This window comes from Kitasatospora sp. NPDC094019, assembly GCF_044764505.1.
Lineage (GTDB): Bacteria > Actinomycetota > Actinomycetes > Streptomycetales > Streptomycetaceae > Kitasatospora.
The window spans coordinates 1-115,343 of record NZ_JBIWIF010000020.1 but is presented as its reverse complement, the minus strand read 5'-3'; the positions used below and the strand labels follow the sequence as shown (position 1 = coordinate 115,343).

60 protein-coding genes are annotated in these 115,343 nt (G+C 74.3%); 32 read left to right on the top strand and 28 right to left on the bottom strand.

Annotation, left to right across the window (positions count from 1 at the left end; all coding sequences use genetic code 11):
- Nucleotides 1-62: 62 nt before the first annotated feature.
- Nucleotides 63-1,067 carry a helix-turn-helix domain-containing protein gene (locus tag ACIQ9P_RS32785; RefSeq protein ID WP_402364483.1) on the bottom strand — a complete coding sequence of 335 codons (1,005 nt, stop codon included), beginning with the start codon at nt 1,065-1,067 and terminating at the stop codon, nt 63-65.
- 326 nt (nt 1,068-1,393) lie between these two features.
- On the opposite strand from ACIQ9P_RS32785, the gene ACIQ9P_RS32780 reads away from it, so the two are divergent.
- Nucleotides 1,394-1,777 (top strand): hypothetical protein, encoded by a 384-nt coding sequence (locus tag ACIQ9P_RS32780; RefSeq protein ID WP_402364480.1) that lies wholly within the window; start codon nt 1,394-1,396, stop codon nt 1,775-1,777.
- 212 nt (nt 1,778-1,989) lie between these two features.
- On the opposite strand, the gene ACIQ9P_RS32775 is transcribed toward ACIQ9P_RS32780, so the two are convergent.
- The 5 genes from ACIQ9P_RS32775 to ACIQ9P_RS32755 form a co-directional block, all read right to left on the bottom strand.
- Nucleotides 1,990-4,317, bottom strand: coding sequence for a transglycosylase domain-containing protein (locus ACIQ9P_RS32775; RefSeq protein WP_402364477.1), 2,328 nt, complete (start codon nt 4,315-4,317; stop codon nt 1,990-1,992).
- A gap of 294 nt (nt 4,318-4,611) precedes the next feature.
- Nucleotides 4,612-5,385: a hypothetical protein gene (locus ACIQ9P_RS32770; protein ID WP_402364474.1), complete on the bottom strand. Its 774-nt coding sequence runs from the start codon at nt 5,383-5,385 to the stop codon at nt 4,612-4,614.
- A complete protein-coding gene (locus tag ACIQ9P_RS32765; protein WP_402364472.1) occupies nt 5,382-9,680 on the bottom strand; it encodes an NEW3 domain-containing protein in 4,299 nt (1,432 codons plus the stop codon). The genes ACIQ9P_RS32770 and ACIQ9P_RS32765 overlap by 4 nt, the downstream gene beginning before the upstream one ends.
- Nucleotides 9,681-9,727: 47 nt before the next feature.
- Nucleotides 9,728-12,187 carry a discoidin domain-containing protein gene (locus ACIQ9P_RS32760; RefSeq protein ID WP_402364470.1) on the bottom strand — a complete coding sequence of 820 codons (2,460 nt, stop codon included), beginning with the start codon at nt 12,185-12,187 and terminating at the stop codon, nt 9,728-9,730.
- Nucleotides 12,188-12,511: 324 nt separating this feature from the next.
- A complete protein-coding gene (locus tag ACIQ9P_RS32755) occupies nt 12,512-13,588 on the bottom strand; it encodes a LacI family DNA-binding transcriptional regulator (RefSeq protein WP_402364468.1) in 1,077 nt (358 codons plus the stop codon).
- Between the two features lie 164 nt (nt 13,589-13,752).
- Here ACIQ9P_RS32755 and ACIQ9P_RS32750 point away from each other — a divergent pair, with 164 nt between their 5' ends.
- The 7 genes from ACIQ9P_RS32750 (at nt 13,753) to manA (ending at nt 23,815) form a co-directional block, all read left to right on the top strand.
- Nucleotides 13,753-15,024, top strand: coding sequence for an extracellular solute-binding protein (locus tag ACIQ9P_RS32750; RefSeq protein WP_402364466.1), 1,272 nt, complete (start codon nt 13,753-13,755; stop codon nt 15,022-15,024).
- A gap of 87 nt (nt 15,025-15,111) precedes the next feature.
- The gene (locus ACIQ9P_RS32745) at nt 15,112-15,984 is read left to right on the top strand and encodes a carbohydrate ABC transporter permease (protein WP_402364463.1); all 873 of its coding nucleotides are present in this window, start codon (nt 15,112-15,114) and stop codon (nt 15,982-15,984) included.
- Nucleotides 15,985-15,987: 3 nt separating this feature from the next.
- On the top strand, nt 15,988-16,836 hold the full coding sequence (locus ACIQ9P_RS32740) for a carbohydrate ABC transporter permease (protein WP_402364460.1): 849 nt from the start codon (nt 15,988-15,990) through the stop codon (nt 16,834-16,836).
- Nucleotides 16,837-16,965: 129 nt separating this feature from the next.
- A complete protein-coding gene (locus tag ACIQ9P_RS32735) occupies nt 16,966-18,273 on the top strand; it encodes a glycosyl hydrolase (RefSeq protein WP_402364458.1) in 1,308 nt (435 codons plus the stop codon).
- Nucleotide 18,274: 1 nt separating this feature from the next.
- Entirely contained in the window at nt 18,275-21,319 is a 3,045-nt protein-coding gene (locus ACIQ9P_RS32730) for an alpha-mannosidase (RefSeq protein WP_402364455.1), read from the top strand.
- A 167-nt stretch (nt 21,320-21,486) separates the two neighbouring features.
- A complete protein-coding gene (locus ACIQ9P_RS32725) occupies nt 21,487-22,497 on the top strand; it encodes an ROK family protein (protein WP_402364452.1) in 1,011 nt (336 codons plus the stop codon).
- A 76-nt stretch (nt 22,498-22,573) separates the two neighbouring features.
- The gene (gene manA / locus ACIQ9P_RS32720) at nt 22,574-23,815 is read left to right on the top strand and encodes a mannose-6-phosphate isomerase, class I (protein ID WP_402364449.1); all 1,242 of its coding nucleotides are present in this window, start codon (nt 22,574-22,576) and stop codon (nt 23,813-23,815) included.
- Between the two features lie 144 nt (nt 23,816-23,959).
- Here manA and ACIQ9P_RS32715 read toward each other — a convergent pair whose 3' ends face one another.
- The 3 genes from ACIQ9P_RS32715 to ACIQ9P_RS32705 form a co-directional block, all read right to left on the bottom strand.
- Nucleotides 23,960-24,556: an acyl-CoA thioesterase gene (locus ACIQ9P_RS32715; protein ID WP_402364447.1), complete on the bottom strand. Its 597-nt coding sequence runs from the start codon at nt 24,554-24,556 to the stop codon at nt 23,960-23,962.
- Entirely contained in the window at nt 24,553-24,858 is a 306-nt protein-coding gene (locus ACIQ9P_RS32710) for a hypothetical protein (protein ID WP_402364444.1), read from the bottom strand. Before ACIQ9P_RS32710 ends, ACIQ9P_RS32715 begins: the two co-directional genes overlap by 4 nt.
- A 233-nt stretch (nt 24,859-25,091) precedes the next feature.
- Nucleotides 25,092-26,084, bottom strand: coding sequence for a DUF6528 family protein (locus ACIQ9P_RS32705; protein ID WP_402364441.1), 993 nt, complete (start codon nt 26,082-26,084; stop codon nt 25,092-25,094).
- Nucleotides 26,085-26,306: 222 nt separating this feature from the next.
- On the opposite strand from ACIQ9P_RS32705, the gene ACIQ9P_RS32700 reads away from it, so the two are divergent.
- Nucleotides 26,307-28,697, top strand: a complete 2,391-nt coding sequence (locus ACIQ9P_RS32700; RefSeq protein ID WP_402364438.1) for an ATP-binding cassette domain-containing protein — start codon at nt 26,307-26,309, stop codon at nt 28,695-28,697.
- Nucleotides 28,698-28,755: 58 nt separating this feature from the next.
- Here ACIQ9P_RS32700 and ACIQ9P_RS32695 read toward each other — a convergent pair whose 3' ends face one another.
- The gene (locus ACIQ9P_RS32695; protein WP_402364435.1) at nt 28,756-28,878 is read right to left on the bottom strand and encodes a hypothetical protein; all 123 of its coding nucleotides are present in this window, start codon (nt 28,876-28,878) and stop codon (nt 28,756-28,758) included.
- Between the two features lies 1 nt (nt 28,879).
- A complete protein-coding gene (locus ACIQ9P_RS32690; protein ID WP_402364432.1) occupies nt 28,880-29,254 on the bottom strand; it encodes an ATP-binding protein in 375 nt (124 codons plus the stop codon).
- 431 nt (nt 29,255-29,685) lie between these two features.
- Here ACIQ9P_RS32690 and ACIQ9P_RS32685 point away from each other — a divergent pair, with 431 nt between their 5' ends.
- Entirely contained in the window at nt 29,686-30,786 is a 1,101-nt protein-coding gene (locus tag ACIQ9P_RS32685) for a helix-turn-helix domain-containing protein (protein ID WP_402364429.1), read from the top strand.
- A 22-nt stretch (nt 30,787-30,808) separates the two neighbouring features.
- Complete coding sequence (locus ACIQ9P_RS32680) at nt 30,809-31,399, top strand: HD family hydrolase (RefSeq protein ID WP_402364426.1); 591 nt, start codon at nt 30,809-30,811, stop codon at nt 31,397-31,399.
- A gap of 58 nt (nt 31,400-31,457) precedes the next feature.
- Here the strand turns inward: ACIQ9P_RS32680 and ACIQ9P_RS32675 are convergent, their stop codons facing one another.
- From ACIQ9P_RS32675 to ACIQ9P_RS32665, 3 genes are all read right to left on the bottom strand, one after another.
- Nucleotides 31,458-32,849: an NAD(P)/FAD-dependent oxidoreductase gene (locus ACIQ9P_RS32675; protein ID WP_402364567.1), complete on the bottom strand. Its 1,392-nt coding sequence runs from the start codon at nt 32,847-32,849 to the stop codon at nt 31,458-31,460.
- A 168-nt stretch (nt 32,850-33,017) separates the two neighbouring features.
- Complete coding sequence (locus ACIQ9P_RS32670) at nt 33,018-33,614, bottom strand: hypothetical protein (protein ID WP_402364423.1); 597 nt, start codon at nt 33,612-33,614, stop codon at nt 33,018-33,020.
- A 178-nt stretch (nt 33,615-33,792) separates the two neighbouring features.
- Complete coding sequence (locus ACIQ9P_RS32665; protein WP_402364420.1) at nt 33,793-34,275, bottom strand: cysteine/serine endopeptidase inhibitor; 483 nt, start codon at nt 34,273-34,275, stop codon at nt 33,793-33,795.
- A gap of 126 nt (nt 34,276-34,401) precedes the next feature.
- Between ACIQ9P_RS32665 and ACIQ9P_RS32660 the strand changes: the two genes are divergently transcribed.
- The 17 genes from ACIQ9P_RS32660 to ACIQ9P_RS32580 all read left to right on the top strand — a co-directional run bounded on the left by ACIQ9P_RS32660 (nt 34,402) and on the right by ACIQ9P_RS32580 (nt 53,903).
- Nucleotides 34,402-34,662 carry a hypothetical protein gene (locus ACIQ9P_RS32660; RefSeq protein WP_402364417.1) on the top strand — a complete coding sequence of 87 codons (261 nt, stop codon included), beginning with the start codon at nt 34,402-34,404 and terminating at the stop codon, nt 34,660-34,662.
- Between the two features lie 237 nt (nt 34,663-34,899).
- Nucleotides 34,900-35,136, top strand: a complete 237-nt coding sequence (locus ACIQ9P_RS32655) for a hypothetical protein (protein WP_402364414.1) — start codon at nt 34,900-34,902, stop codon at nt 35,134-35,136.
- 675 nt (nt 35,137-35,811) lie between these two features.
- On the top strand, nt 35,812-36,840 hold the full coding sequence (locus ACIQ9P_RS32650; RefSeq protein ID WP_402364412.1) for a TauD/TfdA dioxygenase family protein: 1,029 nt from the start codon (nt 35,812-35,814) through the stop codon (nt 36,838-36,840).
- 39 nt (nt 36,841-36,879) lie between these two features.
- Complete coding sequence (locus tag ACIQ9P_RS32645; protein ID WP_402364409.1) at nt 36,880-38,166, top strand: ROK family transcriptional regulator; 1,287 nt, start codon at nt 36,880-36,882, stop codon at nt 38,164-38,166.
- A complete protein-coding gene (locus ACIQ9P_RS32640; protein ID WP_402364406.1) occupies nt 38,163-39,746 on the top strand; it encodes an ABC transporter substrate-binding protein in 1,584 nt (527 codons plus the stop codon). Before ACIQ9P_RS32645 ends, ACIQ9P_RS32640 begins: the two co-directional genes overlap by 4 nt.
- 19 nt (nt 39,747-39,765) lie before the next feature.
- Nucleotides 39,766-40,710 carry an ABC transporter permease gene (locus tag ACIQ9P_RS32635; protein ID WP_402364404.1) on the top strand — a complete coding sequence of 315 codons (945 nt, stop codon included), beginning with the start codon at nt 39,766-39,768 and terminating at the stop codon, nt 40,708-40,710.
- A gap of 3 nt (nt 40,711-40,713) precedes the next feature.
- Entirely contained in the window at nt 40,714-41,568 is an 855-nt protein-coding gene (locus ACIQ9P_RS32630; RefSeq protein ID WP_402364401.1) for an ABC transporter permease, read from the top strand.
- Nucleotides 41,565-43,307 (top strand): ABC transporter ATP-binding protein, encoded by a 1,743-nt coding sequence (locus ACIQ9P_RS32625; protein WP_402364398.1) that lies wholly within the window; start codon nt 41,565-41,567, stop codon nt 43,305-43,307. Before ACIQ9P_RS32630 ends, ACIQ9P_RS32625 begins: the two co-directional genes overlap by 4 nt.
- Nucleotides 43,304-45,631 (top strand): arylsulfatase, encoded by a 2,328-nt coding sequence (locus tag ACIQ9P_RS32620; RefSeq protein ID WP_402364395.1) that lies wholly within the window; start codon nt 43,304-43,306, stop codon nt 45,629-45,631. Before ACIQ9P_RS32625 ends, ACIQ9P_RS32620 begins: the two co-directional genes overlap by 4 nt.
- A 45-nt stretch (nt 45,632-45,676) precedes the next feature.
- Nucleotides 45,677-46,312, top strand: coding sequence for a 4'-phosphopantetheinyl transferase (locus ACIQ9P_RS32615; protein WP_402364392.1), 636 nt, complete (start codon nt 45,677-45,679; stop codon nt 46,310-46,312).
- A gap of 162 nt (nt 46,313-46,474) precedes the next feature.
- On the top strand, nt 46,475-47,317 hold the full coding sequence (locus ACIQ9P_RS32610; RefSeq protein WP_402364389.1) for an SAM-dependent methyltransferase: 843 nt from the start codon (nt 46,475-46,477) through the stop codon (nt 47,315-47,317).
- 515 nt (nt 47,318-47,832) lie between these two features.
- Nucleotides 47,833-48,303, top strand: a complete 471-nt coding sequence (locus ACIQ9P_RS32605) for an NUDIX domain-containing protein (RefSeq protein ID WP_402364386.1) — start codon at nt 47,833-47,835, stop codon at nt 48,301-48,303.
- Nucleotides 48,304-48,448: 145 nt separating this feature from the next.
- The gene (locus tag ACIQ9P_RS32600) at nt 48,449-49,417 is read left to right on the top strand and encodes a Gfo/Idh/MocA family protein (protein WP_402364383.1); all 969 of its coding nucleotides are present in this window, start codon (nt 48,449-48,451) and stop codon (nt 49,415-49,417) included.
- 29 nt (nt 49,418-49,446) lie between these two features.
- Nucleotides 49,447-50,736 (top strand): DegT/DnrJ/EryC1/StrS family aminotransferase, encoded by a 1,290-nt coding sequence (locus ACIQ9P_RS32595; RefSeq protein ID WP_402364380.1) that lies wholly within the window; start codon nt 49,447-49,449, stop codon nt 50,734-50,736.
- Between the two features lie 31 nt (nt 50,737-50,767).
- Nucleotides 50,768-51,457, top strand: a complete 690-nt coding sequence (locus ACIQ9P_RS32590; protein WP_402364377.1) for a methyltransferase — start codon at nt 50,768-50,770, stop codon at nt 51,455-51,457.
- 4 nt (nt 51,458-51,461) lie between these two features.
- Nucleotides 51,462-52,289: a histidinol-phosphatase gene (gene hisN / locus ACIQ9P_RS32585; protein WP_402364374.1), complete on the top strand. Its 828-nt coding sequence runs from the start codon at nt 51,462-51,464 to the stop codon at nt 52,287-52,289.
- Between the two features lie 48 nt (nt 52,290-52,337).
- Complete coding sequence (locus ACIQ9P_RS32580; protein WP_402364371.1) at nt 52,338-53,903, top strand: carbamoyltransferase C-terminal domain-containing protein; 1,566 nt, start codon at nt 52,338-52,340, stop codon at nt 53,901-53,903.
- Between the two features lie 42 nt (nt 53,904-53,945).
- Here ACIQ9P_RS32580 and ACIQ9P_RS32575 read toward each other — a convergent pair whose 3' ends face one another.
- Nucleotides 53,946-54,908, bottom strand: coding sequence for a polysaccharide deacetylase family protein (locus tag ACIQ9P_RS32575; protein WP_402364368.1), 963 nt, complete (start codon nt 54,906-54,908; stop codon nt 53,946-53,948).
- A 204-nt stretch (nt 54,909-55,112) separates the two neighbouring features.
- Between ACIQ9P_RS32575 and ACIQ9P_RS32570 the strand changes: the two genes are divergently transcribed.
- Together ACIQ9P_RS32570 and ACIQ9P_RS32565 are read left to right on the top strand one after the other, a co-directional pair.
- The gene (locus ACIQ9P_RS32570; RefSeq protein ID WP_402364366.1) at nt 55,113-56,678 is read left to right on the top strand and encodes a CehA/McbA family metallohydrolase; all 1,566 of its coding nucleotides are present in this window, start codon (nt 55,113-55,115) and stop codon (nt 56,676-56,678) included.
- Nucleotides 56,679-57,013: 335 nt separating this feature from the next.
- Nucleotides 57,014-57,502, top strand: a complete 489-nt coding sequence (locus tag ACIQ9P_RS32565) for an ATP-binding protein (protein WP_402364363.1) — start codon at nt 57,014-57,016, stop codon at nt 57,500-57,502.
- Nucleotides 57,503-57,904: 402 nt separating this feature from the next.
- Here the strand turns inward: ACIQ9P_RS32565 and ACIQ9P_RS32560 are convergent, their stop codons facing one another.
- The 13 genes from ACIQ9P_RS32560 to eccD all read right to left on the bottom strand — a co-directional run bounded on the left by ACIQ9P_RS32560 (nt 57,905) and on the right by eccD (nt 107,267).
- A complete protein-coding gene (locus tag ACIQ9P_RS32560) occupies nt 57,905-58,516 on the bottom strand; it encodes a sigma-70 family RNA polymerase sigma factor (RefSeq protein ID WP_402364360.1) in 612 nt (203 codons plus the stop codon).
- A gap of 259 nt (nt 58,517-58,775) precedes the next feature.
- Complete coding sequence (locus tag ACIQ9P_RS32555) at nt 58,776-60,338, bottom strand: S8 family serine peptidase (protein WP_402364357.1); 1,563 nt, start codon at nt 60,336-60,338, stop codon at nt 58,776-58,778.
- Nucleotides 60,335-63,709 carry a right-handed parallel beta-helix repeat-containing protein gene (locus ACIQ9P_RS32550; RefSeq protein ID WP_402364564.1) on the bottom strand — a complete coding sequence of 1,125 codons (3,375 nt, stop codon included), beginning with the start codon at nt 63,707-63,709 and terminating at the stop codon, nt 60,335-60,337. Before ACIQ9P_RS32550 ends, ACIQ9P_RS32555 begins: the two co-directional genes overlap by 4 nt.
- A gap of 127 nt (nt 63,710-63,836) precedes the next feature.
- Nucleotides 63,837-65,360, bottom strand: a complete 1,524-nt coding sequence (locus ACIQ9P_RS32545; RefSeq protein WP_402364354.1) for a hypothetical protein — start codon at nt 65,358-65,360, stop codon at nt 63,837-63,839.
- Nucleotides 65,361-65,466: 106 nt separating this feature from the next.
- Complete coding sequence (locus tag ACIQ9P_RS32540) at nt 65,467-99,906, bottom strand: EndoU domain-containing protein (protein WP_402364351.1); 34,440 nt, start codon at nt 99,904-99,906, stop codon at nt 65,467-65,469.
- Nucleotides 99,907-99,964: 58 nt separating this feature from the next.
- On the bottom strand, nt 99,965-100,282 hold the full coding sequence (locus ACIQ9P_RS32535; RefSeq protein ID WP_402364348.1) for a hypothetical protein: 318 nt from the start codon (nt 100,280-100,282) through the stop codon (nt 99,965-99,967).
- A complete protein-coding gene (locus ACIQ9P_RS32530; RefSeq protein WP_402364345.1) occupies nt 100,275-100,712 on the bottom strand; it encodes a YbaB/EbfC family nucleoid-associated protein in 438 nt (145 codons plus the stop codon). The genes ACIQ9P_RS32535 and ACIQ9P_RS32530 overlap by 8 nt, the downstream gene beginning before the upstream one ends.
- A gap of 89 nt (nt 100,713-100,801) precedes the next feature.
- The gene (locus ACIQ9P_RS32525; protein WP_402364342.1) at nt 100,802-102,985 is read right to left on the bottom strand and encodes a hypothetical protein; all 2,184 of its coding nucleotides are present in this window, start codon (nt 102,983-102,985) and stop codon (nt 100,802-100,804) included.
- 98 nt (nt 102,986-103,083) lie between these two features.
- Nucleotides 103,084-103,485 (bottom strand): hypothetical protein, encoded by a 402-nt coding sequence (locus ACIQ9P_RS32520; RefSeq protein ID WP_402364339.1) that lies wholly within the window; start codon nt 103,483-103,485, stop codon nt 103,084-103,086.
- Between the two features lie 5 nt (nt 103,486-103,490).
- Nucleotides 103,491-103,799 carry a hypothetical protein gene (locus ACIQ9P_RS32515; RefSeq protein ID WP_402364336.1) on the bottom strand — a complete coding sequence of 103 codons (309 nt, stop codon included), beginning with the start codon at nt 103,797-103,799 and terminating at the stop codon, nt 103,491-103,493.
- 45 nt (nt 103,800-103,844) lie between these two features.
- The gene (locus tag ACIQ9P_RS32510) at nt 103,845-104,195 is read right to left on the bottom strand and encodes a hypothetical protein (protein ID WP_402364333.1); all 351 of its coding nucleotides are present in this window, start codon (nt 104,193-104,195) and stop codon (nt 103,845-103,847) included.
- A 130-nt stretch (nt 104,196-104,325) separates the two neighbouring features.
- A complete protein-coding gene (gene eccB / locus ACIQ9P_RS32505; protein ID WP_402364330.1) occupies nt 104,326-105,786 on the bottom strand; it encodes a type VII secretion protein EccB in 1,461 nt (486 codons plus the stop codon).
- 107 nt (nt 105,787-105,893) lie between these two features.
- Nucleotides 105,894-107,267, bottom strand: coding sequence for a type VII secretion integral membrane protein EccD (eccD, locus tag ACIQ9P_RS32500; protein WP_402364327.1), 1,374 nt, complete (start codon nt 107,265-107,267; stop codon nt 105,894-105,896).
- A 354-nt stretch (nt 107,268-107,621) separates the two neighbouring features.
- Between eccD and eccCa the strand changes: the two genes are divergently transcribed.
- Both eccCa and ACIQ9P_RS32490 read left to right on the top strand, forming a co-directional pair.
- On the top strand, nt 107,622-111,686 hold the full coding sequence (gene eccCa / locus ACIQ9P_RS32495) for a type VII secretion protein EccCa (protein WP_402364561.1): 4,065 nt from the start codon (nt 107,622-107,624) through the stop codon (nt 111,684-111,686).
- Nucleotides 111,687-111,825: 139 nt separating this feature from the next.
- Nucleotides 111,826-115,242, top strand: a complete 3,417-nt coding sequence (locus ACIQ9P_RS32490) for a hypothetical protein (RefSeq protein WP_402364324.1) — start codon at nt 111,826-111,828, stop codon at nt 115,240-115,242.
- Nucleotides 115,243-115,343 lie beyond the last annotated feature (101 nt).

The following is a 115,343-nucleotide window of genomic DNA, read 5'->3' as shown; positions in this document are numbered from 1 at the left end:
GGCGGTGTCATCCTTCCTGCCTGCGTCTGGCGGCGGCCGGTTGTCCCGGGTGTTCCGTTGTGTCACTGGGCTCGGAGGAGGGCCGCGGCCGCGCCGGTGGGGTAGTGACGGACGCGGTTGCCGTCACGTCGGCTGGTGACAAGTCCTGTTTCACGGAGCACGGTGGCGTGTTCGGAGGCGGTGGCGAGGGCGACGTCGGTGCGGTGCGCGAGGTCGCTGGTGGTGAGTCCGGGAGCGGCGGCGATGGTCCGCAGGAGCGCGGCCCGGGTGCCGCCGAGCAGCCTGCCGAGAGCTTCCCCGTCGCGGGTCCGCCGGTCGGGACGGCCCGCGGTGAGCGGGTGGGCGCTCTGGGGGTCGAAGGGCAGCGGGTACGCCAGGACGGTCGGGCTGCCGGTGTCGTCGCCGAGGCGCACCCGGGGCAGGGGACCGCAGAACAGCATCGGGGCCAGACGCAGACCTCTTCCGGCCAGGTCGACGTCCGCGTCGGTCGGGGAGCGCACGGTGAGGACGGGTGGTCGCCAGGCGACGGCGGGATGTACCTGGCGGAGCAGGGCGTCGACGCCGTGACGGGTCAGGAGAGCGCTCTTGTGGGCGATGTCGGCATCCAGCGCGGCCTGGATGCGGGGCTCGTGCGGGAGGACGGCGATCCGGTTCCAGGCTGTCAGCGCGTCGGTGACGGCGGTCATGGTGTCGCTGTCGCCGTCCGCGAGGCCGCGCGCCCAGCTGGGCAGGCGGGTGGTCGTGCCGAGGCGGACGAGGTCGGTGCGGAGCCGGCGCCTGGAGGTGGCGCGGACGGCCTCCACCGCGGCGGCGGTGTCGCCCGGGTCGCCCCGAAGGACCGGGGTGAGGAAGTCCGGGATCCAACCGTGGGCCGGTACGAGGTCGCGGAGCGGGCGGACGGCGGCCGGTATCCGGCCTCGCAGCCCTTCCCGCCAAGGTCCGAAGCGTAAGTGCTGGTCGGCGCGGGAGAGCGCCTGCAGGGCCAGCACCGCCTCGCTCAACGGTGGCGGCGAGTCGTTGAGCGTGACCTTGGACAGGTCCTCGAACGTGAGGTGAAGCCTCAGCACCGCATCACCCCCGTGTCGTGCCCCTCGGCGCTCCCTGATGCTACCGGCCGGTTTCGGGCCCCGCCGAAAGACCGTGCGACCCCGTGCGGGTGCTGCCAGGCTCGGCCCTACCGGTTCCGGTACCGGTACCGGAACCACCGCCCGTCCGCTCCTGTCGGCGGAGACCTCATGCGCCCTCGTTCACCCACCGCGGTCACCGCGGGCCCGGCCTGCCCGGGTCGCGGGACGGCGCGCGCATGAAGGACTTGAGTCGTTGGCGACAGGAGCACCGCGCCGAGGAGCGCTCCCGGAAGCCGGAGCGCCGGAGAACTACGGAGGGAACAAGCATGGGCATGGGCAAGAAGAGCAGGTTCGGCCTCGCCGCCGCGTTCGGCACGGCCGCCGTCCTCGCGTTGGGCGCCGATCCGGCCTTCGCACAGGAAGGCAACTTCACGGTGGGCAGCGGCTCCTGCGTGGCCATCGAAGAGATCCAGCTCCAGTCGACCAGCACCGGGTGGCACGACTTCATGGAGGCCAACCCGATCCAGGCGTCGGCGACCGACCCCTACTGGTGTCGCTTCAGCCTGATCGACAACGGCCAGGAGAAATGGCACTCGACCGGCGCCGGCTCCGGCTGGTGGTACGACGGACCTGGGCACAGCATGCAGGTGTGCGTCGAACGCTGGTACAACGGCACCCGCCAGACCCACTCCTGCGGTCCGCTCAACTGAGTTCGCAGGCCCGACCGTCGGGGCCCCACCCCCGCCGGTCGGGCCGGGCACCTCGTTGGCCGGACGCCCAACTGCTGGCGCAGCCTATTGGGTGTGCGACCAACTGGCCGGACGCCCCGTTGGTCGCACGCCCAACCCCTCGGACACCACGTTGGCCAAGTGCCCAACCCGCCCCCGGGCCCGCCCGGAGCACGGTCGGGCCCGAGGCACCGTCAGTCGTTCTGCCCGGCGGAGGCGTTCGCGGCTCCGTCGGCCGGAGCACCTGCCGGAGCACCGGCCGGGGCCGGGGCCGTGGCCGGGGCGTTGGCCGGCGGACGGGCCGGGGCCGAGGTCCGGCCGCCGCCGGTGCGGGCGTTGGTCGGGGAACCGGCCGGCGAGCCCGAGGCGCTGGCGCTGCCGCTGGCGTTCGGGTCCTTCCGGGGCGGGGCGTCGGGGATGTCGGCCATCGGCATCGTCTGCTTGGGCGTCCCGTGCAGGGCCTGGTTCATGGCGTCCCGCCAGATCGGCCCGGGACCGTCGGCGCCGAAGACCTCCTTGCGGTACTTGCCGTTGATGGTGATGTTGCGCATCTCCACACCGCCGTTGGGGCCGCCGATCCAGACCGAGGTGGCGAGCTGCGGGGTGTAGCCGCTGAACCACGCGGCCCGCTTCTTGTCGGAGGTACCGGTCTTGCCGGCGATCTGCCGGTCCCCCTCCAGGCCCAGGTCCCGGCCGGTACCGGTCTCGGTGACACCGTTGAGGATGGTGTTCAGCGCCTTGGCGGTGTCCGGGGAGAAGGCCCTATCGCAGTGCGCGGGCGGGACCGGCACGTCCTTGCCGTCGACGGTGGTGATCGAGGTGACGGCGAGCGGGGCGCAGTACGTGCCGTTGGCGGCGAAGGCCGCGTAGACGCCGGCCATGCTCAGCGGGCTGACCTCCTCGACGCCCAGCCCCATCGCGGGGAGCTCCTCCAGTGGCTTGCCGCTCGCCTTGGTCGCGATACCGAGCTTGTTGGCCATCTGCTTGACCGCGCAGAGGCCGATCTCCTGCTCCATCTGCACGAAGTAGGTGTTGACCGAGAGGGCCATCGCCTCCTTCAGCTGGTACGGCCCCTGCTCGCTCGCCGACTCGTTGGGCACCACCGCCTTGGGCTTGGTGGTGTTCTTCCAGGTACCCTCGCAGGTCTTCATGGTCGGGTATTCGAGCTTGTTCGGCGAGGCGTACTCCTGGGTGGGCGTCAGGCCCGCCTCCAGGGCGGCGGCCACCACGATCGGCTTGAAGGTGGAGCCGGGCTGGAAACCGTTGCCGCCGCCCATCGCCGCGTCGGCGTTGAGATTGACGACGGTCTGGTTCTTGCCCGCGTCCAGGCCGTACGGGCGGGTCTGGGCCATCGCCAGGATCTTGCCGGTACCCGGCTCGACCATGCTGGCGGCGGCGGACACCGGATCGGTGACCCGCACGTTGGAGCTCACCGCGTTCTGGGCGGCGGTCTGCTTGTCCGGGTCCAGGGTGGTGCGGATGTTCAGGCCGCCCTGGTTCCAGAACTTCTTCCGGTCGGCGGCGGTGGCGCCGAAGACCGGGTCCTGCTTGACCACGTGCCGGACGTAGTCGCAGAAGAAGCCCATGCCCGCCTTGGCGGTGATGCAGCCGTTCTGCGGCTCCCTGTAGTTCAGGCCCAGCGGCGTGGCCTTGGCCTCCTTGGCCTGGTCGGCCGTGATGTGGCCGTTCTCCACCATCTTGTCGAGCACGGTGTTGCGCCGGTTGAGCGCGGCCTGCGGGTGCGCCTTCGGGTCGTACTGGGACGGATTCTGCACCAGCCCGGCCAGGGTGGCGGCCTCGGCGACGGTGAGATCCTTGTTCGACTTGCCGAAGTACCGCTGGGAGGCGGCCTCGACTCCGTAGGCGCCGTTCCCGTAGTACGTGATGTTGAGGTAGTTGGTGAGGATCTGGTCCTTCGAGAGGTCCTCCTCCAACTTGATGGCGATCTTCAGCTCCTGGATCTTGCGGCCCAGGGTCTTGCGCTGCGCCTCCCGGACCGCCGCCTGATCGTCGCCGGCCTTCTCCACGTTGACGTTCTTCACGTACTGCTGGGTCAGCGTCGACGCCCCCTGCGCGGTGGTGCCGCTCTCCGCGTTCTTGCTGATCGCCCGGATCACGCCCTTGGGGTCGACGGCGCCGTGCTCGTAGAAGCGGGCGTCCTCGATGTCGACCTGGGCCTGCCGCATCAGCGGGGACATCTGGTCGGCGGTGAGGACGGTGCGGTCGCGCTCGTAGACCTTGGCGATCAGCCCGCCGTTGGCGTCGAAGATCTGGGTCGCCTGGGTGAGCGGCGGCGTCTTGAAGTCGTCCGGGATGTCGTCGAAGCCCTCCGCCGTGCTCTTGGCGCTCAGCCCGAGGGCGCCGACGGCGGGCAGGGCCATGCCCGCCAGCAGCGCGCCGGACACCACGCTCACGCCGAGGAAGGTCGCGCCGTGGCGGACCAGGCGCAGCGGCGCGTTCCGGGGCGGCTGAGGAGTCTCGTCCTCGGGCGAACTCCATATCGGGGGAGTGTTCGATTCCATGCCGGAATGCTAATCCTCGACCGTGAGAGGTCGAACCGGTTTTCCCACCGGATTGTCACAGCCGCGCAACAAATCGCCGGGATCGGCCCGGCGAGAAAATTGGTGCACGAACTCCAATGGCGCGACCGGGTTTCCGAACCGGCACCGCCGGGGGCGGCGGCCGGTGCGCCGTCACTGTATGGATGCCTCGGGCGGGCGGAAAGGTTGCACACGCCCGCGCCCGAACGGGCAGTCGGCCTGCCCCGACGCGCACCGGGCCCGGTCCGGTGCGCGTCGGGAGCCCGCCGGGCCCGCTCAGTGGCGGTGGTGGTTGTCCGGCTGGGCCGGGTCGCCGGGGTGTTCGAGGCCGGGGACGAGGGTGAGCCTGGTCGCGCGGGCGTGGTCGAGCCAGCGGACGAACGCGGCCCGGCGGGCGGCGGCCCGCACAGCGCCCGCCGGGCCGGAACCGGCGGCGGGGGCGGCGGCCGGGTCCTGGTTCGGGTCCGGGTCCGGGTCCTGGTCCGGGGCGGAAGCGGCGTCGTGACGGGTGGCGGTCCAGCCCGCGGCGGTGACCCACACCCCGGGGGGCGCGGCCCGCAGCGCGGCGGCGAGGGCGCGCGGGAGGGTCGCGGGATCGGCCTCGAAGCTGCTGCCGTCGGGGAGCGCGAGCCGCCACGGGGCGGCGGCCGGCGGGCGTTCGGTGCCGGTGCGGTAGTGGGCCACCTCCCCGGCGGACGGGGCCACGTCGGCGGTGACGGCGGCGTAGACGGCCCGCACGGCGGCGCTGCCCTCGTACGCGGCGGCCGTGATCGAGCCGAGTTCGACGGCGGCCCGCTGGCCGAGGCGGGCGGGCGCGTCCGGCGGAACGACCAGGCCGCGTTCGGCCGCGACCTTCGCGCAGAGCGCCTCGGTCAGCAGCACCTGGGCGACCCAGCGGGCGAGCTGGCGGTCCTCGCCGCTGCCGGGCCGCGGCAGCGCGGCGGCCCGGGGGCCGGTGCGCAGGGCGGCGAGACGGCGGTCGAGTTCGGCGCGCGGCAGCGGGCTGCCGTCGAGCAGACCGAGGACCGGGGCTTCGGCGGGCGCGGTCACGGCGCGACCACCACCGCGACCGTGGGCGCGTACTGGCAGCGGCCGAACCACATCACCTTGGCCAGCGCCCAGTACCCGCCGGGGTCCATGTCGGCGGGAGCGGTGAGCTCGAACTCCTCGACCGACTCGGCGCCCGCGGCCAGGACGAAACCCCGGACCGGCGCCGGCACGGCCTCCCACGTCCCCCACGGCGAGACGAGCTGCAGTTCGCCGCGGATCCCGCCGCGGGTCCGGTTGGCCAGCCGCAGGGCGAGCACGGCGCGCTCCCCCGGGGCGAGCCGGACGGTGTCGGCGAGCACGGTGACGTCGAGGCCGGTGTCCCGGCCGCCGGTGGCGGTGGTGCCCTGGGCGGCGGTCCAGTCCTCCGGGGCCGCGCCGGGGACCGGCAGCAGGTCCGGCAGCTCACCGACCGCCACGGTGACCACGTCCTCGATCTCCTGGCCGTCGTGCGACACCCGGACGGCGGCGAAGTACAGGCCGGGTCCGGCCCCGGCGGGCGGGGTGAGGGTGACCGGGAAGCGGAGGTGGCCGCCGGGGGCCAGCCGGTACGGCCGGGCGGTGGGTCCGGCCTTCCAGCCCTCCGGCGGGAGGACGGTGGCGGTGCCCTCGACGGCGGCGTCCTGGAGCTGGGAGGAGAGCGCGACCGACACGGTGACGGGCTCCCCGGCCGTCCGCAGCAGCCCTGGCGAGACGCCGACGGACACCGGGAGGTAGCCGAGCGGCGCCGGGCCCCGGTTGTGCAGCCAGTAACGGGCGTGCACGGGCTGGGCCGGCTCGGCGGCCGCGCCGAGGACGGGTCCGGCCGGGTCGGCGGCCACCCCGGGGCGGGCCAGCAAGGTCGCGAAACCCGAACCCGGGATGGTGAGTTCGCCTGTGACCGGGCCGGTGGGCCGCTCCAGCAGGTCGGCGTGACGCAGGTCGACCAGGCCCAGGGCACCACCGAGGGCGACGGTGGCGCCCAAGCCGGTCGACTCGACCAGCCGGAGGGCGAGCGGTCCGGCGGACGCGGTGGCGGCGGACCCGTGGGCGATCGGGTTCCCGGCCGCCTTGAGGGCGCCGAGCAGCACCCGGCGGGCGGGTTCGACCCGCAGCCAGGAGAGCGTGGCGGGCAGCGGCCCCGGCTGTCCGGCGGGCACCGTCCGCGGGTACAGCGGGTGATTGAACTCCTGCCCCTGGGCCGGGAATTCCTGGGACCGCCAGTCGCCGGGCCCACCGACCAGGGCGTAGTGGAAGTCGTGCGTCCAGTGCTGGAGCTGGAAGGAGGAGCCGTCGGGCACGGTGCGCCGGGGCGGGTCGATCCAGACGCCCGAGGGCCAGCCGGTGCAGGAGCGCAGCAGCGAGAGGTGGAGCGCGCCGGTCGGGTCGACGGCGAAGCCGGGCAAACCCTGGCTCAGCAGCGCCACCGTGTGGTCGGTGAGCCGCTCGGAGTCCGGCGGGGTGCCCGGGCAGACGGCGGTGATCCGGGCGTCCGAGAGATCGGCGGTCAGGGCGGCGGGGTCGGTCACGACCAGCGCCGGCAGGGCCCGCAGGTCGCGCAGGTCGGCGCCGGGCCGCCAGACCTCGGTGAGCGGGGTGAGGGCGGGCACCCAGACGGCGCCGTGCGCCTTGAGCGCGGCGGCGTACTCCTCCCCCGAGCGCTCCAGCAGTTCCCGGGCCGCGGCGTTGGTGTCCGGACCGCCGAGCACGATCCGGAAGTCCGGCAGGTTGCTGTCGACGTCCAGCCAGCCGTAGCGGGCCCAGTCGGCGGCCGAGGTGGTGGCGGTGACGCCGACCCGGGCGAGGGCGACGACCAGCTCGCGGGCGTCGGCGGTGGCGTCCAGGTCGGCGGTCACCACCTCGGCGACACCGAGCGCGCGCTCGCCGACCACCACGCCCGAGACCGGGTCGGTGAGCGTCACCCGGGCGGTGGCGCCGAGGCCGAACCAGGTGTTGGCCGGGTTGTCGAGCGTCCACGGTGCCTCGGCCGAGTCGACGTCCGGCAGGGCGAAGCCCCGGCCGACGACCGCTCCCGCGACCTCGCTGACGGGCAGCGCGCCGGGCAGGTCGACGGGGAAGCGCAGCCGCAGCAGCCGGTCGGCGCCGCGGTGGTCGAGCACCCTGGTCCGGCAGTCGACCCGGTCCAGGCCGCGCCACAGCGTCACCGTCTGCTCGTACTGGAAGCCGTCGACGGTGCCGGTGGCCACCAGCCGCTCGCCCAGCGGGCCGGTCTCGCGCCGGACCTCGGCCGGCCCGGCGCCGGAGCCGACCACCGGGCCCTTGGGGACGAGGTGCCAGGGGCCTTCGCCGAAGTCGGGGTGCTGCGGGTACTCCTCGTACACCCGCAGTTCGTTGCCGACCAGGCCGGGCCGGATCAACTCCCGGCCGTGGCGCAGGTCCTGGACGGAGCGGAGGCCACCGCCGCGAGCCGGGTCGGCGGTGACCCGGTAGCGCGCGTTGGCCGCGGTGAGGCCCTCCGCCGGGCGCCAGGCGGCGGTGGCCGGGGCACCGGGGACCAGCCGCCAGGTGCGCCAGCCCAGGGCCGGCACGTCCTCGGCCAGGAAGCGCAGGGTGCCGCGGTCCACGGCGGCGGGCACCTCGGCGCCCTGCTCGTCCAGCACCCGGAACCCGCCGGCGGGCCCGGCGCCACCCGGCCCGGCACCAGCCGAACCGTCACCGCCCGGCCCGTCACCGCCCGGCCCGCCGCCCATGCCTTCCGGCAGCGGGAGGGCGACGAGGCCGGTGCGGTCGAAGCCGAGCGTGTTGGTGACGACGACCCGGCCGACCCCGTCCGCCGGGGTGGCGATCCGCGCCGTCAACGCGTCCAGCGCCCGGTCCCGGACCTCCGCCGCCAGGTCGTACGCCTCCCGCCAGCCGCCGAGCAGGTCCAGGTACACCTGGTCGGACTCGGAGCCGGTGATCGCGTCGTGATGGGCGCCGTAGGCGAGGTGGCGCCACGCCTTGTCGAGCGCGGCCGCCGGGTAGCGGCCCAGGCCCTGCGTCTCCGCGAGCACCGCGAGCTTCTCGGCGTCGACGGCCGCGGTCTCCGCCGCCCGTTGGGCCTGCTTGGTGTCGATGTAGGAGACGTCCTTGCCGGTGTAGACCGGGTTCATGTCGCGGCTCTGCGGGCCGGGACGGCGGCCGGTCGCGGCGAGTTCGGCGCGCACCGCGTCCAGGAACTCGCGGGGGGTGGCGCAGACGAACCTCGGCCACAGGTACTTGGCGGCCCAGGAGCGGTGGATCTCGGTGACCCACTTGTTGGGCGGGGTGTAGTCGGTGCCGACCGGCAGCAACAGGTTCCTGGTCGCGCCGACCGGCTTGAGCTTGCGGTAGAGCTCGTACACGGCGCGTTCGGCGGTGGCCAGGTCGGCCGAGGAGTCCATCCACCAGCCGGCCGAGTAGTGGTGCGGCATGTAGTGGGTGAGCACGCCCTCGCCGCTCGGGGCGATCCACTCGAACTCGCTCGGGAACTGCATCACCCGGGCGTCGTCCTTGGCCTCGCGGAAGTTCTTCTGGATCGGGCCCCACTGGTGGAACGGGCCGCGCGCCCAGGCGCTGCCGGTGAGCCCGGCGGCGGCCAGGTAACCGGGGAACTGCGGGTCGTGCCCGAACACGTCGAGCTGCCAGGCGGTCCGCGGATCGCCGCCGAGGATGTCGCGCTGGTAGCCGATGCCGTGGACGATGTTGCGGATGGTGGTCTCGGCGCCGGTGAGATTGGTGTTGGGCTCGTTGTAGGTACCGCCGACGAGTTCCACCTGACCCCGGTCGAGCAGCAGCCGCAGGGTCTCCCGGCGTTCCGGGTGCTGGTCGAAGTAGGGCTTCAGGTAGTCGACTTCGGCGAGCACGAACTTGTACACCGGGTCCCGCAGCGCGAGGTCGAGATGGGCGTCGACGAGCGCGAAGCCGTTGCGCTCCCACAGCGGCCTGGTGGTGGCGTCGGCGGAGAGCAGTTCCCAGGGGGAGGTGTAGGCGGCCTGGGTGTTCCACCACACCGGGTCGTAGTGGAAGTGGGAGACGAGGAACATCGTCCAGCCGGGTTCGGCGACCTCGACCACCCCCTCGGCGCGGGCCCCGCCGGTCCCGCCGGCCCCGATCGCCTCGACGGTGACCGGCAGCCGGGCGCCGGGGGCGGCACCGGTGATCTCCAGCGGGACTTCGACCTGCCCCGTGCCGGCCGCCTCGCCGCGCACGCCCGGCCCGGTGACGGTGATCCGGGTGGCGGGCGGGCCGTCGAGGGTGACCCGCAGCAGTTGCCGCGGGGCGTGCTCGGGGCCGGTGAACAGGTCCGTGCTCTCGACGGCGGTGAGGGTGACCGGCACGGGGAGGGTCCTTTCGGGAGGGGGTGGTCCGCGGAACGACGGGGCTGTCAGCCGCCCCAGGTCTCGAACTCGTAGATCCGGGCGGCCGGATCGGTGCCCTGGGTCGGCTTCGTCACCACCAGCCGGACGTACCGGGCCGTGGTGGTCACCGGGTGGGTGGTGGTGCCGGCGGTGTTGCCGGTGACGGTGGCGACGGTGGTCCACGGGTCGGTGGCGGCCGAGCGGACCTGGACCGAGAAGTCCCGGGTGTTGAACGCGGCGCTCTCGCCGCCCGCCTGGGCGTGCTTGACCACGAACTTCGTCAGCGGCTTCGCCGAACCGAGGTCCACCTCCAGCCACTTGCCGCTGGTGAGGGTGCACCACTTGTCGCCGTTGCCGCCGTTGACGGTGCCGTTGACGGCCTTGGCCGGGCCCTCGTCGGTGTTGCACTGGCCGGAGGCGGTGGCCGGGCGGCCCAGCGCCAGGTTGGTGCCGGTGGGCGGGGTACCGGTCCAGGGGACGGTGGTGGTGGCCACGGCGGACCGGCCGTACTCGGTGGAGACGGCCTCGACCTCGACGGTGGTGGCCGCCTCCGTCCCGGCCCGGTCGAGCCGGTTGACGAAATAGGCGTCGGACGGGGTGGCGCCCAGGTAGCTCCGGGTGCCGTCGGCGTTGCGCCGGTACAGCTCGTAGTGGTGCACGTTCCCGCCTGCGGACGGCGTCCAGGCGAGCCGCAGCGACTGGCTGCTCCCGGCCACCACGTCGGCCGCGCCGAGCACGGTCAGTCCGGAGGGTGCCGCCGGCGCGTCCACCGCACCGTCGTAAACGGCGAGTTGGCCGATCCGCAGATCGTAGGCGGAACCGGTGCCGGTGGTCCGCAGACCGATCTGGGCGATGGTTCGGCCCGCGTAGGCGGACAGGTCGAGGGTCCTGCGCTCCCAGCCGGTGCCGGTGGTGGCGCCGAGGTCGAGCGTGGTGAAGGTCGTCGGCGCGTCGGTGAAGGAGACCGCGGCGGCGAGCCGGGTGGCGCCGGCGGCCGGGGTCCTCAGCACCACCGACAGCTTGGTGTCGGCGGCGACCGGGAGCCTGCTCTGGTACAGCCGGACGGTGTTGGCGGCGCTCGGGGTCCCGGTGAGGCGCAGCGAGGAGCCGCCCTCGTAGGCGTCGGTGAAGTCGACGGACGGGGTCACCTTGCTGCCCGTGGACTCCACCAGCCAGTGGTAGGTGGGCGGGACGTCCTGGAGCGAGAGGTTGTTCCAGCCGCCGGTGGCGACCCGGGTGCCGCCCGCGTTGTAGAAGTCGCCCTCGCCGGAGGAGAAGTTGGTGACGAAGGGCTTGGCGGTGATCGGGGTGGACTCGGCGACGTAGCTCGCCAGCCCCTTCCAGGAGGAGGAGGTGGAGGTGTTCGAGGGGTCGTTGTTGGCGCCGACCCAGTACCGGGCGTCCTTGGCCAGGTAGTCGGCCCGGTCGGTGGCGGACTTCCAGGTCCACTCGGGGCGGTAGAGGCCGAGCGAGGTGGTGTGCGGCTTCCCGGCGGGGAAGAGCGCGTTCCAGTCGACGCCGGTGTTGTAGCCGTTGGCCTCGGTGTCGATGCCGGAGTAGAGCTCGTACTCGTTCCGGCCCAGGCCGCGGGCCAGGGTGCGGGAGGAGTCCAGGCCGCCGGACGACCAGTTGAAGTTGAGGAACATCGAGTCGGAGGTGCGCCTGGCGCCGTCCTGGAGGAAGGTGTCGTTGGCGGAGGTCAGGGCGTTCTGCCAACTGACCGAGCCGGACTCGGTCATGGCGTCGTACCACATGAACTCGGTCGCGCTCTGCGCCTCGGTGTACTGCATCAGGTCGCGGACCTGGCCGGCCAGCGCCGAATCGCCGCCGCCGGTCTCCTGGTTGATGAACCAGCCGTCGAAGCCGTAGTACTGGGCGGCCTGGACGAGCTTGTCCGCGACGGGGTAGCGGCTGCCGGACTTCTGGACGAAGTCGCGCACCCACTGGAGCTGGCCGCCGTACGCGGCGGGCGGGAAGAACACCGTCCCGTAGACCTTGACGCCGTTGCGATGGGCGGCGTCGATCACGGTCGGGTTGGGGGCGAGGATGAGGCCCTCGCCGGCCGAGCCGCCCCAGAACACCAGCTTGTCGACGTACTGCCAGTAGCCGAAGGCGTAGTAGTTGGGGTCGGCGGAGCCCTGGGAGGGGTTGTTGGAGGTGGGTCCGAACGAGACCAGGGAGGCGATCCTCCCCTCGCCCGCGCGGGCGTTGGGGTTGGCCTTGAGGGCCGGATCGGCGGTGCGCGGCTGGAGCGGGACCCGGGCGCGGTTGAACCGGGCGTCCGGGTCGGTGGCCGGGTCCCAGCCGAGGATGGTGTTCGGGTACCAGTAGGAGGCGTAGGGCTGGGTGCCGGTGGCGGCGCTCGCGGCGGGGGCGGCCACCGGGGAGGGGGCGGCGGGGGCGGCCCCGGCGACCGTGGGGGTGAGGCCCAGGACGGCTGTGCCGAGGGCGGCGCCGAGCAGGCGGGGGATCCGTCGTCGTGACATGCGCTGGCTCCGTTCGCGCGGAAGGCGGAGGAGGATGGGGGCGGGCCTCGCCCGGGGCGGGCGCGGCCCGGGGGTGCATGTGCGGGTGCGGGGTGTACGGGTACGGCGTGTCCGGGTACGCGGGACGTGCGGGGCGCGGGGCCACCGGCCGCGCCGTGCCCTCGGCGCGCGGAGCACGGGGCTCCGGACGGGGCGCGGCGCGCGGGCACGGTGGAACCGGCCCCGGCCCGGGTGCGAACGGGCCGGCCGGACGGCCATGGACGCCTCGCCGGACGCCGGCCCCACGGTGGTGCGCCGAGCGGTGCCCGCTCGGCGCCAGCGACGCTAAACCGGTTCAGGACCGCTGTCAACGGTGTCGACGGAGTTCACCCCTGCCGGGGAGGCGCCACCCGGCGGCGAGGTGGACTCGCGCACGGTGAGCCTCGGCGTCGGCATCTGCAGGTCGCGGTCGGGCCCGGCGTCGTCGATCACCGCCAGCAGGCTGCGGGCCACCTGCTCGCCGAGCGCGAAGGTGTCCCGGCTCAGCGCGGTGAGCGGCGGGTGCACGATCCGCGCGAGCACCGAGTCGTCGAAGGAGACGATGGACAGCTCCCCGGGCACCGCGACGCCCATCTCCCCCGCCACGCCGAGGCCGGCCACCGCCATCACGTCGCTGTCGTAGACGATGGCGGTGGGCCGCCGGGGCCGGGAGAGCAGGGTGCGGGTGGCCGCGGCGCCCTCCGCGTCGCTGAAGTCGGTCGGCACCGAGAGCGCCTCCTCCAGGCCGAGCCGCCGGGAGGCGTCGCGCAGCGCGCGGATCCGCCGCTGGGTGTGCTGGAAGTGCGGCAGCCCGGCCAGGTGGGCGATCCGCCGGTGCCCGATGGCGGCCAGGTAGTCGACGATGGAGAGCATCGCCTCGCGGTCGTCGGCCCAGATCCGCAGCGGCCCGCCGCCCTTGCCCGGGCCGCCGAGCACGACGGCGGGCAGGCCGAGCGCGTCCAGCACGTCGAGTCTGGGGTCGCGCAGCTGGAGGTCGACCACGATGAAGCCGTCGACCCGGTGCTCGGACGTCCAGCGGCGGTAGACCTCGATCTCGGCCGCGGTGTCCTCGACCACCATCAGGTGCAGGGCGACGGAGTGCGCGGACAGCACCGCCTGGAGGCCGGAGAGCAGTTGGCTGAAGAACGGCTCGACGCCGATGGTCCGGGCCGGGCGGGCGATCACCAGTCCGACCGCGTCGGACCTGGCCCCGCCGAGGGCGCGGGCGGCGCTGTGCGGCCGCCAGTTCATCTCCTCGGCGACCCCGAGGATCCGGGCCCTGGTCGCCTCGCTCACCCCCGGGCGGCCGTTGAGCGCGAAGGACACCGCGCCCTTGGAGACGCCCGCCCGGCGGGCGATGTCGGCGATGGTCGGTCTGCCCACGGGTTCCGACTCCTCTCTTGACAGCCAAGTTTAGGCCGGAGCATAGTCCCTGCAACAGCTAGACCGGTTTAGTAAGACAGGTTCCGAAACTCAGCGCAATCCCCGATGCATCCCCCTCCCCCACCCACCACGGGAGAACCCTCATGCGTAGAATCCGGGCGGCAGTGACCACGGCGGTGCTCACCGCGACCCTGGCCACAGGCTGCGGACTCGGCTCCGACGGCGGCTCCGGCAGCGGCGACGGCGCGGCGAGCGCCGCCGCCACCGGCGAGGTCAAGGGCAAGGTCTCGCTCCAGACCTGGGCGCTCAAGCCGAAGTTCACCGCCTATGTGCAGGGCGTGATCGACGGCTTCCAGCAGAAGTACCCGGGCGTCCAGGTCGACTGGCTGGACCAGCCCGGCGACGGCTACTCCGACAAGGTGCTCAGCCAGGCCGCCGCCGGCACCCTGCCCGACGTGGTCAACCTCCCACCGGACTTCGCCCTCCCGCTGGCGAAGCAGGGCCTGCTGCTGGACGTCGCCAAGGCCGACCCGAAGCTCGCCGCCGAGTACGTGCCCGGCGGCCTCGACGCCTACCGGTTCGCGGGCCTCGGCGGCACCTTCGGCTACCCCTGGTACCTCAACACCGACGTCAACTACTGGAACGCCGAGCTGCTGACCAAGTACGGCCTCGACCCGAAGAAACTCCCCACCACCCTGGACGAACTCATCGCCCAGGCCCGGACCTTCAAGGAGAAGGCCGGCAACTCGGTCTATCTGATGAGCCGCAAGCCCGGCCTCGGCGACCTGGTCGACGCGGGCGTCGAGGTGATGGCCGAGGACGGGAAGTCGTTCACCTTCAACACCCCCGAGGCCGCGGCAGTCCTGGACAAGTACCGCGCCGCGTTCAAGGAGGGGCTGCTGCCGAACGACGTCCTGACCGACACCTACGCCGGCAACTCCAAGCTCTTCACCGCCGGCACCGCCGCCTGGACCACCGCCGGGGCCAACTTCATCACCTCCGTCGCCACCGACAACCCCACCCTCGCGCCGAAGATCGTCTCCTCCCCGTCGATGGGCACCCCGCCGCTCTACGTCCAGGGCGTGTCCGTCCCCAGGAGCACCAAGAACCCGGCCGCCGCGGTGGCCCTGGCCCGCTGGGTCACCAGCCCCGAGAACCAGGCCGCCTTCTCCCGGCTGACCAGCATCTTCCCCTCCACCAACGCCTCCGCGAACGACCCGCTGTTCAGCAAGTCCGACGGCAGCAACGCGGGTGACGCCAAGGTCGTCGCCTTCGCCTCGCTGGCCAGGGCCAAGATGCTCCAGCCGGTCCAGGTGGACGACGCCATGAGCACCATCGTCAAGCAGCAGTTCACCCTCGCGATCAGCGGCGACACCAGCGCCAAGCAGGCCCTGGACACCGCCGTCGAGCGGTGCAACCAGCTCCTCAAGGGCTGACCTCCCGCCCATGGGCGGCGGCCCCGCCCCCGGGGAGCCGCCGCCCACCGGGAACGACCCGCGACCCCCGCCCCAGGAAGGCACGGCATGACCCACCGGCGCTGGTTCACCCCCTGGCTGCTCGCCGGGCCCGCACTGATCTGGCTGGCCGTCTTCAACCTCTGGCCCGCCGCCAACACGGTGATCCTGTCGTTCACCAACGCCAAACCCCTCGGCGGCGGACGGTTCACCGGCCTCGACAACTACCAACGCGTCCTCGACGACGACCAGTTGGCCGACGCACTGCTCAACTCCGTGATCTACCTGCTGATCTGTCTGCCACTGCTGACCGTGCTGCCGCTGCTGCTGGCCCTGCTGGTCCAGCGCCGGCTGCCCGGCATCACCTTCTTCCGCACCGCCTTCTACACCCCCGTCGTCGCCTCCGCCGTCGTGGTCGCCCTGATCTGGGGCTGGGCCCTGAACGACCGCGGGCTGGTCAACGGCGTGCTCCAGCAGACCGGCCTCGCCGACTCGGCCGTCCCCTTCCTCACCGACCGCTGGCTGCTGCTGCTCAGCGCGATCGCCCTGACCACCTGGAAGGGCCTCGGCTACTACATGGTCATCTACCTCTCGGCGCTGGCCAATGTCGGCCGGGAGCTGCACGAGGCCGCCGCCGTCGACGGCGCGGGAGCGCTGCGCCGCTTCCTGCACGTCACCCTGCCGGGCGTGCGGCCCACCATGGTGCTGGTCTCGGTGCTGATCTCGGTCTCCTCGCTCCGGGTGTTCTCCGAGCTGTACGTGCTCTCCAACGGCACCGGCGGCCCGGGCGGCCGGGACATGTCGGTGGTGATGCTGATCCAGATGTACAGCCGCGGCTTCAACGGCCACCTCGGCTACGCCTCGGCACTCAGTCTGCTGCTCTTCCTGATCACCCTCGGCCCGATGCTGCTGCTGACGCGCCTCAACCGGAAGGCGGCCTGACCCATGCGGCGCTCCCGCAGCTTCAACACCCCCTCCGCCGCCGAGACCGTGCTGCGTTACCTGCTGCTCCTGCTGGTCCTGCTGCTGGTCGTCGGACCGTTCCTCTGGCAGCTCTCCACCTCCCTCAAGGGCCCGACCGAGGACGTCTGGTCCGCCACCCCGCGCTTCCTCCCCGACCACCCCACCGTCGACAACTACCTCAAGGTCGCCGACACCATCCCGGTCTGGACCTACGCCGCCAACTCACTGGTGGTGGCGGCCATCGCGATCATCGGCAACGTGGTCGGCTGCACCCTGGCCGGCTACGCGCTCGCCAAGCTGCGCTTCCGGGGCGTCCGGCTGGTGTTCGGCCTGCTGCTGGCCACCCTGATCCTGCCCGGTGAGGCGACCATCGTGTCCCAGTACGTCACCGTGCGCAGCCTCGGCCTGGCCGACACCCTCACCGGCGTCGCCCTGCCCGGCGCCCTCTCCATGCTCAACGTGCTGCTGATGCGCACCGCCTTCGCCGCCGTCCCGCCCGAACTGGAGCAGGCGGCGCTGGTGGACGGCGCCAACGTCCGCCAGCGGCTGTGGCACATCGGGCTGCCGAACGTGCGCGGCATGCTCAGCGTGATCGTCATCTTCACCTTCATCGGCGCCTGGGACGACTTCCTCTGGCCGCTGATCGTGCTCAACGACCCGCAGAAGTACACCCTCACGGTCGGCCTCCAGTACCTCAACGGCACCTTCAGCGCCAACCCCCGGCTGATCGCGGCCGGGACCATGATCGCCTTTCTGCCGATCGTGGTGGTGTTCGCGGTGTGCCAGCGCTTCTTCTTCAAGGGAGTGGAGGAGGGTGCCGTGAAGGGCTGAGACCCGCACCGAACACCGCACCGGACCGCGCCGCACCGACCGGACCGTGCCGACCGGACCGGGACGCACCGCACCGGGACGCACCGCACCGGACGCACCGCCGTTCCTCCTCCCAGGGAGCCACCGACCATGACCACCGCTCCGCGGACCACCGCCCCGCGCTTCGGCGTCAACTACACGCCCACCGCCGGCTGGTTCCACCACTGGCTCGACTTCGACCTCGACGCCGTCCGCGCCGACCTCGACTCGATCGCCTCGCTCGGCCTCGACCACGTCCGGGTGTTCCCGCTCTGGCCGCTGTTCCAGCCCAACCGGACCCTGATCCGCCCCCGCGCCGTCGAACAGCTGACGGCCCTGGTGGACGCCGCCGGGGAGCGCGGCCTGGACGTCGCCGTGGACGGCCTCCAGGGCCACCTGTCCAGCTTCGACTTCGAACCGGCCTGGATCCGGACCTGGCACCGCCGCAACATGTTCACCGACCCGGACGTGGTCGAGGGCCAGGCCGCCTATCTGCGCACCCTCGCCGGCGCCCTCGCCGAGCGGCCCAACTTCCTCGGCATGACGGTCGGCAACGAGGTCAACCAGTTCTCCGGCGAGCCGCACCCCGACCCGCACCGGGCCACCCCCGAGCAGGCCGCCGCCTGGCTGCGCCGAATGGTCGACGCCTGCGAGCGCGGCGCCCCCGGCCGGCTGCACCTGCACGCCTCCTACGACGCGGCCTGGTACCTCGACGGGCACCCTTTCACACCCTGGCACTCGGCCCGGATCGGCGCGGCCACCGCCGTGCACTCCTGGGTGTTCAACGGCACCGCGCAGCGCTACGGCGCCCACTCCACCGCGAGCGACCAGCACGCCGCCTACCTGGTGGAGCTGTCCAAAGCCTGGGCCGGGGACCCGCACCGCCCGGTCTGGCTCCAGGAGGTCGGCGCCCCCGCCCCGCACATCACCGCCGCCGACGCCGCCCGGTTCACCGGCGCGACCGTGGACGCGGTGCTCGACTGTCCCGACCTGTGGGGCGTCACCTGGTGGTGCTCGCACGACGTGGACCGCTCACTGGCGGACTTCCCGGAGCTGGAGTACAGCCTGGGCCTGCTGACCAACGACCGCCGGGTCAAGCCGGCCGGGGAGCGGCTGGCCCGGGCCGTCGCCGCCGCCCGCGCCGACTGGCGGGCGCCCGCGCCGCGCCGCACCGCCGTGGTCGTCGACGCCGGGGACGAGGTGACCGCGCCGGGCCGCTCGGTCTGCGGTCCGGGCGGCACCGTGTTCGAGGCGTTCATGCGGCTGGCCGCCGACGGGGCCCGGCCCACCGCGGTACTGGCCGGGCGCGCCGGGGACGCCGCCCACCTCGCCGCCCGGGGCATCACCGAGCTCGTCCACCCGGACGAGCTCCTCCGACCCTCCCTCTCCCTTCCCCAGTCGCCCAACGGAGTCCGCTGACATGCACGATGACCGCACGCTCGTCGAAGCCCGCCTCAAGCGCGTCCTGGAGGAGCGCATCCGCCCGGCGGTGTACCCCGAGTCCGTCCCGCTGTCCGTCTCGGTCTGGACCGCGCCCGGCGAACCGGTCCCGGTCGCCGAGGGCCTGGCTGCGCCGCGCTCCCCGATCGCGGTCGGCGACGCCTGGGGCGCGCCCTGGGGCACCAGTTGGTTCACCGTGACCGGTACGGTGCCGGAGCGCTGGGCCGGGCGAACGGTCGAGGCGCTGATCGACCTCGGCTTCGACGCCAACATGCCCGGCTTCCAGTGCGAGGGCCTGGTGTACCGCCCCGACGGCAGCCCGGTGAAGGGCCTCAACCCGCAGAACCAGTGGGTACGGATCGCCGCCCCGGCGGTCGGCGGAGAGCCGGTGCTGCTGCACGTCGAGGCCGCCGCCAACCCGGTCATCCTGGACTACCACCCCTTCCTGCCGACCGAGTTGGGTGACAAGGAGACCGCCGGTGACAAGCCGCAGTACCGGCTGGAGCGGATGGACCTCGCGGTCTTCGACGAGACGGTGTGGCAGCTGGTGCTGGACCTGGAGGTGCTCGGCGAGCTGATGGCCGAACTGCCGGCCGACGGGGCCCGCCGCTGGGAGCTGCTGCGCGCGATCGAGCGGGCCCTCGACTCGATCGACCTCCAGGACGTCAACGGCACGGCGGCCGCGGCCCGTTCCTGTCTGACCGAGGTGCTGGCCGCGCCCGCCGCGCCGTCCGCGCACCGGATCGGCGCGATCGGCCACGCGCACATCGACTCGGCCTGGCTGTGGCCGCTGCGGGAGACGGTGCGCAAGGTCGCCCGGACCGCCGCCAACATGACCGCGCTGCTGGAGGACGAGCCGGACTTCCTCTACACCATGTCCCAGGCACAGCAGTTCGCCTGGATCAAGGAGCACCGACCGGAGGTGTACGCCCGGGTTAAGAAGGCGGTGGCGGACGGCCGCTTCGTCCCGGCCGGCGGTATGTGGGTGGAGTCGGACACCAATATGCCGTCCTCGGAGGCGATGGCCCGTCAGTTCGTGCACGGCAAGCGGTTCTTCCTGGACGAGTTCGGGATCGACAACGAGGAGGCGTGGCTGCCGGACACCTTCGGCTTCACCGGCGGCCTCCCGCAGATCATCCGCAACGCGGGATCCAAGTGGCTGCTGACCCAGAAGATCTCCTGGAGCCAGGTCAACAAGTTCCCGCACCACACCTTCCTGTGGGAGGGCATCGACGGCACCCGGATCTTCACCCACTTCCCGCCCGTGGACACCTACAACTGCTCCATGAAGGGCTCCGAGATCGCCCACGCGGCCCGGAACTTCAAGGACAAGGGGGTGGCCCGGCACTCGCTGGCGCCGACCGGCTGGGGCGACGGCGGCGGCGGCACCACCCGCGAGATGGTCGGCAAGGCGGCCCGGCTGCGCGACCTGGAGGGCTCGGCCGCGGTGCGCTGGGAGCGGCCGGCCGAGTTCTTCGCCAAGGCCGAGGCCGAGTACCGGAATCCGCCGGTCTGGGTGGGCGAACTCTACCTGGAGCTGCACCGGGCCACCCTGACCAGCCAGGCCCGGACCAAGCAGGGCAACCGACGCAGTGAGAACCTGCTGCGGGAGGCCGAACTCTGGTGCGCCACCGCCGCGCTGCGCACCGGTTCGGCGTACCCGTACGAGCGGCTGGACCGGATCTGGAAGACGGTGCTGCTGCACCAGTTCCACGACATCCTGCCGGGCTCCTCGATCGCCTGGGTGCACCGGGAGGCGGAGGCGACGTACGCGGGCCTGGCGGCCGAGCTGGAGGAGTTGATCGACGCCGCCCAGCGGGCCCTGGCGGGCGATCCCGAGGGCGGGCGCGAGCTGGTGTTCAACGGCGCCCCGCACGGACGTTCGGCGGTGCCGGCGGGCGGCGCGGCGGTAGCGGTGCCCGGCCCGGGCGACTGCGCGGTGACCGCGCGCGACGGCGGCGGCTTCGTGCTCGACAACGGGCTGCTGCGGGTCGTGGTCGACGGCGACGGCCTGGTGGTGTCGGCGGTGGACGCGGCGAGCGGCCGGGAGGCCGTCGCCCCGGGCGCCCGGGCGAACCTGCTCCAGTTGCACCCCGACTTCCCCAACATGTGGGACGCCTGGGACGTGGACCAGTTCTACCGGAACACGGTCACCGACCTGGTCGGGGCCGACGAGGTCGTGGTGCACGCGGACGGCCCGGCGGAGGTCGCGGTACGGGTCGCCCGCTCGTTCGGCTCCTCCGCGGTGACCCAGACGCTGACGCTGCGCGCGGGCTCGGGCCGGCTGGACATCGACACCGAGGTGGACTGGCACGAGGCGGAGAAGTTCCTGAAGGTCGCGTTCCCGCTGGACGTGCACACCGACCGGTACGCGGCCGAGACCCAGTTCGGCCACCAGTTCCGGCCCACCCACACCAACACCAGCTGGGAGGCGGCCAAGTTCGAGGCGTGCAACCACCGCTTCGTGCACCTGGCCGAGCCCGGCTGGGGCGTCGCCCTGGTCACCCCCTCGACCTACGGCCACGACGTGACCCGGGCGGTGCGCGCGGACGACGGCGGCACCACCACCACGGTCCGGTTCTCGCTGCTGCGCGCGCCGCGCTTCCCCGACCCGCGCACCGACCAGGGCCGGCACCGGTTCCGGCACGCGCTGGTGCCGGGCGCGGAGATCGGCGACGCGGTCCGCGAGGGCTACGCGGTGGGCCTGCCCGAGCGCCGGGTGACCGGCTCGGCGGAGTCGGTGCGGCCGCTGGTCGAGCTGGACCAGGACGCGCTGGTGGTGAGCGCCGTCAAGCTGGCCGACGACGGCAGCGGCGACCTGGTGGTGCGGGTGTACGAGTCCGCCGGCGGCCGGGCCCGGGGGCGGCTGGCGACGTCCTTCGCGCTGGCGTCGGCGGTGCCCTGCGACCTGCTGGAGCGGCCCTGGGAGGGTACCCGCGGCGAGGTCGTGGCGGACGGCGACGGGGTACGGCTGGCGCTGCGGCCGTTCGAACTGGTGACCCTGAGGCTGACGCCGGCGGGCTGATCCTGTTTGCTGTCCCTGTCGTCCTGTCCGGCCCGCCGTCCCGGTCCTCCCGGAGCGGCGGGCCGGACGGGCGTCCGCCCGTCCACTCGTGCGTCCGCCGATCCGCGCCCCTGTCCACCCGTCCACCCGTCCACCTGCCCGTCCATCCTCACCGGAGCCCTCCCGCCATGACCGCGCCCTCGCCGTCCACCGACCCGCTCCCCGCCGTGCCCACCGCCGCACAACTCACCGGACCGCAGCTCACCGGACCGGCCTCCGCCGGACCGGTCTGGGCCGCCGTCGACATCGGTGGCACCAAGATCGCCGGGGCGCTGGTCGACTCCACCGGGACGCTCACCCACCGCGTCCAGCTGCCGACCCCGGCGAAGGAGTCCGGCGCCGAGGTACTGGCCGTGGTGCACCGGGTGCTGGACCACCTCGCCGCCGCCCCCGACTGGGCGGCCGTCACAGCCGTCGGCATCGGCAGCGCCGGGCCGGTGGACCTCGTCGGCGGCACGGTCAGCCCGGTCAACATCCCCGGCTGGCGGGATTTCCCGCTCACCGCCGAGGTCGCCGCCCACCCCGCCGTGGCCGGCCGACCGGTGGCGCTGGCCGGGGACGGCGTCGCGATGGCCGCCGCCGAGCACTGGCGCGGCGCGGCCCGGGGCGCCGGGAACGCCCTCTGCCTGGTGGTCTCCACCGGGGTCGGCGCCGGCCTGGTGCTGAACGGCTCGGTCCACCCCGGACCGAGCGGCAACGCCGGCCACCTCGGGCACATCAGCGTCGACCTGGACGGCGAGCGGTGCCCGTGCGGCTCGTACGGCTGCCTGGAGAACATCGCCAGCGGCACCGCCATCGCCCGGCGGGCGCTCGCCGACGGCTGGGAGCCCCGGGGCACGGACCGCTCGGCGCGCGCGGTGGCCGAGGACGCGCTGGCCGGACACCCGGTGGCGCTGGCCGCCTTCGACCGGGCGGCGCAGGCGCTGGCAGCCGGGATCGCCGCCACCGCCACCCTGGTCGACCTGCGGCGGGTGGTGGTCGGCGGCGGGGTGGCGGCGGCCGGTCCGGTGCTGTTCGAACCGCTCGCCCGCCACCTGGACCGCTACGCGGCGCTGCCGTACGTCCACGGGCTGGACGTGCGCCGGGCCGAGCTCGGGAACGACGCCGGGCTGATCGGCGCCGCCGCGCTCTGCCGCTGAGCACCGGCACCGCCCTCGGCCTCGGCCTCGCCCCGACCCGACCCGCTCGACCCGCCACCTCCGGGAGACCGTCCGCATGCCGCTGTTCGCCCCGCTCACCAATCCGGTGCGCCCGTACGCCTGGGGATCCGTGACCGCGATCCCCGGGCTGACCGGCACCGCCCCCACCGGCGGCCCGCAGGCCGAACTGTGGCTCGGCGCCCACCCGTCCGCCCCGTCCCTGCTCGACGACGGGCACGGGCCCCGCCCGCTGGACCGGCTGATCGCCGAGGCTCCGGAGGAGATGCTCGGCGCGGCCACCGTCCGACGGTTCGGCCCCCGGCTGCCGTTCCTGTTCAAGGTGCTGGCCGCCGAACGGGCGCTGTCCCTCCAGGTGCACCCGACCCGGGCCCAGGCCGAGGCCGGATTCGCCGCCGAGGAGGCGCTCGGGGTGCCGTCGGACGCCCCGGAGCGGGTCTACAAGGACCGCGACCACAAGCCGGAACTGCTCTGCGCGCTGGGCGACTTCGAGGCCCTGTGCGGCTTCCGGCCGACCGCCGCCACGGCCGCGCTGCTGGACCGGCTGGCGGTCCCGGCGCTGGCCGGCTGGGCCTCGGCGCTCCGCGCCCGGCCCGCCGCGGAGGTACTGCCCGCCCTGCTCCGGCAGGCCCTCGGCGGCGGCGCGGCCGGGCCTGACGGTGCTCCCGCCCCGGACACCGCCGCCGTGCTGGCGGAGGTCACCACCGCGTTGGGCCGGGTCGCGGCGGCCGGCGGTCCCTTCGCCGCCGCCTGCACGGCCTACGCCCGCGCCGCCCGCGACTACCCCGGCGACCGGGGCCTGCTCGCAGCGCTGCTGCTGAACCACGTCCGGCTGCGGGCCGGCCAGGCGCTGCACCTGGACGCCGGCGTTCCGCACGCCTACCTCCACGGCCTGGGCGTCGAACTGATGGCCAACTCCGACAACGTGCTGCGCTGCGGCCTGACCGCCAAGCACATCGACGTGCCGGGCCTGCTCTCGGTGACCGCCTTCGAGGCCGTCGAACCGGCCGTCCTCACCGCCGCACCGGCGGCCGGCGCCGATCCCTCGGTCGCCTGCTTCCCTTCCCGCACCGCCGAATTCCGGCTCTCCCGGCTCCGCCCCGGCGACACCGGCGTGCGGGTCGACCGCGCGGACGCCCCGCAGATCCTGTTGTGCACCGCCGGCGAAGCCCGGCTGTCCGCCCCCGACGGCCCGGCCCTGCGCCTCGCCCGGGGCGGCTCCGCCTACCTTCCGCCCACCACCGTCCCGGTCCGGCTCGACGGCCCGGGCGCGGAACTCCACCGCGCGACCGTCGGCTGACCCGCCGCCCGGTCGTTCCGGCGCGTCCGTCCGCGCCTCCGTCCACCGCGACCTCCGCTCGCCGGTCCGTCCGCCCCCGCACAGGAAGAAGCCCCAGTCGACTTCCTGTGCCGGGCGTCGGCCGACCCGGCCCGCCCGGGGGGATCAGCGCGCGCGGTGCCGGTACGACCCCACGGGAACACCCCGGGTCAGCGCGCTCAGGCCGGGCAGGCGCCGGCGGGGCTGGTGGTGTCCGGCGGAGGCCGCGACCAGGGCCCCGCGAGGGGACTTCACTCCCGGCCGGGACGGCACCGCGACGCCCGCCTCGTCGGCCAGGAAGCCGGAGAGGAACCGCCGCTCCGGCGGGCTGAGCGTGCGGGAACGGCCGGAGACCCGGTCCCGGGCGACCACCACGGTCCGCGCCCGCATAAAGGTGTGCGGGTCACGACACACATTCACCACGACATGCGCGGAACTGCGTCCGAGCCGTTCCACGTTCAGCCGTACCAGCAATGGTTCCGGCCCGTGGTGCAGCTGCTCCAGATAATCGATCTCGTGCCGGGCGATCAGGAATCCGGACGGGAAAAGGGATTCCCTTACGGCGGTCGAGTGGTGACAGAAGAGGTCGTAAATTCCCTCCTGCACGTAGGAGACCAGCCGGGCGTTGTTGATGTGCCCGTTCTCATCGACGTCGCTCCACCGGGTGGGGCAGGCCAGGACGTGGGCGTTGGCATCCGCCTCGCGGTTCCGTGCCGCGCTCACCGGTGTTCGGCCGCGGCACCGGTGGGCAGCAGCGCCCGCTGCAACCGCGCGTAGTAGACGGCGTGTTCGGAGGCCATCCGGGCGGCGGTCCAGCCCTCCTCGGCGGCCTCGGCGGCAGCCCGGACGACCAGGCTGTCGAGCACGCCGTCGACCGCCCGGCACAGCTCGGCCACCGCCGCCAGGCGCTCGGGGACGTCCGACCGGCCGGCCGCGCCGTCGGCCGGGAAGGCCGCGAGCGAGTCGACCGCGAGCCTGAGTTCGTCGACGTTCTCGGACCTGGATTCGGAAACGAAATTGCGCACAGTTCTCTCCCTAAACGGTTACGGCATTTCTGGATGTGCGAACCCTGCGAGCGGGTTCGGTTCCCCCCGGCGCTATGGACGCTATCCCAGCCCGGCGCGCTTCGGGGAGGTATTCGGAACGGGAGCGGAAACTGACCACCATTGGAGTAGTTTGACGTTGCATAAAATCAGCCGCATCCACCGAATGCCACCCCGTTCGGCCCTTCCCCCAGCGTCGGCCCCCGGCCGGACGGTCATGCCCCGCTCCCCCAACTGGTCCACCAGCGCGCCTTGTAGAGCTGGGCGCCGGGCAGGTACCGGACACCGTCCGGACGGTGCAGGGTGAGCACCGAGGTGCACCAGGTACAGGGGCCCGCGTGATCCGGGGCGGCCGTGAGCAGCCGCCCGGTGCCGGGCTCGTCGCCCACGCTCTTGATGTCCCGCTCGGCCCGTTCGTCCGCCAACCGGATCCGGGTGAAGCGGTCCGCCGCCGGGTCGAACCGCCACAGGTGCGCCGCCGTGCTCACCCAGAACCGGCCCGGCGCGGCGAGCACCGGGGCCAGGTCGTGGCCGCCGTACTCGGGCAGCGGCACCGACCGTTCGGCGGTCAGCGTCGGCGCGGCCGCCGTGCCGCCCACCCGCAGCGCCGTCAGGGTGTCGTCGCCGAGGGCCCAGAGCCGCCCGCTCCGCGCGTCCCACTGGACGCCGTGCGCGCCCGGCAGCCGGTACTCGGCGTGCACGGTGCTGCGCGGTCCCAGCGAGGCCGCGTAGAGCCGGACCCAGCCGCCGCCCGAGGCGGCGACCGCGACGTTGCCGTCCGGGAGCAGCTCGGCGCTGTGCGGGTTGGCCGACCCGGTGTCGACGGCCCAGACGGCGGCGCCGGTCGTGGTGTCCACGACGGCGGCCAGCCCGCCGGAGGCGGTGGTGAGGAGGTATCTGCGGCCGTGCCGCACCCGGCTCTTGGCCTCGTCCGGCATGCTCCAGGTCCGGCGCGGCTCCAGGTCGTCGAGGCCGGGCGCGGTGTCCGCGGACCAGGACCACACCGCGGGCCGGCGGTCCGGGCCCAGGAGCGCGGCCGGTCCGGCGGGCCGCTCGGCGCCCAGCACCAGCACCCGGCGGGCGGCCTGGTCGACCACGGCCACCGTCCAGGTGGGCCGCAGCCCGGCGGCCGCGGCCGGGGCCGCGCCGATCCCCAGTACGAGGGCGGCCGCACCCGCCGCCGCCCGCCACGCCCGCCGAACCCGCACCTGACCGCCTCCCGCACCCGGCTCCCACTGTCCGGCTCGCGCTCTCCGACTCCCGCTCTCCGGCTCCCGTCACCACGGTGCGACGCGCCCCCGCCCCCCGCCAGCGCACGGGCGCCGACCGGCCTAGGACTGTCCCCTTGCCGGAGCAGTCCCCGAACACCGTTTGTCGTACCCGGGTGGTTGGATCGGAACCGAGGGCACGGCGAGAGGACCGGAGAGACGATGAGCACGGCCAGGAGCAACGGCGCGCAGGCACCCGAGCCGCACGCCGCGGACACGCACGACCTGATCCGCGTGCACGGGGCGCGGGAGAACAACCTCAAGGACGTCAGCATCGAGATCCCGAAGCGCCGGCTCACGGTGTTCACGGGCGTCTCCGGCTCGGGCAAGAGCTCCCTGGTGTTCGACACCGTCGCCGCCGAGTCGCAGCGGCTGATCAACGAGACCTACAGCGCCTTCGTCCAGGGCTTCATGCCGTCCGTGGCCCGCCCCGACGTGGACGTGCTGGACGGCCTGACCACCGCGATCATCGTCGACCAGCAGCGGATGGGCGCCGATCCGCGCTCCACCGTCGGCACCGCCACCGACACCAACGCGATGCTGCGGATCCTGTTCAGCCGACTGGGGCGGCCGCACATCGGCTCGGCCAAGGCGTTCTCCTTCAACGTCGCCTCGATCAGCGGGGCCGGCGCGGTCACCGTCGAGCGCGCCGGAAAGACCGTCAAGGAGAAGCGCAGCTTCAGCGTCACCGGCGGCATGTGCCCGCGCTGCGAGGGCCGGGGCTCGGTCTCGGACATCGACCTCACCCAGCTCTACGACGACTCCAAGTCGCTCGCGGAGGGCGCGATCACCGTCCCCGGCTTCACCGGTGACGGCTGGATGACCCGGATCTACGCCGGGTCCGGCTTCCTCGACCCGGACAAGCCGATCCGTGACTACGGCGAGCAGGAGCTGCGGGACTTCCTGCACCGCGAGCCGACCAAGGTGAAGGTCAACGGCATCAACCTCACCTACGAGGGGCTGATCCCCAAGGTCCAGAAGTCCATGCTGGCCAAGGACCGGGAGGCGATGCAGCCGCACATCCGGGCGTTCGTGGACCGCGCGGTCACCTTCACCGCCTGCCCCGACTGCGGGGGCACCCGGCTCACCGCGGCCGCCCGCTCGTCGAAGATCGGCGGCATCAGCATCGCCGACGCCTGCGCGATGCAGATCAGCGACCTCGCGGAGTGGGTGCGCGGCCTGGACGAGCCCTCGGTGGCGCCGCTGCTGGCCGCGCTCCGGCAGACCCTGGACTCCTTCGTGGAGATCGGCCTCGGCTACCTCTCGCTGGAGCGTCCGGCCGGCACCCTGTCCGGCGGCGAGGCGCAGCGGGTCAAGATGATCCGCCACCTGGGCTCCTCGCTCACCGACGTCACCTATGTCTTCGACGAGCCCAGCACCGGCCTGCACCCGCACGACATCCAGCGGATGAACGGCCTGCTGCTCCAGCTGCGGGACAAGGGCAACACGGTGCTGGTGGTGGAGCACAAGCCCGAGGTGATCGCGATCGCCGACCATGTGGTGGACCTCGGCCCGGGCGCGGGCTCGGCCGGTGGCACGGTCTGCTACGAGGGTCCGCTGGCGGGCCTGCGCGCGGCCGGCACGGTGACCGGCCGCCACTTGGACGACCGGGCGGCGGTGAAGCCGACCGTCCGCACCCCGACCGGCAAGCTGCCGATCCGCGGCGCCTCCGCGCACAACCTGCGCGACGTCGACGTGGACGTCCCGCTCGGCGTGCTGGTCGTCGTCACCGGTGTGGCCGGCTCCGGCAAGAGCTCCCTGGTGCACGGCTCGGTCCCGCCGGGCGAGGACGTGGTGTCGGTCGACCAGAGCCCGATCCGCGGCTCCCGGCGCAGCAACCCGGCCACCTACACCGGCCTGCTGGAGCCGATCCGGAAGGTCTTCGCCAAGGCCAACGGGGTGAAGCCGGCCCTGTTCAGCCCGAACTCCGAGGGCGCCTGCCCGACCTGCAACGGCGCCGGCGTCGTCTACACCGACCTCGCGATGATGGCCGGTGTGGCCACCACCTGCGAGGACTGCGAGGGGCGCCGCTTCGACTCCTCGGTGCTGGAGTACCGCTTCGGCGGCAAGGACATCAGCGAGGTCCTGGCGATGCCGGTGGCGGAGGCCGTCTCCTTCTTCGCCGAGGGCGAGGCCCGTACCCCCGCCGCCCACCGTATCCTCACCCGCCTGGCCGACGTCGGCCTCGGCTACGTCAGCCTCGGCCAGCCGCTCACCACCCTCTCCGGCGGCGAGCGCCAGCGCCTCAAGCTGGCCACCCACATGGGCGACAAGGGCGGCGTCTACGTCCTCGACGAGCCGACCACCGGCCTCCACCTCGCCGACGTCGAGCAGCTGCTCGGCCTGCTGGACCGCCTGGTCGACTCCGGCAAGTCCGTCATCGTGGTCGAGCACCACCAGGCCGTCATGGCCCACGCGGACTGGATCATCGACCTCGGCCCCGGCGCCGGTCACGACGGCGGCCGGATCGTCTTCGAGGGCACTCCCGCCGACCTCGTGGCCGCCCGCTCCACCCTCACCGCCCAGCACCTGGCGGACTACGTGGGCGCCTGAGCCCCTCCCGCTCCGGTCGGGCGCCGCCCGGCGCCCGACCGGAGGGACCTCCGCCGGCTCAGCCCCGAACGAGTCCCAGGACGACCGCGAACAGCACCGACAGCACCACCATCCCCGCCACCGACACTCCGCAGGCCCGCCACACCCGCGCCGGGTCGGTGATTCGCTCCCGCTCGTCCACGTCAGCCCCGGTTCGGGGCACGCAGGACCAGATCGGCGTGCACGACCTTTCCCAACGACTCCAAGCTGGCACCCCATTGGCCGCGCGTCAGCAGATGGACGAGCGCCAGCCCCCGGTGGCCCTCGTCGTCATCGCCCGCCTCGATCAGAATCGGCATCGTCCGTGACCCGTCCCTGACCGCGATCCGGATCCTGACGGCAGTGACCTGGCGAACCGTGACCAGCATCCGACGACGGCAGCCCGTCTTCACCGCGTTGGTCGTCAGCTCGCTGACGACCAACGCGGCAGCATCGGCCAGTTCCGGCAGCCCCCACTCCGCAAGCTTCTCCCGCACCATCCCCCGGGCCACGGCGACCGACTCGGCGAGGTACGGCAAGGCCACAGTCGCCGGACACGGCCCGGCCTCGCAACAAGCTCTTCGCGGAACCTCCGGTGTCACGAGCGCCGCTCGTACTCCGGCCGGAACGGCGTGACGCGGGGCGGCCTTCGACGCATTCGACGGCATGACAGCTCCAGTGCAGGTGGTGAGTACGCAGAGCCCCTTCGAGGGGCGTCCGATCGACATGTCCCCGAGGTGGGTGACATCGGGCTGTTCGTGCCCACGCGAGCGCACGTTGGCCGTACGCTGCCCCAGCCGGGCAGAGCCGATGCCGTGCTGTTCACGCTACGGTGCGTGAACAACCGGTCCGACTGACTGCCAGTACGCGTTGTCAGGGTCCGAATCGCCTTGGGAGGCCCCCGATGGCCGCTCCTTCACCTCCGCCGTTCCGAGGAACACCGACCGGCGGTCGTCAGCGGGCCGCTCCGGTGCCGCAAGGAACCGTCACGGGCTTCCTGTTCAAAGTGGTCCGCGAACAGATCCCCTGCACCCAGGAGGAACTGGCCGAGCGGCTGAGTGTCGACAAGAGCACGGTCCAGGGCTGGGAATCGGGGCGCCGCCCGCTCTCCGCGACCAAGGCCGGGAATCTCGTGGTCCTTCGCCGAAAGCTCCTGCTGCTCGGAGCGCCCAGCACCCTGGTGTCCCTGCTGGCCACCGCGATGGAGGCCGATCTGCTCCTCGGCGACATCATCCGTACCGGGCCGGGCGGTGATCCCGACCAGCACCCGCTGGCCAGCTGGGTGCTGACTCGGGACACCACGCACTTGATCGGCTGGGCGGTGAGCGGGGTGGTCCCGGCTCTGGTGGCGGCTCACTCCGGCGCCCCCGCCGCGCGCCGGGGACCGGTCGCCTCGGCGCCCCTGCTCGACCGCAACCTGCGGACCGCGTTCTTCGGGAGCCTCCGCTCCACCGCCGAGGCGGTGGAGCGGGCGGGTGACGAGGCTGCTCTGCTTCGCCGCCAGCTCTGGTACCTGTCGTCCTACGACCGGGACTGGGACGCCGCCGAGTGGTTTCACGGCATGCGGCGAAGGGGCACGATGACCGCCGTCGCGACGGGCTGGTCACCGCGCTGGGCCGAGGTCCGCTCCGTGGCGGCGGCCATGGCCCGCCAGGGCGATCCGGGGCTCATGCGGGACTTCATCGACCGCTCGCTCACCGATCACGACGACGCCGAGGCCGCCAACCTCAACTACTGGGCGCATTGGCTCGGGCTGGACTGCCGGCCACAGACCTCGGATGCCTTCATGGCCGAGCGGCAGCGGCCCGCCTGGGGATCCTCCTCCCTCTTCCGCGCCTTCGCCGAGCGGCTCGACCGCGCGGTCGAGTACACCGACCTCTACGTCCACTCGTTGTGGGCCCTCACTCTGTCGCGTCGTGGGTTGTTCGATGCCGACCCACAGGTGTCGCGGGAACTGGCCTACACCGTGACCGCGTTGCTGGACGGCGGATCGCTCTCCTCCGAGTCCCGCCGGGAGCTGGAGTCTGTGCACTACGGTCTGCGGGTAGGCGGTCACTGCACCGGTACGTGATCAGACTCGGCAGAGGACGGCGATGACGGACGAGACGCAGGCGGACGACAGGCAGGCCAAGGGCACCGCGGGGTACCTCCTGGAAGCGGGGATGCTCAAGCGGGCGAAGCGGTCGGGATGGTGGATCGCCGGGGTGAAGGATCCGGAGACGATCGCCGAGCACTCCTTCCGGGCCGGCGTCGTCGGTGCCGTGCTCGCCATGATGGAGGGGGCCGATCCGGCCAAGGTCGCGCTGATGTGCCTGTTCCACGACACCCAGGAGACCCGCGTCGGCGACATCCCCCACATCGGCCGCCGCTACCTCACCGCCGCTTCGAACGAGCGGGTGACCGCCGACCAGGTGAGTGCCGCGCACCCCGCCGTCGCGGACGGGGTCCGGGGCATCGTCGAGGAGTACGAGAACGGCGAGAGCCCGGAGGTCGTCGTCGCGCACGACGCCGACAAGCTGGAATGCCTGCTCCAGGCCGTCGAGTACCGGGAGCAGGGCTACCGGAACGTGCAGCCCTGGATCGACAGCAGCCTCGCGGGCCTCAAGACCGAGTCCGCCCGCCGCCTCGCCGAGGCTGCCCTGACCATGACCTCCCTGGACTGGCAGCAGGTCTACCTGCCGTAGCCGGAGGTCGGGCGCCCGGCCCCGTCGTGGCGGCGGGGCCGGGCGTCCTCCTTCGTCACTACCGGCCGGCGATGGTGTCGGCGAGGCGGGCGAGGGGGGAGGTGGTGGGGCGGCGGGTGGTGGCTTCGCGGCGGTCGGCGAGGTGGTAGGCGGCGTAGAGGGCGTGGACGCCGAGCCAGCGGAAGGGCTCGGGCTCCCAGCGGCGGACGCTGTGGCCGACCCAGGGCAGCCGGGTGAGTTCGGTGTCGTGGCCGAGGACGAGGTCGCGCAGGGTGCGGCCGGCCAGGTTGGTGGTGGTGACGCCGCTGCCGACGTAGCCGCCGGCCCAGCCGAGGCCGGTGCGGCGGTCCAGGTCGACGGTGGCGCACCAGTCGCGGGGGACGCCGAGGACCCCGGCCCAGGCGTGCTCGATCCTGGCGGTGCGGGCGGCGGGGAAGAACTCGTGCAGGATCTCCCGCAGCTGGCGGACGGTGGCGGGCTGGGTGGCGCCGTCGGTGTCGGTGCGGGAGCCGAAGCGGTAGGGGACGCCGCGCCCGCCGAGGGCGATCCGGTCGTCCGCGGTGCGCTGCGCGTACATGTAGGCGTGGGCGAAGTCGCCGAGCACCTCGCGGCCCTCCCAGCCGGTCTCCTCCCAGAAGGAGGCCGGGAGCGGCTCGGTGGCGATCATCGCCGAGTTCATCGGCAGCCAGGTGCGGCGTTCGCCCGCGAGGCCGGAGGTGAAGCCCTCGGTGGCGCGCAGCACGTACCGGGCGGTGACGGTGCCGTGCGCGGTGACGGCCCGGGGCCTGCGGCCGCCGCGGATCTCCGTCACCGGAGTGCTCTCGTACAGCTCGACACCGAGCCGTTCCACCACGTCGGCGAGGCCGGCGGCCAGCTTGGCCGGCTGGACCCGGGCGCCGTAAGGGCTCCACACGCCGCCGAGCGCCCCGGCGACGTTCAGCCGCCGCGCGGTGTCCGCGGCGTCGAGCACCTGGACGCGGTCGGCGCCGTAGGCGCGTTCGGCCTCGGTGAAGGCGCGCAGCCGGGCCAGTTGGGCGGGGGTGCGGGCGACCTCCAGGACGCCGCCGCGCACCAGATCGGCGTCGATGTTCTCGGCGGCGAGGGTGTCGGCGACCTCGCCGACCGCCTCGTCCATCACCCGCTGCATCGCGGCGGCGGGCTCCTGGCCGTAGCGGCGGGCGAAGGCGCCGCGGCCGGCGAAGCCGTTGTAGAGCCAGCCCCCGTTGCGCCCGGAGGCACCGTAGCCGCAGAAGCGCTGTTCCAGGACGGCGATCCGCAGGCCCGGGTCGGCCTTCTTGAGGTAGTACGCCGTCCAGAGGCCGGTGTAGCCGCCGCCGACCACGCAGACGTCGACCTCGCGGTTGCCGGGCAGGGGCGGCCGGGTGTCGGGCACCCCGAGCCGACCCCACCAGAAGGACACTCCGCCGTTCACACCCGTGCCACCGGACACCACGGAACCCGACCTCGCTCTCACGCCGACAGTTTCCCGGACGCTATGCCCGGAGGACGGGGTCGAACCACCGCCAGCTTGGAAGAATCCGGTGCCCGCTCGCTGCACCCTGTCAGGTGCGCGGCGAGGGTGGGCCCGGCTCCGGAGGGGCAGGGGCGGGTGCGGGACTCAGGCCCCGAGGAGGCGTTCGAGGAGCCCGGCCGCCGACTCGTCCTCCCCCCGCTCCGGGACGGCGCAGCGCACGTCGAAGGCGGTGTCGCGGGCGAGGGCGAGGGCGGCGGCGTCGCGGGCCGGGTCGAGGAAGGTGGAGCGCCGCGGTGACAGGAGCATCGACGAGGTGCCTCCGGTCCAGTCGGGGGTGAGTTCGAGGAGTCCGCCGTCGCCCTCGGCCATCACCTCCGCCAGTCCGCGCAGGACGGTGAACGCCCAGATCATGCCGGGGAGTTCGAAGTCGACCCGGGTGTCGAGGTCGAGCGTGAGCGCGCCGGTGGCGGCGTCGTGACGGAGACCGAGGTCGTCGTGCCCGGCCAGGTCGAGGAGGTGGTCGGCGTGGTCGCCGTCGAGCCAGCTGTCGCACTCGGCGACGGCGGCCGGGAGCTCGGCGAGGTACCGACCGCACAGGGCCCGGTCGGACCAGGAGGTGCACAGGGCCGCCCAGTCGGACTCGGGCCAGGCGGAGGCCGGGGCGAGCGGCGCGCGCAGATAGGCCCGCAGGCGGGGTTCGGCGATGGTGACGGCCGCCGTGACCGTGATGTACCGCGCCATGTCCGCCGCTCCTCCGTCGTCACTCCGGCCGCGCCGGTCGTCCGGGTCGTCCGGGTCGTGCCGATCGTCCGGGTCGCGCCGGCCGGTCAGGTCGCGCCGGTCGCGGTCGGTGCCGATTGTGCCCGCACCCGCCGACATTGGGGGCCGCGGCGGGGGCGGGCGACCGGGGTGCGCCGAATCAGCCGATGGTCGAACCGGTGATCGGCTCGGAGAGCGGGATGCTCTCGCCCGCGAGTCCGGTCTTGACGAACTGCCAGGTGAGACCGTTGATCACGCCCTGCCCGAGCGGCGCGAACCGGGCGAAGGCCGGCTGGCTGAGGTCGAGATGGGAGGCGTCGCAGGACGGACACTTGTCCTTGACCGGCACGGTGACGGTCTTGCCCTGGTAGCTGACCTTGACCGAGATGCCCTTGCAGAGGGGGTCGTTGTTGGGGTTGGCGCTGGTCCACCAGGTGTGCGAGACGGCGACCAGCATCTGGTTGCCGGCGTTGATCTGGGTGCCGCAGGCGCCGTAGCCGGCGTCGTTGTAGTAGGTGGCCTTGCCGCTCATGGGCTTGTTGATCGGTATCGCGGCACTCGCGGTGCCGGCGGTGAGCGCGACCAGCGCGGCGGCGGCCAGCGGGACGCCCGCCAGGATCCGGAGGTTCGGGACAACTCGCATGTGTACCCTCCCAGTTCGGTGACTGGAAAGGACAGTAGGCAGAGCATCCACAACTGGTACAGACATCTGACATGTTGTCATGAACACAAGTGAGGATGCTTTACTCGCTCGGCCGACGGAGGGACGATGCGTGACCGCACCACTCCCCGCGCGTTCAGCAGGGCGCCCGATCCCGTGTCCTCGGAGGCCCCGTTGCGCACCTTCGCCCTGCTCGCCACCCTCGCCGCCGTACTGTCCGGCGCCCTCGCCGGTCCGGCCGCCGCCGCACCGGAGCCCCGGGAGGTCAACCAGGGATACAGCATCCCGGTCGGCGCCGTCACCGACCTCGGCGCGCTCCCCGTCCTCGGCAGCCTCGGCCTGGACTTCGCCCGGCTGATGGGAGCCTAGCCGCCCGCGACCGGGGCGACCGCGACCGCCTGTCAGGTGCCGGACAGTGCAAGAACTGTCCGGAAGATGATCGTCAGCTTGCCAGGCGAGCCTGTGACCTGCATCGTCACAGGAACACCACATCGATTCCGGTCGGAATTGGTCTCGACCATTGCCCGGCGTTCACATTCGGAGGAGGCTCCTCGGCGAAGCGCAGGGGCACCGGCCCGGCGCTCACCAATGGGAGGAAGACCACTCATGTCGCTTCGCAAGGCCCTCTCCAGCGTTGCCGTGGCCGGAATCATGGCGGGCAGTGCCCTGATCGCGGCCCCGAGCGCCCAGGCGGCCACCTACACCTACATCGGCATCTACCCGACCGCCGCCTCCTGCCACGCGGCCGGCCAGGCGTACGTGAACAGCCACCAGGCCGTCGTCTACTTCTGCGACACCACCACCGAGACGGGCCCGGCGCGGCTCTCCGTCGTCTTCTACTGAGCCGAAGCACCACACCGGTGGTGGGCCGCGCGGTCGTGCGGCCCACCACCGGCACCCCTCGCGACAGCAGGGCCCGTCCGGACACTGTCCGGGCGGGCCCTTCGACTGCCCACGATTATTTCCGCTGCGAAAGTTAGTCCTCCCGACACGCCCGCGACAGGCGGGAACACGCCGTCGCAGCGGCCGCGTCATCGCCCGAAAGCCTCCCGCAACGCGGCGTCACCCGGCCGCAACACCCCTTCCCAGCAGGCGGAACGGGTGATTGACAGGGAACCGCGGGCTTCAGCACGATGAGCGCCGAGCCCAGTCGCGGCGCCCACCGCGGCACCCGTGGCGGCACCCACCGCGGCACCCGTCGCAGCACCCCGAGACAGCGGAAGGAGGGCCGATGATCACCCGCACCGTTCACCGTGTCGCCCCGGCCCGCCGCCGCTGTTGTTGTCGCGGGGCGCTCGCCCGCTGAGTCCCGGCCGCACTCCGGCCGTCCTGCCCCGCCACGGCATCCGTGCGCCCTTCGTCGCGCCCCACCCCGCCGCGGCCCGCCCCACCCCGCCGTGCCCCGCCCGCGTCCGCACCGGCCGGGCCGCGTCCGCGCACCCGCTCCCCCTTCACCCGCGCGTTCGCCGCATCCACCGTCTCCACGTCCAACCTCCTTCAGAGAGTCGAGGATCCGCCATGTCCACTGCCACCACCACCGAGCTCCGCCTCACCCCGGCCGCCGGCCGGATCGGCGCGATCGTCCACGACGTGCACCTCGGCGGCGACCTGCCCGCCGACACCGTCGCCGCGATCGAGGCCGCCCTGCACGAGCACAAGGTGCTGTTCTTCCGCGGCCAGCAGCACCTCGACGACGCCGGGCACGAGGCGTTCGCCCGCCTGCTCGGCCACCCGGTCGGCCACCCCACCGTCCCCAGCGCGGACGGCCGGTACGTCTTCGAACTGGACGCCACCAAGGGCGTGCGCGCCAACAACTGGCACACCGACGTCACCTTCGTCCCCTCCTACCCCAAGGCGTCGATCCTCCGGGCGCTGGAGCTGCCGCCGGCCGGCGGCTCGACGGTGTGGGCCAACACCGCGGCCGCCTACCAGGACCTGCCGGAGCCGCTGAAGGTGCTGGCCGAGTCGCTGCGCGCCGTGCACACCAACGACTACGACTACGCGGCCAGCCTCGCCCTGCGCCCCGAGCTGGCGGACAACGCCGAGATCGCGAACCTGTTCCGGCAGGTCTTCGTCTCGACCGCGTTCAGGACCGAGCACCCGGTGGTCCGGGTCCACCCGGTGACGGGTGAGAAGAACCTGCTGCTCGGCGCCTTCGCCCAGCGGATCCACGGTGTCTCCGGTGCCGACAGCAAGGCGCTGATCGCGCTGTTCCAGCGGTACGTGGAGCGGCTGGAGAACACCGTGCGCTGGGACTGGCAGGTCGGCGACGTCGCGATCTGGGACAACCGCGCCACCCAGCACTACGCCGTCAACGACTACGGCGACGAGCCGCGCCTGGTCCGCCGGATCACCCTGGACGGCGACCTGCCGGTGGGCGTGGACGGTACGCCGAGCCGGCTGCTGGAGCCCGCCGAGCCGCCCCGGGTGGCCGGGCTGGTGCCGGCCGAGGAGCTGGAGACCGCCGCCGCCGAGGCCGCCAAGGTCGCCGCCGCCGAGGCCGCCGGAGCCGGTGCCGCGGTCACCCCGGCCACCGACCGGGGCTGAGAGGGGCCGAGCGGGAACCGGAACCGGGGAAGGCGAAGCATGGCCACCGAGACCGCCCCCACCACATCCGTCGGCGGGCCGCGCACCGGGGACGCCCGGCGGGACGTCAACGCCGCCGCCGTGCTGCGGGCGGTACTGGACCACGGTCCGGTGGCCCGCGGCCGGGTGGCCGCGCTCACCGGCCTGAGCCCGGCCGCGGTCTCCCGCCAGGTGGTCGACCTGGTCCGGCTCGGGCTGCTGCGCGAGCGGCCCGGGCCGACCGCCCCCGGCCCCGGGGCGGTGGGCCGGCCACAGCTCCCGGTCGACGTCGACACCGGCCGGATCGCCGTGGCCGGGCTGCACATCGGCCTGCCGTACTCCACCTTCGCCTTCCTCGATCCACGCGGAAACGTGCTCCACCGGCAGGAGTTCGGCAATCGCGGCCGCACCGGCCGGGCCGTGCTGCGACCCCTGCTGGCGCGGCTGCCCCGGCTGCTGGCCGCCGTGCCGGACGGCCGGACCGTGGTCGGCCTGGGCGCGGTCACCGGCGGCTCGGTCGACCGGGAACGCGGACTGGTCGTCCGCCACGATCCGCTGCGGTGGCAGGACCTGCCGCTCGCCGCCCTGCTCGCGGAGACCTCCGGACTACCCGTCCAGGTCGACAACCACGCCCGGGCGCTGGCCCGGGCGGAGATCCTGTTCGGACACCCGGCGGCCCGGCGTTCGATGGTGCACCTGTTCGTCGGTCACGTGGTGGACGCGGCCCTGGCGGTGGCCGGCACCGTGCACGTCGGCCCGGCGTCACCGACCGGGGACGTCGCCCATCTGCCGGTGCCGGACAGCGACCGGCTCTGCCACTGCGGCCGGACCGGCTGTCTGGCGGTCGCCGCCTCGGACACCACGCTGTTCGAGGCGGCGGCCGCCGAGGGGATCACCGAACAGCCGGACCGCGCCGCCTTCATGGCCGCCGTCCGGGCCGGGGACCCGCGCGCCGACCGGTTGGTGCGGCGGCGCGCGGAGACCATCGGCCGCGCGCTCGCCCTGCTGGCCGACGTGGTCAATCCCGACCTGCTCGTCCTGACCGAGACCTTCGCCCTGCTCGACCCGGCCTACCTGGACGTGGTGCGCACCGAGTTCGCCCGCCGCTCGCACCTGCGGCGGGACGCCGATCTGCTGATCGCCCAGCAGCGCGGCGCCGACGTTCTCGCCGTGGCCGCCGGAGCCGCCGCGCTCACCGCCCTCCACGCCCGTCCGGTGCACGCCCTGACCGCCGCCGCCAGGCCGCACCGGCCGACCCCTCACCCGCCGACACCGCACGCCCCTTCCCGCAGAGGACCCCACTCGTGACCAGCTTCCCCATCGCCCCCGCCCTGTCCCGCCGGACACTGCTGCGCGGCGGCCTCGCCGGGGCCGGCCTGCTCTCCCTGGCCGCCTGCCGCTCGGCCGCCGACACCGCCGCGGGACAGGCCACCGGCGACGCGGCGGGCCCGCGCCGCGGCGGCGTCCTCACGGTCGGCACCGGCGTCGACTTCACCCCCGCCCTGCTGTTCGCCCAGAGCGCCAACACCCTCGTGCAGCGCCTGGTCTTCAACACCCTCACCCGCTACGACGACAGGCTCCGGCCGCAGCCCGAGCTCGCCACCTCCTGGCAGGTCGCCCCGGACGGCGCGAGCGTCACGCTCAGGCTGCGCGAGGACGTCACCTTCCACAGCGGCCGCCGGTTCACCGCCGACGACGTGGTGTTCGCCGTCAGGAACCTCCAGAACCCGGCCCGTTCGGCCCAGTTGAGGTCGACCGCGGCCGCCGTCACCGACTTCCGCAAGAACGGCGACTTCGAGCTCACCCTCGTCCTGGCCCATCCGGTGAGCAATCTCTTCGACCTCTTCGAGTTCATGATCGTCCCGGACTCGGAAACCGTCGAGGACGCCTTCGCCGGGACGAAGCTGATCGGCACCGGCCCCTACACCTTCACCGAGCGCAAGCCCGGCAGCTCGATCACCTTCGCCCGCAACGAGAAGTACTGGAACCCCGGCCGCCCCTACCTGGACGGCGTCGAGATCCGCGTGATCCCGCAGGCGGAGTCGCTGCTCTCCTCCCTCCGGACCGGTCAGACCCACCTCTCCTACAGCATCCGCGGCAAGGACATCGCCACCCTCCGCAGCGACCCGCAGTTCCGCATCACGCCCTACGACACCGGCTCCGGCGCCTACTACATCGGCGCCAACCTCACCGCCGAACACGTCTCCGACAAGCGGGTGCGGCAGGCCATCGCCTGGGCCGTCGACCGCGAGCGGCTGGTCGAGCAGGCGCTCGGCGGCTACGGCACCGTCTCCGCCACCCCGTGGCCCAGGTCCTCCCCCGCGTACAGCGCGGACGCCGCCGGCCACTACCACCACGACCCCGACCGGGCCCGGCAGTTGCTCAAGGACGCCGGACTCACCGGCATCAGCCTGCCGTTCGGCCACAGCAACGACCCCGGCAACACCGCCGTCGCCCAGATCCTCCAGTACGACCTCAAGCAGGTCGGCATCGACACCGTCCTCCAGCCCACCGACTCGCCGACCATGCAGAAGCAGCTGATCGCGCAGAGCATGCCCGCGCTGTGGACCCTGAGCCACGGCTTCGCCCAACTCCACCCCGCCACCCTGGCGGTGAGCGCCTACCCGTTCAACGAGGCGAAGAACAGCTCCCGCTTCACCTCGCCCGCCTACACCGACATCGTCCGGCGCGCCTGGCAGCGACCCGACAGCGACAGCCCCGAGGCCAGGGCGCTCTACGGACAGATCACCGACGTGCTGCTGGACGAGCAGTTCGTGATCGACCTCGCCATCGCCGGCCTCACCGAGGTCGCGGTCGGCAGGGCCCGCGGCGCCACCCTCAACAAGTTCGGCTACCTCAACCTCGACGACGCCTACCTCACGGCCTGACCGGAGGACCCGGACCCCGATGCGCACCTTCCTCCTCAAGCGGCTCCCCTCCGCCCTGCTCGTCCTCCTCCTCGCCTCCTTCCTGGTCTTCCTGATCCTGCGCCTCATCCCCGGCGACCCGGCCACCACGCTCGCCGGACCGGACGCCGGACCGGCGGCCGTGGCCGCGATCCGGGCGCAACTCGGCCTGGACCGGCCGCTGTTCGAGCAGTACCTGCACTGGCTCGGCCAACTCCTCAGCGGTGACCTCGGACCCAGCTACGCGATCGGCGGGCAGGTCACCGACCTGATCACCGACGGCCTCGGCGCCACCGCCCAACTCACCGCCGCCGCCCTGCTGCTGGTCGTCCTGATCGCCCTGCCGCTCGGCGTCCTCGGCGCCACCGCCCGGCGCCGGCCGGTCGGCGCCGCCGTCCGCGCCTTCACCACCGCCGTCCTCGCCGTGCCGCCGTTCGTCACCGGCGTGCTGCTGGTGCTGCTGTTCGCGGTCACCCTCGGCCTGCTGCCGGCCGGCGGCCACGAATCCCTGCTCGACGCCCCCGACCTCGCCCTGCAGTACCTGCTGCTGCCCGCCGTCTGCCTCGCCCTGCCCAGCGCCGCCGTCCTCGCCCGCTACCTCACCGACGGCATCGAACGCGCCCTCGCCGAGGACTACGTTCGCACCGCCACCGCCGTCGGCGTCTCCCGCCGCCGGATCGTGTGGCGGCACGCCCTGCCCAACGCGCTGCCCTCCGCCGTCACCGTGCTCGGCCTGCAGATCGGCCACCTGGTGGCCGGGGCCGTGCTGGTCGAGCGGATCTTCGCCTGGCCCGGACTCGGCCAGCTCGTCGAACAGGGAGTGCTGCGCCGCGACTACCCCGTGGTGCAGGACCTGCTGCTACTGATCGTCGCCGTCCACGTCACCGTCCAGCTGCTCACCGACCTGGTGCACGCCTGGCTGGACCCCCGGATCCGGTGGGAGTAACCGATGACCGCCCTCGCCGCCCCCGCGCGCGCCCTCCCGGCCCGCGCCCGCAACCGCTACCTCGCCGGACTGCTCACCGGGCGCGGCCTGACCGGGCTCGCCCTGGTCGGCACCGTCGCCCTGGCCGGACTGCTCGCCCCGCTGCTCACCGGCCGGGACCCCGACGCCCAGGGCCCGCTGGCCCTCGCCGGGCCCAGCGCCGCGCACCCGTTCGGCACCGACGACCTCGGCCGGGACCTCTTCAGCCGGGTCCTGCACGGCATCACGACCGACCTCGCGCTGATCCTCTCCGCCGTCCCCGTCGGCGCGCTGGCCGGCTGCTCGCTCGCCCTGCTCTCGGCCACCCACCGCTGGGCCGACACCGCCGTCCAGCGGGCCTTCGACCTGGTGCTCGCCTTCCCCGGACTGATCCTGGCCCTGGCGATCACCGCCGTGCTCGGGCCCGGCCGCTGGCCGGTGTTCATCGTCATCGCCCTCGCCGAGATCCCCTTGTTCGGACGCCAGTTGCGGACCGGGATCCTGGTCCAGCGCGAGCGGGAGTACGCACTCGCGGCCCGGGTCGGCGGCGCCTCCCGGCACCGGGTGCTGCTGCGGCACGTCCTGCCGAACGCCGTCGATCCGCTGATCGTGCAGACGGCGGTGGCCCTGTCCGTCGGCGTCTTCATCGAGGGCGCGATGAGCTTCCTCGGCCTCGGCGTGCGCCCGCCGGAACCCACCCTCGGCTCGATCCTCAGCCAGTCCGTCGGCTACCTCGCCACCCGTCCGACCTTCGCGGCCGCCCCGCTGGCCGCCACCACCGCGCTGGTGCTCGGCTTCACGCTGATCGCCGAGGCCCTGAACCGGGGGATCCGCCGATGACCGCCCGCACCACGCACCGCGCCGAGCGCGCCGCGACCCGCACCGGCGAGGTCCCGCCCGAAGACACCGACGCCGCGCCCCGCACCGGCGAGGTCCCGCCCGAAGACACCGACGCCCCTCCCCACACCGTCCTGAAGGTCACCGACCTCAGGGTCGAGTTCGACGGCACCACCGCCGTCGACGGCGTCGGCTTCGAGCTCGCCGCCGGGGACACCCTCGGCCTGGTCGGCGAGTCCGGCTCCGGCAAGTCCACCACCGCCCTCGCCCTGCTGCGGATGCTCCCGCCCGGCGGCCGGATCACCGGCGGCTCGGTGGAGCTGGACGGGCAGGACCTCGCCGCCCTCCCCGAACCGGCCGTGCGCGCCCTGCGCGGGCGGCGGATCGCCATGGTCTTCCAGGATCCGATGTCCTCGCTCAACCCGGTCCTCACCGTCGGCCGCCAGCTCGACGAGGCCCTGCGCGCCCACGGCGCCCGCTCCGACCGCCGCGAACGCGCTTCCCGCGCCGTCGAGTTGCTCGACCTGGTCGGCATCCCGGACGCCGCCGACCGGTTGCGGGACCACCCGCACCGGTTCTCCGGCGGGCAGCGCCAGCGCGTCATGATCGCCCTCGCGCTCGCCAACGACACCGAGGTCCTGGTCGCCGACGAACCCACCACCGCCCTCGACCCGACCGTCCAGCGGCAGATCCTGGACCTGCTCACGCGGATCAACCGGCAGACCGGCACCGCCCTCGTGGTGATCAGCCACGACCTCGGGGTGATCGCCCGCACCTGCCGCCGGCTGCTGGTGATGCGCCACGGCAAGGTGGTCGAGTCCGGCACCACCGCCGAACTCCTCGGCGCGCCCCGGCACCCCTACACCCGGCAGCTGCTCGCCGCCGTCCCCCGCCTGGAGACACCCTCCGGGGCGGCCGCCAACAGCGTCCCCGGGCCGGAACCGCTGCTCACCGTCACCGGCCTGCGCAAGACCTACGGCTCGCGCCGACGCGCCGTCACCGCGCTGGACGGCGTCGACCTGGAACTGCACCCCGGCGAGACCCTCGGCCTGGTCGGCGAGTCCGGCTCCGGCAAGTCCACCCTGGCCCGCGCCCTGGTCCAGGTCCACGCCCCGAGCGGCGGCGCGATCCGGTTCCGGGGCGAGGAGTTCGGCCGGGGCGGCGAGCGCGCCGCCCGGCGCGAGGTGCAACTCGTCTTCCAGGACCCGTACTCCTCGCTCAACCCCCGGATGACCGCCGGGCAGATCGTCGCCGAACCGCTGATCGCCCACGGCCTCGGCGACCGGGCCGCGCGGGCGAAGCGGGTCGCCGAACTCCTGGAGCAGGTCGGCCTCGACCCGGCGAGCGCCGACCGGCACCCCCGCGCCTTCTCCGGCGGACAGCGCCAACGCATCGGCATCGCCCGGGCGCTGGCCCCCGGACCGAGCGTACTGATCTGCGACGAACCGGTCTCCGCGCTCGACGTCTCGGTGCAGGCCCAGGTGCTCGACCTGCTGGCCCGGCTCCAGCGCGAGCTCGGCCTCGCCATCCTCTTCATCGCCCACGACCTCTCGGTGGTCCGGCAGGTGAGCCACCGGATCGCCGTCCTGCACGGCGGCCGGATCGTCGAGACCGGCCCCGCCGACCGGGTCGTCACCGCCCCCGAGCACCCGTACACCGCCGAACTCCTCGCCGCCGTACCCCGCCTGGACGCGCTCGCCGCGCCGACCGCCCCCGCCCTGACCCTCCGGAGCACCGCATGAGCACCGACCCGTTCCACCGCGACCCCTACGAAGGCTTCCCCGGCACCGTCGGCCGCACCTTCGCCGACTCCACGCCCGCCTGGCCCGACCGGGTCCGCCCGCGCGAGGGCGCGCCCAACATCGTCGTCGTCCTCGTCGACGACCTCGGCTACAGCGACATCGGCCCGTTCGGCGCCGAAGTCCCCACTCCCGTCCTGGACGGCCTCGCCGAGCGCGGCGTCAAACTCGCCAACTACCACACCATGCCGCTCTGCTCGCCCGCCCGGGCCGCCCTGCTCACCGGCCTCAATCCGCACCGGGTCGGCTACTCCTTCGTCGCCAACGCCGACCCCGGCTTCCCCGGCTACGGCATGGAGGTCGCCGGGGACATCCCCACCCTCGCCGAGCTGCTGCACGACGCCGGCTACGCCACCTGGGCCGTCGGCAAGTGGCACCTCACCCGCGACTCCGCCTCCAACGCCGCCGACAACCGCGCCAACTGGCCCCTGCAGAAGGGCTTCGACCAGTACTACGGCGTGCTGGAGGGCCTCACCAGCCTCTTCCACCCGCACCAACTCGTGCGCGACAACAGCCCGCTGGACATCGACGAGTTCCCCGACGACTACTACTACACCGACGACATCACCGATCGCGCCATCGACATGGTCAAGTCGCTGCGCGCCCACGACGCCGACAAGCCGTTCTTCCTCTACCTCGCCCACAACGCCGTCCACGGCCCGCTCCAGGCCAAGCCCGCCGACCTCGCCCGCCACCGCGGCCGCTACGACGGCGGCTGGGACGAACTGCGCGCCGCCCGCTTCGCCCGCCAGCTCGCGGCCGGCCACTTCCCGCCCGGCACCGAACTGCCCGACCGCAACGCCGAGTCCGGCCACGAGGTCGGCCCCTGGAGCGAACTCACCGAACCCGAGCGGCGGTTGTACGCCCGGTACATGGAGGTCTACGCGGCCATGGTCGACAACGTCGACCAGAACCTCGGCCGGCTGCTCGACACCCTCACCGAACTGGGCGAACTCGACAACACCATCGTGGTGTTCACCTCCGACAACGGCGGCACCGGCGAGGGCGGCGCCGAAGGCACCCGCAGCTACTTCAGCCGCTTCGTCCACCACCCGAACCTCCCCGAGGACTGGAACCCCGACGTCGAGCGCGAGGTCGAACTCATCGGCGGCCCGCGCTCGCTGGTCCACTACCCGCGCGGCTGGGGGATGGCCTCCAACACCCCGTTCCGCCTCTACAAGGGCCAGACCCACGCCGGCGGAGTACGCGTCCCCTTCGTCCTGTCCTGGCCCGCCGGCCTCCCGCGCGCCGAGGGCGACCCGGGCATCCGCACCCAGTACCAGTACGTCACCGACCTGCTGCCCACCCTGCTGGACCTCGCCGGGGTCGAACGGCCCGCCCACCGCGCCGGGCAACCCGTGCAGTCCCTCGACGGCTTCCCCTTCACCCGCGTCCTGCGCGACCCCGCCGCCGGATCCACCCACCACGAGCAGTACTGCGAAATGACCGGCAACCGCAGCTACTACCGCGACGGCTGGAAGCTGGTCACCCTGCACCGCCCCGGCACGCCCTACGACGACGCCGAATGGGCCCTGCACGACCTGCGCACCGACCCCACCGAGATCCACGACCTCGCCGCCGAACACCCGGAGCTGGTCAAGGAGTTGTCCGAAGCCTGGGAGAACGCCGCCCGTCGGAACGGCGTCTTCCCGCTCGCCGACGGCAGCGGCGCGATCGCCCGCCGCCACCCCGACGACGCCCGGCTGCGCCGCCCGCTGCGGCTGCTGGCCGGCACCCCCGAACTCGAACGCTACCGCTCCTCCCGGCTGATCTCCTTCCGCTCCTTCACCGTCGAGGTCGAGCTCGCCCACCACGCCGCCGGGGACACCGGTGTCCTGGTCTCCCACGGCGACCAGGGCGGCGGCTACAGCCTCTACGTCGAGGACGGCCGGCTGCGCCTCGCCTACAACCAGTACGGCGAACTCTTCGAGGCCGACGCCGGACCGCTCGCCCCCGGCCCCCACCTGCTCACCGTCGAGGCCACCGCCGTCCCGGGCCTGCGCTGGGAGTTCCGGGTGCTGGTCGACGGCGCGGCGACCGGCCGCCTCGGCCCCGTCCACCAACTCATCGGCATGGCCCCGTTCCAGGGCATCAGCGTCGGCGTCGACCGCAAGTCCCCGGTCTCCTGGCCGGTGTACGAACGCCACCGCTCCTTCCGCTACGCCGGCGGCCTGCGCGCCGTCACCTACCGGCCCGGGGACCCTGCCCCCGACGACCCGGAGACCGTGGCCCGTGCCCTGCGGGAGGCCGCCGCCGCGTTCGAATAACCTGTTCCCGCAGCACCTTGTCGTCCGTCCTGTCCCGGGGGAACAGTGATCAGCGCCCTCCTGCCCGCGTCCGTCGTCGTCGAGACCGCCTACTCCGACCCGCCCCAGGCCCGCCTGGAGCCCGAGGAGGAGGCGGCCGTCGCCCGCGCCGTCGAGTCCCGTCGCCGCGAGTTCACCACCGTGCGCCACTGCGCCCGCCTCGCCCTCGGCCGCCTCGGCGTCCCCTACCGGCCGCTGGTCCCCGGCCTGCGCGGGGCCCCGAGCTGGCCCGAGGGCGTCGTCGGCTCCCTCACTCACTGTGCCGGCTTCCGCGCCGCCGCCGTGGCCCGCGCCGAGGACGTCCTCTCCCTCGGCATCGACGCCGAACCCGCCCTCCCCCTCCCCGAGGGCGTCCTCGACGCCATCGCCCTCCCCGCCGAGCAGCAGCGGAACACCGCCCTCACCGCCGCCCATCCCGGCACCCCCTGGGACCGCGTCCTCTTCAGCGCCAAGGAATCCGTCTACAAGACCTGGTTCCCCCTCACCCACACCTTCCTCGACTTCTCCGAGGCCGACCTCTCCCTCCACCCCGACGGCACCTTCACCGCCACCCTCCTCGTCCCTTCCCCCCTCCCCACCCTGGAGGGCCGCTGGCACGTCCATGACGGCCACCTCGCCACCGCCATCACCGTCCTGCGGTAACCACTCGCGGAGAAGCGGTTCCCACCACCGGTCGCACGGGAAGTCCATCAGGAGGAGCGGAACAGCGGCGCGTTCGCGGGGAGGACCTTTGCCCGCTCCCCGCGAACGTCGCCGTCGGCCCCCGTCACCCGCCGACCCACCCCTCGCAACCGGGAGATCGCGATGACCGACAACCCGCCCCCGCAGCACGGCGTCCCGTCCGCACTCGACCCCGACCCGCTCCGTGACGAGCACACCGAGACCGTGGACGGCGCGGCCGTCGACGGGAACATCCATGTCGGCTACTGGGACAGCCCGGCGGACGGACGGACGCTCGACCAGGCCACCGACCGGCTCACCGACCTCGTGGCGGGGCGGCTGGCCGCCGCACCCGGCCGCAGCCTGCTGGACGTCGGCTGCGGAACGGGAAGGCCCGCACTGCGCATCGCCCGGGCCACCGGTGGCCAGGTGTCGGGAATCTCGGTCAGCGCCGAGGACATCGCGCTCGCACGGACCCGGGCGGACGCCGCCGGGCTCGCCGACCGGGTGGATTTCCGCTACGCGGACGCCTGCGCGCTGCCGTTCGAGTCGGCGTCCTTCGACGGTGCCTGGGCGATCGAGTCCATGATGCACATCCCCGACCGGACCGCCGCCCTCACCGAGATCGCCCGGACCCTGCGCCCCGGCAGCACACTGGTCGTCACCGACGTGCTGCTCCGGTCACCGGTGACCGGTGAGGCCGCCGAGACGGTCCGCCGGACCTGCCGGGCGTTCGGGTCTCCCGCGCTCCCCGAACCGGCGGAGCTCCGCACGGCCCTCGACCGCGCCGGCCTGGAGGTGCTGGAGTTCCAGGACATCGGAGAGCACGTCCGACCGACCTACCGGGCGTTCGCCGACGCCTTCGCGAACGTCACCCCCTCCGTGGACGATCCGCACTACGAGTTCTTCGACTTCGCCCGGTCCCTGCCCCGGTTCGGCGCGCTCCCGGAGGTCGGCTACGCCTTCGTGGTCGCGCGCCGCCGGTGAACGGAGACGCCGGCCGGGTCGGCGGCGCCGAAGAACGGCGTCGCCGGAGCTCGGCAGGCGGCCGATCCGGCCAATGAAGTTCCACCACGATCCATCGGTGGTGGCAGGAAAAAATCGCTCAGAAATCCGTGGCCGACGACCCGTCACCATGGAGCCGGCGGACCGGGCCGGCACCCGGACCGTGCACGGACAGGGCCCGGCCCGGCGATTCCGCCGGGCCGGATCCACGGCGCCCCTCGGCAGGAAATCCCGCAGCACACGACCGTTCGCCGCGTCAAGTGGAACTCGGGGCGCCTCGAATCACTTCGTCCCCGCACTTGTCCTCCGGAATTCAGGTAGCCTCACGGAGTGGAGACGAAAGCTTCAGATCGTCCATTCTCCAGTTCGAACCCAGGTCGCCTCCTCCCGCCCCGACAGCACCGTTCGGGCTGTTCGGTCCCGCATTCGTCCGACCGTTCGTACGAAAACACCGATTCCCCGTCCCCGCACCCGTCGGAGCCCGACGGGCGACCCTCATGACCGGAGCAGCCGAGCCCCGACCGGTGGTGGGCGCGCTGATCCGCGACCCGGCCGGCCGGATCTTCGTCCAACGCCGCTCGGCGGACCGCTCGCTCTTCCCCGGCTGCTGGGACGTGGTCGGCGGAGCCGTGGAACCAGGGGAGTCCCTCCTGGAAGCTCTCCGCAGGGAGATCTCGGAAGAGACGGGGTGGCGGTTGCGCCGCGTTCTCGCCCGGGTGGCACACACGGAGTGGACGGGGAACGGCATCCGGCACATCGAGTCGGACTACCTCGTCGAGGTGGACGGGGACCTCTCCTCGCCCGCACTCGAACCGAACAAACACACCGAGTTCGTCTGGCTGGCCGCCGAGGACATCACGCTGCTCGACGAGAACACACCGCGCAGCGGAAGCACCTTCGTCAAGGACGTCGTGGCCGCGGCACACGCTTGGCGCGCTGATCCTCCGGAGAGCCGCACGGCTCCCTGAACCGTCTGCGGACACGGGAGTCCGATCCGGGCCGCACCACTCTTTCCCGACTTCCCACGTCATCGTCGAGCGGTGTTCTGCGAGGGGAATATTCTGCATGCCCGGCGACAGGCTGAAGAACATCCGTCCGCGACCACGAGTCCTGATGATCGGATTTGCCGGGCATCAAGGAAAGGAATACCTGCCGGTCGTCCAGGAGAGTGCCGATATCGTCGGCGGCGTCGACTCAGCCCCGCCCGCCGGGCCACTCGCCGACGAATGGGGATTCCCGTACTACCGAAGCCTCGACGACGCGCTGAAAGCCGTCGACTTCGACGCCGCGGTGGTCACCGTGCCGCACGGCGAGCACTTCCCGGTCTGTACACGGCTGCTGGCGCACGGGCGGCACGTCATCAAGGAGAAGCCGTTCGCGGTCACCGAACCGGAAGCGCGCCATCTGATCCACCTCGCGCAGCAGGCCGACCGCAGCGTCTTCACGCTGCTGCAACGGAACTTCGACCCGGTGTTCCGGTTCGCCAGGAACAACCTCGCGCGGATCGGAAGGCCCTACTGGTTCTCCTACGACTACCACTTCAACCTGGCGCGTCCGACCACGGGTTGGCGCGCGTCCCGGGAACAGGCCAGGGGCGGTGTGCTCCTCGACATGGGCTACCACCTGGTCGACGTGCTCAACGGGATGTTCCCCGAAGCCCCCCGGGTGCACTCGGCCTTCGTGCACCAGTACCAGGAGACACGGGACCGCCGGCTGGAGGACGTGGCCGGCCTCCTGTGCAGCTACCCGTCCAGGGGGCTGGCGGGCTCGCTGCGCATCTCGCGCCACAGCCTCGCGAAGACCGAACAGCTCTGCGTGCTCGGTTCGGAAGGCGCGTTGACCGTCGCCCCCGGGGCGGCCACCCTGCACGCCGTCGGCGGGGCCCAGTTGGAGCGCTACGCCCCGGGAGGGTCCAGGGCCGACATCACGCGGTCGATGTTCATCCACTATCTGGACCGCCTGGAGGACCGCGACTACCGCCGGGAGCACCTCCTGCGTCAACTCGCCACCGTGCGGACGATCGACGGAATCTACCGGGCCCGGTCGGGCGGGACGAGCGGACTCACCGACCGATGCGCCTGACCCACCCCGTGAGGACAGGAAGAGAACACATGAGCACCGACGAACGGCTCGCCCTGCTCGGGGGCGCACCCGCCATCTCGCGGCCGCTGCCCCACGAGGTCTGGCCGCCCCCAGCGGACCGGGCCGAGCTGGCCGAGCTGGCCGAGCAGCGCAACACCGACATCTCCATCAAGGGCAACAGCGGCCCCATCGGCCGGCTCGAAGCCGACTTCCTCGCCTTCCTGGACGGCGGCGCCCGCTACGCGGTCACCTTCAACTCCGGTACCAGCGCGCTCCTCGCCGCCTACTTCGCCCTCGGGGTACGCGAGGGGGTGGATGTCGTGGGACCGGCGCTCACCTACCACGCGGCGCTGAGCCCCGTCTTCGCGCTGCGCGGCGACGTGGTCCTCGCCGACATCGACCCCGACACCCGCGGCCTGGACCCCAAGGCACTCCAGTCCGCGCTGACCGAGCACACCAGGGTCGTCACGGTCGTCCACCAGTGGGGCCACCCCTGCGACATGGACGCGATCCTGTCGATCGCCGAACGGTACGGGCTGCGCGTCCTGGAGGACTGCTCCCACGCGCACGGCAGCCGCTACAAGGGCAGGCCGGTCGGCACCTTCGGCGACGCCGCCGTCTTCTCCCTCCAGGCCAACAAGGCCGTCTTCGCCGGAGAGGGCGGCATCCTCGTCACCAGCGACCCCGGGGTCCAGGACCGCGCCACCCTCCTCGGGCACTACCGGGACCGCTCCCGGGTCTCCGTCCTCGACGAGGACCTGCGGGCGCACTGGGTCACGGGTTTCGGACTCAAGCTGCGGATGTCACCGTTCAACGCCATCGTCGCCCGGCACGCACTCGCCGCCTTCCCCGCACGCAAGGAGGCCCGGCACCGCTGCCTGCGGCACCTCGGCGAGCAACTCGCCGACGTGGAGTACCTGGAGCGGGTCCATGTCGCCGATGACGTCGACATGGGCGCCTGGTACGGCTACAAGCCGCTCTACCGGCCCCAGGCCCTGGGCGGCGTGCCGCGGTCCGTGCTCATCGAGGCGCTGCGCGCCGAGGGGATGGAGGTCGGCGCCCCCTCCGGTCCCCGGCTGTCGACCCTGCCCCTTTACTCCCGCCCCGAGAACCCCCTCTTCCCCGGAGTCCCGAAGAAGGCCACCGCACCGGGGGCCGGCTCGCAGGCCGAGCACGTCGAGCAGCACGCGCTCTCCCTGCCGACCTTCACCTCCTGGCCCGACGACACGGCGCTCATCGACCAGTACGCCGAAGCGTTCCGCAAGATCGGGCGTCACCGCGAAGCGTTGGTCCGCCACGCCGCCGGGCTGCCCCGATGACCGGAACCGCGACACCGAAGAGGGAGTGGGCATGACTGTCGAGGAGTCGCCGGAGGACGTGGCGAGGGCGCTGCGGCACGCTCTCGCCGGTGACGACCTGCCGGACACCTTCACCCTGCTGGGACGGGAGTGGAGCCTGCACCGGGGTGTCTGGCCCAGCACGCTCAGCGCGGCCACCGAGGTGATGGCCTCGGTGGTGCCCTACCCCCGGGACGGTTCGTTCCTGGAGGTCGGCTGCGGCACAGGTGTCATCGCCGTCACCGCCGCACTCAGCGGCTGTGCCTCCGTCACCGCGCTGGACATCAACGAGAAGGCCGTGGCCAATACCGTCGCCAACGCCGAGCGGCACGGTGTGGGCGACCGGGTCCGCGCCCTCCACAGCGACCTGTACACGGCGCTCGATCCCCGGAGCCGCTTCGACACGATCTTCTGGAACGTGCCCTGGACCTATGTGGAGGACGACTTCGCCCTCTCCAGCGACATCCACTCCGCCGTCTTCGACCCGGGCTACCGGGGCCAGGCCCGCTACCTCGCCGGGGCGCACCAGCACCTGACCGACGGCGGCCGACTGCTGCTGGGCACCGCCGACCTCGGGGACCGTGAACGGCTCGACGTGCTCGCCGGTGCCGCCGGCCTGCGGATCGAGATGCTGCGCAGGGTCCGCCGGATCGAGGAAGTGGGCGTCATGGAGTACCACCTGCTCGAACTGCGCACGAGGTGATCCGGTGACGCAGCCCGTGCCGCCGGAGGAGGACCTCGAACTGGCCCTGCGTCTGGGCGATCTCGCCGACGGGTTGACCGTCCGCCGTTTCCACGCCCTCGACCTGCGGGTCCGGGAGAAGCCGGACCGGACGCCGGTGACCGACGCGGACACCGCCGTCGAGACGGCCGTACGCGAGGAACTGCGGTCCGCCCGCCCCGATGACGCGTTCGCCGGGGAGGAGACCGGCGGCTCCGTCTCGTCCGGGCGCACCTGGCTGGTCGACCCCATCGACGGCACCAAGAACTTCCTGCGCGGAGTGCCGGTCTGGGCCACGTTGATCGCCCTGCTGGAGGACGGTCGCCCCACGGTCGGCGTGATCAGCGCCCCCGCCCTGCACAGCCGCTGGTGGGCGGCGGCGGACCGGGGCGCCTGGCTGCGGCGGGGACCGGCCGGCAGCACCCCCGTGCGCCTGGGAGTCTCCGGCCGCACCCGCCTCGACCAGGCGTACCTCTCCACCACCAGCACCCGCACCTGGGACGTCTTCCACTCGCGCGCGGCCTATCTGCGCCTGGCCGAAGCCTGCTGGGAGGACCGTGCCTTCGGCGACTTCCTCCAGCACTGCATGGTCGCCGAGGGAACGCTCGACATCGCGGCCGAGCCGGTGGTCAACCCCTGGGACATCGCCGCGGTACAGGTCCTCGTGGAGGAGGCCGGCGGCCTCTGCACCGATCTCCTGGGCGCCTCGCCCCGGAGCGGCACCGGCGCCCTGTCCGCCAACCCGCGGTTGCACCGGCTCGCCCTGGCGGCCCTCGCGGCGCCGCCCGCGGCACCCGGGGCGCCCGAACCCTGAGCCCGCCCCGAACCGTCGGACGCGGGATCCACCGAGAAACGGACCATCATGCTGATTCTTTCCCTCAAGGAAGGCCATGACGGCGCGATCGCGGCCGTCGACGACGGCAGACTGCTCTTCTCCCTCGAAGCGGAGAAGGACTCGTTCCTCCGCTACAGCAATCCGACGGCCGAACTGTTCGCGACGGCGGCGGACCGGCTGGACCGGCAGCCGGACGTCGTCGCCCTGAGCGGCTGGATCAAGGGCACCCAGTGCACCGACCAGCCCTCGCGTGCCGGGTACTTCGGTGTGGGCGCGTCGGCGATCACGGACGAGCCCGGCCGGTTCTTCGGCAAGGCCGTGCGCGTCTTCTCGTCCACCCACGAGCGCTCCCACATCATGACGTCCTACGGCATGTCGGCGCTCCGCCGGGACCAGCCCTTCTACAGCCTGGTGTGGGAGGGGAACATCGGCTCGTTCTACCGGATCGACGAGCGCGGGAAGGTGACCCATCTCAAGGAGGTGCTGAACTACCCGGGAAACAAGTACTCCTACGGCTTCGCGCTCGCCGACCCGAAGTTCAGTCCGCACCAGGAGTTCGTCCGGTTCCAGGACGCGGGGAAGCAGATGGCCCTGGCCGGATTCGCCGAGGACCGGCCGGCGACCCGGGCGGAACAGGACGTCGTCGACTTCGTCCTCGGCCAGAAGGAGGTCATCACCGGAAGCCTGAAGGACCGGATGACCGACTCCCCCTTCCACAACGTCGGGGTGGAATCGAGCGCGTACAAGAACCTGGCGGCCCGGCTCTCGGACGCGATCTTCGACCGCTTCCACGCGTACGCCCAGGAGTACCTGACCGAGGGAATCCCGCTGCTCGTCTCCGGGGGCTGCGGGCTCAACTGCGAGTGGAACCGACGCTGGCGCGAGTGCGGGCTCTTCCCCGCGGTCTTCGTTCCGCCGTGTCCCAACGACAGCGGCTCCGCGATCGGCACCGCCATCGACGCCCAGCACTTCTACACCGGGTCGGCCGACCTGGAGTGGGACGTCTACGCGGGCGGCGAGTTCGTGGAGGACGTCGGGTTCGACCCGCGGCGCTACGAGATCCGCCCGCTGGACCACGGTGAGGTCGCCCGCCACCTCCGCGACGGGAGGATCATCGGCTGGGCGCGGGGCCGCTGGGAGATCGGCCCCCGCGCCCTCGGGAACCGGTCGATCCTGGCCGCTCCCTTCACCGAGGAGACCACGGCCAGGCTCAACAGGATCAAGCAGCGGGAGAGCTACCGCCCCATCGCCCCGATCTGCCTGGAGCAGGAAGCGGGCCGCTGGTTCGGCGGCGGTCTCCCCGACCCCTACATGCTGTACTTCAGCCGGGTCGAGTCCGCCGACCTGCGCGCGGTGACACACGTCGACGGAACGGCCCGCACCCAGACCGTCGACCCGGCCGCGAACCCGGCCATGGGCGCGCTGCTGACCGCCTTCGGCGAACTCACCGGATTCAGCGTCCTCTGCAACACCTCGCTCAACTATTCGGGACGCGGGTTCATCAACCGGAGCAGCGACCTGATCGCCTACGGCGAGCTGCACGGACTGGACGGGTACGTCGTGAACGACGTCTTCGTCACACCGCGACGCTAGGGCGCGTCCGCGACGCCGCTGCGGCACGGTCGGCGGCCGGGGTCAGTGGAAGGCGTCGGAGAGGCGGGTGAAGGTGCGGCCGCTCGCGAGGAGGGCCGGGAGGGCGGTGGCGAGGCCGCGGGCGGTGCCCGCCGCGGGGTGGTTCATGTGGGCGATGACGATGGCGCCCGGGTCGGAGTCGAGGAGTTCCCGGTGGACCTGGGTGGCGGGGAGGGTGGCGCCGCCGTCGGCGTTGGTGCCGAAGCCGGCGATCCGCTGGCCGAGGTCGGCGGCGATCCGGGTGGCCACGTCGTCGTAGTGGGCGGTACCGGAGCGGAAGAAGGCCGGGGGGTGGCCGAGCAGGGAGGTGAGCTTGGCGAGGTTGCCCGCGATCTCGTCGTGAACCTCGCCGGGGTCGCGGGTGCCGGCGATGCCGTAGGCCGAGCGACCGGTGACGGAGAGGGGGCGGTGGGTGGTGCCGTGGTTGCCGATCTCGAACAACGGGTCGGCGGCGAGGTCCTCGAAGGTGGCGGGGTTGGCGTCGATCCAGCGGGCGTTGAGGAAGAGGGTGGCGGGGACGCCGTGGGCGCGGAGGGTGTCGACGAGGGCGGCGTCGTAGCCGGAGCCGCCGGGGCCGCCGCAGGCGTCGAAGGTGAGGGCGGTGGCGGTCACGGCCCTGGGGAGGGCGGTGACGACTCCGGGGACGTCGAGGCCCCAGGCGGCGGGGGCGGCGTCGGCGTAGCGGGCGGCGACGACCTCGCGGGTGGGGACGGCGACGGGAGCGGCGGCGGGCACGGGGGCGGCAGGGACGGGGGCCGCGGCGGCCGGAGCCTCCGGGGCCGCGGGGGCAGGAGCGGGCGCGGGCACCTCGGGGGTGGGCGCGGCGGGCGCGGGCACCTCGGCGGTCGCGGTCGGAACGGGCGGCGACACCGTCGGGACCGGCGGCGCGGCGCTCGTCGTCGGCGCGCAGGCGGCGAGGGCGCTGCCGGCCGCGGCCACCAGGAGGGTCCGCCGACTGAGTGACATGCATACGCTCCGAATCTGCCTGACTGTCAGATGATCTGACTACCTCCTATTCAGGGCCCGCCACACCCCCCGGCGCAACCCGGGCCCGTCTTCACGGGGCTGCCGCACGGTGGTGAGGTCCGGCTCACCGGGCGTTCACCCGGCCGAACGCCCGGCGGGTAGGTACCGGGCCGCGAGCATCCCCGGCGAGAGTGGAGGCACCCGATGGCGGAGGACGTGCACGACGAGAAGGCCCGGCCGGGCCGACGCGGACTCCTGGCCGCGGGCGCGGCGGGCGCGCTCGGCGCGGTGGTGGCGGGCGCGGGCAGCGCCCGCGCCGAAGGCGCCCCGGCGGCGGCGCCGGACCGGACGATCACCCTGACCGGGAAGCTGCCGACCGGCGCACCCGACTTCGTGTACCTGCCCTTCGACGTCCCGTCCGGGGTCCGCGAGATCGCCGTCTCGTACCAGTACGACAGGCCGACCGTGCCGGCCGGCACCCCGGGCAACTCCTGCGACATCGGGCTCTTCGACGAGCGCGGCACCGAACTCGGCGGCCGGGGCTTCCGCGGCTGGTCGGGCGGCTTCCGGACCGGGTTCGCGGTGAGCCGGGAGCAGGCCACGCCCGGCTACCTGCCGGGGCCGGTCCGCCCGGGCCGCTGGAACGTCGTCCTCGGGCCGTACCAGGTGGCGCCGCAGGGGCTGGAGTACCGGGTCGACGTGACGCTGCGGTTCGGCGTGCCCGGCGGCGAGTACACCCCCGCCTACCCGCCGGAGCGCGCCCGGGGACGCGGCCGGGCCTGGTACCGGGGCGACTGCCACCTGCACACCGTGCACTCCGACGGGCGCCGCGAGCCCGCCGAGGTGGCCGCCGGGGCGCGGGCGGCCGGGCTGGACTTCGTCGTCTCGACCGACCACAACACCACCTCCGCCCACGGCGCCTGGGGCCCGCTGGCCGGACCGGACCTGCTGATCCTGCTCGGCGAGGAGGTCACCACCCGCAACGGCCACTGGCTGGCGCTGGGCCTGCGGCCGGGCGAGTTCGTCGACTGGCGCTACCGCTCCCGCGACGAGGCCCTCCCCCGGTTCGCCCGCCAGGTGCGGCGGCAGGGCGGCCTGGTGGTGCCGGCGCACCCGTTCTGCCCGTACGTCGCCTGCCAGTGGAAGTTCGGGTACGAGTACGCCGACGCCGTCGAGGTGTGGAACGGCCCCTGGACGTACGACGACGAGTCGGCCGTCGACGGCTGGGACGCCCAGCTGGCGGTGGCGCTGCGCGAAGGGCGTTCCTGGCTTCCCGCGATCGGCAACAGCGACGCGCACAGCGCCCCGCAGGTGATCGGCTCCCCGCACACCGTCGTGCTCGCCGAGGACCTCGACCGCGACGCCGTCCTCGACGGACTGCGGGCCGGCCGCAGCTGGCTCGCCGAATCGGCGACGGTCGGGCTGGAGTTCACCGCGACCGGACACGGTCGGCAGGCCGGGATCGGCGAGGTGCTGACCGTGCCCGGGGACGCGCCGGTGGACGTCCGGCTGGCCGTCTCCGGGGTGCCGAACGGCACGGTGCGGTTCCTGACCGACGAGGGCCAGCTGCACCAGGAGTCGCTGCCCGCCGACGGCGCGGGCACGGTGGTCTGGCGGACGACGGCCTCGCTCGCCGCGTTCGTCCGGGCCGAGGTGCGGCACCCGAGGGCCGACGGGACCCCGGGCCGGGGCAACGCGATGGGCCCGGACCTCCCCTGGGGGCCGATGGCCGCGCTCACCAATCCGATCGTGCTGCGGGCGCGGACGTAGCGGGAGCGGACCCGACCGTGGCAGCGGGAGTAGCGGGAAGGCGAACGGACGGCGGGGAGCCTGCGGGGGACGGCGGGAGGTCCGGGGAGGGGAGGACTCCGGGGCGCGCCGTGGACTAGGTTGATCCTCGACAGCAGTTCACTCGTAGGGACGAGGCGGTCGGCTGTCCGCCTTGCCGGATTCGGCCGGTTCGTGTTCCGGCTCCGGCCGGCCCCCTCGTGTTCCGCCCGTCCCGCCCCGGCCCCGTCCGTCCCCGGCCCGCGAAGGGATCAGCAGCTGTGAACCGTACGACCGTAGGTGGGCCGGAGCTCGGAGGCGGACGGGGGGCGGGCAGCGTGGTCGTCCTCTCCGACCCGGCCGCCGGCGCCGGGAGCGGCGCGGTGGCCCCCCTGGTCGCGGACGCGCTCTACCCCAGCGTCCACCTGCGCGCGGAGGACTTCCGGCGGGCGGTCCGGCAGGGCTTCGTCGCCCCGGACCGCCCGGAGGCACGGCGGCAGAACGTGACCGCGCTGGCGGCCACGGCCCAGGCGGCCTTCGCCTTCGCCTCCGGCGGCTACCAGGTGGTGGTGGAGGGCTCGGTCGCGCCGACCGCCCTGGACGCCTTCCGGCGGGAGAGCCGGGCGACGGGCGCGGCGCTGCACTACGTGGTACTGAACGGGGGCACTGTGCTCAACGGAGGCACGGCCGACGGTGCCGCGGCCGGGCCCGTGCCGCACGCCGACGGGGCGTCCCAGGCCGGCGGGACGCCGACGGACGCGGCCGAGGCCACGGCGGACACGGTGCTGGCGGGGCTGCGCCGGGGGGCGTACCTGCTCGGCTGGTGAAACGGCGGCGCCCGCCCCGGGAGGAGACCGGGGCGGGCGCGGGGGCCCGGTGAGGGCGTCACGGCGGGCCGCGACGGCAGCGGGCACGGGAGCGGCACGACGGCCGCCGGCGGAACCGGGCGGTCGGTCGATTCTGGGGGGACCGACCGACCGCCGGGGCCGCACGGCGCCCCGAGCGGCGACGCCCCGGCGTCCGCTCTCCCACAAGTGCGAACGCCGGGGCGGCCGCGGGCCCGGCGCCCGAACGGGGGTACGTGCGCCGGTGGCGGTGCCGCCACAGTGATCAACGGGCGGTGGATCGGAAGCGGTTCACCCCCTTCCGGTTCGGGTCCGGCCGGACCGGCCGGGGCTTCCCGAAAGGGCAGCGATAAGGGGCGCTCCCCCGCCCGGCCGGTCAGGCGGTCAGCCGACCCAGGCCAGCCGGTGCGCCTCCAGGATCGGCCGCAGGGCGCGGACCGCGTAGAAGCTGCGGGACTTCACCGTGCCGACCGGCACCCCCAGCACCTGCGCCACCTCGACCATCGACCGGCCCTTCATGTGCAACTCGACCAGGACGTCCCGGTGGTGGGGCTGGAGCTCGGCCATCGCCACCGCCACGTCCTGGGCGACGAGCACCTCGTCGTAGGGGTCGTGGGCGCCGGCGTGGTCCTCCGGGGTCTCGTCCGCGACCTCCTGGGCCCGGGCGGCCTGCATCCGGTAGTGGTCGATGGCGATCCGGCGCGCCACCGTGAACAGCCAGGGACGGCTGTGCTCCGGGCCGCGCTGCACGGCCGCCGGGTTCTGCCAGGCGCGCAGCAGGGTTTCCTGGACGATGTCCTCCGCCTTGCCCCGGTCGCCGCTGGTCACCCGGAGCATCGCGCGCAGCAGGTAACCGCCGTGCAGGCGGTACAGCTCGGCGAGAACGTCCTGGTCCAGGGTGGGCCGGACGGCGGGCGCGGCGGGCTGGGCGGGCACGGCGGATACCCGGGCGTCCCCGGAGGTCGTCCCGGCCCGGGCGGTTGCGTCGATGGCCACGGCTGTTGAGCCCCTCACACCATTCATCGGTACCTCGGTCGGTCGGTACCGGGGTCGATCGCTGTCTCGGTGCACCGGGGCATGCCACCGCGATCGGACGGCTCCCCGGGCGGTGCCACGCTGACAGCCCCCGCCAACGCGCGGCCAACGCGGCCGCGAACGCCCGCGTTGGCGGGACGTTGGCCGGCCCGCCGGGCCTCGGCGGTGCCGGTGCGACCGGCGGAGCCGGCCCGGGGACGGGGTCAGCCCGGGGACGGGGTCACGCCGTCGTCCCGCCCTCGCCACCGCTACCGGCACCACCCGCACCGGCACCATCACCGGGCCCGGATCCCGCACCCGCACGCCCGGCCGCGCGGTTGCGGCCGACCCTGGCTGCAGCCGCCGCCAGGCCGAGCAGCACCGCGCCGCCCAGGCTCACCCCGGTGACCGCCGACGCCAACCGCACCGGCCTCCCGTCCGGCGGCGGCGGGACGACCACCGGATCGGCGGTCGCGACCGCGCCCGCCGCCGGAGCCGCACCGGCCCCGGCGGCCGCCGGAGCGCCGACCGCCGTCACCGCGTCGACCGCTCCCCAGCCGACGACCGGGTCCGGCAGCGCCGTCCCGGGCCGGTACGCGGTCGACCGCAGCCGGTCGGCGAGCTGCTCGACCGTCAGCGACGGCGACCGGCCGAGCACCAGCGCCGCCGTCCCCGCCACCAGCGCGGCGGCGTAGCTCGGCCCGGAGACCGTGAAGGTGCCGCCGCCGGGGCCCGCCGCCAGCAGGCCCTCGCCCGGCGCGGTCACGTCCACCCGCGAGGTCCGCCCGGGGGCGACGGCCGCGGCCGCCTGGCCCGCCGCGCCGGAGGCGCCCGCCGATCCGCCGCCGGAGTCGGAGGGCCCGCCGGCCGGGGCGCCGTCCGTGCCGATCGCGGCCACCGCGAGCACCCCGGGGTATCCGGCGGGGTAAACCGGTCCGTTCACCACCTGGCTGTCCGGCCCGACCGGGGCGACCAGCAGCATCCCCTTCACCGCCGCGTAGGCGACCGCGTCGGCCAGGGCCGGTGCGGGCTCCGCGATCGGCGCCGCGACCAGGCCGATCCGGGCACCGCCGTCGGCCGCCGCGCGGATGCCCCGGGCGAGCAGGTCCGCGTTGGTGCTGCCGGCGTCGTCGGTGGCGGCCACCGCCAGCACCTTCGCGGCGGGGGCGACGCCGGACGGGCCGCCGTCGGCGGGCCGGCGTCCGGCCACCAGCGTCGCGAGCACGGTGCCGTGGCCCACGCAGTCGCGGCCCGCGTCGCCGTCCCCGTGCAGCCGGGGCCCGAGCGTGAGCCGCCCGGCCAGCGCACCGGTGCCCGAACCGGCCCCGGCGTCCACACCGGAGCCGATCACGGCCACCGTCACCCCGGCGCCCCGGCTCAGCGGCCAGACGGCGTCCGGGCGCAGGAAGACCTGCGACCAGCTGGGCCGGTCGGCGGCGCGGGCGGACGGCTTGCGGCACCCGTTCTGCCGGACGTCGGAGAGCGTCTGCCCCATCGGGGGGAACTCCGCGGGCTGTGTCCCCGCCCCACCGGCGGCGGCGGCGCCACCGGCGGCACCCGGGGTGGTCCCCGGTACCGCGTTCCCGACGGCCGGCGCCGTGGTCGCCGCCGCAGGACCCGCCGCCACCGGACCGACGGCCACCGGACCGGCCGCCGCGGGCTCGACCCCGGCCCCACCGCCGACCGACGGGGCCGCCGCCGCGGCGGACGCCGCCTCCGGCGCGAGCGCGGCGAGCGCGGCCAGGCCGCAGGCCACCGCGGCCGCGGGGCGGGCGAGCCGCACGCGGCGGCGGCCGGTGCTCACACCGCGCTGCCGGAGCGGTCCACGGCGATGTCCTCGGGCAGCAGCAGGCTCAGCTCCGAGAGGTCCGCGACGTCCAGCCGGCTGAGCCGGCCGGCCTGGCGGGTGATCATGCCCTCCAGCGTCTGCCGGGCGAAGCGGCCGTTGCCGAACGTACGGTCGCGCGCGACGCCGGCGAACAGGTGCTCCAGCGCGGCCAGCGTCTTCGGCGCGCACTCGTACCCGGCCTTGACGGCGTGGTTGCGCACGATGGTGACCATCTCCGCGTCGGAGTAGTGGCCGAAGTCGATCTGGCGGGAGAAGCGGGAGGCGAGACCGGGGTTGGAGGAGAGGAAGTGCCGCATCTCGTCCTCGTAGCCGGCCACGATGACCACCACCTCGTCCCGGTGGTCCTCCATCAGCTTCATCAGGGTGTCCACGGCCTCCTGGCCGAAGTCCCCGCCGCCCCCGTGCCTGGGCGTGAGGGTGTACGCCTCGTCGACGAACAGGACGCCGCCCCGGGCCCGGTCGAACGCCTCCTTGGTGAGCTGGGCGGTGTGGCCGACGTAGCGACCGACCAGGTCGGCGCGGGCGGTCTCGATCAGCTGGCCGCCGGGCAGCACGCCCAGCTCGGACAGCAGCCGCCCGTAGAGCCGGGCGACCGTGGTCTTGCCGGTGCCGGGCGGACCGGCGAAGACCAGGTGGTGGCTGATGGTGGCGGTCGGGAGCCCGGCCTCCTCCCGGCGGCGGACCTGCCGGATCAGGTTGACCAGGTCCTCGACCTGCTCCTTCGCGGCGGGCAAGCCCACCAGGGCCTGGAGTTCGGCCAGCGGCTCGGTGCCGTCGGCCTCCTTCACCGGCGGTTCGAGGTCGACGCCGACGTCGGCCGGGACGAGCAGGGCGAGGTCCTGGTCGCTGATCTCGGGCTGCTCCGCCAGCCGGGTCGCCTGCCGGTCGACCATCTCCTCGAAGACCTTGCGGGCCGCGCGGCCGTTGCCGAAGTCCTCGCCGCGCGGCATCCGCTCGAAGAGCAGCGCCAGCGCGTCGCCGGTGCCCGCGGCCAGCTCGTAGCCGTGGCCGGCGGCGGCCCGCTCCACGATGGTGACCAGCTCGTCGACCTCGTAGTTGGCGAACTCGACGGTCCGGCTGAACCGGGAGGCGAGACCGGGGTTGGAGGCCAGGAACTCGGTGATCTCCGCCGAGTAGCCGGCCACGATCACCACCACGTCCTCGCGGTGGTCCTCCATCAGCTTGACCAGGGTGTCGATCGCCTCCCGCCCGAAGTCCGGACCGGAGCCGCCGGAGCCGGCCGACAGGGTGTACGCCTCGTCGATGAACAGGACGCCGCCGAGCGCCTGCTGGAACACCTCGGTGGTCTTGATCGCGGTGCCGCCGATGATCGAGGCGACCAGGTCGGCCCGGGCCACCTCGGTCAGGTGCCCGCTGCGCAGCACGCCCAGTTCGGCGAGGACGGCGCCGTAGAGCCGGGCGACCGTGGTCTTGCCGGTGCCGGGCGGACCGGCGAAGACCAGGTGACGGCTCATCGGCAGGGCCGGCATGCCGGCCAGTTCGCGGCGGCGGGCCAGCTTGTTGAGGTTGACCAGCGTGGCCACCTGCTCCTTGACGCCGGCCAGGCCGACCAGCGACTCCAGCACCTCCAGCGGTCCCGGCGGCGCGGCCGGGACGGCGGCGCGACCGGCCTCCCCGCCCGGATCGGGGGCGCCGTTCGCGGCGGCGGCCGGGCCGGAGGCGGCGGCTCCCTCCCCGCGCGGGCTGCCGGTGGCGGCCGCGGCCGTGCCGTGGGCGTCGGGCAGGCCGTTCTCCTCACTGGTCAGCTGCTCCACCGCGAGCCGCTCGCTCGCCGCCGTCTGCCGCAGGCCGGAGCCCCGGTTGCGGGACAGCGTGCAGCCGGTCAGCCGGACCGCCTCCACCGAGTCGAGGCGCACCCCGTCACCGATGTTCTCCACCGCGTCGAGCTGGGCCAGGGCGGCCCGCCCGCCGGCGCCGATCCGCACACCGTGGCGGCGGTTGCCGTGGCTGCGGACCCGGGTGCAGGTCAGGTCGCCGCCGTCCTCGACGGCGAGGCCGTCCTCGCCCGAGCCGCTCACCTCGCAGTCGCGCAGCGAGGCCCGGCCGACCTTGCCGACCACCACGCCGGAGCCCTTGGCGCCGCGCACCACCCCGGCGCCGACGAAGGTGTCCGCGCCGTCCGTGATCCGCAGGCCGGCCCGCCCGGGGTCGGTCACCTCGACGCCCTCCAGCCGGCCCCGGCCGTCACGCAGCACCTCGACGCCGTCGGCGCCCGCGCCGGTGACGGTCAGGTGGCGCACCCGGGGGTTGGCGCCGCCGCCGATCGACAGGCCGGGCCCGGTGACGTCGCGGACCTCCATCCGGTCGATGTCGGCGGCGCTCTCCTCGGCCAGTTCGACGCCCGCCCCGCCGCAGCCGCGGACCACGGTGCCCTTGAGCACCGGACCGGAATGCTCGCCGACCCAGATTCCGGTGCCCTCGGCGTCGGCCACCTCGCAGTTCTCGAAGTGGCCGCGCGAACGGCCGGTGATGTGGATGCCGTGCCCGGCGGTGCGGGCGGTGGAGCAGCGGCGCAGCTCCGGGTCGGTGCCGGAAGCCAGTGCGATGCCGTGGCCGGTGGTGGCACTGACCACGCAGTCCTCCAGCACCACCCGGGCCGCGGAGCTGATGTAGACGCCGATCGCGGTGTCGCGGACGGCGGTGCGCACCAGCCGGGTCGTGGAGCGCTCCTCCAGCGCGACGGCGGGCTTGTCGGTGACGGAGATCTCGCAGTCCTCGAAGGTGCCGCGGGCCTCGCCGTTGGCGCAGATGCCGTTGCCCCGGGCGTCCCGCAGGACGCAGTTGCGCAGCAGCGGGTTGGCCCGCTCACCGACCACGACGGCGGAGGTGCCGAGGTGTTCGATGACGCAGTCCTCGATCACGCTGGTGCCGGTGGAGGTCTCGACGATGCCGGCGCCGGCCGGGTTGGTGACCCGGCAGTCGCGCATCGCGAGCGAGCCCTGCTGGCGGGTGAGGACGGCGGTCCAGGAGGCGCCGACCACCTCGCAGTCGGACAGCGCGGCCTGCCCCCGGGGCACGTCGACGGCGGGGAGTTCCTCGTCCTGCCCCTGGACGACCAGGCCGGTGAGCTGGACGGCCTCGGCCACCACCTGGACGACGCAGCCCCGCCGGGCGGTGATCCGGACGCTGCCGCGCGGCTCCGAGGCGGTGATGGTGACCATCTTGGTGATGACCAGGTTCTCCTCGTAGCGGCCCGGGCGGACGGAGATCACCGCTCCGCTGCGGGCCGCCGCGAGCGCGTCGCCGATCGTGCGGTACGGGCCGCCCCGCTGTTCCGGGCACACCGTCAGCACATGGCGCGACATGGCCGTCCTCTCCTGGGTCTTCATGGGTACGTCGTCGGGCGGGTCGGGACGGGGTCGGACGGGTCGGAGCGGGTCCGGACGGGACGGGGGGCGGTCCGGAGCGGAGATCCGGGCCGCCCCCGCGCGGTCAGGAGGCCGTGCAGTCCGCCCTGACGGCGGAGGCCGCGATGTGCGCCTTGTCGGTGGCGGTACCGGCCCAGTCGAGGCCGCGGGAGTGCAGCATCACCGAGATCTTGCCGCCGGAGACCGCGAACGCCTTGCTGGTCACCCAGCTCCCCCGGCTGCTCGTCTGGTTGACCGAGAAGTCGCCGATGACACCGGAGTTCGGCGTCGAGGAGTTCTGGACGGTGTAGTACGCGGGCTTGCCGCCGACCAGCTTGTAGTCGCTGTTGTTCGGCACGTGGACGGCGATCGTGCAGCTGCCGGTCGTGACCGGCGCGGTGGAGAACGTCCAGACCACCGAGTTGTCCTTGTCGTCCTTGGTGTCCGAGCCGGACATCGGGAGCGACACGTACTTGCCGTTGCAGCCCGAACCGCTGTACCCGCCGGTCGAGCTGCTCAGCCAGCCGGTGGAGCCCTGTTCCCAGTAGCCGTGCTGGGCGTAGGCGACCGAGGCGGTGCTGCAGTTGCCACCGCCGATGGCGCTGTAGGTGGCCTTGGCGGCGGCGGGCGGCTGAACGGGGGGCTGGGAGGCGGGCGGCGGCTGCGGGGCGGGCTGCTGGGGCGCCGGCTGCTGCGGGGCCGGTTGCTGGGGCGCCGGCTGCTGCGGAGCGGGCTGACCCGGCGCGGGCTGCTGCGGAGCGGGCTGACCCGCGCCCGGCTGCTGCGCGGCGGGCTGGCCCGCGGCGGGCTGGGTCGTCCTGCTGTTGCCGGTACCGCTGCCGCCGGTGCTGCCGCTCTGTGTCCCGCTCTGCGGTGCCTTGCCCACCGGGGCGGTCGTGCCGGCCGGCTGGCCGCCAGGCACGACCGGGGCACCGGCGGTGTTGCCGCCGCCGAGGGCGATCCCGGGAACGGTGCCCGAGCCGTCCGGCGAAGGCGCGGTGAGCGCGGGGTCACCGGTGGCGGGCGGGTCCACGGGCGCCGGGAGCGGGAGTCCGGTCGTCGGCGCGTCGGTCGGCACGGGCGGCTGGACGTCGTCGATCTCCGGTCCGTCGACCAGCTGGGGGTCCGCCCGGTTCACGCCCCGGTCGTCGCCGTGCTTGTCCGCGCCGTCCGTGATCAGGAACGGCAGCCCCATCAGCACCACGCCCGCCGTGGCGGCGGCGACCAGCGCGGGGCGCCGGAACCGGGGCCGACGGGACGTCTCCTCCGGCTCCTCGCCCTCCGCCTGCTCGGCCCCGACCGGCTCCGGTGCCCCAGGCTCCTCACCGGGGCCGAAGCCGTCGGCGGACATGGACGCGCGGACGACCGCGACCGGCGGCACGGCGGCGGCCGTCACCACCGGCGTGACCGGCCCGTACTGCGGCACGGCGACCTGCTCGGTCGGTGCCTCCGCCGCCGCGGGGACGGCCGAGACGGCAGCGGCGGCGCCGCCGGCGGAGACGGCGGCACCCGCGGGCGCCGACTCCTCCTCCATCTCCCACTCCATCGACGGCAGCTGGATCCCCGCCGCCCCGCCCCGAGCCCCGTTCCCGCCCGTACTCGTGCTCACCGCAGCTCCTCCGGCCTCGCATGCAGTCCCAGTCGACAGGACCACCCCGCCGACTGGACTTCGGGTGCTCCTACTCCGTTCCTACGGCCGGACCCGGCCGTACGGTTCACGAGCGCCCACCGCCGCCGCCGAGCAGCTGCGTCAGGGTGCTGAAGATGCTCTCCTCCAGACTCTCCATGGGCTCCGGTTCCTCGTGCTGCGGTGGCCCGTCGGCCTCGTGCGGCGGCAGCGGCGGGTTCGGGCCCTGGGGCGGGAGCGGCAGCGGGACCTGCTGGTCCGGCGGCGGGACCTGCACCCAGGAGTCGTCGGACACCTCGCTCCCGGAGTCCAGCAGGTCCGAGTCGACCGAGAGGTTGTCCGACTCGCTCCCCAACCGGGTGTTGGGGTGCAGGTAGAACTCCTCCTGAGCCGTCCGATAGGTGGCACTGGTCGTCTCGCGCTCGTGCCACGGACCCGACAGGTCCGAGTCGACCGAGAGGTTGTCCGACTCGCTCCCCAACCGGGCGTTGGGGTGCAGGTAGAACTCCTCCTGAGCCGTCCGATAGGTGGCACTGGTCGTCTCGCGCTCGTGCCACGGACCCGCCGGGATGTCGCGTCGCGGCCCGTCGGCCGGCAGCGGAACGGCCGACCGGAGGTTCTGCGGCGGCTCCGTCCGCAGGGCCGAAGGCCGGGGCGGGCGGACCGACGACGGCCCGATGCCCGGCGTCCACCCGTCGGTGTCCTGCTCCAGCTCCGGCATGTCGTCGTCCGAACCCCGCCGCGACGACGTGTCGGCCTTCGGCTCCGACTCCGACTCCGAGGTCAGGTGCTCGTCCTCCGAGGTGTGCCGCAGCTCCTCCACCGACGCGCGACGCGACGGGGGCGGGGGCGGCGTCTGCGGCAGCGGGACCTGACCGGGCTGGATCGGGACAGCCGGCGGGATCTGCTCCACCGGCGCGTCCTCCGCCGTCCGCACCTGCTGCTGCTCCTGTTGCTGTTGCTCCTGCTGTTGCTGTTGCACCTGCTGTTGCTGTTGCTCCTGCACCTGCTGTTGCTGCTGCTCCTGCTGCTGCTCCTGCACCTGCTGCTGTTGCTCCTGCACCACCGGCTCGCGCCGCACGGTCGACGGCTGCATCTGCTCCCCCGTGTCCCGCGACGGCGGACCGACCACGAACCTCCGGACTCCGCCCGCAGGTCCGCTGGCGGGTTCTGTTCCGGCCTGCTCCGCGCGCCGCACAGGGGCGGCAGTGGTCACGATGACCACCTCCACCTCGCGCGGCGTCGTCCGGAGCACCGCGCGCAGCCGCTGCTCCAGGCGGTCGGCCTCCCTCATGGCCCGGTCCGCCGACACGTCCAGGGTGATCTCCACCCGCTGCGGCGCGTCGCCCTCCGCGCCGAGGACCGTCCGCCGGACGTTCTGCAGCAGCCTGTTCATGTCGTCGGTCCTACGGGCGTCCGCCGCCAGCCGGATCGTCGGATCCGGGCCGACCGCCGGCTCCCGCAGGCTCAGATCCACGGACGGGCGCGGGCCCTCGGCGTTCCAGCGGGCGTCGATGTCCGCCGCCGACAGGTCGAGGTCCGCGCCGACCTGCTCGGCCAGGTACTGGAGCCGGCGCCGCTCCTCCACCGGGATCACCCCGCCGTCGCGTACCAGGCGGAGGTGCTCGAAGGCCCCTCCGTTCGACTCGTTCCCGGCGAGGACGAGCATCCGGTCCAGGCCCCTCAGCCACCGCCCCGCCCGGTCGCCCTCGGTGCCGAGGGAGCCGGGGAGCAGTTCCCGGGCGGCGCGGCCGACATCCAGGATCCGGGCACGGGCGGCCGGGTCGCCCGATTCCAGGCCCAGCGCCTCCGCGATGGACCGCACCGCCGTGCTCGGCGCGCCGTGCAGCAGGAGTTCGCCGTCGGACATACCCTCGACGGGCGTACGCCCGTCGAACCGCAGGTAGCCGCCGGCGGGGACGTCGATGCTCCCCTTCACATCATCGACCGGGATGTCGATCTCGATCGCCATGAGCTCCTTGCGCGTGAGCGTCTTCCCGTCCTTGTGGTAGAGCACCTCCACCTCGGCGAAGCCCTGGTAGCGCGCGGTGTCGGTCTTGATCTTGGCGTTGTTGACGATCTGGCCGCCCTCGCCGGTCGCGAGGTCGGTGCGGTGCTGGTAGGCGCCGTCGAGGTAGCCGCCGATACGGCCACCGACGTAGTCGTTGAACTCGCCCTTGCCACCGCCGGTGACGCGGAGCGCCGCCTGGACCGAACGCTGCGCGTTGACGCCGTCGGTGACCGAGGTGGTGTTGGTCGGGTTGGACTCCGACTCCGCGTCGGTCCGGACGAACTCCAGCTGCTTGATCCTCACCCGCACCTCCACCCGGACGTCGCCGGCCAGGTCGGGCGGTCCGACCAGGAGGGTGGAGTTCCCCGGGCCGTCGGTGAGGGTCGGTGCCCCGGGCTCGGGGGCCCCGCCCGCGTTCTCCACCGGCGTGCGCGGGACGAGCGGAGTGAGCGGAGCGCCGAGGCGGCTCGCCAGCGCCACCGGGTCGATCATGCGGTCCACCATGCCCTGGAACCGGCCCCAGGCGTCGGGGCCGAGGAACTCCGCCGCCCCCGCCGTCAGTTGCTGCCGCGCGTCCGCTCCCATGTCGACTCCCCGGACCACGTCCGTGTCGACCAGCCCGTGCGTCCACACCCGGTCCGGCGGGATCCGGACCACGGTGTCCGCCGCCGTGCGGTCGGTGAGTCCGCGCAGTCCGGCCCCGCGCGGCGCGGTCGCGGAGTCGAAGACGTTGCCCGGGTTGGGCGTGGCGCCGACCGGCGCCTGCGCCCTGGTCTCGGCGACGTCGATGACCGTCTCCATGCCGAGCGGGCGCCGGAAATAGGCGTGCTTGGTGGCCATCACGAACGGGGGCGTGGTGCCGACCGGTTCCTTCCACTCGACCCGGAAGTGCAGGTCCGCCTCACCGCTGAAGACGCTCGCGTTCTTGGGCTTCACCTTGGTGGTGTTGCCGGAACCCGTGCGGTGGGACCAGGTCTCCTGGGTGTCGTGACCGGTGGACCCGGTCAGCGCCCCGCCCGCGTACCAGGCACCGCCGTTGACGGCCACTGTGGTGCGCAGCTGGTGGCCGGAGCCCGACCCGCCGCCGGTCGCCCCGTCGGCCGCCGAGTGGGAGTGCTCGGTCTGCGTCCCGGTGTTGAACTCGGTGGTCGTGGTGCTGCCGGTATGGGCCAGCCTGCGGACGGACGCTCCGATCCGGATGGTCACGCCGCCGTCGGAGACGACCAGTTCGCGGCCCGACATCATGGCCTTGAGCTGGTCGTGCAGGGTGTTCGGGGTGAGGGTGTCGTAGAGCTTCTGCCGGAGGCCGGACCTGCCCAGGCCGTCCAGCCACTTGGTGATGTTCCGTCCGCCGAACTCCCCCGGGTCGCCCGCTCCGCGCAGGAGGGCCTCGGCGAAGTCCGGGGTCCTGGCGGTGCTGTTCCCGCCGGCGCGGTTCGCATCGGCACTGTTCGCGACGATGGTGTTCGTACTGGTGTTGTTCGTGCCGAGGCCGTCCGTGCCGAGGCTGTTCCCGGCGGCGCTGTTCTCGTTGGCGTGCCCCGCGCCGGGGTTGCGGTCCGAGGAGACCGATCCGGTGTTCCGGTGGGACGACGCCGGGCCGTTGTTCACGGCCTCCGGCACGAACACATTGGTGACGACGTCCGAGGACCCGAGCCGATGCGTCTGCCAGATGCGGTCCGGAACGGCGCGCGGCGTGTCCACCGGGCTGTACTGCGGGGTGATGACCTCCGCCCCCGCCCGGATCTCGCGGAGCTTCGTCGTACTGGGGATCAGGCCGCCCCTCCAGCCCCGGATCTCCACCTCGAAGGTGACGTCGGCGTCGGACACGGCGGCCCTCGACACGTTCTTCGCCCGGTTGACGGTGCTGCCCGCGGTCTCCAGCGCGATGCCGGTCGCCGAGTCGTGCCGGTAGGAGTAGTCGACTGTCAGCACCCTCTTGCCGTCCGAACCCGGCTTGCCGCTCAGACCGGCGGTGCCGGTCATGCGGTCCCGCTCGTCGTAGGAGACGCCGTGACCGGTCCGGTTCTGGGTGCCGACCTCGATCTCGGCGTCGTTCACCTCGCGGCGCAGCACGGGGGCTTCCCTCAGTCTGGCCCGGACGATCACCTCGGCCGACCAGCCGGCGCCGCCGACCGGCACCTTGAGCACGCCGCCCCGGGTGAGCTGGGACAGGTTGGCCTGGAGCGTCCTCGGCCCGAGTTCCTCGGCGAGGATGCGGTCCAGTTGCCGGGAGACGCCCCCGCGCGCGGCGAAGCGCTTCTTCAGGGCGGCGCGGACGTCCGTGAGCACCTGAGCGCCCCCGCTCCGCCCGTCGGGCAGGTCCTTGAACGAGACCACCGAGGAGGCGCTGAGCTGGTTGCGCGGCAGGACGGTGTGGGTCCGCAGGTGCGGCTCCAGCGGCAGCTCGGCCTTGGGGGCGCGCACGCTGAACTCGGTGTCGAGGAACCTCGTGACGGAGCGTGGATCACCCCTGCCCTCCAGGGTCAGGGTCAGCCTCACCTGTCCGCCGAGGATGTCCTGCGCGTCGCGGATCTTGCTGTTCGCGTAGAGCTTGTCCGCGGCGGAGTCGCGGGTGCCGACCCGGACCCGCTCCTGCCAGCTGAGGTCCGTATTGCCGTAGGGCTGGTCGGCGACCATGGGGAACCCGATGCCGCCCTGCTTGACCTCGTGCTTCCCGGTCTGCCGGCGCTCCGAGCTGAAGGTGCTGGTCTCGTTCTGCCGGCTGAGGTCGGCGTTGGCGCTCTGCCTGAGGTACTTCGGATCGGGCTCGAGCGTGGCGGTGACGGTCACCTTGAGGTTGCGTCCCAGCACCGTGTCCTTGAGGACGCCCGGCTTGCTCTGGTCGAAGGAGCTCAGCTCGAACGCCTCCCCGCGGGTCATCGCGCTGAGCCGGGAGGCCAGCGCGGGCTGGGTGACGAGCTGCATCACCTCGTCCCGCACGGTCGGCCAGAGGCTCCCGTAGTACTCCGCGCCGTTCTTCTCCAGCCCGGCCCGCAGCTTGTCGACGGAGCCGATGTCGCGGACGACCGTGGACTCCGGCAGGCCGTTCTCGACGATCCTGGCCACCGCGGCCGTGGCCTCGGCCGAATCGTGCTTCGTCGGCGTCAGCAGGTCGGACCGCGGCATCACCGTGCGGAACCCGACCGGGACCTCGACGGCGTCGCCGAGCTGCTGGTCGCCCTTGTGGACCACGACCTCCAGGTACCCGTCGCCGTCGAGGACGGCGCCGGGTTCCTTGGTCTTGGTGGTGACCGCGGTCTCCAGCGTCCGGCCGGAGATGTGGATCGAGTCCGACCCCTTTCGGCCGCCGTAGGAGGCGTTGACATTGCGGTCGTCGAGGCCGATCCGGCCGCCGCCCTGGAGCTGCCGGAGCCCGCTCACGACCTTCCGCCGGAGCCTGGTCACCACGTCGCCCGCGCCGGTGTTGAACTCGGTCTCGCTGGTGAGGGCCAGGACGTTGAGTTCGCGGTTGGCGGCCCTCACCTCGATCCGGACGTCACTGCCGGGGATCCGCAGGACGACGGACTCGCCGTTGGTCATGCCCTTGAAGTCCTGCTGGAGGCGCTGGTAGCCGAACTCCGCCACGAGCCGGTCGGACAGCGAACTGCGGTCGCTTCCGAGCGCGGCCCTGACCTCGGCGTTCCCGGCGAGGAGGTCCACCACGCCCGCCATGACCTGCCGCTTCAGCGGCCGGCCGGGCGGGGTGTTCAGGGGCTGCAGCTCGACGCCGCCGCCCGCGTCCTCGCCCGGCGTCGTGCGCAGCCGGGGCTCGCCCTTGGCGTGGACGTCCAGCATGACGTGGGACAGGTGCAGCCGGGCCTGGGTCCGGCGGGCCGGGTCGAAGCCGTCCGGCCAGCCGAGGTGCGCGGGGTCGAGGGCGTCGGCGGTGGCCCGGGTCTCGCGCTGGGGGATGCCGACCCGGATCGGGGTCGTCACGACGTTCGCGGCCGCCGGGTCCAGTCGGGTCGACAGGTCCTCGGTCCCGCGTCGGCCGGTCGGCTGGTAACCGACCTCCAGGTGCAGCCGGCCGTCGAACATCTCGGTCAGCTCGGTGGTCTTGGACCGGGAGAAGAACCGTGCCCGGGTGGTCAGGCCCTCCCAGGACATCAGGTCGCCCTGGACGCCGCCGGTGGCCTGGACCCGGAACAGCTTGAAGAAGTCGAACCGCCCCTGCAGGCCGAGTCCGAGCCGCTTGCGGCCACCGGTGGTGGTGCCGAGCGTCACGACGCGGTCGCTGCCGCCCTCGTACTCGAACTTCGCCTTCGCCTTGTCCCCGGCCCGGTGCACCAGGTCCGCGACCTCGCCGCGGACGGTGACGGTGCCGTGCCGGGCGTCGGTCCCGACCGGGATGTGCAGGACCTCGCCCCGGGAGAGCGAGGAGACCTGGGCGCGCAGGCCGGAGTCGCTGAAGAGGCTCTCCGCGAGCGTCCTGGCCAGGGCCTGCCGGTTGACGGTCCCCTCGGGAAGGACGTCGGCGATCCGCGCGGCGAGGTTCACGACCAGCGCGGTGTTGGGCTCGCCGACGCTGGTGACCATGTGCGAGCCGGAGAGCATGCCGGACTCGGTGACGGTGCGCGGCGGCAGCAGCGGTGCCCGCTCGTCGCGGTTGGGCGGCGGCACCACGAGGGACTCGTCCTTCAGCGGGGGCGCCACCTCGATCTCGTCGTTGGACGGAACCCTCGGCTGCTCCTCGATCTCGTCGTTGGACGGAATCCTCGGCTGCTCCTCGTCCTTGGCCGCGGGCTTCGTCGGCCTGGTGTTCGAACTCTCCCCCTCCGTCACCGCCTTCTTCGCGGCCTTGGCGTCCTCCATCTCCTCGAACCGCCGGTTGATCTCGCGCAGGTCCAGTTCGTCGGTCTCCCGCTTGCCCGGCGCAAGGTTCTCGTCGGCAGGGTAGAGGCCGGCGTCCTCGCTCTCGTCGGTCGTGGTGGCCTTGGCCTTGCCGGCAGCCCTCTCGCGGATCTGCCGCTGCTCTTCCGCGGTCAGCTCGGATTCCGAGGACTCCGAGGACTGCCGCCGAAGCCGCTCCTGCTCCTCCGCCTCGCGCCGGAGCCGGTCCTGCTCCTGCTCCTCCGCCTCGCGCCGGAGCCGGTCCTGCTCCTCCGCCTCGCGCCGGAGCCGCCCCTGCTCCTGCTCCTGCCGCCGCTCCGCGGCGGCGACGGTCGAGTAGCCGTCCTGCTCGGTGTGGTCGAGCGTGGTCCGCCGGCCGTTCGCGGGGCCGAACTCGGCGAGCGGCGCCCGGTTGTCGCCGACGTCCACGAGTGTCACCCGCAGGTTCAGCGCGGCCGCGCTGAGCACGGCGAAGGCGTCGCGGACGGCGCGCGGATCGGTGGCACCTGCCCCGTCCTCGTGCCAGGAGGTGACCTCCCGCCGCAGGTCCTCCACGAACGCCGGCCAGTCGGCCGGCTCGTTCCCCATTCGGCGGGCCCAGGCGGTGTAGAGCTCGTGCGCCTCCCGCGCCAGGTCCGGGTCGTCCCGGAACCGCTGATCGACCAGGTTGCGCAGCGCCTGCTCCGCGGCGGCCGGGTCGGCGGCGAGCCGCCCGGCCTCCTCCTCGCCGAACAGGTCCCGCAGCAGTCGCGGGTCCTCCTCGACGAGCGCGCGCAACAGCTGCGAGCCGACCGGCTCCTGCTCCGGCAGGACGGCGTCGCGGGGGACGGTGACGCCCTCGCCGACCGGGGTGGAGTGCTGCCGCGAGCCCTCCTGACCCGGCTCGCCCCAGACCTCGGCGATCCGGCCGCCCTCGCGCCGGACGTGCACGGTGACACCGCCGGCGGCGCCGTGCACCACGCCGTCGGCCGGCGGCTGCTGCCCGGTGGTGCGCCGGGCGTGGTCGAGCACGACGCCGGCCGCGAGCCGGATGTCGTCGGCCGACCATTCGCGCGGCAGGCCGGGGCCGCGCGGGTCCCGCCAGGCGTCCTCGGTGAACTCGGGCCGGAGCGCGCGGACGTCGAACTGCGGGACGAGGGGCGGGAGCTGCTCCCCCGGTCGGCGCGGGCCGGGCTCGCGCAGCGCCTCGGGGCCGCCGGTCGGCAGGACGAGATCGGAGTAGGTGGTGACCGTACCGGCCCGGTCGAACAGCTGCTGCAGCGGGCTGCCGGGCGCGTTCCAGCCGAATCCGGGCAGCAGGCCGCCCAGCAGCGCCGGCAGGGTGGTGCCGGCGGCCTCGGGCGCGGTGAGGCTGCGGTAGGCGCCCGCGGGGCCGTCCGTCGGCACCACGGTGACGTTGACCAGCAGCGGCTGCCGGTTCCCGTTGGCCTGGGCCCAGACCTGCTGGGCCTGCTGGGTCAGCTGGTCGGTGAAGGCGCGGACCTGCTGGTCCGTCACCCCGCCCGTCCGCTCGACGTGGAGCGGGACGACGATGTCGACGCCCTCCTGTCCGGAATTGAAGAGCACCCGCTGGACGTGGAGCTGTCCCGTGCCGACGGTGACCGGCCGGACGGGACCGGTGGCGATCACCTGCTGCCGGTTCCAGACCTCGGTGTGGGCGCCGGGCTGGAGCCCGGTGGGCCGGTAGGCGAGGTGCTGGCTGTTGCGGCTGAGGCCCTCGATCCGGACGCCGTTGGCCTCGCCGATCCAGCGGTAGGTCCGCTCGTCGATCCGGACCCGGTGGAACGCCTGGGCGTGCGCGGTCTCGACCGCGTACAGAACGGCCGTCCGGCCCCACTCGCGCGGGAACATCGTCCGGGCGGAGGTCCCCTGGGGTTCGAACCAGTGGTTGCGGAACTCCGCGAGCGGCGCGTCGGGGGCCACGGTCGCGTCCAGGAAGCGCACCCGGGCGCGGTAGGTGCCGTTGGGGTGGAGGTCGCCGCGTGCGATCACCTCGACCCCGCGCTGGCGCTGCCAGGCAGCGAGGTCCAGCTCCCCGGTCGGGGTGAACTCCTGGTGCAGTCCGGTGAGGGACTGCCGGTCGCCGTAGCGGGAGATGTCCTGCGCCCGCTGTCCGTAGCGGAGCAGACCGTCGGGCCGCGAGGGCGCGTGGTCGAGGCCCTCGCCGCGCGGCGGCAGCGGGCCGAGGTCGGACAGGCCGTCCCAGGGGGTGGCCCGGCGGGGACGGACCGGCGGGGCGGCCGGGGCCGGCGGCGCCTGCGGGTCCGGCTGGGTGTCGGCGGGCCTGAAGGACAGGAACCGGTCGCCGCGGACCTCGCCCTCGATCCGCACCCCGGCGTACTCGCCGGTCCAGCGGTACCGGCCGGGGCCGGCCGGGACGACGCCGTTGTGGCGCAGCGCGTCGAGGTACGCCTGCTCGGCGGCGTAGACCGCCTCGTCCTCGGTCCAGTTGCGCGGGAACAGCCGCCGCCGGGTGCGGTCGGCGGTGGGCGCGGGCCCGGTGGTGAGCAGGTCCCCGGCGGTGCCGCTGGTGCGGACGTCGGTGACGGTGCGGCGCGGGCCGGCCGGGGCGGTCCCGTACTCGACGTGCAGGACGCCGTTGGGGTGCTGCTCGACGATGCCGGTGGGCCGGCGGCGGTCGGAGCCGGGCGGCGGGAGCAGGTGGCCGCCCTCGGCGCGGCGGTCGCCGAACAGGGCGGTCTGCCGGACGTCCAGGCCGAAAGCGGCCCGGGGCGGCAGCGGGTGGCCGTCGGGGGCGTGCCGGGTGGGGGTGAGGCGGGACGGCTGGGTGCCGAACACCTCGTCGATGGCGGCGCCCAGTTCGCGCAGGTTGCGCGCGGCGAGGGTCGGCGCGCCCTCGATCCGCTGCGGGCCGATGCCGGCGAGCTGGTCGGCGGAGATCCGGCCCAGCTCGACGTGGTCGGAGCCCATCATCCCGGCGTCGGTGTAGATGGTGTGCCGGTTCTGGTGGCGGCGGTACTCGTCGTCGAAGCCGAGCAGGTGACCGAGCTCGTGGGCGAGGACCTCCGGGGTGGATTCGAGCGACCAGGTCTCGTTGTTCTCGTGGAGCGGGCGGGTGAAGAGGTCGACGATGTGGACGTGGTGGTTGACGTCGGCCGAGTGCTCGACGAACTCGGGCCGGATCCGCAGCAGGTCGCCGTTGGGGAGGCGGTGGCCGGTGTTGTAGGCCGCGTTGACGCCCCGCCAGGTCCGGTCGATGACCTCCCCGATCTGCTCGTCGGTGAACTGCTCCACGGGGGCGTCGTAGAGGTGACCGTCCTCGCTGTCGAGGTCGCTGTCGAACTCGCCCTGGTCGCGGCGGATGTGGATGCGCACCACGATCTCGGTGGCGGGCTCGCCGTCCTCCAGGAAGCCGCGCCGCGCCTCGTAGCCGCGCAGACGGGCGGCCGAGACGGACCGGCCGAACGGGTCGGCGGGGGCCCGGACCTCGCGGGCCCCGGTGACGAGGGCGAGCTCGGTCTCGGCGGGGTCGACCAGCAGGGTGAGGTCGTCGCCGTGGTCGGTCCCGGCCGGGGAGGACTCCCGCTGGGACTGCATCTCGACGTCCTGGAGCGCGGTGTCCCGCTCCGCGTGCTCGTCGGTGATCCGGACCACGGTCTCGCTGTCGGGGCCGTGGTGCGCGGTGTTCCCCTGCTGGTCGGTCACCTCCAGCCGGACGTGCAGGGCGTGGGCCAGCAGCGGGGCGAGCGCCCCGCCGAGTCCGGCGTCCTGGGTGCCGTCCGAGGCCGCCAGGGCGTGCCGCAGGGCGTGCAGCTCCCGGGCGGTGTCCAGGCTCGGTTCCCGGCCGGGGCGGAAGGCCCTAAGGGCCTCCGCGGGCAGATCCGCGGGCCCGGTCCGCTGGAGGTACTCGGCCACCTCGGTGGTCATCAGCCGGCGCAGCTCCGGCCGCCCGGTGTCCGGGTCGAGACCGTGGTGCCGCAGCAGGGCCTCGACGAGCTCGGGCGAGGCGTCCACGACGGCGTCCAGCAGCGGGTGGCCGTCCGGCGGCACGAGGTGCGGCGGGACGGCGGGAGCCGCGGGGCCGGAGGTGTGGGACGGTCCCGGGTTCCCGAGCGGCGGGACGTGCAGCTGCGGGAGGTCCCGCTGGTCGCCGATGCCGCGGTAGTCGGTGATCCGGCCGTCGACGACGTCGATCTCCAGCATGACGCCGCGGTAGGCGTCGATGACGACGCCCGTGTCGGTCGGGCCGACCCGGTTCTGCTCGACGAGCCGGGTGACGGCCCAGCGCGCGTCGCGGGCGGTCCACTCGCGGGGCAGGCTCTGGTCGGCAGGGAGGCCGTGCGGGTCGAGGTCGGCGGCCGCCGGGGTGAACCGGAAGTCCATGGCCTCGATGGCCCGCCGGGTCTCCGGGTCGGCGCCGGCGGTCACGGCGGGCCGCTGCTCGCCGGGCCGCGGCGGGCCGGGTTCGCGCAGGTCGGCGGGGACGCGGGGGCCGCCGTCGGCGGTGCGCAGGTCGCTGACGAGGTCGACCCGGGTGGGCGCGTCCTCCTCCAGCCGGACGGCCGTCTCGTGGAACACGTCCGCGCCGTACCGGTGGGCCAGCGGGCCGAGCAGGTGCCGCAGGCTCTCGGCGGTGTCGACCACCGCCATGTCCTCCGGCTCGGGCAGGGTGTCGCGGTCGACGATCACCCGGGCGTAGGGGTCCTCGTGGTCGTCGGCGAAGTCGAGGCGGACGGTGACCAGGGTCTCCGGCATGCCGTCCTGGTCGGCGGTCTCCCGCACCCGTTCGCGGACGTAGGCGTCCACCCGGCGCTGGAGTTCGCCCCGGGCGGCCAGCTGCTCCCGGTGGGTCAGGGGGCCGTCGACGGAGACCTGGACGGGGAGGGTGATCTCCAGGCCGAGCTGCCCGGAGTCGAACAGCACCCGGGAGACGGTGAGGGTGCGGCCGTCGAGTTCGACGTCGTCGCCGCGCACGGTGTGGCGCACCCGGCTGTCGTCCCAGGCCCTCAGCGGCGCGCCCGGCTGGTCCTCGGTCGGGCGGTGGACCAGGTGGGCGCCGTCGCGGGAGAGTCCCTCGATCCGGACGCCGTCGGCCTCGCCGGTCCAGTGGTAGGTGCGGCCGTCGTCCAGGTACACCCGCTGTTCGGCGGGGACGCCGTCGTGCGCCTCGTCGACGCGGCGCAGCAGCCCCAACGACGACCAGTCGCGCGGGTACATGGTGCGCAGGCCGTCGTCGGCGTCCAGGACCCTCCAGCGGGTCGGGAACTCGGCGAGCGGGGAGGTCGGCGCCACGGTCGGGTCGAGGAAGGCGACCCGGGCCCGGTAGGTGCCGTTGTGGGCCGGGGCCGTGGTCTCGACGACCCGGACCCCGTGGGCCCGGAGCGCGTTCTCCCGCTCGGACGGGGACAGGTCCGGTTCGCGGTGGAAGCCGGTGAGGTGCTGCCGGTCGCCGTAGTGGACGAGGTCCTCGGCGCGCTGGCCGAAGGCGCCGAAGCCCTGGGCCGGGTTCGCGCTCCGGTTCGGGTCGTGGTCGGTGAGGTCCAGCGGGTCGGGCCGGTGCGGGGCGTTCAGGGGCGGGTCGGTGTCGGGCTGGGTGTCGGCGGGCCGGAAGGACAGGAACCGGTCGCCGCGGACCTCGCCCTCGATCCGCACCCCGGCGTACTCGCCGGTCCAGAGGCGGCGGGCGCCGCCGAGTGGGACCACCTGGCCGGTGCCGAGCGCGTGCAGGTACGCCTGCTCGGCCGCGTACACCGCGTCCTCGCCGGTCCAGTTGCGCGGGAACATCCGGCGGTGTGTCGGGGCGGCGTCGGCCGTCCGTCCGGCGGTGCCGGTCAGCAGGTCCCCGGCGGCGGTCACCGTGGACGCCCGCCGCCTCGGCGGCGGCACCGCGGCGTCCGCGGGGAAGTCGGCGACGACGACGCCGTTGCGCTCCACCCGCACCACCCGTTCCGGCGCCGGCCGGTCCGAGCCGGCCGGCGGCAGCAGGTGCCCGCCCGGGTTCCGCGTCCCGCCGAACAGCGAGGTCTGCCGGGCGTCCAGGCCGAACGACGCCCGGCCCGGCAGGCCGTGCGCGTCCGCGACCGCCCGGCCGGGGGCGGGCAGCGGCGCGGCGCCGAGCGCCCGGTCGACCGCCGCCCCCAGCTCGCGCAGGTTGCGCGGCTGGAGGGCGAACCGGATGTCGGTGTTGTCGGTGCTGATCCCGGCGTCCTGGTCGAAGCGGACCCGGTTGTGGCCGGCGTGGGTGCCGCCCATCAGCCCGCCGTCGTTGTACGAGGGCCGGGGCGGGATCGCGTGGGTGAAGGTGGCGTTGCCGTCCTCGTCGACGGTGTCCTGGTGGACCCGCCGTTCCCGGTACTCGTCGGGCAGGCCGAGCAGGTGGCCCAGCTCGTGGGCGAGGACGGTCCGGTCGGTGTCCAGGCCCCAGAGGCCGGAGTGCTCGCGGATGGGCCTCCCCCGCTCCGGGGCCCGGACCTCGACCTCGTGGTGCGCCGCGTCGGGGTCGTCGGTGAACTCCAGCCGTAGCACGAGGGTTTCGCCGCCGGGCAGCCGGTGGCCGGTGTTGTAGTACTCGTCGACGGCGCGCCGGGCCCGGTCGCGCAGGTCCGCCAGGTCCGCGGTGTGGTCCCGGCCGGTCGGCAGCCCCGAGGTGTCGAGGCGGACCCGCACCACGGCCTCGATCGCCGGCGAGCCGTCCACCAGGACGGCCCGGCCGGCCTGGAAGCCGCGCAGCCGGGTGGCCGTGCTGGGGTGCAGAGTCCGGTCGGCCGGCGCGGTGACCTGCTCCGTCCGGAGGACCTGGGCGATCCGCAGGTCCGGCGCCGGTGCCTCGTGCGCGGGGCGGACCCGGAAATCGTCGCCGTCGGTGCTGCTGTCGGTCTCGCTGTCGGTGTCCCGGAGCGAGTCCATGTCGACGGAGCGGCCGGAGTCGGAGCCGTGCACGGAGTTCATGTCGTCGTCGTCGGAGGACAGGTAGTCGAGGGTGGAGTCCGTGTAGGCGTCCATGTCCTCGTCGGAGTCCCGGTACAGGTCGACGTCCATGTCCATGTCGTCGTCCCGGCCCGGGGTGACGGGCCAGGTGGACTCGTCGCCGCCCGGCGTCGTGGGCAGGACGAACGCGTCCTCACCCGGTGTGGAGGGCACGGAACCCTCGTCGTGACCGGGCGTCCGGGGCAGGGAGTTGTCGTCGCGGCCCGGGGTCGTGGGCCGGGAGCCCCCGTCCGAACCCGCGACGTACGGCGCGCGCGGCGCCGATGCCGACGCCACCTCGCCCGGGGCCGCCGGCCGGCCGGTACCGCGCTCGGGCACCGCCGGGGAGGTCTGGCGCGGCGGGGTGTGGCCGTCCGCGACCGTGAAGTCGACGATCCGGTGGTCCGCGTCCCGGAACACCGTGATCTCGACCCCGGCGAACCGCACCCGGCCGCGGAACCCGTCCCCCACGAGCTCCTCGATCGCGATCGGCCGCCCGTGGTGGGCCGCGTAGAGGCGCTCCGCGGCCGTCCACTCCCGGGGCAGGCCCCGGCCGGCGTCGGCGCTGAGGTTCGGGGAGACCCGGTCGGCGGGCACCGCGTCGGGTGCCGTCGAGGGGGTGGTGGCCGGGCGGCGGCCGGTCCCGGGCGCGCCGGGCTCGGTGAGCGGGGCGGAGCGGTACGCGTCCGGCCGCAGGACGACGCCGGGCTGCTCGTCCGCCGGGCGGTGGACCAGGTGCCGCCCGTCCCGGGTGATGCCCTCGATCCGGACGCCGTCGGCCTCGCCGGTCCAGTGCTGGGCGCCGTTCACGAGGCGGGTGTCGGTCCGGTTCTCGTACGCCGTCCGGACCGCCTCCAGGACCCGGGTGACCGTCCAGTCCCTCGGGTAGAAGGTGTTGGTCGGGTGGTCGGCGCGCAGGTGCCAGCGGGACGGGAAGTCCGTCATGTAGGAGGACGGCGAGGCCACGGGGTCGAGGAACCACACGGCGGCGCGGTAGGTGCCGTTGGGGTGGCCGGCGAAGGGGGGCCCGATCCGGACGCCCCGGCGCTGGCCGGCCAGCTCGACGGCGGACGGCTCGCCGGGCAGGTGCCCGGGCGGCTCCGGCGGCTGGTGGTGTACGCCGGTCATGGTGTGCCGGTCGCCGTAGCGCACCAGGTCCTCGACCCGCTGGCCGAAGCCGTCCGGGAAGGGGTGCCAGGGCAGGTGCGCGGCGGCGCCGAGGCCGCTCTGGTCGTCGGACGGGCGGAAGGAGGTGAGCTCCGCCGTCACGACCGGCCCGCCGGGCCGCTGCTCGGTCCGGAGGTCGACCCGGCCCTCGACCCGCACGCCGCCGTACTCACCGGTGAACGCCCAGGAGACCGGGCCGAGTTCGGTGAGCGCGTCGCCGCCGCGGCGCAGCGCGTGCTGGTACGCCTGCTCGGCCGCGTACACCGCGTCGTCGCCGCTCCAGTGCTCGGGGAACATCGTGCGACCCCGGTCGCGGCCGGCCGGGCCGGTGCCGCGGTCGCCGCCGGCGAGGTCGCCGGCCAGCCGGTGGTGGCCGGTGGTGGGGCCGTCCTCCGGGCCGGTGAAGACCCGGAAGGTGCCGTTGCGGTTCTCGGAACCCGGAATCCGGGCCGGCCGCGGCCGGTCGGAGCCGGGCGGCGGGAACAGGTGCCCGCCGCCGTCGCGGCCGCCGCTGGACAGCCGCCGGCCCTCCAGGTCTCCGTACAGCGCGGCGCGCCGGGCGTCCTCGTTCACCCGGGGCCGGGGCGGGTGGACGCCGTCCGGGAGCGGTCCGCGCTCGGCGCCGAAGGCGAGGTCGATCACGGCGCCGAGCTGACGCAGGTTGCGGGCCTTCAGGACCGGCCTCGGGTCACGGTGGCCCTGGGGGTCGGGGTGGTTGTCGGCGTCGACCATGGGCCGGTGGAAACGGTCGATCCAGGTGGAGCTCATCAGGCCGCTGTCGTCGTGGACCGCCCGGAGCCGGCCGTCGTCGGAGCCCTCGCGGTACTCGTCCGCCAGCCCGAGCGCGTGGCCCAGCTCGTGGGCGATGACCTCGGGCCGGACGTCGAGACTCCAGTTGCGCAGGTCGGCCCGGTCCTGAACCGGGTGGACGGCCACAGTGTGGTGCGCGGCGCCGGGGTCGCCGACGAACTCGACCCGGACCCGCAGCCGGTCGCCGCCGGGCAGCCGCTGGGAACCGCCGTAGGTGGCGGCCATCCCGATGCGGGCCCGGGCGGCCAGCTCGTCGAGGCCCCGCACGGTGGCGGGGTCGGCCAGGTCCAGCGCCCTGGTGTCCAGGTGCACCCGGACGGTGACGAGCGCCTCGGTGTCGCCGTCGGCGAACCGGATCCGGCTCACCGTGAACCGCTGCAGGTCCCGGTCCTCCATGGCCAGTTCGAGCCGGTCCGTCGGCGGGTGCACCTCGCGGGTGCCGAGCACCTGGATGTGCTCCGGGCCGGGCCGGGTCAGCTGGTTCGGCGTCCGCTGGTCCGGCTGGCCCCAGAAGTCCGTGATCCGGCCGTCCTCCATCCGCACGGTCAGCCGTACCCCGCCGAACATGCCGTGGACCAGTTCTGGCGCCGTGGTCGCGCCGGGCGGCACGGGGCCGGCCGCGAGCCGGTGCGCCGAGCGCGAGCCGGCGACCGCGCCGGCGGCGTAGCGGGCCTCGTCGGCGGTCCACTCGCGGGGCAGGTTGCGGCCCTCGGTCGGGCGGTCCCACGCGGAGGCCGTGAAGGACCGCCGCCAGCCGTCGAGCATCGTCTCGCCGGAGACGGTGCGCGGGGCCGCCGGGGCCTGCGGCTGCCGCTCGGAGGCCAGCACCTCGGCCAGCCGGTCCGTCCCGGCCGCCCGGTGCAGCCTCGGCAGGGCCTGCTCGATCGTGGGCTCCTGGCCCGGGACGAGCCGGACCGGGGTGGCGTCGGGGTCGCCGGTGAACTCCAGCCGGAGGTCCAACGGGGTGGCGGCGGCGCGCTGGTGGCCCTCCAGGTACCCGGCGGCGGCCTGCCGCAGGGTCGCCTCGGCCTGCCGCAGCTCGGCGGGGGTGGTGTGTTCGCCGCCCACCAGCCGGACCCGGGCGGTGACCCGGACCACCTCGGAGCCGTCGAACATGAGGTCGCGGCGGACCCGGACCGGCCCGAGGCCGGTCGGCCGGACCTCGGTGCCCCGGTGGGCCGTCGTCGAGGCGGCGCCCTGGTAGTCGGGGTTGTCGAAGGTCTGGTGCGGGGCCGGGCGGTGGTAGTAGAGGTCGCCGTCCGGTCCGAACCGGCCCTCGATCCACACCCCGTCCGCCCGGCCGAGCACGACCCGGGAGCCGTCGGCCTCGTCGCGGGTGCGGAGCGGGTGGTCGAGCGCGGCGGTGACGTGCGCGGTCAGCTGCGCCTCGCTCCAGTGCCCCGGGTAGTACACCGTCCCGGGGTCGAGCGCGGAGCGGTGCCAGCGGGAGGGGAACTGCGCGGCCGGGGCTCCGTGGGCGACCGCCGGGTCCAGGTGGGCGTCGAAGACCCGGACGGCGCCGTTGGGCAGGGTCACCCGCATCTGGCCGGGGGTGGCCACGGGCGGGCGGCGCGGGGTCCCGGTGACGGTGCCGTCGAGGTCGGCCGACTGCCAGGCGGAGGCGGCCGCCCGCTGCCCGGCGGGGGTGAGCGTGGGGGCCGGCTCGGGCTCGGCGTTCCCCTCCAGCGGCCGGACGTGCAGCTGCGGGAGGTCCCGCTGGTCACCGGCACCGGCGACCAGGACGACCTGTCCGTCCTGGACGTGGACGGTGAGGTGGACGTCGCCGTAGGAGCCGTGGACGACGCCGGTCACGGTCGGGCCGTAAGCGGCGCCGTGCTCGTCGAGGATCCGGACGGCGGCCCATCGGGCGTCGAGGGCCGTCCACTCCCGGGGCAGGCTGTGCGTGACGGGCAGGGCGCGCGGGTCGGCGGCCAGCGCTTCCGGGCTGAACCGCGCGTCCAGGTGGCGCAGTTGGGTCACGGTCGACTGGTCCCAGCCGGCCATCCCGGCGGGCCGGTGCTCGCCGGGCCGCAGCGGGCCGGGTGCGCGCAGGTCGGCGGGGACACGGGGGGCGCCGTGCTCGGCGACCAGGTCCGCGACCGGGGTGGTGAAGTCGCTCACGGCGGCGGCGACCGCGTTGAACACGTGGTCCTGGCCCTGGACGGCGAGCGGCCCGAGGACCGCCGACACCTCCGAGACCGCGTCGGGTCGCACCAGCACGTCGGAGAAGACGTCCGGACGTCCGGGGGTGAAGTCGAGGAGGACGGCGACCAGCCTCGGCGGTACCCCGTCCGGGCCCGCCGTCTCCAGCGTCCGGTCCCGGACGTAGTCGTTCACCCGCTGCTGGACGATGTCCTGGGTGAACGCCAGCCGTTCGGGCGTCACCGGGCCCTCGACCAGGGTGCGCACGGGCACGGTGATCCGCAGGCCCTCCTGCCCGGAGTCGAACAGCACCCGGGAGGCGGAGAACGGGCGCCCGCCGATCGAGGTCCCGGTGTCCGGGGAGACGCGCAGCACCCGCCGCTCGTCCCAGCCGGTCATCGGCTGGGAGTCGGTCGGGCGGTGGGCCAGGTGGGCGCCGTCGCGGGAGAGTCCCTCGATCCGGACGCCGTCGGCCTCGCCGGTCCAGAAGTAGGTGCGGCCGTCGTCCAGGTACACCCGTTGTTCGGCCGGGACGCCGTCGTGCGCCTCGTCGACGCGGCGCAGCAGCTCCTCGGACCGCCAGTCCCGCGGGTACATGGTGCGCGCGCTGCCGCCGTCGGCGTTGCCGCGGAACTGCCAGCGGGTCGGGAACTCGGCGAGCGGGGAGGTGGGCGCCACGGCCGGGTCGAGGAAGGCGACCCTGGCCCGGTAGGTGCCGTTGTGGATCGGCGGGCTGGTCTCGACGATCCGGACGCCGTGCGCCCGGAGGGTGTTGGCCGGGTCGGCGACGTGCGCCGGGTCGAGTTCGTGGTGGACGCCGGTGAGGTGCTGCCGGTCGCCGTAGCGGGCGATGTCCTCGGCACGCTGGCCGAAGGTGCCGAACCCGTGGGCGGGGTCGTCGGGGCCGAGCCGGTGCGGGGCGTTCAGGGGCGGGTCGATGTCGGGCTGGGTGTCGGCGGGCCGGAAGGACAGGAATTGGTCGCCGCGGACCTCGCCCTCGATCCGTATCCCGGCGTACTCGCCGGTCCAGCGACGGCGCGAGCCGCCGAGCGGGACCACCTGACCGGTGTCCAGCGCGTGCAGGTACGCCTGCTCGGCCGCGTACACCGCGTCCTCGCCGGTCCAGTTGCGCGGGAACATCCGGCGGTGCGTCGGCTCGACACCCAGCAGGTTGTCCGCGCCGGCCAGGTCGCCGGCGGAGGAGACGGTGGACGCCCGCCGCCGCAGCGGCAGCGGCGCGTCGGAGGGGAAGTCGGCGACCACGACGCCGTTGCGCTCCACCCGCACCACCCGCTCCGGCGCCGGCCGGTCCGAGCCGGCCGGCGGCAACAGGTGCCCACCCGGGTTCCGCGTCCCACCGAACAACGAGGACTGCCGGGCGTCCAGGTCGAACGACGCCCGGCCCGGCAGGCCGTGCGCGCTCGGCTCGGCCCGCACGGGACCGAGCGCCTGCTCGATCTCCGCGCCCAGCTCCCGCAGGTTGCGCGGCTGGAGCGTGAAGCGCATCGGGGTGTCGTCCTGGCCGACGGCGGCGTCCATGTCGACGCGGGGGCGGCCCTCGGCGGCGACGGTGCCGGCCATCAGCCCGGCGTCGGTGTACACCGCCCGGGGGCGGACCTCCAGGGAGACGACCACGGGGTTGCCGTCCTCGTCGACCGACTCCTCGTAGACGCGCCGCTCGCGGTACTCGTCGGGCAGGCCGAGCAGGTGGCCGAACTCGTGGCCGAGGACGGTGCTGTCCGAGTGCAGACCCCAGAGGTCGCTGTGCTCGCGGACGTCCCCGTCCTCGACCCGGACCAGGTGGTGCGCCGCGTCGGGGTCGTCGGTGAACTCCAGCCGCACCACCAGGACTTCGCCCTCGGGCAGCCGGTGGCCGGTGTTGTAGTACTCGTCGACGGCGCGCCGGGCCCGGTCGCGCAGGTCCGCCAGGTCCGCGGTGTGGTCCCGGTCGGTCGGCAGGCCCGAGGTGTCCAGGCGGACCCGCACCACGACCTCGACCGCGAGCGAGCCGTCCAGCAGGAAGCCGCGGGCGGCCTGGAAGCGGCGCAGCCGGGTGGAGACGCTGTTGTGCAGGGCCGGGTCGGCGGACGCGGTGACCTCGACCGGGTCGAGCACGGCGGCGAACCCGAGGTCCGGGGCCGGCGCCTCGTGGGCCGGCCGGACGGGCCGCGCCACGGGCACCTCGTCGAGGTCCATCAGCAGGTCCGCGTCGAGGTCCTCGGAGCGGCGGCCGGTGGAGGCGGAGCCGCCCTCCCAGTCCATGTCCTCGTCGTCGGAGATCAGGTCCAGGGTGTCGGCCCGGGAGGAGGTCTCCTCCTCGTCCGTGTCCGGGTACAGCTCCATGTCCGAGTCCTCGTCGGAGCGGCGGTGGCCGCCCGGCGAACCGAGGTCGTGCTCGGAGCCCTCGTCCGAGCCGGGGAAGTGCGGCAGCGGCTCGGCCTCGACGGGCCGCTGGAGCGGCTGCCGGGTGCCGCGCTCGGGGATCGGCACGGCCCGCTGGGGCGGCGGGGTGTGGCCGTCGGCGACCGCGAAGTCGACGATCCGGCGGCCGGCGTCCCGCACGACCGTGATCTCGACACCGGCGAACCGCACCCGGACCTCGGTGCCGCCGTCGGCGAGCGGGGTCGCGGCCGTCAGGTGCCGGCCCGCGTAGGCGGCGTAGAGCCGCTCCCCCGCCGTCCACTCCTCGGGCAGGCCCCGGCCGGCGGAAGGCCGCAGCACGCCGACCTCGCCGGTGGGCACCGCGATCCCGTCCAGGTCGGCGACGACGGCCGGGCGACGGCCGGTGCCGGGCGCCGCGGGTTCGGTGAGCGGGGCGGACCTGCCCCGCACCCGGGCGTCGGGCTGGTCGTCCGCCGGGCGGTGGGCCACGTGCCGCCCGTCGCGGGTGATGCCCTCGATCCGGACGCCGTCGGCGGTGCCGGTCCAGTGGACGGCACCGTCGACGACGCGGTCCAGGAACCGCTCCCGGTACTGGTATGCCTCCTGGACGGCGTCGAGGACGTGGCCGGAGCGCCAGCTCGCGGGGTAGAACATCCGCCCCGGGTGGTCCGCGTGCCGGAACCAGCGGGAGGGGAACTGCGCGAGGTGCGCCCGGGGGGCGACGAAGGGGTCGAGGAACCAGGCGGTGGCCCGGTAGGTCCCGTTGGGGTTGGAGTTGAAGGAGCGGGCGCCCATCCTGACGCCCCGTCGGTGGCCGGCCACCTCCACGTTGGAGAACCCGCCCTCCGGGGTGGCCGCCAGGACCGGCTGGTGGTGGAAGCCGGTGAGGGTCTGCCGGTCGCCGTAGCGCACCTGGTCCAGGACCCGCTGCCCGAACCCGTCCGGGAACGGGTGCCACGGCAGGTGCGGGGCGGCGCCGAGGCCGCCCTGGTCGTCGGAGGGGCGGAAGGAGGTGATCTCCACCACCTCGACCCGGCCGCCGGGCCGGTTCTCGTCCGGGTTCGGCGTCCGGACCTCGGTCCGGTTCTCGACCCGGCCCTCGATCCGGACGCCGCCGTACTCGCCGGTGAACGTCCGGACGCCGGGCGCGATCTCGGTGAACGCCTCCGGGCCGCGGCGCAGCGCGTGCTGGTACGCCTGCTCCGCCGCGTACGCCGCGTCGTCGGAGGACCAGTGCTCCGGGAACATGGTGCGGTGGCGGTCGCCGGCCCGGGGAACGGGAGCGGGGGCGGTCGCGAGGTCGCCGCCGAGGTGGTGGCTGGTCGTTCCGGAGCCCGTCGTCGCCGGGGTGGCCGGGGCGTCGAACACCCGGAAGGTGCCGTTGCGGTTCTCCGACCCCGGGACCCGCTCCGGCCGCGGCCGGTCGGAACCGGGCGGCGGGAACAGGTGGCCGCCGTCGCGCCGGTCGCCGTACAGCGCGGTGCGCAGCGCGTCCTCGTTCACGTGCGGCCGCGGCGGGCGGGTGGCGTCCCGGCCCGGTCCGCGGTCGGTGCCGAAGGCGGAGTCGATCACGTCGCCGAGCTGCCGCAGGTTGCGCGCCTTCAGCACGGGGCGCGGGTCCTCGACGTTGGGGCGACCGTACGGGTTGTCCGTGTCGATCAGGGTCCGGCCGCGGAGGTCGCGGGTGGTGGCGCCCATCATCCCGCCGTCGTCGTGGACGGGGCGGACCCGGCCGGGGCGGGAGAGTTCGCGGTACTCGTCCGGCAGCCCGAGCAGGTGGCCGACCTCGTGGACGACGGCCTTGGCCGGGGTGTCCAGGCCCCAGTTGAAGGCGTTCGGCCGGGGCTGGGTCGGGTGGACGAACACGGTGTGGTGCGCGTCGGCGGGGGACTTCACGAACTCCATCCGCACCCGCAGCCGGTCGCCGCCGGGCAGTCGCTGGCCGAGGTCGTAGATCTCGGCCATCCGGGTGCGGGCGTTCCTGGTCAGCTCCTTGAGGCCGTCCTTGGTGGCCCTCTTGGTCATGTCCAGGTCATTGGTGTCCAGATACACCTTGACGGTCACCAGTGACTCGGTGTCACCATCGCCGAGCCTGAAACGGCTCACCGAGAACCGCTGGAGCCGCCGCTCCTCCAGCGAGCGCTCGAAGAGGTCCGCCGGCGGGACGATCTCACGGGTCCCCAGCCGTCGCCGTCGCTCGGCCGTGGGCGAGGCCAGCTGGTCCGGGACCCGCTGGTCCGGCTGGGCCCAGAAGTCGGTGATGCGGCCGTTCTCCACCCGCACCGTCAGCCGCACACCGGCGAACTCGCCGTGGCGCACCGTGGGCGCGGTGGTGCCGCCGGGCGGCACCGGGCCGACCGGGGCCCGGAACGCGGAGCGCGCGACCACGCTCGCGGCGTGGCGGGCCTCGTCGGCGGTCCACTCGCGCGGCAGGCCGCGGCCCTCGGTCGGGCGGTTCCACACGGCCGGGTCGAAGAGCTGCCGCGCGCCGTCCAGCATCGTCTCGCCGGACACGGTGTGCGGGGGCGGCGGCGCCTGCTCCCGCGCGGCGGCCAGGACCGAGGCCGGTCCGGCCCCCGTCGCCGCCTCGTGCAGCCGGGGCAGGGCCTGCCGGAGGTCGAGGCCCGTGCCGGGGACGAAGCGGACCTCGGTGGCGTCGGCGTCCCGGGTGAACCGCAGCCCGAGCTCGATCCGGGTGCTGCCGTCCCGGTGCCCGGCCAGCAACTGGCCGGCGGCGCGGTGCAGCGCCATCTGGGCGCGCAGGACGTCGGGCTGGGCGACGCCCTCGGTGCCGACGACCCGGACCCGGGCGATCAGGTGGACGGCCTCGGAGCCGTCGGACATGAGGTCGCGGCGGACCGACACCGGCCCGAAGCCGGCCAGCTCCACCTCCTCGCCGCGGCCGAGCAGCTGCGCCGGGCCGAGGTCGTACCTCGGGTCCCGGGACGACTGGTGGGGGGACGGCCGGTGGCCCATGAAGCTGCCGTCGGCGAGGTACATGCCCTCGATCCAGACGCCGTCCACGTGGCCGAGCCGGAAGGTGACGCCGTTCTCCACCCGGGTGAACCGCGTGTTCCCGAGCGCCTCGGTCACCCGCCCGCCGAGGTCCGCGGCGGTCCAGGACTTCGGGTAGTACACGGTGCCGGGGTCGAGCAGCGAGCGGCTCCAGCGCGAGGGGAAGGCCGCCACCGGCGCGCCCGCCCCGACCGCGGGGTCCAGCTGCGCCCGGAACACGCGGACGGTGCCGTTGGGCAGGGTCTCCTGCCGCTCGCCGTCCTGGAGGACGGGCGGGCGGCGCGGACCGTCCTGCACCGTGCCGTCCGTCGCGGTCGGGTGCCAGGGGTTGGTCCGGGACGGCGGCGGGACGGTCCCGACCGCGGCGGCGGCCGACGGCGGCGCGGGCGCGTCCGAGCCCGGGAACGCCTGCGGCAGCACCGGGACGCCGGCGTCACCGGGTCCCGGCGCGTGCAGCAGCGGACCCTCGCCGTCGATGGTGGGCAGCCGCCCGGAGCCGCGCTCGGGCAACGGTCGGGAGCCCTGGGGCGGCGGGGTGTGCCCGTCCGCGGCGTGGAAGTCGACGATCCGGTAGCTGTCCCAGTCCCGCACCACGGTGATCAGCACGTCGCCGAAGCGCACCTGCTGCCGCAGCACGTCCCCGTCCCGCCGCTCGGATCCGATCTGCTCGCCGCGGGCGGCCGCGCGGATCATCTCCTCCCGCGTCCACTGCGGCGGCAGGCCCCGGCCCGCGTCGGGCCGCAGATCCGGGCTGACCACGTCGGCCGTCACCGGGTCCGTGAACGGCCGGGCGACGGTCGCCGGACGCTCGCCGGTGCCGGGCGGCGCCGGTTCGGTGAGCGGGTGGGAGCGCTGCCCGGCCGCCGCCGGCGCGCCGGGCTGGTCGTCCGCCGGGCGGTGGACCAGGTGCCGCCCGTCCCGGGTGATGCCCTCGATCCGGACGCCGTCGGCCTCGCCGGTCCAGTGCACGGCGCCGTTCACGGTGCGCCGCTCGGTCGCGCGCCGGTGGGCGGTGTCGACGGCGTCCATGACCCGCAGCCCGTCCCAGTCCCGGGGGTAGAACATGTTGGCCGGGGAGTCCTCGCGCCGGTGCCAGCGGGAGTCGAACTCCGCCAGCCGCGACCCGGGAGCGGCGACGGGGTCGAGGAACCAGACCGGGGCGCGGTAGGTCCCGTTGGGGTTGGTGTGCAGGGGTTCCCCGACGTCGATCCCGTGCGCCGCCCGGGCCCGCTCCACCGGCTCGTGGTGCAGGCCGGTGAGGGTGTGCCGGTCGCCGTAGCGCACCAGATCCTCGACCCGCCGGCCGAAGGGCCCGTCGGCCGGGCGCCACGGCAGGTGGGAGGCCGCGCCCAGACCGCTCTGGTCGTCGGCCGGGCGGAAGGAGACGATCTCCGCCACGTCGAACAGGCCGCCGCGCCGGTTCTCGGCCGGGTTCGGCGGCCGGAGCTCGGACCGGACCTCGACCCGGCCCTCGATCCGCACGCCGCCGTACTCGCCGGTGAACGTCCAGCCGCGGGTGCCGGAAGCGGTGAACGCCCCGTCGCCCCTGCGCAGCGCGTGCTGGTACGCCTGCTCCGCCGCGTACACCGCGTCGTCGGAGGTCCAGTGCTCCGGGAACATCGTGCGGAAGTCCCGGGGCCGGACCGCCAGGTCGCCGGCCAGCCGGTGGTGTTCCGTCGTCACATCACCGGCCGGGCCGCCGCGCACCCGGAAGGTGCCGTTGCGGTGCTCCGGCTCCGCGAGCCGCTCCGGCCGCGGCCGGTCGGAGCCCGGCGGCGGGAACAGGTGGCCGCCGCCGCCCTGCCGGTCGCCGAACAGCGCGGTGCGGCGGGCGTCCTCGTTCACCTGCGGCCGCGGCGGGTGGACGCCGTCCGCGACCGGTCCGCGGTCGGCGCCGAAGGCGAGGTCGATCACGGCGCCCAGCTGCCGCAGGTTGCGCGCGGGCAGGACCTGGTGCGGGTCGCGGGCATAGGAGCCCCGGGACCAGTGGTCCTGGTCGACCGCGCTAACGCCGTGGTCGTCCACGTGCCGGGACGCCATCAGCCCACTGTCGAGGTAGACCGGACGACTGCCCTTCGACGCCTCGCGGTACTCGTCGGGCAGGCCGAACAGGTGGCCGACCTCGTGGGCGATGACGTCGCCCGTGGTGTCCAGGCCCCAGGTACGGTGGTTCGCCCGGTCCTGGATCGAGTTGATCCTCACGGTGTGGTGCGCGGCGCCGGGGTCGCCGACGAATTCGATCCGCGCCCGCAGCCGGTCACCGTTGGGCAACCGCTGACCGACGTCGTAGGTCGCCGCCACCGCGGCCCGGGCCCGGTCGAGCAGTTGCTCGAACCGCTCGACGGTACGCAGCTCCACCAGGGGCAGGTCCCCGGTGTCCAGGCGCACCCGGACGGTGATCACGGCCTCGGTGTCGCCGTCGGGCAGCCGGTTCCGGCTCACCTCGAAGCCCTGGTTCCGCCGCGACTCCAGGCCGCGGTCGAAGGCATCCGCCGGGGGAACCACCTCACGGGTCCCGAGCAGCCGGCGCTGTTCGGGCGCCGGCGTGGCCAGCTGGTGCGGCACCCGCTGGTCCGGCTCGCCCCAGAAGTCGGTGATCCGGCCGTCCTGCACCCGTACGGTGAGCCGCACCCCGGCGAACTCGCCGTGGTGCAGCACCGGCCGGTCCATGCCGCCGGGCGGCACCGGGCCGGCCTCGACGGACTGCGCGGTGGACCGGATCCGGTGCGCGGCGTAGCGGGCTTCTTCCGCGGTCCACTCGCGCGGCAGGTTGCGGCCCGCCGTCGGGTGCTCCCACGCCGCGTCGGCGAAGTGCTGCCGCGGCACGTCGACCAGCGACGCGCCCGACACCGTCCACGGCGCCTCCGGCGCCTGATGGGGCGTCATCTCCAGGACCATGGCCAGGTCGTGCCGGCCCGCCGCCGCGCGCAGCAGGGGCAGCGCGCCCCGGACGGTGAGGTCGGCGCCGGGGCCGATCCGCACTTCGGTGGCGTCCTGGTCGGTCGTGAACTCCAGCCGGAAGTCGAGCCGGGTGTCGCTGAAGTCCTGGTGGCCGGCCAGATAGCCGGCGACGTCGTCCTCCAGGGCCGTCCGGGCCTGCCAGAGCTCGGCCGGTCCGCTCTGCTCGTCGCCGACCAGCCGGACCCGGGCGGTGACCCGCAGGACCTCCGTCCCGTCGATCATCCGGTCCCGGCGGGTCCGGACGTGACCGAGCTCGGGCACCTGGACCTCGACGCCCTCGGTGTGCTGGGCGTCCGTCTGCCACGGGTACGGGCGGTGGGACCGCAGGTTGCCGTCCGGGTGGAACACGGCCTCGATCCAGACGCCGTCCGAATGGCCGACCACCTGGATGGAGCCGTCGGGAAGCCGGTTCTGCACGGGCGCGGTGCGCACCGCCGCGTCCACGTGGGCGGCCACGTCGGCGGCGGTCCAGGAGGTCGGGTAGTACACCGTGCCGGCGTCCTGGAGCGGGCGGTGCCAGCGCGAGGGGAAGTCCTCGATCGGCGCGCCCGGCTCGATGCCGGCGGACCGCAGCCCGGTGAAGACCCGCACCGTGCCGTTGGACAGCACGGTCTGCCGCAGCTCGCCCGAGGCGCTGGGCGGGCGGACCGGATCCTCCGTCGCGCCGTCCGGGCCCGCGAACTGCCAGGCGGAGGCCGGGACCTGCGGCGCGTCGTCGTTGGTCAGGGCGCTGTCGTTCGACGGACCGGTGTCGTTCGTCAGGACCGCGTCGTTGCTCAGGACCGCGTCGTTCGTCAGGACCGTGTCGTTGGTCGGGGCACTGTCGTCGAACGGATGCCCGGGCGCCGGCAGCTCGCCCTGCCCGTCCGCGCCGAAGCTCCGCGGCGCGTTCGGCAACGGGGCGACGACCTCCGCCGGGCGGCGGAACTGCGGCGGGTAGTGCATCTCGCCCAGCACCTCTGCGACGGCGATCCGGCCGTGCGCGTCGTGCTCCAGCCGCAGCCGCACGCCCAGGTGCTCCACCAGCCGCACGGTGCGGCCGGGCGGCACCGGGGGCTGCGGCCCGTCGGCGACGAACGGGACGCCGTGACGGCGCGCGTCCGCGAGGAACGCGAGGCCGTCCTCGCGCGACCACACGGACGGCAGGCGCGAGTCCCCGGCGGTCCAGCCGTCGGCGAGCGCGAAGCCGCGCTCCAGGCCGGGATCGAGCGTCGCGGACCGGCTGACCGTCGCGGGCCGCTCGTCCGTGCCCGGCGTGCCCGGCTCGCGCAACGGCGGCGCGGTGGGCCGGTCGGTGGCCGTCCAGCCCTCGGCCGGCGCCGTCCGGCGCGCGTGCTCGACGATCTGCGCCCGGGGGGCGTGCTCCCCGACGAACCCGGGCAGCAGGGTGCGCGGGCCCGGCATGCTGGTGCGGCTGACGAGGGGCGCGCGCGGGTGGTCGCTCTCGACGAGGTCGACCACCACCCGGACCAGCGCGCCGTCCGCGTCGCGCAGGTTCCCGAGCTCCCGGTCGACCCGCTGCTGGAAGGCCGCCCGGTACTCGGCCCGGTCCCGGGGCGACATGTCCTCGCCGAAGTGCACCCGGATCGGGGTGATCAGCCCCAGGCCGGTCCCGCCGTCGGCGAAGCGGACGTGGCGGACGATCGCCCCGAACCCGCCGCCGAAGTCCACCGGCCGCGGGGCGGACTGCTGGACGATCTCCTCCGCCCGCCACGTGGAGACCGGCTGGTCCATCGACGGGCGGTGGACCAGGTGGACCCCGTCACGGCTGAGGCCCTCGATCACCACCCCGTTGTGCCGACCCGTCCAGCTCTCGGTCCCGTCGGCCGCGACCCGGGAGTCGTGCCGGACGGCGTAGGCCGCGCGCACGGCGTCGAGGATCTCGGACTCCGACCAGGCGTCCGGGTACATCACGTGGGTGTCGCCGTCGGCGCGGCGGAACCAGCGCGACTCCAGCTGGGCCAGCGGCGCGTCGGGGCCGACCCGCGGGTCGAGGTACCAGACCCGGGACCGGTAGGTGCCGTTGTCGTGCGGCTCGTGCAGCCGCTCCACGATCAGGCCGTGCTCCCGGCCGAGGGCCGGCGACGGCCGCCGGTGGCCGCCGGTGAGGGTGCCCCGGTCGCCGAACAGGGCGATGTCCTCGGCCCGGTCGCCGAACTGCCGGACACCGGGGTTCGGCGGCTCGAAGGCGGGGACGGGGACCCGGTCCTGGTTTCGGGCGGGCCGGAACCCGGTGAACTCGCCGTGCACCACCTCGCCCTCGATCCGCACCCCGCCGTACTCGCCGGTCCAGTGGTGGGTGCCGTTCCGCTCGGTCACCCGGCCGGTGCGCAGGGCGCTGTGGTACGCCTGCTCGGCCGCGTACACGGCGTCGTCGGAGCCCCAGTGCCGGGGGAACATCGTGCGGGTCCTGGTCCGGTTCCGGTTGGCGGCGCCCACGATCAGGTCACCGCCCGAGTCCAGGTGCCGCTCCGGCACCGACTCGGTCCGGGAGATCCGGAAGGTCCCGTTGGCGTGGTCCGGCCCCACGGTCTGCCGCACGCCGGACGGGTCCGGACCCGTCCTCGGGGACAGGTGTCCCCCGGCGCCGTCCCGGCCGCCGTGCAGCACCGTCCTGACGACGTCCTCGCCGAAGTTCGCCCGCGCCGGCGGCGCTCCGGGGGCGACCGGCTCGCCGGCCGGGCCGAACGCTTCGTCGACCGCACTCCCGAGCTCGCGCAGGTAGCGCGCCGGAAGCCCCTGCGCGGGGTGGATGCCCACCGGCTCGGTGGAGTTGTCGTGGTCCACCAGGAACCGGCCGTGGCGGTCGACGCTCTGGCTACCCATCAGCGCGCCGTCGCGGTACACCGGCCGTGACCGGCGCGCCGCCTCGCGGTACTCGTCCGGCAGGCCCATGAGGTGCCCCAGCTCGTGGGCGATCGTGGTCCGGTCCAGCCCGAGGTCCCAGTTGAGCGCGTTGGCGCGCGGGTGGGTCGGATACAGCTCTACGGTGTGGTGCGCCTCCCCGGGGCTGTCCACGAAGGTCACCTCGACCCGCAGCAGGTCGCCGTTGGGCAGCCGCTGGCCCCGGTTGAACTGCTCGTCGACACCGGCCGCGGTGCGGGTGCGCAGGGTCTGCAGCCCGGCCTCCCGGTCGGCCGGCGCCAGGCCGGACAGGTTCGAGGTACCGAGGTGCACGCGCATCCCCAGCACCGTCTCGGTGTCCCCGTCGGGCCGTGCGATCCGGGTGGCCTCGAAGGACTGCAGGGACCGGGCCGACAGCCCGCGCCGGAAGTCGTCGGCGGGCGGCCGGACCTCCGCGGTGGCGAGCACCCGGTGCGTGCCGGACGGCGGCACCGGCCCCTCCCCGGCCAGCGGGACGGCGACCAGGAAGCGGGTGATCAGGCCGTCCTCGGTGTGCACCACCACGGTCCGGCCCGCGTGCTCGCCCCACAGCCGGCCCTGCTCGTCCGGCCGGCCGTCGAGCAGGGTCCGGTAGGCCGCGTAGCGGGCGTCGGCGGGTGTCCAGGTCGACGGCACGCCCAGCACCGGCCGGTCCCAGGCGGTGTCGGTGAAGACCTCCCGCACGGCCGTCAGGTTCGCCCGCAGCCGGTCGGTGGAGGCCGACGGCGCGGACGGGTCCTCGGCGCCGGGGGGCCGCAGCGTGCCGGCCACCGGCTCCGGCAGCGGCAACTCGTGCCGGGCGGCCCCCGGCGCCGGGGCCAGGATCGCCGCGGCGGTCTCCAGGCCGTGCTCGTCCACGGCGGCCAGCAGCGGCCGCAGGTGCCGGTCCAGGACGGCGGGCCGGCCGACCGGTACCGGGACGCTGGTGAACGCCCCGGCCGGGTCGTCGGTGAACTCCAGCCGCAGCGCCACCGGCGTGAAGGTGTCCTCGTTCGCGACCAGGTCGTCGGCGGCCTCCTGCAACCGGCGCCGGTACGTCGCGAGTTCGGGGCCCGTCATGCCCTCACCGGGCGTCAGGTGCAGCCGGACGGTGAGCTCGATGCCCTCCTGGCCGGTGGCGAACACCACCCGCCGGGCGGTCAGTTCGGGGCCGCCCTCGGTGACCGGCCGGGTGACCGGCTCGGAGTGCGCCAGCACGGGGGCGTCGTCCCACCGGCGGACGAAGCCGGGCGTGTACTCCGGCTGCCGCTCGGTCGGCCGGTGGACCAGCACCTGCCCGTCCCGGACCAGGCCCTCGACCCGTACGCCGTCCACCTCGGTGACGACGTGCCGGGTCCGGCCGTCCGGCAGCACCACCTCGCGGCGGGGCCGGCCGTCCAGCAGCGCGGGCGGCACCGTCTCCTCGGTCCGCTGCCGGGTCCAGTGCTCGGGGTAGAGCCGCGGCTCCGGACCCTCCGCGGAGCGGTGCCAGCGGCTGGGGAGGTCGGCGAGCGGGGAGTCCGGCGGCACCGACGGGTCCAGGTACCAGGTGCGGGCCGCGCGGGTGCCGTTCCGGTGCGGCGCCCCCACCGTCTCGGTCCGCACGCCGTACGCGTCACCGGTGGCCCGGTCGACGGCGTGGTGCAGCGGCCGCAGCGTCCGCCGGTCGCCGAGCCCCTCCGGGAGGTCGAACTCGTTCGCGCGGCGCGGGCCGGGGCGGTGCGGGGCGTACGGCGGCGGCGGCGCGTCGCCCTGCTCGTGGTGCGGCCGGAAGCCGGTGACCACGCCGTCGCGCTGGGTGCCCGTGATCGTCACACCGGCGTACTCGCCGGTCCACAGCGGCGAGGAGTCGTCGGTGCCGAAGCGCCGGGAGTCCAGGTGCGCCTGCTCGACGGCGTAGGTGATCTGGTCGACGGTCCAGTGCCGCGGGAAGAAGGTCCGGGCCGGGCCGCCGCCGACCGGGGCCGACAGCCGGACGGTGTCGTTCGGGTTGGTGCGCAGTCGCCCCGGGAACGCCTCGTCGACGGAGGGGCGCAGCAGGGTGCCGCCGGTGCCGTTCCCGCCGTCGGCGCCGTACAACGCGCTGTCGCGGACCTGGTCGGTGATCCGGCGCGGGGTCGCGGCCGCGACGGTGGTGTGCTCAGTGGTGTGCTCGGGGGCGAAGGCGTCGTCGACGGTGGCGCCGACGGTGCGCAGGCGGCGCGGCCAGTCGGCGACGGTGCGGTCGGCGCCCGGGGCGCGGTGCAGTTCGCGCGGGCCGTCGGTCAGGCCGAGGACGCGTCCCAGCTCATGCCCGATCACGTCCCGGCCGGCCCGCAGGCCCCAGTTGGACTCGTCCTGGCGGACGGTGTCCCGGTGTACCCGCACGGTGTGGTCGGCGTTCGCGGGCGAGTCGGCGAACTCGACCCGGACCTGGAGCCGGCTGCCGTCGGGCAGTCGGTGCCCGCCGTTGTAGGCGGCGTTCACCGCCAGGCCGACGCGCTCGCGCAGCGCGGTGACCCGCCCGGCCTGGTCCTGCGGCACGCCGCGGTGGTCGAGGTGCAGCCGCAGGACGAGCTCGGTGACCGGGTCGCCGTTCAGCAGTTGGCCGCGCCGGACCTCGTACGGGCGCAGCGGCGGCGGCTCGGGCGCGCCCTCGATCCGGAGGTAGGCGAGCGGCTCGACCCGCCGGGTGGCCGGGTTGGGGCGGAGCTCGGTGAGGGAGTTGGCGAGCGGCACCGGGACCGTCGGCGCGAGCGGTGGCACGTGCGGGGGGACGGGGTCCGGCCCGTTGCCGTTGCGCGGCGCCGAGGGCAGGGCGGTCTCGTCCTCGCCGAAGGTCCGGGGCTGGGACGGGAGGTCGTCGGTCCCGGTCCGGGGCGGCTGCGCCGGTGCCTCGGACCGGTCGGAGTCGCGGGTGACGCGGGTGACGGGGGTGTCCTCGCCGAGGAGCAGCGAGCCGAGGCTCGTGGTCTGCCGCGGGGACCTCGGCGTCGGCTCCTGGACGTCGTGACGGCCGGCCTCGTCGGTGCCGACCGGCGGGCGCGGTGCGACCGGCGGCTTCGGCTCGTGCTCGGGGACGTGGTTCGGGCTGTGGTTCGGCGCGGTGTGGTCGGCGGCGGGCGCGGAGCTGGTCGTCGGGCGCCCCCCGGCGTTGGCGCCGGCCGTGGCGTTCGCGGTGGCGTTGGCGGTCGTGGCGGGGCCCTGGGCGACGGTGTCGTTGGCGCCGTTGCGGTTCCGGGGGGCCGTCAGCCCGTCGCCCGAGGACTCGGTCGACACCGGGGGCACCGGCCGCTGCCGGCCCGGGGTGCTCTTCTTCGGCGCCTCCTGGCCCGCCGCCTCGCCGGGCTTGCGCTCGGGCGCCTTCTGCTCGGCCTCCGGCTTCGGCGGGACGGCGGGGGCCTCCGCCTTGGGCGGAACGACCGGGGTGTCCTCCGACTGGACCTTGACCGGCGTCGCGGGGGCGTGCTCCTCCCCGGCCTGCTCCTCGCCGCCCTTCTTGCCGCCCGGCTCGGGCCGGGCCGAGGGCTCGTCGTGGACCGGCACCAGGGTGTCGGTGCTGCCGCCGACGGTCCGGGTCAGCGTCTCCAGCAGGGACGGCGCGTGGTCACCGCGCTCCTCCGCCAGGAAGTCGACGTAGGGCAGCAGTTCCTGCATCCACTCGGCCACCTCGCGGTCCGCCGGCGGGGTCTTGATGTCCAGGCCCGAGGCGTGCGACAGGCCCTTGGCGACGTCCTCCAGCGACTCGACCCGGAAGCTCTTGGCGAACTCGAAGGCGTCCGGGTGGCCCATCCGGGGCACCGGGAACGGCACGATCTTGCCGGAGGCCATGGTGGCGAGCGCGGCGAAGGTGATCGGGTGGTAGAGCGGGAAGTACTTGCCCTCGCCGTCCTTCACCGCCTGGAACTGGGTCCGCTGGACCAGGTCGGCGTAGCGGTGCATCAGCGGCGCCGAGCCGAGGTGCATGACGTGGCCCATCATCGCGGTCATCATGCCGCCGACGAAGCTGCCCGCGGTGACGGTGAACTCGTGGTTCTCGCCGAAGATGAGGTTGTAGAAGCCCTCGCTGAGCACGTTCTGGGTGCCGGACTGGACGTAGTTGCCGAGCGCCAGGCCGAGCTGGAACATCTTGTTGCCCTGCGCCTTCATGCCGTCGGCGAGGTCCGGCAGATGCTTGCCCAGCGCTTCGAGCTGATGGGCCGTCAGACCCTTCCCGGCGTTGCCCTCCTGCTTGAGGACGGTGCCCAGCGCGTCCTTGAGGCCGTCGCTGGCCGCACCCCGGGCCAGTACGGTCTGCTGGGACTTGCCGACCCACTTCTCGGCGAACGCCTCGCCCAGCTCGCGGCCGAGCTTCCCGGCCTCCTTCTTCCCGAGCTGCTCGCCCAGGTGCTTGACGAAGGTCTTCTCCATCTCCTTGACGAAGGTCGAGCCGAGCGAGCCCTTGGTGGTCTTCCCGAAGCCCGCCTGCAACTGCTCCGCGGACGCCTCGAACAGACTGCCGAGCTCGCGCGCGAACGCCCTGGCCTCCGACTTCTTCAGCGCCTCCTCGGCGAGTTCCTTCGAGGTCTTCTTGCCGATCGCGCCGAGCGGGCCCTTCTCGCCGGCCTTGGCGGCGGCCTCGGTGGCGGCCTTCAGCGTGCCCTTGAGGCCGTTCAGCTCGCCGTGGACCAGGTAGTCGCTGAGCTGGTCCGCGAGCAGCCGGCCGCCGCTCTTGCCGAGCAGGCGCCCCAGCAGCTTGCCCAGGCCCAGGCCGAGCAGGTCGAGCGGACCGCCGAGGAGACCGCCGATGACACCGAACAGCACCGCCTGCTTCTGGAGCTCCTTGTCGATCTCCTTGCGGTTGCCCTGGCCGATCTGGAGGTTCTGGATGACGCCGTCCATCAGCAGACCGCCCACGATGCCCGAGAAGGTGTGCATCGCGATGGTCTTGAGCAGGTACTTCATCAGGGCCGTGAGCGCGGCCTTGGTGAGCAGCTTCTTGAGCACCAGTCCGGACAGGCTGGCACCGAAGCTGAACGGCGCCCAGAGGATCGCCAGCGCGATCTCGATCATCAGCTGCACCAGCTGGGCGATGGCCATCCACTTGGTGTACTCGACCGTGTTGGCCACGTCCCCGGCGCAGTTCGCCAGCGCCTTGGCGGTCTTGGCCGCCGCCGTGACGTAGTCCTCCCCCGACTTGGCGCCGGTGCTGGAGCGACCGATGAACGAGTTCATCTGGAACGCGAAGGTGATCGCGGCCTGGCCCTTGAACTGCCGGGCGCAGGAGATCGCCACCTTCTCGATCAGCGCCCGCAGTTCCGGCAGTTCGGTGGCCAGCTGCTCGTAGGCGTCCCGGACCTCGCGCAGGTCCCCCTCACGCACCTCCGGCCAGGGCATGCCGGTGATGATCGTGAAGAACCGCGCGGTCGATTCGTTGACCTCGATCGAGGAGTGGGCCACGGGGACTGCCTGCCGTTTCCGGTTGTGCGAGGGGTCGGACCGTCGGGCGACGGGTCGGTCAGAAGCCGCCGTTGGCGAGCTCGTTGGCGTGGTCGCCGGCCCGGTCGAGGGTGACCGCGAGCATTTCGCCGTTCTCGCCGACCGAGCCCACGGTGGAGCCGATCTTCAGGAGCAGCTCGTAGAGGTTCTTGGTGCCGTCGTCGACCTGGGTGTGGTACTGCTTGCCGATCTCGTCGTTGCCGCCCACCTTGAGGTTGATCGAGTTGATGTGCTCGGCCTCGTGGGTGAGCTTGGCGACGTAGTCCTTGAGCTCGAAGAACTCGGCGAAGCTCTTCTTGAGCATCGCCGTCTTGGAGGTGGTGTTCGGGCTAACCACGGAACTCCTCCTGCCGGTCGGCCTTCTTCTTCTGGTCCGCGTCGAAGCCCGGGCGCATGGCCCAGAGCGGTTCGAGGATCTCGTCCAGTTCGCTGCCGCCGGTCATCGAGAGCCGCAGCGTCTCGCCGATCCCGTCGAAGCGGGAGATCCGCTCGGCGACCTGCTTGCCGACGTCGGCCCGGGCCTCGTTGAGCACATCGGTGAGGATCTTGGCGAGCTCGGCGGGGGCCATGTCGCGGTAGTCGTTGGTGTGGAAGGTGAGCGAGACGACCTGGCCCTGCGAGCCGACCTTGGCGGTCACCATCCGGTCCTTGGAGGTGACCGAGCCGGTGAGCTCGTTCATCTCCTGCTGCATCTCCTCGGCCCTGGCCAGCTCGGTCTGCATCTCGGCCATCGCCTGGGCGATCTGGTCCGCGAACGGGTTGCTCATGCGCTGTTCCTTCTCTCTCCTCGGAATCGGGTGCGGCCCGGTCCGCCGGGGCGGGCGGACCGGGCGGCACCCGGGTGCGGTCGGCGTGCTCAGCGCCCGATGACGCCCTGCACGGCACCGGAGTCGGTGCCCCAGACCTCTTCGTCCTCCGCCAGCCAGGTGGTGCGGCGGCGCTCCTTGTCGTTGCCGGGTCCGCCCGCGCCGCCGCCCATGCCGCCGCCGGGCGGCATCATCGGCATCCCGCCGGACGAGGTCGCGGTCCGCTGGCCGGTCAGCGCTGCCTGCTCCTGGGCAGCGGCGCGGGCGGCCCGCTCGGCGGCGACGCGCTCGGCGTTGGCCTGGTCCACGACGGCCTTGGTCGCGTTCGGATCGCCGCCGGCGGCCAGGGCCCGGTTGCTGAGGCCGCCGCCCATCCCGGTGATCATCGGGCCGCCGCCGAGGCCGAGCGAGCTCCCGCCGCCCGAACCGCCGGCGCCGAGGCCCATCGTGTTGTACGAGAAGCCGCCGGAACCGAAGCTGTTGGGCGACAGCAGGTTGTCGGCGCCGCTGTCGTCGCCCGCGGCGGAGTAGCGGTCGGCGAGCAGTTGCCGGCTCTGCGAGACGGTGTTGCCGTCACCGTCGCGCAGGACGCCGTCCGGGCCGATGGTGTAGCCCGGGCCGGCCACCATCGGGTTGCCGGCGGCGTCCAGGACGGGGTTGCCGCTCTCGTCGACGATCCGCCCGTCCTTGGTGATGATCGAGGTCGGGGGCACGACCACGGGCCGGGACGAGCCGGGGGCGCCGGGAAGGAGGTAGTCGGGCAGCGGACCGGTGTTCAGGTCGGGGAACGGGTTTCCGATGAGGTTGGGGCCGTTGCCGGAGCCGGAGTTGCCGCCGGAACTGCCCGACCCGCCGCTGCCGAGGTTGAGGTTCGGCAGGTTGCCGCTGCCGCCGCCGAGGTTCAGGTTCGGGTTGTTGCTGCCGCTGTTGCCACCGATGCCACCGAGGTCGAGGTTCGGCTTGTTGCTGCCGCCGCCGAGGCCCCCGGAGTCGCCCCCGGTGCCACCGCCGCCGCCGACACCCTTGATGTCCTTGATGTCGGGCCCGCCACCGAGGTCCTTTGTGTCCGGACCGCCGCCGATGTCCTTGGTGTCCGGACCGCCGCCGATGTCCTTGGTGTCGGGGGCGCCGTCCTTCGTCGGGTCCTTGGTCGGGTCGTCCGGGGAGGGGGTCTTCGCATCGGGCATGATCAGCGGGAACGGCTTCAGGGGCGTGGCGGCGTTGGTGATGTTGCCGTAGGCCGTGCCGATGGCGGTGAGCGCGTCGTCGGCCGTCTTGTCGAGCATCTTGACGACGTGGGCGACCCAGATCTCCCGGGCCCGCTTGTCGACCTTCTTCCAGAAGTCGACCGTGCTGGGGTCGCCGAACGGGGCCCCGGTGAGGGTGAACTTCAGCTTGCCGAGCTGGTCAGCCCTGCCGTAGGTGGCCCCCGTACCGTTACCGATGTCCTGGCGGCTGTGCCAGATCGGCGTCCGCTCGCTGGAGTCGATCTTCAACGTCGCGTCCTTGACCCCCTCCATCAGTGCGGCGGTGACCGCGTTCGTCGGCCAGGCCAGGGGCGAGTTCCACCATGCCTGGAAACCCTTCCACAGCGCCGTGAGCTGTGTGTCGAGGATGCCCTTGACCGGCGTCAGGAAGGAACCGACGTTGGCCAGGCGGATCATCCGGTTGTCCGCGTCGATCTCGTTGCGGAACGCCAGCAGCAGGGCCCGCAGGGCGTTCGCCGAGCTGCCCTGCCAGTCGCCGTCCTCCTCCCCGATCCCCTTCACCCAGGCCGTCCCGATCTTGGTGATCCAGCCGTCGAGGAAGTAGGTGAAGTCTTCGAGGTTCTTCGCCGCTTTGGCGAAGCCGGCCGGGTCGAGCCGGTCGTTCGCCTTGGTCGTGCCGTCGATGAACCGCTCCAGCGGCGCCCTGCTGGCCGTGAAGGCCGCGAACTTGGCGCCCGCGCCGTCGAGGTTCGCGTAGATCACATCGGTGCCGATGATGTAACTGGCGTGCCACTCCTTGGCGGCGGCGCCCACGGTGTAGGTGAAGTACCAGGCCACCCAGCTGTCGAGGGGGACGTCACTGTAGCCCGCCTCCAGGATGCCCTGGAAACCGTCGTGGACCTGCACCTTGCGGACGTCGGTGTTGACCCACGGCTTCTCGTCGTCGCGCACCGACTCACGGGTGGCCGGCTTCGCGTCGGCCGTCGACCCGATGAAGGTCAGCGCGTCCTCCCAGATGTGCCCCATGGCATCCCCTCTCGCGGCCGAGCCCGACCGGACGTGTCGCGGGGCCGGCCCGTACCCGGGCCGGCTCCGCCGTGGTGGCGGGGGATCCCCCGCCGGATCTACTTACCGGGGTTCAGGGTCCGCCCGGCCAGCTTCATGAACTGCGCGTAGTCCAGGGACTCGTCCAGCGCGTTGTTCAGCCAGCGGTCGGCGAGCTGGAGGTCGATGACCAGGGTCCCGAACTGGTCGACGACGGCCTGCAGCAGCTTGGCGACCGAGTCGTCGTACGTCTTCAGCGTGGTGGCCAGCGTGCCCGGCGCGGTGAAGTTCCCCGAGTTGTTGCCGGTCAGGAACGGCGTGCTGCCGTCGGCGTAGGCCCTGAGCTCCCGCACCGGCTGCGACGCCTTGACGTCGTCGAGGAACTTCTTGATGGCCGTCTCGGAGAAGTTCTTCAGGAAGTTGTCGGTGACCTTGACGGTACCGCCGTCGCCCTTGTCTTCCTTGTCCTCTTCGTCCGCCACGTCGGTCAGCCCTGGACGTGGTCGAAGTGCGTGCTCGCCCGCATGTCCGCGTCCCTGATGGCGGTGCGGATCTCGGTGAGCGCGTTGTGAGCGTTGACGATCTTGCCGCCCATCGCCACGTCGGCGTCGTGCAGCGTCGTCGCGAGGGTGCCCGCGGCGACCGAGAAGTCACCCACCAGCTCGACGTTGATCTTGCTGTTGAGGTACGTCCTCAGGTCCTCCATCTGGTCGTGCATGGTCTTGGCATGCGCCTCCAGATCGTTGATCGCCGTGTCGACACCGGCGTAGTGGAGTGACATGTGGCCGTCGGTCATGATGGTTCCCTTCGGGTCGAGCGGTCGGGTGCGGAGGTCAGCCGGTTACTTGGGGTTCAGGACGCCCTCGACGTACGCGGCGCGGCCCGGGTCGCCGCCCAGGCTGTTGTTCGCGATCGTCGTGGTGTGGTCGTCGGTCGCGGCGAAGATCTGGCCGGTGTCGCCGAACTTCCCGTGGAAGGCGTCGTAGTCCCGGCTGACCTGGGCGTACTGCGCCAGCCAGTCGTTGATGTTGTTCTGGAAGGTCGTGCTGGCCGCGCCCTCGAAGCTGTCCCGGATGGCCGAGTTGATGTCCTCGATGTGCATGGCGGTCTGCCTCATCGCCCCGTACTTCGCCTCGACCTGGGTCCTGATGTCGGTCAGGACCTGCTGGCTGACCGTCGTCTGCTGCGCCACGTGCGTACCTCCTCCGGTGCCGCCGGCCGCTCCCGGCCGGCGGGAATCGCCGCGGGCCGGTCGGACCGGCCCGCCAGGGTGAACGGGAGCGGCCGGTCCGGCGGTTCACCCCGGCCGCCGACGCCGCGGCTCAGCGCGTGCAGCGTCCCTCGCCGGTCACCGCGGGCTGGACGATGCCGCCCGCCAGCGGCCCCGGGTCGAGGCTGGGACCGGTGGGCAGCAGGGACAGCACCCGCCCCGGCACCGCCGTCGGCGCGGCCTTCGTGTAGCCCAGCCGCTCGGCCACCGCCGCCGAGGCCAGCGGGTACTTCACCCCGGTGTCCGTGACCAGGTAGAGGGTGCCGCCGAAGCCAGCCCCGGACACCGCGCGGACCAGGGCGCCGCCGCCGGGCCGCACCGCGATCCGGTCCGCCGGGGTGCAACTGGGCAGCACCCCGGGCTGGAGCACCGGCGGCAGGCCGAGCACGGGCGAGGCGTCCAGTACGGACACGTCCAGGTCCCCGCCGTCGGCGGCCGGACGCAGCGCCGCGCAGAGGGCCTGCTCGGCCCGGGGCGGCAGCAGCGTCGGGGGCCGGCCCGGCAGACCCTCGGGGGCGAAGGCCGCCGCCGCGGCGGCCGGCGCGGTGTGGGCGGCGAGGTCGGCCGCGCCGGCCGGGGCGGGCGCCACCTGGCCGCTGCCGTACGCCTCCTGCTGGGTCCGCGGATCGCCCTGCAGCAGGGCGAACTGGGTGGCGGTGACGGCCACCAGGCCCTGTTCCGCCAGCACGTACCGCTCCTCGCCGGTGCCGGTGAACAGCTGGCCGACCCTGGTGGGGCGGCCGGAGAGCGCCGGGCCGTCCTTGCCCCGGCCCGGCACCTCCGGGGCCCGCAGCTCCGGACCGGCCGGGAACGCGGCCAGGAAGGAGGCGGTGACCGGGACCGGCGCGGCGGCGGACCAGCCGAGCGCCCGGACGGCGCCGCCCGCCGCGTCCACCGTGAACCGGCGGCCGTGCCAGAGCAGGTGCACGGCACCGTCCGGACCGGCGGCCAGGACGCCCTGCTCACCGGCGGCGCGACCGGTCTGCCGGGTGCCGATCGCGACCGAGAGCTGCGGCGCCGCCTTGGCCGACGCGTTGCCCGCGGTCGCGGCGCGCATGGTGCAGAGCAGCCAGTCGGCGCCGGCCGCGGCGGCCGGGGCCGGCAGGCCGTCGGGCGCGCCGACGATGCCGACCGGGGTGCCGCGCGGGGCGCTGTCCAGCGAACGGGCCGACACCTGGGCGACCTTCAGCTGGTCACCGGCGAGCAGCCGGGCGCTGGCCTCGTTGAGCACCGGGTGGAGCAGGCCCCCGGCGAAGACGTAGCGGGCGCCGGACTCCTTGACCACCACCAGGGTGCCGGGCTGCTTCCAGCCGGTCGCGCCACCGGGTTTGACCAGGCCGTAGACGCCGGCCCCGGCCCCGATCAGCAGCGCGACGGCCAGTCCGATCGCGGCGCCCCGGTTGGTCCGGCCGACGGGGGTGTCGGGGGCGTCCGGCTCGGCGCGCAGGACGCCGGCGGCGACCCGGCTCATCACGAACAGGTGGGCCTGCACCTGGTCCCGTCGGGACTGCATGCGGTGCTCCTCCTCGGTGCGGGGTGGCGGGCGGTGCCGGGTGCGGCGGTGGGTGCGGGTTCGGGGGCCGCCGGGTACGACGGGTGCCGCGGGCGGGGCCGTGCGGGTCAGCCCGCCAGGCCGCGCATCGCCCCGTAGAAGCCGAACACCTGGAGCGCCAGCGGCAGCAGCGCCAGCGCGGCGAGCGAGTGCAGGATGTCCCCGGCCCGGCCCCAGTACGGCAGCAGCCGGCGACCCGGCACCGTCCACGCCGCCGCGCAGAGGCCGGTGGCGGCGAGCAGCAGCACCACGAACACGACCAGCCGGGCGCCCGGAGCCGCGTCCCAGCCGGTGCGGGCGGCCAGCAGGCCGAGGCCCAGCGCGCCCGGCAGCAGCAGCGCGAGCCGCTGGCGCAGCCCGCCGATGTCGCGGGCGTGCAGCAGGAGCAGCACCGCCAGGTCGGCCGCCATCGTGGTCGGGCCCCAGCCGCCGTCCCGGGCCAGCGCCAGTACCGAGACCGTGACCGCGCACACGGCGCCGACCGCGATGAAGAACCCGGCCAGGTAGCTGTCCGCGACCAGGCTGCGGGCGAGCACGTCCTCGGCCGGGAACGGCTCGATCTCCTCCTGGAGTTCGTCGGCGTTGCGGGGCAGCGCGGGCAGCCGCAGCCCGCCCAGCTTGAACGCCAGGCCGGGGACGAACGCGCCGAACAGGACGGCGACGGCGGCGAGCGCCGAGGCGATGTGGGTCGTGGGCGCTCCGGACGCGGCGAGCGCCCCGGCGGCGAGCGAGAGCGCGGCCGTCACCAGCAGCCCGGCGAAGAACGGCCCGGCGCCGACCAGCGCCAGTGCCAGCACGGTGGCGCCGACCGCCGCCGAACCGCCCGCCAGCAGCCGGGCCGGGCCGGTGACCCCGGGCACCAGGGCGGCGGCGGCCGCGGCGTGGGCCACCCCGGCGGCGGCCAGCGCCGTACCGGCCGCGGAGTCGCCGATCAGCCGGGTCGCCGCCGCGCCCCCGGCCAGCAGCAGCAGCGCCACCACCGCGGCGGCCGCGCAGCGGGGCGCCTCCGGGCCGGGCAGGGCGAGCAGCAGCAGTCCGCCGGCCAGCGCGACCAGGGCCAGGACGAGGGCGAGGCGCCGGGTGGCGGCGGGCCGCCAGGAGTCGCCGCGGGCGGCGGTGCCGGTCCTGACGCCGTCCACCAGGTCGTCGAAGTGCACCTCGGGCAGCGCGTCCTGGCCCGGGCGCAGGAAGAGCTCCTCGCCGTCGGGGAGACCGAGCTCCTCCAGCGTGCGCTCCTCGTCGAGGGGAGCGCCGCCGAGGCGCTGGAGGATCCAGCCGGAGTGCTCGGTGCCGCTCTCCGTGACGTCGGCGCCGGCGTAGCCGAGGACCGACGGGAGCAGGTCGGCGAGGACGACGTCGCCGGGGAGGGCGAGTTCGAAGGCGGCCCCGGGGGCGCGGAACCTCAGCCGGACCAGCCCTGTCGCCACCGTGGTGCTGCTCACCTGTCGCGTCCTCCTGTGGAAATCCTGCCCGCTCTCCCGTCACAGGTACGGACGGCGGCGGCCGGACGGTTCACCGGGCGGTTCACGGGGACGGTTCACCGGACGGTCCGCCACCGGCCCGTCACCGGCCCGCCCGTGCTCCGCCCGTGCTTCGCCGGTGCTCCGCCCGGGCGGCCGGGCGCGGTGAACCGGCGGGCCCCCGCGGGCCGTAGGCCCGAGTGCGGCGTGGTCCGCGGGCGGCACGGCCCGGGCCGCCGGACCCCCCGTCACCGGCGGCGCCCCCGGCGCCGCGAGAGGAGAGCCCCGTTGAGCGTGGTCCTGGTCGATCGTCCGCCCCGGCGCCCCGGACCGGCGATGCCGGACGGCGAGCTCCAGCTCCAGGAGCCGCCGGTCCTGCCGGAGCAGCAGAGCGGCATGTCCAACGTGATCGCCATGGCGCCGATGGCGCTGAGCTCGCTCTCGATGGTCATGATCTTCCTCAACCCGCAGTCCGGCGGCGGCCCGCTCACCTACGTGGCGATGGGCATGATGGGTCTGTCCGCCGTCGGCATGCTGGTGACCCAGCTGATCCGCGGCGCCAGCGACCGCAAGCGCCAGCTGCGCGGCGAGCGCCGCGACTACCTGCGTTACCTCTCCCAGGTGCGCCGCCAGGTCCGCCGCCACATCGTCAACCAGCGGCTCGCCCTGGCCTGGCGCCACCCCGACCCGGCCTCGCTCGGCTCCCTGGTCCGCACCACCCGGCTGTGGGAGCGGCGCGCCGCCCACCCCGACTTCGGCGATGTGCGGATCGCCACCGGCTCCCAGCGGCTGGCGGTCAAGCTGGCCCCGCTGGCCACCCAGCCGGTGGAGGACCTGGAACCGCTGTGCGCGCACGCGCTGCGCCGCTTCATCCACGCCTACGGCTCGATCGACGACCAGCCGATCGCCGTCCACGTCCGCGGCTACGCCCACGTCCTGCTGCGCTGCGAGCACCCCGCGCCGGAGCCGGAGGGCGACCCGGCGGACGGCGAGGACCTCGTGCCCCCCGCACCCGCCGGCACCGAGCCCGGCGAGGCCGCCGACCCCGGCCCGGCCCGCGCGCTGGCCCGGGCCATGATCGCCCAGCTCACGTTCTTCCACGCCCCGGACGAGCTGCGGATCGCGGCCGCCGTCTCCCCCGCGCTGCGCGAGGAGTGGTCCTGGCTGAAGTGGCTGCCGCACTCGCTGCACCCCACCGAGACCGACGGCGCCGGGCCGGTCCGCCTGGTCGCCGACTCCCTGCTGGAACTGGAGCAGGTGCTGGGCCCGGAGTTCGGCGACCGGCCGCCGTACGAGCCGGAGACCCAGCCCGGCCGGGACGAGCCGTTCACCCTGATCGTCCTGGACGGGGTGAAGCTGCCCAGCGGCAGCCGGGCCCTGCTGGCCGGCTACCGCAACGCCGTGCTGCTTGACGTCTCCGGGGCGGTGGAGTGGAAGCACGCGCCGTTCCGGATGCGGCTGCGGATCACCGGGGACCGGCTGGACCTCGTCACCGCCGACCGCAACCGGCGCGACGAGATCACCCCGCTCGGCCGCCCCGACGCCCTGGGCGCGCGGGCCGCCCGCCGCTACGCCACCACGCTCGCCCCGTACCGGCTGGGCGACGCGATGGACGTCTCCGAGCCGCTCAGCACCGACTTCGACCTCACCTCGCTGCTGGGCATCAACGACCTGTACCAGCACGACATCGCCCGCAGCTGGGCGGAGCGCCCGCGCGCCCGGCGGCTGCGGGTGCCGATCGGCGTCGGCGCGGACGGCAAGCCGGTGGAGCTCGACATCAAGGAGTCCGCGCAGGGCGGCATGGGCCCGCACGGCATGCTGATCGGCGCCACCGGCTCGGGCAAGTCCGAGCTGCTGCGCACCCTGGTGCTGGCGCTCGCGCTCACCCACTCCTCGGAGACCCTCAACTTCGTCCTGGTCGACTTCAAGGGCGGCGCGACCTTCCTCGGCCTGGACCAGCTCCCGCACACCTCCGCGGTGATCACCAACCTGGCCGACGAGGCCGCCCTGGTCGACCGGATGCGCGACGCCCTGCACGGCGAGATGAACCGCCGCCAGGAGCTGCTCCGCTCGGCCGGCAACTACAGCTCGCTGCTGGACTACGAGACGGCGCGGGCGGCCGGCACCCAGCTGGACCCGTTGCCGACGCTCTTCGTCGTCGTCGACGAGTTCAGCGAACTGCTCTCCGCGCACCGCGACTTCATGGACCTGTTCATCATGATCGGCCGGCTCGGCCGCTCGCTCGGCGTCCACCTGCTGCTCGCCTCGCAGCGGCTGGACGAGGGCCGGATGCACGCGCTGGAGTCCCACCTCTCCTACCGGGTCGGCCTGCGCACCTTCTCCGCCATGGAGAGCCGCGGCGTGCTCGGCGTCCCGGACGCCTACCAGCTGCCCTCCCAGCCCGGCAACGGCATCCTGCGCAGCGACATCGCCACCCTCACCCGGTTCAAGGCCGCGTACGTCTCCGGGCCCTACCGGCGCCGGCGCGGCGCCGTCCAGCAGGCCGCCGTGGCCGGCCAGATCGTGGCCTACGGCACCGAGTACGTCGCGCCGCGCGACCCCGACCCGGAGGTGCTGGCCGCCGAGGAGGCCCGGGAGGCGGCCGAGGAGGACGCCCCCAACCTGCTGGACCTCGCGGCCGTGCGGATGCTCGACGCCGGACCGCCCGCCCACCAGGTCTGGCTGCCGCCGCTGGAGACCCCGCCCACCCTGGACGAGCTGCTGCCGCCGCTCACCCCGACCTCCCGGCACGGCCTGGCGCCCGACGGCCGCCCCGACGTCGGCACGCTGACCGTGCCGGTGGGCGTGGTGGACCGCCCGTTCCAGCAGATGCGCGAACTGCTCACCGCCGACCTGTCGGCCGCCGGCGGACACGTCGGCGTCGCGGGCGGCCCGCAGAGCGGCAAGAGCACCCTGTTGCGCACCCTGATCACCGGACTGGCGCTCACCCACACGCCGCAGGAGGTCCAGTTCTACTGCCTGGACTTCGGCGGCGGCACGCTCTCCTCGCTGCGCGGACTGCCGCACGTGGGCGGCGTCACCGGGCGCCACGACCCGGAGCGGGTCGGCCGCACCATCGCCGAGGTCAACGCCGTCATCGCGCGCCGCGAGGTGCGCTTCGCCCAGCTGGGCGTCGACTCGATGGCGACCTTCCGCCGCCGCAAGGCCGCCGGCGACCCGGAGCTCGCCGACGACCGGCACGGCGACGTGTTCCTGGTCATCGACGGCTGGGGCACCCTGCGCCAGGAGTTCGCGGACGTGGTGGCCGCCCTGGCCCCGATCGCCGGACGCGGCCTCAGCTACGGGGTCCACCTCGTCGTCGCGGCGGCCCGCTGGGGCGAGATCTCCACGGGCGTGCGCGACCAGCTCGGCACCAGGTTCGAGCTGCGGCTCGGCGACGCCATCGACTCCATGATCAACATGCGGGCCGCCGAGACCGTCCCGCGCGTCCCCGGCCGCGGTCTGACCAAGGACCGGCTGCACTTCCTCGGCGCCCTCCCCCGGATCGACGGACAGGGCGAGGCGGACGACCTCGCCGACGGCGTCGCCGACCTCGTCGACGCCCTCAACGAGCACTGGAGCGGCCCCCGCGCGCCCGAGGTGCGGATGCTGCCGCTGATGCTGGACGCCGGCTCGCTGCCCTCGCCCGAGGGCCGGCTGCGGATCGCCCTCGGCCTGGAGGACTCCTCGATCTCGCCGCTCTGGCACGACTTCGAGGAGTCCCCGCACCTGCTGGTGGTCGGCGACAGCGAGAGCGGCAAGACCAACCTGCTGCGCCTGGTGGTCGACGGCATCACCTCCGCCTACACCCCGGCCGAGGCCCGGATCATGCTCGTCGACTTCCGGCGCGGGCTCTACGAGGCCGTGCCGGAGGAGTACCGGCTCGGCTACGCCGTCTCCGTGGACGTGCTCAGGCAGGTCGTCACCGGCGCCGCCCGGGCCATGGAGGCCCGGCTGCCCGGCGAGGAGATCAGCCCGGCCCGGATGCGCCTGCGCGACTGGTGGACGGGGCCGGAGCTGTTCATCGTGGTCGACGACTACGACCTCATCCCCGGCCAGGCGGGCGCCGGCGCGTTCGGTCCGATCCTCGAACACCTGGCGCAGGGCACCGAGCTCGGCCTGCACCTGATCGTCGCCCGCTCGGCCAACGGCATCGGCCGCGCCTACAGCGACCAGGTGCTGCGCCGGCTCCAGGACATCAACACGCCCGTCACCCTGCTCTCCTGCCCGCCCAGCGAGGGCACGTTGTTCGGCAGCGTCAAGCCGCGGGTGCTGCCGCCCGGCCGCGCCCTGCACATCACCCGGCGCCGGACGGTCCAGCTGCAGACCGGTCTGATGCCCGAGCCGGAGCCGCTGGAGCCGGACCCGGCCGGGACGGCGGAACCGTCGGCGCGGGCCTGACGGCGGTCTCTCCCGGTACCTCCCCGACGTCGCGCCCGGTGCCTTCCGACGCCTCTGCGCCCCCTCCCCGACGCCTCCCGGCCGAGGCCGCCGGGCTCCCGGTGAACCGGGCGCCCGGCGGGGGCCGTAGTCCAGGACGATGAGCCTCTCCCGCACCGGTGCGCGCTCCGGCGACCCCGCACCCCCGGCCGAGCCCCGCCGCCGCTTCGGACTGCGGCGCGGGCCGCAGCGCGCGCTGCCCGCCGGGGACACCCCCGCCGCGTCCGGCCCCGCCGCGCCCCGCCCCCTGCCGGTGCCCGCGCACCCGGCCGAGCCGGGCCCGTCGGTGCTCCGCGAGGTCGGCCCGCACTTCGTGATCGCCCCCGCCGGCGCCCGACCGGGCGAGCTCAAGGCGGCGATCGGCGCCCTGCGACCCGTCCCCGACGCCGTCGTGGTGATCGCCGTCGCGCCGGACTCGGCCAAGGTCCTGCGCGACCGGATGACCGACCTCGGTGTGATCACCCGCGCCCGGGGAGCCACCCACCTGGTGCTCGCCGCCTCCGGACTGGCCGCCCTCGCGCCCAACGGCCGTCGCCCGGCCGAGGTGGTCGCCGAACGCTCCGGCGTGCCCGTCGTCGCCCCGGACGGCCTGGTGGAGATCACCCCGGCCGGCCACCTCACCGTCAACGACCCCGAGGGCGCCACCGCCCGCGCCTCCTGGTGGCGCTGCGAACCCGGCCAGCAGCCCCGGCGGGTGGCCGGCACCATCGGCGCCGTCGCCCCGGTGGAATCGCGGCGCACCCGGCCGACCGCCTTCGTCGAACCGCCGCCCGTTCCCGCCCCCGCCGCCCGGGGCCGCGCGGGCGCCGTCCGCGTCCTGCGGCTGCCGGCCGGCTTCTGGCTCACCGACCCGTCCGACCCGTCCACCACCCCGCTGCCCGATCTGCGGCTGGCGGCCGCCGCGCCCGGCACCGCCGTCATCGTCATCGGCACCCCGACCCGGCCGGTCGTGCTGCCCGAGGACTTCGCCGAGGCCGTGCTCGCCCTGCCGCTCGGCTCCGACCGCCCCCTGATCAGCGCCCCGTGGGCGGCCCCCGACGAACTCTCCGCGCTCATCGGCGCGCTGACCGCCCGGACCGCCCGCCCCGTGCAGGCCGCGATCGGCCTGCCGGTGCTCGGCCACGGCGGCCCCACCTCACGGGTGCTGGACCGCGAGGGCCGGATCGGCTGGGAGCCGTTCCTGCTGCGCCTCTCCTCCGCCCCCGGCCGCCCCACCACCCCCGCCGCCTGGCGCAACGGCGGCGCCGACTGGCGGACCGCCGGGCCCGGGGTGTTCCAGGCGTTCCCGTACTGGGCGCTGGAGGCCGTCCCGGCCGGGCTCTGGCTCCGCCCCGAGCCTCCGCACGTGCTCACCCCGCGCTTCCGCCGGCCCGAGCCGAGCCGCCCGCTGCTGATCGTCGGGGAACGGGACCGCCCGGTGCCCGCCGACGCCTTCGAAGAGCTGGGAGCCCTGCTCGACCGGCTGCCGGCGGTCGGCGCGGAGGGGTTCGGCCTGCTCGTCCACGGGCTGCTGGAACCCACCGCCGAACGCGTCGGGCGGTTCATGGCCCGGACGTACGAACTGGAGTGGCTCGGCGCCGAACAGCCGGCGGCCGGACCGCCCGCCGTCGCGCCGGTGTCCTACGGCATCGGCGGCGCGGACGCGGCCCGGCGCGCCGCGTCGGTGGCGGCGTCCGGCGCGGCCGCTGCCGCTGTCGGCGCCGCTGCCGTCGGCGGACCGGGCCCGCAGGCTCCCGCCGCGCTGGGACCGGGTACGGCGGGCCCCTCCACGCACCGCGTTCCGGCCGTCCCCGGGCCGCCCGCCCAGGGCGGGTCGCGGACCGCCTCGCGCGGCGAGCTGCCGACCGGCCACCGGGTGCCGCCCGTGGCCGAGCCCGAGACCGACACCGAGCCCCAGATCCAGACCGGTACCGGTACCGGTACCGGTACCGAGGAGCACCCGTACGCGCCCCGGGCCGAAGCCCCGCTCCGGCACCGGATGCCGCCCGTGCCCGAGGCCGGGACCGGTCCCGGGGCCGAGCCGCCGTTCCCGCCCGTCGGCGACCCCGGTCCCGGTACCGACCCCGGTCCCGGACCGGGGGAGGCGCCGCCCTACGCCTCCCAGGCCGACCCCCGGGCCCGGCAGCGGATCCCCGCCGGGACCGGCACCGCTCCCGGTCCGGACCCCCTGCCCGAGGCCGAGCCGGTCCCGCTGCCCACACCCGTCCGGGCCACGGCCGCGCCCGCCACCGGCAGCGCCGCCGGGGCCGGGGCCGGGGTGCCGCCCCGGCGGGTGCCCCTGGCGAGCGCCGACCCGGCCACCGACCAGGGCGCACCGGCGTCGGCCGGGAGCGCGGGCGCCGCGTCCGGCTCCGCTTCCGGCTCCTGGTCCGACCCCGGTCCCGACCGGGAGACCCGGACCGGCGGGCCGGACGGCCCGACGGTCCGCACCCCCGAGGTACCCCCGGTCGCGCCGTCCGCGCCTCGGCCCGGACCGGAGCCCGAGGTGCCGTCCGAGCAGCAGGCCGAGCCGCGGCCCGAGGCCGTCGCCCCGGCCGGGCCCACCACCGCACCGCCGGTGACCGCCGCCGGGGCCCCCGCCCCGACTGCCCCCGCCCCGGCACCCGCGCCGCCGTCGGCCCCGCAACCGGCCCCGGCCCGGTACTTCGGTCTCGACGACAGCCCGCCCCCGGTCACCGCGAGCAGCGCCGCCGAACGCGACACCGTCCGGACCCAGCTCGGCGACCACTACCACCGCTGCACCGGCCGGCTCGAACTGCTCGCCACCCGGCTCCCCGGCCTGCGCACCACCTCCCAGGACGACTTCAAACCCGAGCTGGCCGCCGTCCTGCTCCACCACACCGGCACCGGCGTGCCCGTGAGCCGCGCCGCCCTGGTCGCGGCCGCGCGGTCCGGCGACCCGGAGCTGCGGCCGTTCCTGCGCTGCCTCGGTTCCGGCCTGCGCCGACTGCCGAGCCACCACGGCGCGGTGCTGCTCGGTGCCGGGGCCGGTCTCGACCCGGAGTCCGTGCTGGCGCACTACCCGACCGGCCGACAGTTCCGGGAGCCGGCCCCGCTGGCCGGGCTGACCGCGCCGGGGGCCGAGCTCCCGGGCTCGTCCGTGGAGTTCCTCGTCTGGTCGGCCACCGGTCGGCGCACGTCCGTCTTCGACCCGGCCGACGGCCCGGCCCAGGCGGCGTTCCCGCCCGGCACGGCCTTCACGGTGGTCGGCCAGGTGCCGGCCGACGGCGACCGCCCGGCCTGCGTCCTGCTGCGCGAATCGGGCGGCGATCCGTCCGAGCGCAACCGCAACTCGCTGACCCGCCTGCGCGCGTGGCTGGAGCGGCGGGCGGCGATGCCCCCGGCCGAACGCCCCCGGGCCGAGGCCCCCGAGCGCTTCCACCTCACCCCGGGCGTCCACCTCGACATCCCCGAACCGCCGGACACCTCCCCGGACGATCCGGGTGATCCGGGTGATCCGGACGCCCCCGAGGATCCGGACGCCACCGCCGACCCGGACACCGAGGCGGCCGCCTGACCGGCGTGGGGGGGGGGGGGGCCCCCCCCCCCCCCCCCCCCCCCCCCCCCCCCCCCCCCCCCCCCCCCCCCCCCCCCCCCCCCCCCCCCCCCCCCCCCCCC

Excerpts from the sequence above, each read along its gene's own strand:
- ACIQ9P_RS32780 (WP_402364480.1), top strand. The coding sequence starts at position 1,394 with ATGGGCATGGGCAAGAAGAGCAGGTTCGGCCTCGCCGCCGCGTTCGGC.
- ACIQ9P_RS32775 (WP_402364477.1), bottom strand. The coding sequence starts at position 4,317 with ATGGAATCGAACACTCCCCCGATATGGAGTTCGCCCGAGGACGAGACT.
- ACIQ9P_RS32760 (WP_402364470.1), bottom strand. The coding sequence starts at position 12,187 with ATGTCACGACGACGGATCCCCCGCCTGCTCGGCGCCGCCCTCGGCACA.
- ACIQ9P_RS32745 (WP_402364463.1), top strand. The coding sequence starts at position 15,112 with ATGACCCACCGGCGCTGGTTCACCCCCTGGCTGCTCGCCGGGCCCGCA.
- ACIQ9P_RS32740 (WP_402364460.1), top strand. The coding sequence starts at position 15,988 with ATGCGGCGCTCCCGCAGCTTCAACACCCCCTCCGCCGCCGAGACCGTG.
- ACIQ9P_RS32735 (WP_402364458.1), top strand. The coding sequence starts at position 16,966 with ATGACCACCGCTCCGCGGACCACCGCCCCGCGCTTCGGCGTCAACTAC.
- ACIQ9P_RS32730 (WP_402364455.1), top strand. The coding sequence starts at position 18,275 with ATGCACGATGACCGCACGCTCGTCGAAGCCCGCCTCAAGCGCGTCCTG.
- ACIQ9P_RS32725 (WP_402364452.1), top strand. The coding sequence starts at position 21,487 with ATGACCGCGCCCTCGCCGTCCACCGACCCGCTCCCCGCCGTGCCCACC.
- manA (WP_402364449.1), top strand. The coding sequence starts at position 22,574 with ATGCCGCTGTTCGCCCCGCTCACCAATCCGGTGCGCCCGTACGCCTGG.
- ACIQ9P_RS32700 (WP_402364438.1), top strand. The coding sequence starts at position 26,307 with ATGAGCACGGCCAGGAGCAACGGCGCGCAGGCACCCGAGCCGCACGCC.
- ACIQ9P_RS32680 (WP_402364426.1), top strand. The coding sequence starts at position 30,809 with ATGACGGACGAGACGCAGGCGGACGACAGGCAGGCCAAGGGCACCGCG.
- ACIQ9P_RS32670 (WP_402364423.1), bottom strand. The coding sequence starts at position 33,614 with ATGGCGCGGTACATCACGGTCACGGCGGCCGTCACCATCGCCGAACCC.
- ACIQ9P_RS32665 (WP_402364420.1), bottom strand. The coding sequence starts at position 34,275 with ATGCGAGTTGTCCCGAACCTCCGGATCCTGGCGGGCGTCCCGCTGGCC.
- ACIQ9P_RS32660 (WP_402364417.1), top strand. The coding sequence starts at position 34,402 with ATGCGTGACCGCACCACTCCCCGCGCGTTCAGCAGGGCGCCCGATCCC.
- ACIQ9P_RS32655 (WP_402364414.1), top strand. The coding sequence starts at position 34,900 with ATGTCGCTTCGCAAGGCCCTCTCCAGCGTTGCCGTGGCCGGAATCATG.
- ACIQ9P_RS32650 (WP_402364412.1), top strand. The coding sequence starts at position 35,812 with ATGTCCACTGCCACCACCACCGAGCTCCGCCTCACCCCGGCCGCCGGC.
- ACIQ9P_RS32645 (WP_402364409.1), top strand. The coding sequence starts at position 36,880 with ATGGCCACCGAGACCGCCCCCACCACATCCGTCGGCGGGCCGCGCACC.
- ACIQ9P_RS32635 (WP_402364404.1), top strand. The coding sequence starts at position 39,766 with ATGCGCACCTTCCTCCTCAAGCGGCTCCCCTCCGCCCTGCTCGTCCTC.
- ACIQ9P_RS32630 (WP_402364401.1), top strand. The coding sequence starts at position 40,714 with ATGACCGCCCTCGCCGCCCCCGCGCGCGCCCTCCCGGCCCGCGCCCGC.
- ACIQ9P_RS32625 (WP_402364398.1), top strand. The coding sequence starts at position 41,565 with ATGACCGCCCGCACCACGCACCGCGCCGAGCGCGCCGCGACCCGCACC.
- ACIQ9P_RS32620 (WP_402364395.1), top strand. The coding sequence starts at position 43,304 with ATGAGCACCGACCCGTTCCACCGCGACCCCTACGAAGGCTTCCCCGGC.
- ACIQ9P_RS32610 (WP_402364389.1), top strand. The coding sequence starts at position 46,475 with ATGACCGACAACCCGCCCCCGCAGCACGGCGTCCCGTCCGCACTCGAC.
- ACIQ9P_RS32605 (WP_402364386.1), top strand. The coding sequence starts at position 47,833 with ATGACCGGAGCAGCCGAGCCCCGACCGGTGGTGGGCGCGCTGATCCGC.
- ACIQ9P_RS32600 (WP_402364383.1), top strand. The coding sequence starts at position 48,449 with ATGATCGGATTTGCCGGGCATCAAGGAAAGGAATACCTGCCGGTCGTC.
- ACIQ9P_RS32595 (WP_402364380.1), top strand. The coding sequence starts at position 49,447 with ATGAGCACCGACGAACGGCTCGCCCTGCTCGGGGGCGCACCCGCCATC.
- ACIQ9P_RS32590 (WP_402364377.1), top strand. The coding sequence starts at position 50,768 with ATGACTGTCGAGGAGTCGCCGGAGGACGTGGCGAGGGCGCTGCGGCAC.
- ACIQ9P_RS32580 (WP_402364371.1), top strand. The coding sequence starts at position 52,338 with ATGCTGATTCTTTCCCTCAAGGAAGGCCATGACGGCGCGATCGCGGCC.
- ACIQ9P_RS32575 (WP_402364368.1), bottom strand. The coding sequence starts at position 54,908 with ATGTCACTCAGTCGGCGGACCCTCCTGGTGGCCGCGGCCGGCAGCGCC.
- ACIQ9P_RS32570 (WP_402364366.1), top strand. The coding sequence starts at position 55,113 with ATGGCGGAGGACGTGCACGACGAGAAGGCCCGGCCGGGCCGACGCGGA.
- ACIQ9P_RS32550 (WP_402364564.1), bottom strand. The coding sequence starts at position 63,709 with ATGTCGCGCCATGTGCTGACGGTGTGCCCGGAACAGCGGGGCGGCCCG.
- ACIQ9P_RS32530 (WP_402364345.1), bottom strand. The coding sequence starts at position 100,712 with ATGAGCAACCCGTTCGCGGACCAGATCGCCCAGGCGATGGCCGAGATG.
- ACIQ9P_RS32525 (WP_402364342.1), bottom strand. The coding sequence starts at position 102,985 with ATGGGGCACATCTGGGAGGACGCGCTGACCTTCATCGGGTCGACGGCC.
- ACIQ9P_RS32515 (WP_402364336.1), bottom strand. The coding sequence starts at position 103,799 with ATGACCGACGGCCACATGTCACTCCACTACGCCGGTGTCGACACGGCG.
- eccB (WP_402364330.1), bottom strand. The coding sequence starts at position 105,786 with ATGCAGTCCCGACGGGACCAGGTGCAGGCCCACCTGTTCGTGATGAGC.
- eccCa (WP_402364561.1), top strand. The coding sequence starts at position 107,622 with ATGCCGGACGGCGAGCTCCAGCTCCAGGAGCCGCCGGTCCTGCCGGAG.
- ACIQ9P_RS32490 (WP_402364324.1), top strand. The coding sequence starts at position 111,826 with ATGAGCCTCTCCCGCACCGGTGCGCGCTCCGGCGACCCCGCACCCCCG.